The sequence below is a fragment of the Agromyces sp. Root1464 genome, assembly GCF_001427265.1.
In the GTDB taxonomy this organism is placed as follows: Bacteria; Actinomycetota; Actinomycetes; order Actinomycetales; family Microbacteriaceae; genus Agromyces; species Agromyces fucosus.
In genome coordinates, this window is the sequence record NZ_LMFU01000001.1 from 113332 (window position 1) to 225275 (window position 111944).

The following is a 111944-nucleotide window of genomic DNA, read 5'->3' on the forward strand; positions in this document are numbered from 1 at the left end:
GCGCAGGTGGCGACCCAGAACCCTGGCCCTCGCCCTCGCAGCTGCACTCGCGACATCCGTACTGGCGGCACTTCCAGCCGCAGTGAGCACCACCCCCGCCGAGGCCGCAGCGGCCGACTGGTGGGAAGCCCCGAACCGACCCGCCGAAGAGGTCGAACTGAACGTCACCGGTGCACCCTTCACCGGCACCACCGAGAACGGCGAGGTGCGGGGCTTCATCGACTCGCACACGCACCTGAACTCCAACGAGGGCTTCGGCGGACGCATGATCTGCGGCGCGCCGTTCTCCCCCGCGGGCGTCGCCGACGCCCTCAAGGACTGCCCCGACCACTACCCCGACGGGAGCGCCGCGCTCTTCGAGAACCTCGTCAGCGGCGATGCCGACGGCAAGCACGACCCCGTCGGCTGGCCCACCTTCACCGACTGGCCGAAGACGACCTCGATGAGCCACCAGGCCTCGTACTACGCGTGGGTCGAGCGCTCCTGGCGCGGCGGCCAGCGCATCCTCGTCAACGACCTCGTCACGAACGGCGTGATCTGCTCGCTGCCGATCATGCCGAAGGACCGCTCGTGCGACGAGATGACGGCGATCCGGCTCGAGGCCCAGAAGGCTCGGGAGATGGAGGCGTACATCGACGAGATCTACGGCGGCCCCGGCAAGGGGTTCTTCCGTATCGTCACGACGCCGGCCGACGCACGAGCGGTGATCGAACAGGGCAAGCTCGCCGTCGTGCTCGGCGTCGAGATGTCGGAGCCGTTCGGCTGCAAGATGATCCTCGACGTCGCGCAGTGCTCGACGTCCGACATCGACCGCGGCCTCGACGAGTTCGAGCAGCTCGGCATCTCGAGCATGTTCCTCTGCCACAAGTTCGACAACGCCCTCTGCGGCGTGCGCTTCGACACCGGCACGCAGGGCACGATCATCAACGTCGGCCAGTTCTACTCGACCGGCACATTCTGGCAGACCGAGACCTGCCCCACCGCGCGCCACGACAACCCGATCGGCGACGCGACGGTGCCCGAATTCGAGGAGCAGCTGCCGCCGGGCGTCGAGGTGCCCGAGTACTCGGCGGGCAAGAACTGCAACACGCGCGGACTCACCTCCCTCGGCGCCTACGCGCTCAAGGCGATGATGGCCCGTAACATGATGGTCGAGCTCGATCACATGAGCGTGAAGGCGGCCGAACGCACCCTCGACCTGCTCGAGGCCCAGGGCTACCCGGGGGTGCTCTCGAGCCACAGCTGGATGGACTCCGGCTGGACCGAGCGGCTCTACCGCCTCGGCGGATTCAAGACCGGTTACCCGCACGACGCCGCCGGCTTCATCGGCGAATGGCAGGAGGGCAGCGCGCTCCGCGCCCAGTACGACAAGGGCTACGGGTTCGGGCTCGACTTCAACGGCGTCGGCAGCCACCCTGCGGCCGACAGCGCGCCGGTCGACATCACGTACCCGTTCACGAGCGCCGACGGCGGCACGACCATCGACCGGCAGGTCAGCGGCGAGCGCACCTTCGACATCAACGTCGACGGGTTCGTGCACTCCGGCCTGGCGCCCGACTACCTCGAGCTGCTGCGTCAGTCGGGCGGCGGCGACGCGATCGTCTCCGACCTCATGCGCGGCGCCGAGTCGTACCTGCAGACGTGGGAGGCGACGCGCGACTACACGAGTGCGTCGAACCTCGCGACGGGCAAGCCTGCGTCGGCGAGTTCGAGCGAGTGGAACCCGTTCACGAGCTACGCCCCCGGGCGCGCCGTCGACGGCAAGGCCAACACCCGCTGGGCGAGCGGCAACTGGGGCGTCAACCCGCAGTGGTTGCGCGTCGACCTCGGCGCAGCCGAACCGGTCAGCCGGGTCGTCGTCGAGTGGGAGTCGGCGGCGGCGAAGGCCTACGAGGTCCAGGTGTCGACCGACGGCCAGACCTGGACCACGGTCTCGTCGGTCACGAACGGCAACGGCGGCCTCGACACGGCGTCGTTCGCGCCGACGAGCGCCCGGTACGTGCGCGTGCTCTGCACGGTGCGGACGACCGAGTACGGCTACTCGATCAAGGAGATGGGCGTCTACTCGAACTGAGCCCTGAATCGAGAGACGACACGAGCGGATGCCGCGGCGCGAGCCGCGGCATCCGCTCGACTCACATCGTGGCGCCAACGAGCGCCTCGCCCAGCGGGGTGCGCACATGCAGCACCCGGGCGCCCTGACGCTCGCTCGCGATGAGGCCGCTCTCGCGGAGCACGGTGAGGTGGTGGGATGCGGTCGAGAGGGCGAGGCCGCTGTCGGCTGCGACCTGGGTCGTGGTTCGCGGGTCGTGCGCCGCGAGCAGGATCTCGGCCCGGGCCGGGCTGATGAGCGCGCCGAGCGATCGCGAGGCGGCCGCCGGGTCCTTCGCCCACGTCGCCGTCACGCCCTGCGCCGGGTAGAAGATCGTCGGCTGCGCGGGCGGCTCGGTGAGCACGGCGCAGCCGAGGCCGCCCATCACCGACGGCACGAGCACGAGCCCGCTCCCCCGGCAGTCGACGAGCTCGCGGTGCCGGCTCATGCGCACCCGCACGACATCGCCCTGCCAGGCGACCGACTCGTGCAGGCCGGCGACCATCGTGGCGATGCCGTCGGTCGTCATCCGCCGCGCGCGCACGGCGATGTCGGCGCGCAGCAGTCGCTCGAGCTGCGGCCAGACGGGTGCGAGCACGGCCTGCCACACGTCGTTCCACGCGTCGGCGATCATGGCCCGCGCGTGCAGCGGCCGCTCGATCATGCGGGCGATGGCCTCATGGCGCGCGCCGGTCGATCGGGCGAGCATCTTCGTGAGATCGGCGCGCAGCAGCTCGGGCCGCACCGCCGCGAGTCGCTCGGCCTCGTCGGCCGGCGTCAGGTCCCAGCTCGGCGTGGCGGTGAGGAAATCGGGGAAGTACCCGGCCTCGCCGATGATCACCGCCAGGAGCTCGAACGCGTCGGGCGGCACGGCGGCGCGGACGCTCCGCAGCCAGCCCCACTGCAGCGGCTGGTCCTCGGGGCGCTGCAGCACCCGCATCGCATGACTCAGCTCGTGCCCCGGCGAGACCCCGAAGCGGATCGCCGAGATGTCGTCGGGTGCCAGTTGGAAGTCCACGAACATTCGATCCACATCGAAATGCTACCGAGGCGGATGCCGCGGGCGGAGCCTGTTCTCATCGGTTCCACCCAAGCCCATCCCGAGAGGACGAGACCATGACCACGACTTCGACCGCCACGAGTTCGATCAATGCGGCATCGACCACCACCCCGGCGATCCCGCCGATCGTGCCCGCCGACGCCGTGCGTCTCGGCTCGGGCCGCACCCTCCGCTTCGAGGGCCGCGACCATGGCGCCGCCGTGTCGTACTTCCTCGTCGACAACGAGCCGGGGCAGGGCCCCGACTTGCACCGCCACCCCTACCCGGAGACCTGGATCGTGCTCGAGGGAGAGGTGCGCATCACGATCGGCGAGCAGGAGTTCGTCGCGACCGCGGGCGACACGGCCACCGCACCAGCGGACACCTGGCACCGTTTCGTCGCGATCGGCACGAGCCGGCTGCGGATGGTCTGCATCCACGCCTCCGACGTCATCGTGCAGGAGTTCGCCGAGTGACACCGGTGCAGATGCCCATGCAGACGCCCGTGCCGACGCCGACGCCGGCGTCGCTGTCTCCGCGCCCCGGCCTCAGTGCGCGCGCCAGTACCCGCAGAACGTGACGTTGCCCTTCGGCACCCCGCGCTCGCCCACGAGATGCCGCCGTGCACCGGTCGCGAGCTTCGACTCCCCCGCGGCGAAGGCGTACACGGAGCCGCCGAAGTCGGGCAACTGCCGGAGGTGGCCGAGTGCCGCCGCGCCGGGAACCTCGCCCGGCCGCCGAACGATCCAGTGCACGTCGACGCCGTCGGGCGCCTCGACGTGCTGCCGGTCGTCGATGTCGGCGAGCTCGATGAGCGCATCGCCGCGGGCGTCGCGCGGCAGGTCGCGCAGGATGCCGAGGACCGCGGGCATCGCGCTCTCGTCGCCGACCAGCAGTGTGCGCTCGGCCTCGACCGGCTGGTAGCCGCAGCCCTGGTCGATGAGGGCGACGGATGACCCGACGGGCAGGCTCTCGGCCCAGGGTCCGGCGATGCCGCCGTCGCCGTGCACGACGAAGTCGATGTCGAGCTCGAGCGCATCGGATCGGAACTCGCGCACGGTGTAGTTCCGGATCACGGGCCGGGTCGACCGCGGCAGCGTGAGGTAGCGCAGGTAGCCCGCCATGTCGTACGTGCCCGAGAGGTTGTCGAACCTCGTGTCGTCGGCGACGGGAACCGCGAGGCGGAACCACTGGTCGAAGCCGAGGTGGCGCCACCCGGCGAGCTCGTCGCCGGCAACGGTCAGCCGCACGAAGTGCGGTGAGATGCGCGTGGCGCGCGCGACCTCCACTTCGACGACGCCGGTCGTCGCGTGCGTGATCTCGATGTTGCTGATCGCCACCAGGCCTCCAGAGTTAGGTAATGCTTACCTTAGCTGAGGGCGGTCGCGCGCACCACGACGAAGACCGGAACCGCGTGCGCCTGAGACAATCGCATATGGGCATTCGCATCGTCGTCATGGGCGTCTCCGCGGCTGGAAAGTCGACCGTGGGCCGGTTGCTCGCCGATCGACTCGGCTTGCCGTTCCGCGATGCCGATGACCTGCACCCGGCCTCGAATGTGGCGAAGATGGCCGCCGGCGCCCCGCTCGACGACGCCGACCGCGGACCCTGGCTCGACGCGGTCGGCGCCGAGCTCGAGGCGGCCCCGGGCATCGTGATGGCCTGCTCGGCGCTGAAGCGCTCCTACCGCGATCGGCTGCGCGCAGCAGCACCGTCCGTCGTGTTCGTGCTCCTGCACGGGTCGGTCGAACTGCTCAGCGCGAGAGCGGCCGCGCGGACGGAGCACTTCATGCCACCGAGCCTGCTCGCCTCGCAGCTCGCCGTGCTCGAGCCGCTCGCAGCCGAGGAGACCGGCATCACGGTCGACGTCGCCGGCACGCCGACCGAGATCGTCGATCGCGCCATCGCAGGACTCGCTCCGTTCCTCGGCGCGGTCACACCCCGATCGTGAGCGCCGCGGTGTACCCGCCCTCGACCGAGCCCGACATGCTCGCGATCTGGTGGATGCCGCCGTCGTCGCTGAACACGTTGTCGCTCGCGAGGCTCACCTGCGAGACGTTCCGCACGCTCTGCTCGTACCCGCTCGTCGCGTAGACGAGGCCGTTCACCTCTTCGGGCAGGGCGATCTGCGAGGTCTTCACGATCGGACCCGAGGCGACGGCGTTCGCCACGTCGGAGTACACCTCGAAGTGGATGTGCGGCCACCGACCGGAGTAACACGCGGGGTAGACCGAGGTGAAGCGCACGGTGCCCATCGCGTCGGTCTCCTGCACGCCGCGCAGGTAGTTCTCGTTCTCGACGCCGCGCGAGTACAGCGAGTAGTTGCCGTCGCGGTCGCAGTGCCAGAGGTAGACCCCGGCGCCGACGAGCGCGGTTCCGGTCGCGGCATCCCGCACCGTCAGCTCGATCGTGAGCGGCACGCCCTGCGCGACCGTCGTCGACGAACCGAACGACGAGCGGATGTCGCTGCGCACGATGCCCGAGTCGTCGAGCACGTTGACGCCGTTCGAGCCGTCGGCGGGATACGGTCCGCCGGTCTCGTCGGGCACTTCGTCGACCTGTCCAGAGGCCGCGGCCGACGCCGACGGACTCGGCGTGGCACTCGCCGTGCCGCTCGAGGTGGCGCCGGCACTCGGCGCGGGGGCGCTGCCGGCGCAGGCGGCGAGGAGCGAGGTGAGCCCGATGCCGCCGAAGATGCCGAGCATGCGGCGCCGGTCGACCAGGGTGCGGATGTCGTAGACGAGGCCGCGGTGGTCCTCGTCGATCTCGTCACCGTGCTCGTCGAGCCAGCGGGGGTCGGTGGTCATGGGGGCTCCTCTCGAGGCGAACGGCTCCAGCGTGACGAGCCGCGCAGTGGCCCGGCTGTGCGGTCCCGATGAGGGTCCTATGCCGTCGCCGTCACTCCGTCGTGCGCACGTGCACGCGCTCGCCCTGCACGCTCAGCAGGTTGAGGATCTCGGCGGGCTCGGTCGATGCGCTCACGTGGCCGTGCGGCACGCGGGTGTCGAACTCGGCCGCCTCGCCGGCTTCGAGGATGATCTCGTCATCGCCGAGCGCGAGCCGTACGCGACCGCTGAGCACGTAGATCCAGTCGTATCCGTCGTGTGCGCGCTGCTCCACGGGCTGGTCGGGCGGATGTCCCGGCAGCACCATCTTGAAGGCGTGCAGGTCGGGGTTCTGCCGCGTCAGCGGGATGATGGCCTTGCCGTTCCGATAGAACGGCTTCGGGTGCACCCGGGGGTCGGCGATCTGCGGCGCACCGACCAGGTCGTCGAGGTTCGCCCGGTACGTCGCCGCGATGCGGATGAGCAGTTCGAGCGTCGGCCGCCGCAGTCCCGACTCGAGACGTGAGAGGGTGCTCGTCGAGATGCCCGTCTCGGCGGCGAGCTCGGCGAGCGTGTACCCGCGGCGGAGGCGCAGTTCGCGGAGCCGCGGCGCGACCGCGCCGAGCATCGTGTCGAGGTCGTCGTTCATCGAGCCATCCTTTGCCGTTTCGGCAACAGCCGTTGCACCTCGCTCAGGCTATCGCGAGGCTGGAGGCATGCAACAGGAACCCTGGGATGTCATCATCGTCGGCGGCGGCAGCGCCGGACTCAGCGCGGCCCTCATGCTCGTGCGCGCCCGCCGACGCGTGCTCGTGCTCGACGGAGGCGCGCCCCGCAACGGCGTCGCCGCGCACATGCACGGCGTGCTCGGCCGCGACGGCTGGTCGCCGCTCGAGCTGCTCGAGCGCGGGCGCGAGGAGATCGCCCGCTACGGCGGAGTGGTGCGCACCAGCGAGGTCGCCGCTGCCGGAATCGTCGACGCAAAGAGCGGCGAGCCCGGCTTCACCGTGACGCTCGGCACGGGCGAGGAGCACTCCGCGCGCCGCCTGCTCGTCGCCACGGGGCTCCGAGACGAACTGCCCGCTCTTCCCGGCCTCCGCGAACAGTGGGGACGGGGTGCCGTCGTCTGCCCCTACTGCGACGGCTGGGAGGTGCGCGACCGTCGAATCGGCGTGCTCGCGACCGGCCCCCGAAGCGTGCACCAGGTGCAGCTGCTGCGCCAGTGGTCGCCGACCGTCACCTTCTTCCTGGGCGGCACGGATGTCGCAGCCGACGATCTCGCCGGCATCCTCGCCCGCGGCATCGAGGTCGAACGGCGCGCCGTCGATCGCGTGCTCGCCGATGCGGCCGGCACGCTGCGAGGCATCCGTCTCGTCGACGGGGCCGAGGTGGCCCTCGACTCGATCTTCCTCGGCCCGACGTTCGTGCCGAACGACGGCCTGCTCGTCGGGCTCGGCGCTGCGACCGGCGAGGGCTTCGGACCGGGCGGCGGCGAGTGGGTGGGTGTCGACCCGATGGGTCGCACGAGCGTCGCCGGTCTCTGGGCGGCCGGGAACGTCGTCAACCCCGGGGCGTCCGTTCCGGGCGCGGCGGGTGCCGGCAACCTCGCGGGCGCGGCCATCAATGCCGACCTGATCGAGGAGGAGATCCGCACGGCGCTCGCCTCATGACGACCGTGATCACGGTGCACGAGCGCACGCGGTGATCACCGTCCCCGCTCGCGACCGATTCGGGGGTTCCATCGACGCGGCCGATGCGGGAGATTGGAACCGATGCCGAACGAGCGGCATCCCATTCGATGTTCGAGTACGGGGCGGCATCCGTCGCCGTTCGCTGCGAAGGAGCACATCATGGGCATCATCGTCGTCGACCTCTTCATCACCCTCGACGGGGTGTATCAGGGGCCGGGAGGCCCCGAGGAGGACACCTCGGGCGGATTCGAGCTGGGTGGCTGGCAGGGCGCGTACTTCGACGACGAGAGCGGCGGGTCCATCGGCGCCGGCATCGACCGCCTGCAGGCGCTGCTGCTCGGCCGCAAGACCTACGACATCTTCGCCGGCTACTGGCCGAACGTGAGCGACGAGGAGCCCATCGCGGCGAAGTTCAACGCGGTACCGAAGTTCGTGGCCTCGCGCACCCTGACCGACCCGAGCTGGGCCGGCACGACCGTGGTGCAGGATGTCGCCACCGAGGTGGCGGCGATTCGCGATCGGTTCGACGAGATCCACGTGATCGGCAGCGGCGACCTCACGCGATCCCTGATCGCCGAGGGGCTCGTCGATCGGCTCAACCTGTGGGTCTATCCGATCGTCCTCGGCGCCGGAAAACGGCTCTGGGACGAGGGTTTCGTTCCGACCGCCTTCGCGCTCGCCGAGCCGCCGAAGGCGTTCCCGAAGGGCGCCGTGCAGCTCGTCTTCGAACCCGCGGGCGCACCCGCCACCGGCTTCGACATGGGCGCCGAGGCCCCGCTCGCATGAACGACGTGCCGAGGCTTGAGCGCGAAGCGGGTCGCCGTCGGCTCGACGAGATCGCACCCGAGCTACTGGCTCGACCCGACGTCGCGATCGGCCGGATGTTCGGCTCCGACGGCGTCTCGGTGCGCGGCAAGCTCTTCGCGTTCGTGGCGAACAGCGGCAGCCTCGTGGTGAAGCTGCCCGAGGCCCGCATCGACGAGCTCGGGCTCGACAACATGGTCATGCGCGGTCGCCCGATGCGCGAATGGGCCGTGGTGCCGTTCGGCGACGGCGTCGACCGCTGGCGCGAGATCGCGGGCGAGGCGCATGCCTTCGTCGACTCGATCACGCCGTGAACCGCCACGCCCGGCTCAGGCGCGGAGCAGCGCGCGGAGCGTCTGGATCGTGTCGGCCTCGGCCGCCGTCTTGTCGTCGCGATAGCGCTTCACCCGCGCGAACCGCAGGGCGATGCCGCCTGGGTACCGGCTCGATCGCTGGACGCCGTCGATCGCGATCTCGACGACGATGCTCGGTTCGACCCACACCGTGTGCTCGGTGCGCCGGGTCTCGATCTGGGGGAAGCGCTCGGTCTGCCAGCGCAGCAGCTCGTCGGTGAGCCCCTTGAACGTCTTGCCCACCATCACGAAGTCGCCGGGCTCGCCGAACTCGCCGGTCGGATCGAGCGCGCCGAGGTGCAGGTTGGAGAGCCACCCCGTGCGGCGGCCCGAGCCCCACTCGCAGGCGAGCACGACGAGGTCGTAGGTGAGCACGGGCTTGACCTTGATCCAGCTCGAGCCCCGGCGGCCCGCGGCGTAGGGCGAGCCGATCGCCTTCACCACGACGCCCTCCTGCCCCGCGGCGAGCGCGTCGCGGGAGACCCGCTCGGCCACCTCGGGGTCGGCGGTGACCTCGCCGGGGATGCGATGCGAGGGAGCGATGCGCTCGAGCTCGGCGAGCCTCGTCGAGAGCGGCTCGTCGAGCAGGTCGCGACCGTCGACGTGCAGCACGTCGAAGAACCACGGATGCAGCACCGTGTCGCGCGCACCCTCGGCACCGAAGCGCGACATCGTGTCTTGGAAGGGCCGGGGTGCGCCGTCTTCGTCGAGCGAGAGCGTCTCGCCGTCGAGGATGACGTCGTGCACGGGCAGCGCACGCACGACCTCGACGACCTCGGGCAGCCGCCGGGTCACGTCGGCGAGGTTGCGCGTGAACACATGCACCTCGTCGCCGTTGCGGTGCACCTGGATTCGCGCGCCGTCGAGCTTGTACTCGACGGATGCCTCGCCCGTCGTCTCGAGCGCTGCGGCCGCGCTCGACGCCGTGGCCGCGAGCATCGGCAGCACGGGTCGGCCCACGACGAGGCCGACCGCCTCGAGCTCGGCCTCGGTGCCCGTGAGCGCGAGCCGAGCGGTCTCGCCGAGATCTCCCGAGAGCATCGCCGCGCGGCGTACCACCGCGACCGGGCGCTCGGCCGCCCGGGCGATCGCGTCGGTGACGACGCCCTCGAGCGCACCCGTGCGCACCTCGCCGAGCAGCACCCGGCCGATGAAGCCCTGCTCGCGATCCGTGGCACGGCCGATCAGCTCTGCGAGTTCGCGGGCGCGCTCACCCGTCGACCCGCTGCCGGATGCCGCGGCGAGCCGGTCGAGCACTGTGTCGAGCTCGCCCACGGTGAGCGTCGGCTCGGCAGCCGGCTGCCCGGCCGCGGCGGCGACCCCGCGCCATCCGACGCCCACGCGGCCCTGCCGCGGCTTGCCGACGAGAAATCCGACGGCCGGCGCGATCTCATCGGGCTCGAGTCGGCGCAGCAGCTCGGCCAGCGCCTCGACCTTCGCGAGACGCGAACGGGTCGAGGTGACGGTGTCGGTGGTCAGCACGAGTTCGTCGAGCAGCACGGGGACAGTCTCCCACCGGCGGCCGACATGCGCACCGCGATGCGTGGGATCAAGATCCCCGCGGCCGGCATTCCCCGGCGGTGGGCAACCTCCCCTGCTTCCACGGGCCGATAGGCTGCCTCGTGGCCATGCCGGCTGACCGAGAGGAGCCACCCGCCATGAGTACGTCGGACGCGAAGGAACCGCGCGCGATCTCAGCTCACGCGTGCGCCGTGCTCAGCGTCGTGATCGGCGTCGGCGCCATCTGGGCGGTGCTCTCGGTGCTTCGCGACGGCGGTGACTGGGTGTTCTCGGTGCTCGCGTGCTTCGTCCCATTGCTGTTCGCCGCGCAGGGTCTGCGCATGAGCCGGGAGCCCGAGGCGAAGTACCCTCGCTTCAGCTTCGTCACGTCGATCGCGGGCGGCGTGATCGGCATCGCGAGCTTCGCCCTCTTCCTCTACGCGCTCTCGCGATAGCGACGACGGCGTCGAAACCGGCGGTCAGACGCCGTATGCCGCCAGGAACACCCGCGTGACGTGCGCGGCATGCTGCTGCAGCGCTTCGGCATCGGGAACCGCCCCGTCGCCGAGCAACATCGCCTCGTTCATGGGTGCGCCCATGACGAGCCAGTTGAAGGTCGTCGCCGCCTCGACCGGGTCGACGGCCCCCAGCAGGCCGCGTTCGGTGAGCGAGGCCATCGTGACGGCGAGCGATCGGATGGCGCGCGCCGGCCCGTTCTCGTAGAGCGCGCGGGCGAGGTCGGGGAACCGTTCGACCTCGCCGATGACGAGCCGGCGAAGCTTCAGCAGCCGCGGGGTCATCACGACGGAGAGCTCGTCGGCGGCGTAGCGAGTGAGGTATCCGGCGACGTCGCCGTCGAGGGCGGGGGGTTCGTCGCGGTCGTGCAGGCCGTCGCCCGCCCCGCCGGTCATCGACGAGACGAGTTCGACGAAGAGGGACTCCTTGCTGCCGAAATGCGCGTAGACGGTCTGCTTCGACACCGCCGACCGCTCGGCGAGCTCGTCCATGCTCGTGCCGAGGTAGCCGTTGCGCAGGAAGAGCCCCTCAGCGGCGGCGAGGATCGCGCGGCGCTTCCGCTCGGATCGCGTCGGCTCCTTCGTGGCGGTCATGGCGTCCTCCCTTGACGAACAGTACTGGACAGTCTAGTTTGAAGAAATCACACTGGTCAGTCCAGTTTCGTTGATCGCGTGAGAACGGAACGCTGCAGAACGAGAGGAACCACCATGTCCGAGTTCGTCACCACCGCGAGCGGCGATCGCATCGCCTACGACCGCCACGGCTCGGGGCCCGCCCTCGTCTTCGTCGCCGGCGCCGGCCCGTGGCGGGCGATCGATCCCGAGACCACCCGAACCGCAGAACTCCTCGCCGGCCTCGGCGTCTCGGCGATCGTGTACGACCGCGTCGGCCGCGGCGAGAGCGTCGCCGAGGGCGTCATCACCCTCGAACGCGAACTCGCGGCGATCGAGGCGCTGATCGAGGCCGCCGGTGGCAGCGCCGTGCTCTGCGGCCACTCCTCGGGCTGCTCGATCTCGCTGCGCGCCGCGGTCGACGGCCTCGCAGTCGACGGCCTCGCCCTCTGGGAGGCGCCGCTCGCCCCGCCCGACAGCGGCGCGCGCGAATGGGCCGACGAGGTGAACCGCCTGATCGACGCCGGCGACCACGGCGGCGCCCTCGACACCTACATGCGCGACATGCCGCCCGAGATCCTCGAGATCGTGCGCAGCATCCCCGCCATGATCGACCAGGCACCGAGCCTGCGACCCGACGGCGATTCCCTCGCGTGGGCGGAGTCCGCGCCGCATGCAGTGCTCTTCGGCGGCATCCGCGTGCCGGTGCTCGCGATGGTCGGCGAGCAGACGTACGACATCATGACCCCCGCCGCCGAGTCCATCGCCGCTGCGATTCCCGGAGCGTCGTGGAAGGCGATGCCGGGCAGCGAGCACGGCTGGGAGCCCGAGGCCATGGCCGCCGAGCTCGCCGCGTTCGTGCACGCCGCCGCCGCGGAGCGCGCCGTTCGGCACTAGGCTCCGGCGTTCACGACGGCACACGCGAACGCCCGACCGGTCGAACCGGTCGGGCGTTCGTCGTTCCGAGCGAGCGGATGCCGCGGCATCCGCTCGCTGCACTACCCCTGGGTCGTCGAAGCCGCGTGGCGGCGACGACGCACCGCGATCACCGAGACGATCGCACCGAGGGCGAGCAGCACACCCGCGGCCCACAGTGCAGCGGATGCCTCGGCGCCCGTGTGCGCCAGGTCGCCGCTCGCGCTGCCGGAGCCGGAGCCGGCACCACCGTTGCCGGCACCGCCGCTCGGTGCGGCACTCACCTGCACCGGCGCCCAGCCGATGAGTGCGCCGTCGGCCGCCTGCACGACGAGCCGGTGCTCGCCGGGCGCGGTCGAGGCGGGCACGACCGTTGTGAACTCGCCGCCGTCGTCGGCGGTGGCAGCACCGAGCTGCGTGGGCTCGGAGTACAGCCACGCCCAGACCTCGGTGCCCGCCTTCGCCTCGCCGAGGCCGACGGTGAAGGGAACACCGACGGTGACCTTCGCCGGAACCGTGACGGCGCCGCGGGTGTCGTCGGTGAGTTCGGCCGGGTCGACCGGCTCGGGGGCCGTACCGGGCTCGGGGTCGACGGGCGGCAGGACGCCGGCCTCGGTGACCCACTTGCGGCCGTCGTCCTTCTTCGTCACCGTGAACTCGTCGTACACGGCGCCCACCGGCAGGTCGGTCGTCGCGGCCGAGGTCTTCTCGGCGAGGTACGAGCGGTAGACGAGGGTGTCGCCCGAGACGTCGACGACCTGGTAGGTCGTGACGCCGGCGCCGCGCAGCACCTGGGTGGCGTTGTTGTTCGTCCAGACGTTCTTCTCGTCGGACTCGAGCTCGTAGTGCTTCGCCCCCGAGTTCGAGACGATGTAGACCGGACCGTCGGTGATGCCGGGCGTCTCGGTGACGTCGTCGTTGTTGTAGCCGCGCGCGTAGGTGTGATCGTGGCCCATCATGACGAGGTCGATGTCGTGCTTCTCGAAGATCGGCACCCAGTACTCGCGCAGCACGGGCTCGTCGCGGCCCTCCGACGCCGAGTAGACGGGCTGGTGGAACGTCACGACGTTCCACTTCGAGGGGCTGGACTCGAGCACGTAGTCGAGCCAGGCGGCCTGGAACTCGGTCCAGAGCTGCGAGACCTTCGTCGACGGGCACTCGGCGCCGGCGCAGCCGGGCAGCGCGTCGGGCGTCAGGAAGGTCGTGTCGCGGGTCGCGTTCAAGGTGATGAAGCGCATGTCCTGGTAGTCGGTGAAGTACACCGTCTCGGCGGCGAACTGCGTCCAGTGGGCGAAGTACGCGGCGTACTGCTTCGCGACATCCGTGTCACCGACGGCGAGCGCGGCGAGGTCGCCCGTGGTCGCCGTGGTGGGGTTGTTGTGCGGGTACTCGAAGTTCGCCTTCCACGACTTCAGCAGCTTGTCGCCCGAGTACTCGTGGTTGCCGGGCGCCGCCATGACGTTCGTCGTCGCCGCCGAGTTCTCCATGCCCGTGAACCAGTTGAGCCACTCGGTCTCGTTGCTGCCGGTGTTGATGAGGTCGCCGGCGTGCACCGAGCCGATCGAGTCGGGTGCGGTGGCCTCGGCCTGTCGCACGACCGACGGCCACGTGGTGTCGAGGCCGATCTGCGCGTCGCCGTAATAGACGAACTGGAAGTCGCGGTCGTCCGGGTCGGCGGTCGAGAACTCGTGCCAGTCGCTCCAGGCGCCCTCGAGTCCGACGCGGTAGGAGTACGCCGTCGCCGGGGCGAGGCCGTCGACGGTCGCCGAGAAGTGCTGCTTCGGGTTGCCGTTGACCGTGCCGGCCGAGTAGGCGTCGACTGTTCGGACGTCGCCGCCCGCCGTCTTCCGGATCTGCACCTGGCCGCTCGTGTGCGAGACGTCGCCCGCGAGCCACGAGAACGACTGCGAGGTCTCGGGCGTCTCGGTCGGCGTCATGATGACGCGGGTCGGCGGCACTGCGACGGGTACGCCGGGATCACCTGCCGGCAGCAGCCGGAGCGAGGTCAGGTCGAGGTAGATGTCGGAGCTCGTCGCGCGGTCCTGGTAGAGCGCGATCGCGACCGTGTTGGTGCCGTCGACGAGCACGTCGCCGTCGACCTCGAAGTGGCCGGGTGCGGGGTCGGAGGCGCCGGATCCGGCGTACTCCACGTTGCTCGTCTCGGTCACGCGGTCGGCGTCGAAGCCCGCGACCCGTTCGCCGTTGATCCACACCACTACGCCGTCGTCGTAGACGAGGTCGCCGACGATCGATCCGACCTCGTCGGCGACGCCTGCCGCGAGGTCGAAGGTCGTGCGGAAGAAGAAGGTGGGCACATCGGGAGCGGCCGTGCCGTCGAGGTACTGGTTCAGCAGCGTCTTCGGAGTCTGCGGGCCGACCGGGGCGAGCTTGCCGCCCTTGGCGCCGAAGCTGCCCTGCGCCGACTTCCACGTGCTGTCGTCGAAGCCGGTCGTGGTCCAGACGCGGAGCGGGGTCGCACCGCGCGCGGGGTCGGAGCCGTCGTCGAGGTACTTCCAGGTCGTCGTACCGGTCGAGATCACCGGATCGGAGGGCACCTCGGTGGCGGCGAGCGCCGGGGCCGGCGCTGCGAGCACGCCGGCGAGCATGGCGAGCAGGGCGGTCGACACCGCGCCTCGCCTCCCCCAGCGCGTCGCGTTCTTCGTCGTGGTCATGTGAGTCCTTCGTTGCAGGGGCGGGCGGCATGCTCGCGCGCGGCCCTCATCCGCCGTCCCGGGGGTCGAGGGTCGCGCATCGGTGCCGTCGTCATGCAATCGGGTGCGGATGTCCCGGAGCTGGCCTCGAGGCGACCGCGAGGTGAACCGGGGTCGCCTCCGGGCGTGTCGCCGGCGAGCCGTATCCTGAACCCGTGGAACTGACCTTCGCGGGCGAGATCTGGTTCTGGCGCGGCCCCGCGCCCTGGCACTTCGTGACCGTGCCCGACGACGAGAGCGACGCGATCGAGACGGTCGCGTCGCTCATCACCTATGGCTGGGGCATGGTCCCGGTCACGGTGCGCATCGGCGGCAGCGACTGGACCACGTCGCTGTGGCCGAAGGACGGCGGCTACATCGTGCCGATCAAGGCGTGGGTGCGCGCTGCCGAACAGCTCGACGTCGGCGACGCGGTCGAAGTGCGGCTGACGGTGGGCGCCTGAGCCTCAGCGCGCGACGACAGTCGCTTCGGATGCCTCGGTACCCTCACTGCCATCGGAACTCAGGAATCGTTCGATCGTCGCGGTGAACGACGAGTCGTCGTCGAGCCACGGGAAGTGGCCGGCCCCTGGTTGCACGGTGAGTTCAGCTCCCGGCATCAACGCCGCCAGCTCGGCCACCATCGCGGGCGGGGAATTGAGGTCGGTCTCCCCTGCCACGAGCAGCACGGGAGCCGTGAGCGCTGCGAGTGCGGCACGGGTCGCCTGGGGGTCGAACGCCCCCTCGGCGGCGAAGACGGCCGCCGCCTCGTCATTGCGATACCGCTCGTCGGCCGCCCGATGCGCTTGCGCCGCGGCATCCCATCGCCCGTAGATGAACGGGTCGATCGCCTGCCAGTCGTCGCCCTCGCCCGCCACGATCGACTGCAGCGCGGCGTAGGCCGGCGCGAACCAGGGCTCGCCCGACCTGAGCCTCGCGACGGAGAGGCGCATCTCGGCCGTCACGGTCAGGCCGAGCGCAGACGCGCTCGGCGTGACGAGCACGAGCCGATCGATGCGCTGCGGGTACCTGGCCGCGTACATGACCGCGAGGTTCGTGCCGGCGGAGTGCGCGAGCACATCGAGCCGGTCGAGCTCGAGGTGTTCGCGCAGCGCTTCGAGATCGTCGACGAGTCGGTCGCATCGATACGACGAGAGGTCGGAAGGAACGCCGGAGGCGCCCGTGCCCCGGGGATCGAACAGGATCAGCCCGCGGTGCGCCGAGAGACCGCCGAGGTCGCCCAGATACCGGGAGTCGTGCATCGGGCCGCCCGGCACGCAGACGAGCGGCCTCGCTGCCGACCCGCCCGGCTGCTGGTGGTAGGCGAGTTCGGTTCCGTCGAACGCTGCGAAGGTCGGCATCCGATCGATCCTTGCAGCTTCCGGCGCCGACCGGGGAAGTTCTCCACAGGCCGCCGCGGCGCTACCGGGCGGTGTCGGGGCCATCGAACCTGAGAGAAAGCCAAGAGTCCTTACTCTCGTCGTCATGATCGCGTCACTCGGCCATCTCTCAAGTGAGGCGGTGCCCGTCGTCTCGACGTTCGATTCCCACGGAGACCTGTGAATACCCGAGCTTCTGCGCGCGAGCGCACCCACTTCGTCATGCGTACCGCCATCGCCGCGGCATCCGCGACCGGTCTGGCCCTGATCGGCGCGGTCGCGCTCGGCGCCGGCCCCGCGACGGCTGCCCCGGCCGCAACCGCTGCCGCCCCGGCCGCGTTCTGCCCGCCGCCCGGAGGGATGCCGGGCATCGGCAACGTACCGGCCTACACCGACTCGAACGTCGCCGTCTTCGCCGGCGGCGACTACCTCGCGACCGACACCTCGGCCGAGTCCGAGGGACTGCTGCTCGTCGAGGGCGACGCCCGATTCGACAAGGCGAACGGCGGCGTGTTCAACGTCGGCACCGTCGGCGTCGGCTCGGGCATCGTGCCGCCCGGCGGCTCGACCATGCTCGCGGTCGGCGGCGACATCACCGTCGGGGCGACCACCAGCGTGCACGTCGGCGCGAACCTCGACGGCGGCGGCGCGGTCGCGGCCGGCGGCGCGGCCAACGGCAGCTTCGACACGAACGGCGCCACCCTCACGGTCGACCTCGGCCGGGCGGCCGCGATGGCACCGAACGAGGACTTCCGGTCGGTCGTCGACGACACCTCCGCCACGCTCGGGGCCAGCCCCGTCACCGGCACGACCGACATCGCGTTCGGGCGGGTGACTCTCACGGGCACCGCCGGCGACGCCATGCAGGTCTTCGAGGTCGACGGTGCATCGCTCGCCGCGACCTTCGAGGTGTTTCTCGAGAACATCCCCGAGAACGTGCCGATCCTGATCAACGTCACGGGCGAGGACGTGTCGTTCTCACCGAACTACTTCTCGCTGAACGGCGAGCGGGTCGACGCCTTCTCGAGCCCGGACTTCGGCAACGCGGCATCCCGCATCCTCTGGAACGTCACCGATGCCACGTCGCTGCTCATCGGCGGCTCGAGCCAGTTCATGGGCTCGGTGCTCGCTCCCATGGCGACGACCGAGGTGACGGCGAGCACGAACGGCCGGATGCACGTCGGTGGCGACCTGACCTACTCGGGCGTCGGCAACGAACACCACAACTACCCCTGGACGGGCGGCGGATCGCTCGGATGCGGCGGCGGCTTCAGCGCTGCCAAGCTCGTGACCGGCAGCGGCGCGGCCCTCGTGCCGGGCGACACGGTCTTCACCCTCGCCTACGACTACGAGCTCGACGGCCGCACCGTCACGGGGACGCTGCCGCTGCGTGCCGACGGCACCATCGCCAACGGCCCGCAGGGCCTGCCCGACGGCACCGTGGTGCACCTCGACGAGATCGACCTGCCGACGGTGCCGGGCGTGCAGTGGGGCCCCGCGACGATCAGCCCAGAGGTCGTCACGATCGCGGCCGGCGAGGTCGTGCACGTGACGGTCACGAACACGGCGAACGCCACGGCACCGAGCGCCGTCGGCGGATTCTCGGTCGCGAAGGTGCTCGGCGGCGAGGCATCCGCGCTCGTTCCCGATGACACCGCGTACACCGTGCAGTACCGCTACGAGCTCGACGGCGAGCCGGTCACCGGCACGCTCACCGTGCGGGCCGACGGCGTCGCCGTCGACGGCCCCCAGGGGCTGCCCGTCGGCACGGTCGTCGAGTTCACCGAGATCGACCTGCCCGAGATCGACGGCGTCGAGTGGGGCACGCCCGTGTTCAGTCCCGGCACGGTGACGATCGCCGACGGCGCGTCGACCCTCGTGACGGTCACCAACACGGCGACGGATGCCCCGGTCGTGCCGACCCCGATCGACCCGGCCACCCCCGAGACACCCAAGGACGGAGCGGACCTCGCGAGCACCGGCGTGCAGGCACTCGTGCCCGCGCTCGTCGCGGCACTTCTCGTGGCCGCCGGCATCACGGCCGTGGTCGTGCGCCGCCGGCGCACCGCCTGACGCAACCGACGCGAAGCGGATGCCTCGAAGCCGCACCGGCTCGAGGCATCCGCTCGCTCACCGCCACCGAGCGACCGGTGTCAGCCCGCGATCGCCCCGGCGACCTCGCCGACGCTGCGCATGAACCCCTCGAGGTCGGGCTCGTCGGAGGTCGGCTGCAGCACGACCGCGTCGACCCCGGCGGCGAAGTAGCGTTCGGCGACCGCCGCGACGGCCGAGGCGTCGCCCACCGCCGCGGTGCGCTGGTCGTCGGGCATGTTCCACTGCGTGAGCTCGTGCGCGACGCGGGCCTCGGCGTCGCCGCCGCCGAAGGCCGCCATGAGGTAGACGACCACTTCGCTGCGCCCGTCGCGCCCCGCAGCGGTGCGCCCGGCCGCGATCGCGGCGACGGCCTCGGCGGCGCGCTCGGCCGTCGTGCCGCCGGTGAGCACGGTGCCGTCGGCGACTTCGCCGGTGAGGTGCAGTGTCTTCGGGCCCTCGCCCGCCGCGTAGACGAGCGGCACCTCGGCGGGCGGCCAGTCGAGCTTCACGCGGTCGAGCTTCACGTAGCGCCCGTCGGTGGTGACCTCTTCGCCGGCGAGCAGCTGCCGCAGTGCCGGCACGTACTCGCGCATGAGCGTGAGCGGCGAGGCGACCCGGCTGCCGGTCTGCGCCATCCAGCGCTGCACGCCGTGACCGACGCCCGGCACCAGCCGGCCCGGGAACATGCGGGCGAGCGTCGCGATCTCCATCGCCGTGACGGCGACGTTGCGGAGCGGCATCGGCGCGACGCCGATGCCGACCCGCAGGCGCTCGGTCCACGCCAGCGCGGCGGCCGCCGTCGCGAACGCCGACTGCTGGAAGCAGTCCTCCCACAGCCAGAGCTCGGGCACTCCCCCGGCCTCGGCCGCTTCGACGGCCGACCGCAGGCGCTCGGGTGGGAAGGCGGGCTGGAAGATGGCTCCGATTCGTCGCATGACCTCACTCTCGCAGCATCCGCAGACACCACGAGCTCGGGACGCGCTCGGGCATGATGGGCGCATGAGCGATTCCGCACCGACCACCGCCCAGGGCTCGACGACGAACTTCCGGCTGCTCGGGGTCATCGCCTTCGTCATCGGCGCCGCCGCCGTCGTGATGACCCGGCTCCTCGGCCTCGTCTCGCCGTTGCTGATCAGCACCGGGCTGTCATCGGCGTACGAGCTCATCAGCGGATTGGGCCTGCTCGCCAACGGGCTCTCGCTCGTCTGCGGCATCGCGGCCCTGGCGCTCGGCGTCATCGTGCTCCTGCGTCGCGACGCACCGAAGGGGTTCGCGGCTGCGGGCGCGGCTCTCGGCGGCGCCGAGGTGCTGAGCGCGTTCATGGGATTCGGCCAGGCCGCGTTCTACTCGTTCATGTGATCGTCGGGCACGCCCCACCTTTCGACCCACGTCGAAACACTGGCGACGGATGCCTCGGCCCCCGAGTCTGTTCGAGGGGGATGCCGCGGTGGCATCCGCGAAGGGACCGCAGATGTCATTCCAGGCCTACCTCGACAACATCGAGAAGAAGACCGGGCTCACGCCACGCCAGTTCGTCGATCTCGCGACCGAGAAGGGCTTCGGCCCCGGTACGAAGTCGACGCCGATCGTGGCCTGGCTGAAAGAGGACTACGACCTCGGGCAGGGCCACGCGATGGCCCTCGTGCACGTCATCACCAAGGGCCCGACGATCAGCACCAAGCACGTCGGCACCGACGGCACGCACAGCGACGCCACCGACACGCTCTGGCTCGACGGAGCGGCGACGAACCCGAACGGGTAGCCGGTGACGGGGAGCCGCCGACACATACAATCGCGGTGACGTCGAAGCGCCGGGCCGGAATTCCGGACCGGCGGGAGGGAGGGGCCGGGATGTTCGGATCGAAGAAGAAGAGGATCGGCCTCGACGACCTGATGGAGCGGCTCCGGCCCGACCTGAGTCGGGAATCGCTCGGCGTCGGCCCCGACTTCCCGGGCGTGGCCCCGAACCCGCTCATGAGCAGTGCTGCGTTCAAGCGCAACGCCGAACTGCGCAACGGGGCGCTCGCGCTCGGCGTTCTCGTCGACTGGCGGGAGGTCAACAGCAATCCGCGCGTGGTCCTGATGCTCGACGTCGAGACCGCCGACGGCATCGCGTTCCGCGGTATCGCGGACACGAGCCTCACGATCACCGAGCTCACCCGACTCGCCCCCGGGCAGACGTTGCCCGTGCGCTACCGGCCGGCCGTCATGGACCACTACGTCGCACTCGCCCGGGACGCGGACCCCGCCCAGGTGCAGCGGCTCGCCGACGACATCGCGAGCCGCAAGCGGACCTGACCCGAAGCCGTCGGCAGGAGCACGCCCTTAGAGGTCGTCGGGCTCGACGATGCGCTCGTGGTTCCACGGCTCGGCCCAGCCGAGCTCGTCGAACATGCGCGAGAGCACGAGCGCGGTGAACCCCCAGACGACGCGGCCTCCCACCGTGAAGGCGGGCGAGCGATACGCGCGCCCGCCGTAGACGTGCTCGGTGTTCGCACGGTTCGCGGGGTCGAGCATCTCGCCGACCGGCACCCGGAACACCTCGACCGATTCGTCGTGATCGACGGCGGCGACCTCCGACGGGCGGGTCCACCACGCGGGCACGGGCGTCACCAGGTGGTTGCTCACGGGTACCGGCATGGGCGGCAGCGTGCCGAGCGGCTCGATGCCGTCGACGTCGACGTCGGTCTCCTCACGCGCCTCGCGCACCGCGGCGGCGACGGGCCCGGCATCGGATGCCTCGAGCCGCCCGCCGGGGAAGGCGATCTGCCCCGCGTGGCTGCCGAGGGTCGCCGCGCGACGCAGCAGCAGCACGTCGAGGTCGCGCGGCACGGCTCCGCCGGTGCTGCTCGGCACGGAGTCGAGCACCCCGAAGAGCACGAGCACCGCGGCCGGGCGGAGGCCCGAGACATCCGCTCGGCTCTTCGGCAGTTCGGGGTGCCAGTCGAGGCCGCGCTCGCAGAGGGCGATGAGCTCGGCACGTGCGTCGGCGACTACGGGCATGGCCCCACCCTATGGTCCCCTCGTCAGCGGCGCGGCTCGGCGGTCGACCAGATCGCCAACGCCACGAGCAACGGCTGGAAGAGCAGGCGGATGCCCCGTGCGCGATCGGAATCGAGGCCGAATGCGGCTCGCTTCTCGGTGAACTGCGCGATGTTGCCCGGGAACACGGCGACGAAGAACGCGGCCACGATCCAGCCGATGCGCCGGCGCTCGCGGGGCAATGCCACGAGTGCCGCGCCCAGCCCGATCTCGACCGCGCCCGATGCCACGACGACGCCGTCGGCATCCATCGGCACCCACGACGGCACCTGCGAGCGGAACTCCTTGCGCGCCCAGAAGAGATGACTCACCCCGGCGAAGACCAGGCCCGCGGCGAGCGCGACTCGCGCGATCGTGCGGGGCGTGGTGCTCGTGGGAACGTCCCTGCGTGCCATGTCGACCTCCGGCCCGATGTGTACGCCTCAGCTCCCGACGACGGCGGCCGCCGTGAGCACCGACACGGTGATGAACACCCAGTCGTTGATGATGTGCGCGCCCGCCGACACCCAGAGGTTCTTCGTGCGGATGAACGCGAGGGTGAGCGCGATGCGCGCCGAGCCGATGATGACGATGGCCTGCACCCAGTTCCAGTCGTAGGTCGGAAGATGCGCCGCGCCGAACCAGATCGCGGAGATGATCCAGGCGAGGATGATCGCCGTCTTGCGCGAGAGACCGGCCTTCGCGAACAGGAAGTACGTGAGCGCCAGGAACGGCAGCACGACGAAGATCTCTTCACCGATGAGCTGGATGCCGCTGCCGACGTACAGCGCGATCGTGTCGACCACTCCGCCCGCACCGGCTCCCGCGATCGTCGCGTTCGGCGCCACCGGGAAGATCAGCGACACGATGCCGCCGATCACGAAGGTGAGCACGATGTTGAGCGCCGCGAAGAAGAACATGTTGCCGACGTCGACGAGGCGCACCCGGCGGAAGATCGCCGTCCAGGCGCGACCGGCGACGAGGGCGAGCACCGCGAGCGGAATCACCACGAAGAGCGTTCGAGGCAGGAGCGCGCCGAGGTTGTTCGGCGTCGGGATGAAGATGAGCGCTGCGAAGCCCGCGGCGACCGCGAGCCACACGATGATCCACTTCACGGCGGAGAGCTCGACCGGCACTCCGTTGTAGTACGGGAAGTCCGCGCCGTCGCGGCGCTCGATCAGGCGGCCGAAGCGGTCGTGCTCGCTGAGCGGGCGGAGTGTGCCGGGGGTGGTGGCTTCGGCGGTCATTCGTGCTCCTCTTGGGCGGCGTGCTCGCCCCGAATGGAGCGCAGTGTCGATTCTCTCAGCCGCGAGCGCGATCGTCCCACATCGTCAGCCGCCATTTCGAGTCGAACGCTCAGCCGACGAGTGCCGAGTCCAACCGGTCCACGATCCAGTCGACCGTCTGCTCGGCTGTCTGCCCGGTCGAGTCCACCCAGAGGCCGACGGGCGGCACCTCGCCGACCCATCCGTCGAACGTGCGCACCGCGTCGGCGAGCGTGTCGTCGCCGATCCACCCGTCGTAGGCACCAGTGCCGCGTTCGGTCTCGCGGCGCACGATCGCCTCGACGCTCGGCCGCAGCACGACGAGTGCGCGACGGCGCGGCATGCGGTCGAGCTGCGCGGTGACCCCGTCGCCGAAGATGTTGTCGACGTGCACGGCGCTGATGCCCGCCTCGACGAACGAGCGGCTGAGCATCGCGCCGTGCCGGTAGCGCAGTTCGAGCTGCGCGAGCGCGGCCTCGCTGGGCGGGTCGGCCATGTCTTCGCGCCCCGCCACGACCATCTGCCAGAGCGCGTCGCCCTCGATGAACGCACCGGGGCGAAGGCGTTCGGCGAGCAGCCGACCGACGGTCGACTTGCCCGACGCCGGCGCGCCGACGACGAGGATCGCGGTCGGCGCGAGGTCGGTCGTTCGGGCGGCCGGTGCGGTCATCTCGTCAGGCTATCGAACGGATGCCGCGGCTCGCGCTACTCCCCCGCACCCGCCCATTCGAAGCCGTCGGGGTCGGTGAACGCACCGGCGTTGCCGTTGATGCGGATGCGATGCGACCCCGAGCCCTCGGCGGCGACGCCGACGGTCTTGGCCAGCGCACGCCGCTTGTAGAGGCCGAGGCCGATCGGGCTGCCAGGGGCGGCGAAGTCGACGTAGCTGCCGAAGCTCTTCGCGACGGCGAGCCCGCGGTCGACGTAGAAGCGCTTGCTCGCGCCGACGTCTTCGGCGCCGATGAGCAGTACGAGGTTGTCGATCGTGCGGGTCGCCGGGCCGGTGTCCTTCTTCGACGAGGTCGCGACCTGCCAGATCGCGCCGTCGGGTGCCTGCACGACGCCGCCGAAGCCCCACAGGGACTTCTCGGCCGGCTTCAGCACCGAGGCGCCGGCGGCGACCGCGGAGTCGAACAGCGAGGTGACATCGGCCGGCTGCGACACGATGACCGACATGGTGAATCCGCGGAACCCGCTCGACGGGGCATCCGCTGCCCGGAGGCGAACCTGCGGTCCGAGCCCGAAGGCGTCGGCGTAGAAGCGCGCGGCCGCGTCGGGGTCGGCCGCGTCGAGGGTGATCGAGTCGATGGTGGTGAGCTTGGTCGTTTCCGTGTTCATGTCTTCGACGATATGCACCGCTCGCAGCCCGTGCTTCTCCGATTCTGCTCGCTTCGCGAGGTCTCGAGACGCCGCGCTACTCGACCGGCGCTGCGGTCAGCCGAGCGCCGCGATCGCGTCGGCGACGAGCTGCCGTTCCGACGGCTCGTCGTCGGCCGCCGGGGTGAAGCCCATGCGCACCACGACGAGCTCCTCCGAGGGCACCATGACGACCTTCTGCCCGTCGTGTCCGCTCATGTAGTAGGTGTCGTCGGGCAGCTCGGGCCAGCGCAGGCTGCCGTCGGGCAGCACGTTCGTGCGGAAGCCCATCGCGTAGCCGGGGTCGTCGGTCGCCTCGTGGTCGACGTTCGTGAGGGTGTCGTCCATCCACCCCTCGGGGAGCAGCTGCTCGCCGTTCCATTCGCCATCCTGCAGCGCGAACTGGCCGAGTGCAGCCCAGTCGCGGGGTGCCGCCCAGAGGTACGACGAGCACACGGGCGTGCCCGCGCCATCCGGTTCGAAGACGGCCGTCGACAGCCCGAGCGCGCCGAGGATGGTCTGGCGGGGCAGGTCGGCGCCGAGGCCCGTGCGCTCGGTCAGCACCGAGCAGAGCAGGGTCGTGCTGCCGCTCGAGTACTCCTGCACCGTGCCGGGCTCGTGCTCGAGGGGCAGGCTCGCGACGTAGGCGCCCATGTCGGGCTCGAGGTAGAGCATGCGGGTGATCGGCGTGCCGAGGTCGTAGGTCTCGTCCCACTCGAGGCCGCTCTGCATGCGCAGCAGGTCTTCGACGGTGATGTCGGCGCGCTCGTCGGTCCACTCGGGTCGCAGGTGGTCGTCGTCGAGTGAGACGACACCCTGCTCGACCAGCATTCCGGTCATCAGTTCGGCGACGCTCTTCGACATCGACCAGCCGAGCTGCGGGGTCTCGGCGTCGAAGCCGTCGGCGTAGCGTTCGGCGACGAGCTCACCGTCCTTCACGACGACGACCGCGCGGGTGCCGAGCGCCTCCTGGTCGGATGCCGCGAGCTCGTCGCCGAACGCCCGGCCCATCGCCTGCTCGAGCGCAGCGTCGGCCTCTGGGGTCGGGGCGGCGGGCGCTGCGGCGTCGGTGAAGGGGTTGCCCTGCGCGTCGATCGAGGTGGCCTCGCCGAGCTCGGGTCGCTGGTCGGCGAGCGTGCAGCCGAAGCCGTCGGTGTACCAGGCCGTCTGGTGCGCGATCGCGCCGAGGATCGAGCCCGTGGTGCGGTCGGCGTCGTCGTCGACGTCGACCTGCAGGTAGGGCACGAGCGGGTTCGGCGGCAGGTCGGTGGCCGGGTCGTCGCGACCGGCGACCTCGGTGACGGCGCACGCGTTGTGGGCGGCGTAGCCGGTGCCGGTCAGCAGGATCGGCTGCTGCCAGAGGTAGACCCCGGTGAACGCGGCGATGAGAACGAGGGCGGTGACGGCGACGATGACGATCACCCGACGGAGGATGTGCACGAGCGGATGCTAGCAAGCCCGAGTCGTGCGGCCGAATCCTGTTCGGTTTTCCACAAAACAGCCCTTCAGGCGGTGAACGACCCGAAGGCGCCGCCCGCGAGTCGGGCCGGCACCGCGGGGTTCGGCTCCGAGCCCTGGGTCGTCGTCGAGGGGGCCGGCTTCGGTGGCTCGGCCGGGCGCGACGACGGCACGTCGACGACCGACGCGGCGTTCAGGTGCGTCAGCAGGCCGACCATGAAACGGGCGATGTCCTCGAGCTCCTCGGTGGTCGGCACCCAGAGCACCGCGCGCGCGACCGACCGGATCAGGGCGTCGAACTCCTGCGCGAAATGTCCCGCGAGCGCGCGGATCGAGAAGTCGGCGCCGTCGATGAGGTAGCGCACCGCCCGCAGCCGTTCGGTCTCGGTCAGGCAGCCCTCGTCGGTCGCCATGCCCGTCTTGAGGATCTCGGAGGCGTCGACGAGCATCGCGAACTCCTCGGCGCCGAGGCCGAGGGCGTCGCCGAGGCCGAGCAGGCCGGACGCGTCGGCGATGCCGGCCGGATCGAAGATGCCGCGCTGCTCGAGCCGGTCGCGCACCGCCGCGAACCGGGCGATCTGCCACGGGGAGCTGATGGGGGCGAGCACGAGCTCGCGCATGCGCGGTTCGCGGCCGAGCAGCATCAGTTCGGGGTCGCGCGCGGCCTCCCGCTGGTAGAAGTCGACCTGCCTGGCATAGCGGATGCCTCGGATCGCCTCGGCGACGAGGGCGTCGTGCTCCTCGGGCGCGGCCACCGCGAGGGCGCGGCGGGCGGTGAAGCAGGCGCACGAGTAGCGGATCTCGACCTCGAGCGAGCCGTTCGCATCCTCCATCCAGCGGCGAGCGGCGGCCGCGACCCGGGCCTCCGTCGCCTGCTTCGCCGGCAGCCGTGCCGCACCGCGGGCGGCGGAGCCGGCGGCATCCGCTGCGGCCCATTCGTCGGCGATGCCGGGGGTGAAGATCACGTAGCTGAGGGCGGCTCGGGCGCGCATGCGCGAGAGCACCCGGTTCGGGTCGCGGCGCGGCCCGCCGGTCTGGTGCTCGAGGAGCGCGATGTAGCGCACGACGGCATCGTGGATGCGTTCGCGTCGCACGGCGACGCCGTCGCCGTCGCCCGTGCCGTCGCCGTCGGTCTCGCCGGCGAGGTCGACGAAGGCCGACCAGTTGCGGGCCGCCGTGAGGTAGGCCATCAGGCTGCGCAGCAGCATCGCATGCGGCTCGGGTGCGGGCGGTCGGGCCCGCCGACGTTCGTCGAGGCGGATGCGGATCGGCCGCAGGGCGGCGCGCACATCTGAGGGGTCGAGGCGCCGTCCGCCGACCGCGGCGGCGGTGCGCACGTAGGCGTGCCAGACCTTCGGCGGCACGTCGTCGAACACCGGCGGCTCGCCGCAGAGCCAGGCCGCCTGGTTCACGATCGGCTCGATGCGGTCGAGGAAGGCCTCGTGCGCCGTCTGGTCGTCGAGCCCGTCGACCCGGTCGAAGACGCGATCGTATTCCGCGAGGATGCTCGTCGGGTCCTCCTCGATCGCCCGGTTCAGGTAGTGGCGGTGCTCGGCGCCGCTCGTCATGCGCGCGAGGCCGAGGAACCCGACCGACTTCCAGCCCGTCGCGCGATAGAACCCGCGCACGTCGGGATACCGTTCGGCCATCGTCATCGCGGTGAAGCCCGCGGCGAGCGCGAGCAGCTTGCGGTGCTGGTCGGACTGGGCCGACTCCCACTCGAGTGCGAGTTCGACCTCGTCGACCGGGTGGCCGTTGCGGCGCAGCGTCGCGATGCCCGAGCGTTCGTCGAGGATCGTGACCTGCAGCATCCACGGGGCCGAGTTGAACAGCACCTGGAACAGCCAGGCGATCGCGGAGGCGATGCCGCTGCCGCTGCGGTCGGCGATCGCGATGAACTCGCCGAGGTCGGGCGTGCTCGGCCGCTCGACGCGCTCGGCGGGGTCATCGAGGTTCGCGTTGCGCACCTGGTTCAGGGCGTCGATCGACCACGCGGTGTTCACCGAGCCGTCGGAGTCCATCACCTTGGCGTCGAGGCGCGAGCGGCTCGCGAGCCCCGGGCCGAGCACCGCGATCGCGACGAGCGCGAGCGGCAGGGCGACCACGAGCCAGGCGGCGAACCCGTCGCTCACGGAGGCGGTGGCGATCACGATGACGACCGGGGTGATCCCGACGAGGGCCCAGCCGACGACCCGCAGGACGGCTCCGGTGCGACGGCGGATCGTCAGGTTCCGCACGCCCGGCATGAGCGCGACGAGCCGTCCACCGACCGCGAGCACGAGCCACGCGACGAGCATCGCGAGCAGTGCGTCGCCGACCGGCACGAGCACGACCTCGACGAACGACTGCCATCGCGTGCTGATCCCGGCCGTCCACGAGCTGAGCGAGCTGCCGTCGCCGACGTTCGCGCTGCAGCCTGCGAGCGCGAGGACGGCACCGGCCGCGAGCACCGCTCCCGATGCCCGTGGCGGTCGACGTCCCATCCCCTGCTCGCGCATGATCCGCAGCCTGCCTGGCGCGAGTCTAGTGACGCGGCATCGCACCGCGACAGGGGTGACACTGAGGGATGCTCACCCGCTTTCGGGGGGCGAGCACGGGCGCGCCGCGCCGCCGAAGGAGCGCCGCAGGCTCAGAATCGCGTCGGGAAGGTGAGCAGCACGATGAGTCCGCCCACGGCGATGAGACCCGCGAGCCCGAGCATCATCCACGCCGCGATGTGGTGGATGTCGCGCTGGGCCATCGCGGTCAGGAACAGCACGAGGGCGAACAGCACGGTCAGCAGCGAGTAGCTGTCGCCCCGCTCGGTGTCCTCGACCGCGTCGGCGAACCTCGCTTCGGCGTACGCCGAGCGTTCCGCGCTCTCGGCTGTTCCCGGCGGCACGTACTCGGGCATCGCGAACGGGCCCTGGGCCGCCTCGTCGCCGTCTCGCCACGCGTCGAAGGCGAGTGCGAAGTGCGGGGTGAACCGGGCCTCGATGGCGTCGGCGAGGGCCGTCTCGCCCTGAGCGCCCGCCGTGACCCAATCGGAGTAGATGATCAGGTCGACGACCCGGGCCTCACGCGCCTGGTTGTCGGCATCGCTCGCCTCGACCCGGGCAGCGGATGCCTCGGCGAAGGCGATCGACCGCTCGCCGCTCCACTTCGACGCCTGGAAGCCGCACCACGCCGTGAGGATGGCGGTCACCGAGAGCATCGCGACGGCGACGATCTCGATGAAGGGCCGGTGCCGCCAGCGGGACACGGGTGCCCTGGGACTCGCGACTGCCGGGGCGACGATCGCCGATTCCTCGCTCATGACTGGCCTTCCGTCGCACGCTCGACACGGGTCGCTGCTCACACTGGCACAGCAGCCGCCTCCAGGCCAGCAGGGCGCACGAGGTGATTGTGCACGGCAGGAGACCGGAGGATCCTGAGACCATGAGCGATCGCGAGGATTTCCTGATCTGGCTCCAGAGCGAGTTCGTGCGGGCCGAACGCGCCATGTTCGACGGCGATGACGGCCCCCGTCGCGCGATCTGGTCGGCGGACGAACCGGTCAGCGTGCTCGGCGCCTGGCGCAACGCCTCGAACCGCGCTGAACTCGTCGACGCGTTCGAGGAGCTGTCGACGAGCTTCTCGAACTGCACCGACTACGCGTTCGACCTCATCGCCTTCGACGTGCTCGGCGAAGCCGCGTACACGGTGGGCTACGAGCGCGCCTCGGCATCGGTCGACGGCGAGCCGCGCACCTTCACGCTGCGGGCCACGCAGGTGTACCGGCGGGAGCCGGGCGGATGGCGCGTCGTGCACCGGCACGCCGACAAGCTCGGGTGACCCGAACACCCGGGGCCGAACCGGCGGGCGCGCAGGACGCGCCCGCCGGTCGTGGCCGTCACTCGAAGTCGTGATCGTCACTCGAGCTCGTGGCCGTCACTCGAGCTCGTGGCCGTCACTCGAGCTCGTGGCCGTCACTCGAACAGCGACAGGGTGAGCTTCGACGTGTAGTTGCCGGGTGCCACGTCGCTCGCGGTGCGGAGGAAGAGGTCCGCGTTCGCGGTCCATGCGCCGTCGGCCGCGACATCCTCGGAGTCCCAGGCCGAGGCGAACAGCTCCTGGTCGACGAGGCCGACGTTGTTCTCGCCCTGCGTGGGCGCGTCGATCACGGTCACGACCTCATCGCCGACGGCGACGAGTCCCGACGCTCCGCCGTCGACGAGGTTCGGGCGCCACCCGAGGTGCCCGGCTCCGATCGGCGCCTGGCCGGCGTCGCCCACGAAGTCGCTCGTCGTGCCGAGCACGTACCAGGCGGCGGCGTCGGGGATCTCCTCCGCCGTGCGGGTGTCGGTGATCGTGACCGTCGGCAGCTGCCCCGTGAACTCGCGAACGGCAGGCGCGTCCGACGTTCCTTCGGTCAGCGCGACCTCGGTGCCGGCCACGGTCATCGCGAGCACGCCAGGCTCGGTCAGCGGAGCCACCTCGACGGTGACGTCGACGGTGCTGTCGCCGCCCACGAGCTCATCGGCGTTCGCGGCGGCGGCCGCGGCCGCGGCCGTCAGCAGCATGGCGCCGACGGCGACGGCCGTGACACGCGCCGCGGTGGTCTTGGTGATGCTCTTCATCTCGGGTATCTCTTCTCTCTCGTGGTGCATCGGTCTTGGGGTGGTTCGGTTCGGCTCACTCGCAGGTCGCGGCGTCGTATGGAGCAGTCGTCGCGACGGTCACGGGAACACCGCCGATCACGCGGGTCGCCTGCACGGTGACCTCTCCCGCGGGCGCGCTCGCCGCGCGCACCGGGAACGAGTGCACCGAGCCCTTGCCCGCGATCACGTTCGCGAACGACTTCTCGCCGTACACGGTGCTGATCGCGAGCGCGACCGCGTCGGCCTCGTCGTTCGCCGCCTTGACCGTCACGTACGCCTTCGACCCGAGGCATCGCGCCTCGGCTTCGACCGGAACGCCGTCGAAGCCGGCGACGAAGTCGACCGACGTCGTCGCGGAGCGATTGCCCCAGCCGTCGACCGCGGTCACGGTGGCGGTGTACGCGCGGCCGTTCGTGAGCGAGACGACCGGTGAGGCGGGCTGGAGGCCCTGCTTGATGGCGAGCGGGATCTCGAGCACGGAGGGCATCGGCGCGAAGAAGAAGTCGCTGGACACCTTCGCCCCGGCACGGAACGGCAGCGCCGCGGCGCCGGTCGCGACATCCGTCACCGTGATGTCGTAGCCGGAGACCTGCTCGTCGTCGCTGGCCCGCGGCACGCGCAGCACCGAGCCCGTCGCGGTCGAACGCACGCTCGGCTCGTCACCGAGCACGGGAGCGGTGCGGTCGGCGCGGACGGCGTCGGTGTAGTCGAAGTTCGCCTTCACCTCGGCTGCGGTCGCCCCGTCGAGCCGAACCGTCCAGGTCGGGCCGGCCAGTGCGCCCGCGCTCGGGGTCGGCACCGTCGGCGGGTACGGCGCCCAGCCGCCGTTCGCGTCGTAGGTGCGACGCGGCTCGGCGCTGAAGGCGATGCGGTCGATCTCGGTGCGGTCGGCGTAGACCTCGATGAAGATCGCCTGCGGCACCGGCAGCGTGAAGTTGTCGATCAGGTGCGGGCCGTAGTTCTGGTACGCGTCGCGCGGGATCTGCGAGTACGACATCGAGCCGTCGTTCACGGCCGTGAAGTCCTTCTGGTGGATCGACTTCTCGCTGTTCACGTTCAGGTGCGAGTGCCCCGAGATGAAGACCGACTGCGGGTAGGCCGCCAGATCGGCGGCGATCGCCGGGTTCGTTGCCTGGGCGCCGTCGTTCACCGTGCCCGGCGTCGGGCGGTGGCCGACCACGAACACGGGCCGGTTGAGTGCGCCGGGCTCGGCCGCGATCGCGGCGAGCCTGCCCTGCAGCCAGGCGCGTTGCGTCGCGTCGTAGGCCTCGGTGTTCAAGATCAGGAAGTGGTGCCCCTCGACGACCTGCTCGTAGTAGCCGCCGCCAGTGTGCGGGAACCACTCGGTCGGGTAGTACTGGGACATCACGTTCAGCCGGTCGTCGTGGTTGCCGAAGGTGACGAGCATCTTCGTGTCGTCGAGGCCGTGGCTCGTGAGGCCGTCGCTCAGCAGGGAACGGATCACCTGGTGGTGCGGGCCGGTGTTGTAGTTGTTGTCGGCGATCTGGTCGCCGTTGGAGAGGATCAGGTCGGGCGCGGCCTGGATCGACGTGATCGTGTCGAAGTAGTGGTCCCAGCGCGCCCGGCTGGCCTCGTCGTAGCTCGTGGTCTCGATGTCGCTCATGACGACGAACGAGAGCAGCGGCTCCTCGGACTTGATGAGGTAGCCCTCGATCTCGGCGGCGGACACCTCGCCGCCGAGCACGGAGACGGCCGAGAGGTTCGCGGACTCCTCGATCGTGATCGGCCCCTCGTAGCGCGGGCTCGTGAGCGTGGGCATCGAGCCGTCGAGCGTGTAGCGGATGTCGGCGCCCGCCGGCGCCGAGAGCTCGACGGTGGTCGGGCCGACGTGGCGGCCGCCGTCGACGCTGAACGTCGGCGCGGCGAGGTCGTCGGTGGCGTGGGCGACCGGTGCGGCCGCCCCAGCTGCGGCGATGACGGCCGCCACCGCGACCGCGACCGCACCGGGAAGGGCGACGGCCGGCTTTCGCGAGAAAGGCATGCGGATGGATCCTCCGGAATCGAGTGCGGATTCGCACCGAGCGGTGCGCAACCATCGCGACGCTACGGACGGGCGGGCTCGACCCGGCTGCCGGTTCGTCGCCGAGCGGCGAACGGCGCGTGAACTCCGGCGGGAGTCGTTCGGACAACAGGCGGTCGATCCGCCTGATCAGGGGGCTCGATCGTTCGAGTGATCGAGGCCATCGGAAATCGGTATCGACGGCCTCTTGACGGGGCTGTCACGGCACTGATCTGATGTGAGCGTTTGATCGCGATTTGAATCACAAACAATCAGCCTTGATGAAAGTGAGCAACGATGATCCTCCGTCCAACGCGCCGCCCCCGGCAGGGCTCCAGGGCCCCCGCGATCCTCGCCGCGGCCTCGATCGCCCTGCTGGCCACGGCGGGCATCTCGCCTGCGGTCGCCGCAGAGACGGCCACGCCGATCGCGGCCGAGAACTTCGACTCGCTGACGGCATCGCTGCAGCCGCGGGTCGGCGAGACGCACATCCCCGTCGGCACGCTCGGCTGGACCCCGAACGCACCCGCGGGATGGACCGTCACGAGCGACGCGTCGATGACCGGCAAGGGCAAGCCCGAGTGGCGCGGATGGACGTTCGCGACGCCGCAGTTCTGGTCGGCCGCGCAGACCGGCCAGGGCCGGGAGGCGTTCACGCGCGCGACCGGCGTCATCGCGGTCGCCGATAACGACGAATGGGACGACGGCAACTCCCCCGCCGAGCAGCTCTTCGCGAGCACGCTCACCTCGCCCGACATCGCGGTCGCGGGCAAGTCGACGGTGCACGTCAACTTCGCCTCGAACTACCGCCAGACCGGCCCGCAGGTGGCCGCCCTCCAGGTGTCGTTCGACGGCGCCGCCCCCGAGCGGCTCTTCGAGTACAGCACGGCCGTGCTCGGCGATCAGGTCTACCTGCAGAACAAGCTGCTCACCCAGCCCATCGAGGTTCCCGCCGGAGCCACGTCGATGCGACTCGGCTGGGTCATCGAGCAGGCCACGAACGACTGGTACTGGGCCATCGACGACGTCACGGTGACGGATGCCCCGGTCGCCGGCGCCGAGCACCCGCTGCCCGATCCGCCGAAGGGCCCGGCGGACGTGCCCGACGGCATCAGCGGCAAGAAGGTGCTCTTCATCGACTTCGACGGCATGCGCATCGACAAGCTGCGCGACTACGCGACGCCGAACCTCGACGCCCTCGCCGCCCGCGGCCAGTTCGGCGTCGGGTACATGCCCGACAGCGCGCTCGCGGGCACCTGGTCCGGACACGGGCACGCGAACCTGCTCACGGGCGTCTGGGTCGACAAGCACCGTTCGCCCGACAACAGCTTCACGAACCCGAACTTCACGCAGTACCCCGACATCCTCACCCGGGTCGAACAGGTGAACCCGGACTTCTCGACGTTCTCGACGCTCGACTGGGCGCCGCTGAACCAGTACGTCATCGCGACGCCCGACGTGAAGATGCAGCAGGTCGGCGCGAACCAGAAGATCACCGATGCCCTGAGCGTCGCCGATGCCGTCGAGGTGCTCGACACCCGCAACCCCGATCTCATGTACGTCTACCTGCACGACGCCGATGCGATGGGACACGCCTACACGGCCGAGTCGCCCGAGTACAAGGCGGCGGTCGAGAAGCTCGACCAGCAGGTCGGCGAGCTCATCGCCGCGATGGAGGCACGTGAGAGCTACGCGGCCGAGGACTGGCTCGTCGTCGCCTCGACCGACCACGGCGTCACGGGCTACGGCCACGGCGGCGACCAGCACACGAGCCGCGCCATCTGGACCCTCGCGGCCGGCGGCGAGGTACCGGTGACCGGCCAGGCGACGCGCGAGTGGCGTCAGGTCGACATCGTCCCGACGATCCTCCGACACCTCGACGTTGCGATCGACCCGACCTGGGGCCTCGAGGGCGTGCCGATCGGCACCGAGTCGCAGGATCCGTTCGACACGGTGGCCGGCTCATTCCAGGGCGTGCTCGACGAGGCGCCCAAGCCCGCCGACACGAAGGGCTGGACGAAGCAGACCCCGGCTGGCTGGGCGATCGACGAGAAGACGCCTGCGGTCGGCGTGCGCGAATACCGCGGCTGGTCCTTCATGTCCGACGAGTTCTGGGCCACCAGCGAGGAGGGCCAGGGCCGCGGATCGTTCGTGCGCGGCCGTGACGTGATCGCCGTGGCTGACGCCGACGAGTGGAACGACCTCGGCGACCCCGCAGCCACGGGCGCTCGCTTCGACTCGACCCTGTACTCGCCGTGGCAGGCGGTGAAGCCGGGCGGCGCGGTCGACCTCTCGTTCTTCCACCACTACCGCCAGATCACGGCGGGCATCCCGCAGCACGCCGAAGTCATCGCCGAGTTCGGTGACGGCTCGAGCCAGGTGCTCTGGAGCCGCGACAGCGCTCAGGGCACGGTGTTCGAGATCAACCAGCCGGTGTCGCTCAGTGCCACCGCGCCGGCGACGGCGAGTAAGGTGCGCATCGGCTGGCGCCTCTCCAACGCCGGGAACAGCGGCTACTGGGCGGTCGACGCGCCGCAGATCTCGGCGGAGACGCCCGAGGTCGCCGTCGATGCGGTCGCCGAGACCCGCTGCATCGGTTCCAAGGTGTACGTGAGCGTCAAGGCGACGAACCACGAGAGCACGCCTGCGGCGATCGAGATCTCGACCGCCTTCGGCGACAAGTCGTTCGCCACGGTCGCACCCGGTGCGAACGCGGTGCACACCTTCGCGGCGCGCGCCTCGAGCGTCGCCGCGGGTGAGGCGTCGGCCACCGCCACGGTCGGCGACGCATCGGTGTCGGCGACGGTCGCCGCGCCGTATGCGGCGCGCACGTGCGGCTGATGCCGCGCGACGCTCGCGACTGAGCGAGCGTGAGCGGATGCCCCGGACCCGGGACGGTTCGGGGCATCCGTCGTCTTCGGTCTCCGTGCGACATCCGTGCAGCGTCGCGGGTCGGTGCGACCGTAGAATCTCAGGGTGCAGATCGGTCGCGGCGCCCAGGTGAGACGGGCGTTCGCCGTCGTCGGCACCGCGATCGTCTCCGCCTCGCTCGCGCACACCGTCGGCGGAGGTGCGCCGCCCGGCGTCGTGACGATCGCCCTGGCGCTGGCCATCTCGGCGCCGTTCGCGATGGTGGTCGTGGGCGGCCGGTGCAGTACTCCGCGCGCGGTATTCGCCGCCGTCGGCGCCCAGCTCGCGCTGCACGCGCTCTACTCGCTGACCCCGAGGGCCGGCACGGGCACCGTGGCACCGGCTCCTGCCGCCGGATCGCACCACCACGGCTCGGGCAGCGCGATGATGTTCTCGGCCGGCGCCCCCGTGCACGACGAGCACTTCGGCCCTGCGATGCTCGTGGCGCACTCGGTCGCCGCCATCCTCACGATCTTCGCGGTGGCCCTCGCCGATCGCATGCACGAGGCCGTGCGGTTCGCGGCGCGCGGCGTCGACATCGCGCGCATCGTGCTCACGGCTCCGCTCGTGCCGCCGCTGACGGCGCACGTCGTGCCCGCCGCCCCACGAGTGGTCGGCGCGGATGCCTCCTCACTGCTCTGCACCGCCTTGCGGTACCGCGGACCACCGCGTCAGCCCTTCGCCGCCCTCGCGGCGACTCGCTGACACATCCGCATTCGCGAACGCTCCGAAGCACACCTCGATCGTGTGCGTCCGTTCGCAGACCCTGAAAGCAGAGACATGAAGACCTCCATCCGCACGACCCTCGCCGCCGCCATCGCCCTCGGCGCGGGCACCGCACTCGCCCTCGCCGCACCGCTCGCGGCGAGCGCCCACGTCGTCGTCGACCCCAGCGCGACGGCCGCCGGCGCCTACACCGTGCTGAGCTTCGGCACCCCGCACGGCTGCGGCGAGAGCCCCACGACCAAGCTCACCTTCACGATGCCCGAGGGCATCGACCGAGTCACGCCGACCGTCAACCCGGGCTGGACCATCGAGAAGGTCGTCGAGCAGTTCGACGCAGCCCGCAAGGACTCGCACGGGGCCAACATCACCGAGCGCGTGAGCTCGGTCGTCTACACGGCGGTGACCCCGCTGCCGAGCGACCTGCGTGACGTCATCGAGCTGTCGCTGCAGTTGCCGGCGGACGCCGCGGGCGAGACCCTGGCCTTCCCGGTGCTGCAGGAGTGCGCCGAGGGCCAGACCGACTGGAGCGCCATCGCCGAGGAGGGCGAGGAGGAGCCCGAGCACCCCGCCCCCACGATCACGGTCACCGAGGCGAGCGCCGACGGCCACGGCCACGCGGTCGAAGCGGATGCCTCGGCGGAGCACGAGTCCGAGACAGCGAGTTCCTCTGGCTCGGCCGACGACGCCGGCTCCGACGACGTGGTCGCGCGCGCACTCGGCGTCGCCGGCCTGCTGGTCGGAGCCGTCGGCATCGTGCTCGCGGTCACCGCGCGGCGCGGCCGCAAGCAGGCCTAGCTCCCGGGCGGCGCACCGAACGCCCGGGCCTCTTCGCGAGGGCCGGGCGTTCGCCGTCGAGGCGGCCGGTACTTCGGTACTTCGGTACTTCGGTACCGCCGCGCGGACACGCAGACCACGCCGGTCGCGTAGGCGCGCCAGCGCCGTATCGAGACCCGCTCTCACGAGATGCGGCGTCGCGACGAGTCGTAGGATCGGGCCATGGGCGCCCGGGAGTACCGATACGACACCGACGTCGTGCGACTGATGTACGACTACGCCTCGTCGGTGGTCTGGTTTCCCGACCCGGTCCGATACGAGCAGAGCGGGCTCAGCCCCGAGCTGATCACCGACCTGCAGGCGTGGGGGCGGCTCTACGACGAGGGCCTCGACTCCGACTTCGAGTGGCGCTCACCCGAGCTGCCCGGCCGGGTCGACCGGGAGCGCCAGGAGCTCGCGCATCGCCTCGGCGACGAGCTGGGATCGGCCTTCGAGATCGAGTTCGACGTGCCGCAGGGCGTCTGGTTCGGACCGCGACACACGAGCTACCGCTCGCCCGGGCAGCCCACGAATCCGGAGGCCGCCGCGATCTTCACGGCATGGGCCGACGCAGCCAGAGCCGAGCGCGCCGAGCTGGCACGGCGGGCCACCGAGCGGCGGGCCGCCGGCGAGAGCGGCGGCGCCTGGTTCGCCGTGCTTCAGAACGGGCAGGAGTTCGTGCCGCTCGAGCGACCCGAACGAGAGTGAGGAACCGGGGGTTCTCCGGATTCCCCCGCGGCATCCGCTCTTTCTAGATTCGAGACATGCCCATCGCCGCCTTCCTCCGAATCTGGCTCGCCTCCGTCGTCGCGTGCTTTCCCCTCCTCGCATTGCTGCTGATCCCCGAGCTCATGCGTAGCCGGGCGGGCAGTGAGCAACTGCTCATGATCGGCATGTTCGCTCTGCTCGCGCTGCTCGTCGCGGCCTTCATCGCCGCCCCGTGGATGAGCGCCATCGCGGCGCCTGTCGCGGAACGATGGACGCCTCGCGTCGCGCTCGCGAAGACGCGGGCGGTGTGGCGGTCACGCACCGGCAGTGCCTGGCTGGTACTCGCGGCCGCCGTGCTCATCTACGCGGCGGCGCAGGCCGTCGGCTACTGGGTCGGCACCGTCGTGCCATCCGTGAGCGACAACCCCGCCTTCGGCACCGGCGCCTCGGAACCCCGCTGGCTCATCGACTACCCGGCCTACGTGCTGCAGGCCCTCACGATCTACTCGATCATGACCCTCGCGATCGCCTGGTACGGATGGCGCATGCGCACCCTCTCGCTCGCTTCCGCCGGTGCGCGCACGAGGGCTTCAGAGACACGGTCGCACGAGACGCTCACAGGCCGGTCGTGCACGAGGTGAACCCGCTCGTCGCCGTCGAGAGCACGGTGCCACCGACACCGACGCTGCCCGACGCGCTCGTGTTGAGCCCGTTGATGTAGTTCTCGACGGCGGGCGACGCCGTCTGGCCCTGCGGGAGCCCCTCGATGCCGAAGTCGTTGATCGTCGGGTCGGTCGAGAGTTTCGAGAGTTGGATGCCCGTCGCCTGGAACACCCCGGTGCCACCGGCGGTCGTGTTGCCCGTGATCGCCACGCAGACGGGCGAATCCGGGCCGGCGATCGAGCCCGCTGCGACGATGATGCCCGCGTACCCCGCATACCCATCGCCGGTCGGCGCGAGCACGTTGTTGCCCGTCACCCTCGCCGTGGTCATGCCCGCGCCTGACGCTCCGACGAAGATGCCGGGGCCGCCGGTCGCGCTGACCTTGTTGTTCGTCACGCGTGCCGCGAGGGTCGCACCGACCGTGTTGAGCGAGATCGCGTTCGCGTTGATTCCGGCGCATCCCGGCCGGCTGCCCGCGGCGATGACGTTGGCATCGAACTTGGCCGTGACGTTCGCCGCGCCGCCCGTGAGCACCGAGATCGCCTGGCAGTCGAGGTGGCGGATCGGCTCGGCATCCGTGCCGTTCGTCGACACGTCGACGTTGGCGTCGGCAGCGCCGAGCACCTGCATGTCGACGAACGCTTCGGGCTGCTGCTCGATGCCGCCGCTGCCGCCGTCCATGCGGTTGCCGGTCACCGCGACGACGTTCGTGACGCTACCGGGATTCCCGAGCGTCGACTTCGCGGCTCCCGCCTGGTTGCCGCCGATGAGCCTGATTCCGTGCCCGGCGCGGAAGTCGGTGATCACGTTCGACGAGATCGTCGCCTTCGTGATCGTCGCGGCGCCGCCGGTGGTTCCTGTGGCCTGCAGCAGCAGCGCCGCCCCCGGCGTGAGCAGGTCGCCGGCATCCGAGATGCGGTTGCCGCTGATGGTCGCCGACGAGATGGTGCCGCCCGCGTTCGTGATCGAGATGCCGGATGCCTCGTTCGAGGTGAGCACGCTGTTCGAGATGTCGACCGCACCCGAGAGGTTGGCGTTCGACCCGTCGAAGGCGATGCCGTCTTCGCCGTCGGCGTCACCCGCCCCCGTGACCGTGCCGCTGAGGAACGAGAACCCGATGACGCCGACGCCCCCGATGCCGTTGCCGGCGCTGTTCTCGACGCGCATGTTACGGAGCGAGACATCCGCCGTGCTCAGCAGCGAGATGCCGTCACCGGTGGTGGCGGCGATCATGCCGCCCGAGGCATCCCCGCCCTGAATCGTGCTGCCGTCGCCCGTGACGTGCAGGCCGCCCGCCGTGCCCGTGCCGAGCAGCACGATGCCCGAGGGCGCTCCGTTCGAGGAGATTCGCCGGAATGTGACGTCGTCGGCCCCGATGCCGGTCAGCACGATCGACAGCCCGGTGCCGGTCGTGCTCGAGAGCGTGTTGCCCTCGCCGGTGACGACGATGGTGCCCGAGAGGGAGGCGGCGAGCGGCACCCCGCTCGTCGTCGTGACATCGAGGCCGCCACCGGTGATCGAGAGGGCGTGCCCGTTGGACGACCCGAACGAGACGCCCGGATTCGCGCCGGTCTCGAGGTGCTTCGACGGTCCCGAGAGCACGGTGGCGCCGCCGGTGTTGTTCGCGACGACGACGCCGCCGCCCGTGTCGCTGCCGTCGGTGATCGACCCCGAGAGCGTGACGGTGCCGCCGGTGCGGCTCTGGATGTCGACACTCGTGGTTGCGGGTCCGTCGGTGATCGAGCCGCCGTACGAGATGTCGCCGCTGCCGCCGCGCACCCTGAAGGGGGTGGATCCGAAGGGCCCCGCGGAGAGCTCGCCGGCTGCCGCCGAGAACGTGCCCGCGCCGATCTCGTCGAGGTTGATGCCGTACACGCTGCTCTTCGTCGAGGTCACCTCGTCGAACGAGAGCGACGAGCCCGACGACGCGGCGACGTCGACCGCCGGGCCGTTGGTCGCGACGATCTTCGCGGTCGCGTTCGCGGGCACGGTCACCGGGCCGGTCAGAACCAGCGAGAACGCCGCCTGGGTCGAGTTCAGCGTGCGGATATCGAGGTCGCCGAAGGTGATGGCGCCGGTCGTCTGCTGCAGCCTGACGCCGCTGTCGAATGAATCGTCGACGACGATCCGATCGATCTGGCTTCCCTCGAGGTTGCTGCGCTGCGCGAGGAACGCCCACCCGCTTCCGGAGGTGCGGATGCTCACGGTGGCCGCCGGATCGAACACGATCTTCGCGGTGTCGTTGACGACGACGCCGAGGCCGATGACGTCGACCTCGAGGTCGCCGATCGTGTTCGTACCCGTCGCGTTCTGCAACGCGAGCCCGATGCCGCCGGCGCCCGTGTCGACGATACGCACGTCGTCGATGGTCGCGTCGCCGCCAGGGCCGGAGACGCGGATGCCGCCGCCCGTGGTGACCGGGTGAACCTCGAGCCCGGCGACACGGTTGCCGACGCCGAGGCTGACGACATTCGCTCCTGGCGACGCGGTGATCGTCGGCCGCTTGGCCGGGTCACCCTGGTGCAAGAGGCGGCCGCCGACGACGAGATCGGATGCCTCGCCGATGAGCTGCTGGTCGTCGTCGAGCACGATCGCGGTCGAATACCCGGTCGAGGAGCCGTCGCCGTCGAACACGAAGATGTCGTCGCCCGCGCTGCTCGCCGCCGCGGCCTGCGCGATCGTGTCGAACGGCTTGCTCCCGTTGCCGTCGTTGCCGTCGGCGGCGTTGTCGACGTACCAGACGCAGTCGCTGATGGCGATGGTCACATGCCCGGTGTCGGTCAGCGCCTGCACGACGCCCTGGTCGGTGACGGCGTAGTCGAACCCGTCGGCAGTGGCGTTGCAGCCGACTGGTGGCAGATAGGCGAAGTCCCCGTCGGCCTCGAGGTAGACGAAGCCGCCCTGCTCGGTCACGGTGACACCGGACTCGATCGCGAGCTCGGTGCCCGGGTCGGCGTCGGTGTCGCCCTCGAGCAGGTTGCCCGCGACGAGGAGGTGCGGGCGGGAGAGGTCGATCGCGCCGTCGCTCGGGTCGTCGACGATGAGGAAGGTGTTGCCGACCGCCCCGTCGGGACCGTCGAACGTCTCGTCGTCGGCGACGGGCGCATCGGCGATGCAGATCACCTTCACCGAGACCTGCGCGTTCGCGTCGCCGGGGCTCAGCGTGTAGCTGAACACGTCGTTCGCGTCACCGGGTGGCGCGTTGCAGTACTCGGCGTCGGGCTGGTACGTCAGGCCGGTGCCACCGCCCGTGATGACGACCGTGCCGTACTCGGGCTGCACGACGCTCGTGATGGAGCGCGCGCCGCCGTCGCTGTCGGTGTCGTTCGCGAGCACGTCGATCGCCGTGGCGGCGGCATCCTCGTCGACGGTGGCTTCGTCGTCGGCGGCGACCGGCAGGTCGTCGACGCACGTGACCTTCACGCCGACCGTCGTCGTCGAGCCGCCGGGCGCGAGGGTGTAGGTGAACTCGTCGGTGGTCGTGCCGGGCGGGGCGTTGCAGTATCCGGCGTCGGGTTCGTAGGTGACGGATGCCTCGTCGCCGGCGATCACGACGGTGCCGTGATCGGGCTGGCCGACGCCACTGATCGTGATCGGCCCGCCGTCGACGTCTTCGTCGTTGACGAGCACGTCGACGGTCGTCGGTGCGGCGTCTTCGTCGACGGTCGTCGTATCGGCGACGGCGGTCGGCGGCACGTCTTCGACGACGTCGAGCACGCTGATCGTGAACATCTGCTCGAGACTGCCGCCGTACCCGTCGGTGCCGCGCACGCGGATCGAGTAGCTCGCCTTCGTCTCGAAGTCGAAGCTCGCCGCGGTCTTGAGCGTCGATCCGGTGATCGTGAACGCCGCGTTGTCGGTGCTGCCGGCGCCGCTGACCAGCGCGAACGCGGGCGTCGCGGCGGGGTCTTCGTCGACGAGGCCGAGGGTGCCGACGATCGTCGCGGCGGGTTCGTTCTCGAGCAGCGAGTCGTTCGAGAGCGTGAGGGCGCTCGGCGCGTGGTTGCCGATGACGTAGCGCTGCTCGGTGCTGAGGCACACCGTCGAGGCGCTCACCCGGCGCAGCACCCCCGAGCTCGGAGCGCAGAAGTACACGGGCTGGCCGTTGGTGGTCGGCACGACGAGGAGCGTACCGGCGGGCTTCGCGCCCATGCACGACTTCGCCGACGCGAAGCGGCGCACCGAGCCGTCAGGCTGGGTGCAGAGCGCGGTCGGGCCCGGCCAGATCGTGACCGGCGTCTCCTGCTTCGTGCGGCAGTCGCCTGCGCTCGAGGCCACTCGCAGCAACCCGTTCGACTTCTGCGCGCACGCGTAGCGCAGCTGCGTCGCTGTGACGGCCGCGAACGCGACCGACGGGGTCGCGAGCACGACGATCATCGCCAGGACCGTGAACAGCACGAGTGCGAGGCGAGTCGAACGCCGCGAATCGGGAACGGGTGCAGCGACGGATTGCAGACGAAGCGCGTTGGACACGGGGTCTCCTCGAGGCGGCACCAAGCCGTCGATCCGCGTTCGTCGGGTTCGATGCGGAGCTGTGCCAACAATCGACCCGTCGCGCCGGTTCCACCAGACCCGAGAACGGGGGTGGCGCGCGGCTTCGCTTGACAATTTTCCTGAGCCGACTCATAATTGAGTCAACTCACCAACAAGGAGAATTCTCATGAGCACCACCCCCGAGACCGCGAGCGGCCCCGTCATGTCGTACGCCACGGCGCCCACCCGCACGATCACCGCGGGCGACGTCACCTACGCCTACCGCGAGCTGGGCCCGAAGGGCGGCGTGCCGGTCGTCTTCTTCGTGCACCTCGCCGCGACGCTCGACAACTGGGACCCGCGCATCATCGACCCCATCGCCGAAGGCCGCCACGTCATCACCTTCGACAACCGCGGCGTCGGCGCTTCCACCGGCGAGGTGCCCGACTCGGTCGAGGCGATGGCCGCTGACGCCTACACCTTCATCCGTGCGCTCGGCTTCGACCAGATCGACGTCTTCTCGTTCTCGCTCGGCGGCATGGTCGCCCAGGCCCTCGTCGTCGAGCACCCCGAGCTCGTGCGCAAGCTCGTGCTCACCGGCACCGGTCCCGCCGGCGGGAAGGACATCGACAAGGTCGCGGGCGTCACCTACCTCGACATGCTGCGTGCCGCCCTGACCCGGTCGGACCCGAAGGAGTTCCTGTTCTTCAACCGGAACACGGCCGGCAAGCGCGCCGGCAAGGCGTTCGTCGCGCGACTCGCAGAGCGCACCGCCGACCGCGACGAGCCGATCAGCGTGAAGGCATTCCAGACGCAGCTGAAGGCGATCAAGAAGTGGGGCCGCTCGGCACCCGCCGACCTCTCGAAGCTCACGCAACCCACACTCATCGCCAACGGCGACCACGACCGCATGGTGCCCTCGGTGCTCTCCGATGACCTGCACCGCCGCATCGCAGGGTCGGAGCTGATCATCTACCCCGACTCCGGCCACGGCGGCATCTTCCAGTTCCACGACCGCTTCGCGCCCGTCGCCGCCCGGTTCCTCGCCCGCTGAGCGGCATCCGATCCGACCAGGAGAACACGCCATGACGAACACGATCGCGTATACGAAGAAGCCGTTCGCGTCATCGATCCTGCTGTGGATGCGCACCGATCAGCCCCGCCAGCAGGGCATGGAGCACTGGAAGGGCCCGCACTCGAAGATCATCTCGGCGACGCCGGGAATGGACGAGTACCGGCAGGTCCACCTCGCCGCCACCAACCCGGGCCTGTGGCCGGCCACGCCGGGAATCGAGACCACCATCCCCGCCGACCGCAGGATCGACGGGGTCGCCGACGTCACGTTCCAGTCGGTCTTCTCGCCGCTGCTCGGCCGCACGCAGACCCGGCTCGCCTACGCCGACGAGATCAACGTGTTCCGGCGCACCCTGCTCTACGCGGGCCCGCCGAACTCGACCCGCTGGTACGACGTCGCCCCGCCCGGCGAGCAGACGGGAGCGCGAGCCCTCGTCTTCCTCCGGAGGCGCGAGGGCGTCGGCACCCGCCGGTTCCGGAAGTACTTCGCCGACGAGTTCGTGCCCGCGCTCGCGACGGCGGCAGCACTGACCGAGTTGCGCACCGAAGTGTTCATGCCCTGGAACGAGAAGCTCTGGGACTCCCCCGACGTGGCTCACGACAACCCGGCCGACCAGCGATTCCATGCTTCGGTGATGCTCGGGTTCGCCGATGCATCCGCTCGCTCGTCGTTCTTCGACAGCGCCGCGATCGCGAAGCTCTCGGATGAGGTGTCGGCGTTCGCATCGGCCGTGCATGCGTACGAGGTGTCCGAGGCGCTGACCTACGTCACGGATGGCGCCGTGCTGCCGCATTATGCTCGAAGCTGAGCACAGTCGGATCCGATTCTTGGAGGACGCGATGGCCTCGGTCACGGCACCCGTCGGGCGGCGCGAGCGCAACAAGCAGGTCAAGCTCGAACGCATCACGGCCGCCGCGCGCGAACTCTTCGCCGAGCACGGCGTCGACGACGTCACCACGCAGCAGATCGCCGAGAAGGCCGATATCGGCGCCGGCACCCTGTTCCTCTACGCCAAGACCAAGGGCGAGCTGCTCCTGCTCGTGCAGAATTCCGCCTATGCCGACGCCCTCGAGGAGGGACGGGCGGCCGCAGCGAGCCTGCCCGATGCGCTTGACGCGGTGACGGCGATCGTGCGCCCGGTCGTGCACTGCAACCGCATCCAGATCGACAACGGGCGCACGTACCTGCGCGAACTCGTCTTCGGCGACCCCGAGGAGCCGCACCACCGCGACGCCCTCACGCTGACCCTGCAGACGGAAGCGGCCGTCGCCGACGTGCTGCGCGGCGACGACCGCCTCGGCGAACGTGAGGCCGCCACCCTTGCGCGCGTCATCTCGGCGATCATGTTCGTCACGATGGCGGCCACGGCGAACATCTCCCGCACCGTCGACGAGCTCGTGCAGGAGATCCGCGAGCAGGTCGGCGTGCTGCTGCCGCGCTGATCGCACCACTCGTCCGACGCACAACGCCCGGCCCTCGTGTTGAGGACCGGGCGTTCTCTGCGCGGTCGGCCGGTACTTCGGTACTTCGGTACTTCGGTACCGGGGTCTCGATACGCTTCGCTCCTCGACCGGCGTCGGGCGCTTCGCCACTCGACCGACGTCAGGCGCTTCGCTCCTCGACCGGCGTCAGGCGCTGCGGCGTCGCCGCACGAGCACCAGCAGCCCCGCGCCGAGTGCGACTGCGAGGGCGGCGAACATCCCGAGGGTGATGAGGGCCGAATCGACACCGGTCGACGCGAGCGCCCCGGTCGCTCCCGAGCCCGACCCTGCCTGACCGTCGCCGGTTCCGCCGCCGGGCGCTCCCGGCTGGCCGCCGGGCTCACCGCCGGGCTCACCGCCGGGCACCGTGCCGCCGGGCACCGTGCCGGCCCGCAGGGCGGCGGGCTGCTCGCCGTCGGCGAACCACCAGGCGGGGCGCGCCGTCGCCGCGGCATCCGCGACCGCGCTCGCCTGAACGAACGGGCTCACCCGAGCGAGCGGAGCCACATCCGAAGCAGCACCAGCAGCAGCACCAGCAGCAGCAGCGACCGTCGACAGCGACTCGGGCGCCGTCGCGAAGCCCTCGTTGTTGAGGTTCGGCATGCCGGCGGGGCGAGCGAAGAGCTCGATCGTCGGTGCCGCGCCCGTGAAGGTGATGCCGGCGCCGCGGCCCTCGCAGCCGTTGTCGCAGAGCGCCCACAGGCGGTGGAGCACGGTGTCGTAGTCGAGCGCCATCACACCGCCGAGACCGGGGTCGATCGCCGCGATCTGCGTGCTCCTGCCGTCGGTGTTGAGGGCGTAGGCGTAGACGACGCCGTTGTCTTCGACGGCGACGAAGAACAGGCCGTCACCGTGACCGGGGTGGTCTGCTGCCTCGTACGGGGCGCCGGTGGTGGCGTCGACGAGCAGGCCTTCGAGCGCGGCATCCGGCACCCATTCGACGGCTTCGAGACCAGTGTTCGCCGCGACCTGCGGCAGTGACGCGGTGAGGTCCCACTCCTGCTCGGCGACGACGTCGGGGCCCTCAGCGTCGGGGTCGACCGCGAGGATCACGTTCTGGTTGACGCCCTTGTTCGAGTTGTCGCGCTCGGAGGCGACGTAGATCCGTCCGGCACCGTCGACGGTGATGCCCTCGGCGTCGGGCCCGGCCGCGCCGGGGTTCTCGGCGTCGCGCTGGAAGCGTACGCGCTTGCCCGCGTTCCAGCCGTCGGCGAAGGCGACCGAGCCGTCGGCGCTCGCGTCGAGCTTCCAGAACAGGCCCGTGCCGTTGTCGACCGCCCAGAGCACGACACCGTCGGCCGTCTGCTGCGCGTCGAGGCCCGAGGAATCGCTCTCGAACATCTGGGTCTCGTCGATCACGGTGACGTCGGCGGCACCCGGCCAGACCGCGACATCCGGGTCGACGGGATCGACCGGGCCAGCGCCGCACGCGTTCGGCTGACCCTTGGTGGCGACGGATGCATCGCCGAAGGCACCCGTGCCATCGGGGCAGCGCGCCCTCGTGACGGCGGCGTGTTCGGCCCAGGCGTATTCGACGACGGTGAGGCCGGCGGCACTGCGGATCGTCGCGACATCCGCTCCCCCGAGGCCGAAGCCGAAGTGCATGCCGCCGTCGAAGACGAAGAACGCGCCGGGGGCGAGCGTGGTGCCGGCCGCGACGGGCGTGACGTCGGCGGCGTGCCCGATCGGGTCGCTGTCCATCAGCGTCCAGCCCGTGAGGTCGATGGGCTGCGAGCCGGTGTTGACGACCTCGACCCAGTCGGTGGCGTCGCCGTTGGACTCGACCTCGTTCACGGCCACCGACGGCAGCACGCAGCTGTTGGCCTCACCCTTCGTCACCTGGGCGAGCCCGAAGCCGCCGGTCGCATCGGGGCAGCGCGCCCAGCTCGCGGCCGCCTCGTTGCCGTCGATCGCGGGGTGCCCCGCCCACGAATACGTGTCGAGCAGGGTTGCCGCGTTGTCGTACAGCCGGATGGAGTCCGAACCGCCGATGCCGATCGCCGCCGTGAACGTCTGCGGCGCACCGTTCGCGTCGACGCCCGCCGTGGATTCCTCGACGACGAGTCGTGCGCCGGCCGCGATGGTCGTGCCGGCCGCGAAGAACCAGCGGTGGTCGTCGGAGTTGTCGCGGATCTCGTAGCCCGACAGGTCGAGGTCACCGGCTCCGGGGTTGATGAGCTCGATGAAGTCGGCCGGGCCCGAGTCGATCTCGGTGAGCAGCACGCTGCCGGGCTCGGGCTCGGGTGCGGCGCAGACGTTCGCCGCACCGAGGGTCACCGCGGTGGCATGGGCCCACTCGCCGCCGTCGGCACAGCGCGACCAATCGGCGAGCGGAGCCGTCGCCTCGTAGACGTGATCGTCGACGATGGTGCCGGCGGCGTCGAACAGCGTCACGGCATCGCCTTTGCCGAGCCCGAACGGGAAGCCGAGCGGCGTCGCGTCCTTCGCGAGCACGAGGTACCCGCCGGGTGCGATCGTCGTGCCGGTCGGGATCTCGCCGGTCTTCAGCGGGTCCTTGGCGTCGTCCTGCACCTTCCAGCCCGAGACGTCGACGGATGCCGCGGACGAGTTGTAGAGCTCGATCGCGTCAGCGGGCGATCCGTCGTACCAGATCTCGTTGATCACGACGCCGGGCTCGGCGCCGAGGGCGATCGAGGGCGTCGCGGCGATCGCGATTCCTGAGGCTGAGACCGCGAGCGCGGCGAGCATCGCGGCGCTTCTGCGGAGGGGACGGGGCAACGACATTCGGGCGCTCCTGTCGGGCTGAACGGGGGTCGTTCGTACTCGACCGTTCGCCGGTGACGGGAATGCGTCCGCGTGGTGAACGCACGGTGTAGTTCACGCGGCAGGATGCCGCATCGCTCAGCGGACGAATGCCCGTCCCTCAGAATGCGGGCCGGTGCTGTCTGCGATCGGCCGGTACTTCGGTACTTCGGTACTTCGGTACTTCGGCACCGAGTCTCGACATGCGAGTCGTTCTCCTCGCCTGCGACTCGGCGGCAGGTGAGATCGTGGCAGTTCTGCTCGGCACGCAACCCCGTTGTGGACGACCGCAGACCGGTGCATCCTGAAACCATCAGGGACCGCGAAAAGACTTCCTGATCCGGCTGCCGAGCGAGTTCGAGCGGGCCTGGCGCACCAAGGGGAGGAAGCTGAATATGGCTGACGGAGATGTGGAGACCCGCTCGAACCGCGGGCAATGGGAGAACGCCGTCGAGGGGTCGCCCGAGTTGTCGCAGAGCTTCGCGAGCCGCGATGAGGCGATCGACGCCGGCCGCGAGCTCGCCGTGACCCTCGGCTCCCACCACACGGTGCGCGAGAGCGCACCGACCGGTGTCATCACCGACGAGGACTCCGCGGCGGGCGAGGGCGGCTGAGCGATGCAGGAGTGACGCCCGCCCACGAGGGCCGGGCATTCGTGGTCATCCGCCGATGCAGTTCGGATCACCCTCGCCCATGCAGGTCGGGCCGCGAGGAGCGTCGGCCGGAGGCGCCTGCTCGGAGAAGAAACGGTCGGCCGGAACCGCAGCGGCGACCGTGATGAGCAGGCCGAGGCATCCGACGATGCACGAGGTGATGATGAGGCCACGCCGACGGCTGACCGCCGCGAACACGATGGCGCCGACGTAGGCGACGAGGGTGAGCGTAGCCGTGACGAGGTACCGATCCTCTTGCGCCTGCGTGACCACCACCGGCGAACCCCACAGCGAGAAGTACGTTTCGAAGGTCTGCCAGGCGAGCACGAGTGTGAGCAGTCCGCCCATGGCGAGCAGCCCGCCTGCGATCCTCGCGGTCCGGCGCCGTTCCCGGCTGAGGTACGCCGCGGTGAACGCGACGCCGAGCGCGACGACGACGGTGAGGATTCCGGCGTCGAGCCAGGCGATGCCGTTGCCGAGTACCGCGCCGAAGCCGAAGCTCGAGAGACCGGGCAGGCTGCGCACGGTGGCGGCTACCAAGACCGCGACCGGCGCGGCGAGCACGATCATCGCCCATCGCCCCGGCCGGCGCATCGACCGCAGTCCGAACTGCACAGCGACGGTGAGCGCTCCCCACACCAGCAAGTTCAGGTCGAAGACCATGGCGACGAGTGGAAGAACCAGCGCGCCGGTCGCACCCGGCCCGTCTGATGAGACCACCAGCAGCAGCACGCCCAGCACGCGAAGCACGATAACGGATGCCACGAGCACGACCGTCTCGACGATGCGCGCCCTCAGCTCGAACGTCGGTCGGTCGGGCGCGACCGCGTCGCTGACGCCGGTGTCGTCGTCGGCTTCGGGCAGGGCACCGCTCATTCGTCAAGCATGCATCGGCCGGCGCGGTTGCGCATCAGGGTCGCCCCCGAACTGCCGCGGCAGCCGAAGACGACGGCCCTCTCGATAAGGGCCGGGCGTTCGTCGGTCGAGCAGGCGCGACAGCGCCGAATCGCGTAGTAGAGGCGGAGGTGATGTGGCCGACGTTCATCGGCACCCTCGTCGCCGATGTCAGCGGCGGACGAGATCATGACCGCAACACCAGCGTGAGGGGCAACATGGACAGTGACTGGATCGGCGCGGCGATCGCCGTCGTCCTGCTCATCTTCATCGCCTTGGTCGCCGCAGTGGGAGCTTCCTCCCAACGTTCGCCGAATTGGGACGATGCGTTCCGGGATCTCGCGGAACGGGAACTTGCGGCCTGGGACTTCCGCCGCGGCGAACTGACGACCGACGTGGAAGCGACCATCGCTGCGCTGCTTCCGACGCGAAAACCACCAGATGCCGGGTTTGATGCACTTGGGAATCTTCGAGCGGCGCTTCATCTGACGGGCATGCCCGTCACAGCGGCATCGATTGCCGGGCTCGAGTCATCTTCGGAGGCGGTTCTCGCAGAGGCGCTCGATCGTCAGCGAAAAGCCGTTGAGGGAGCAACGTCGGTCGGGTCGCTGCGTCGACGGTGGCAGTTCGGCCGAACCGTCAATGCACTCGTCCTCTGGCGGCATGGGGTGGTCTGGTTCGTTCCGAAATGGCTTCGACGTGTCGGCGCCGTTGCCGCTCCGACATTGGGTGCTGCTGCGGTAGTCGGACCGGTACTCGGCTTCGCCGCATGGTTCATCGGCAGATACGCCATCGTCCGCAACGAGACGTTCCCGTCCTGGACAACGACGGTGGGCGAGCTCTCCACAGCAGTGCTGGGGTTCGCGATCTTCGGGCTCTGCAGTTGGCAGATCTGGTCGATGACGAAACAACTCCGCAGCATCTCTCACCAACCGGGTGTCAAAGATGCAGTCAGGATGTTGATCGCACTCGCAGTGCTGACGGGCGTCGCCGTCCTAAGCGGCGACACGACAGCAACCCGCGAAGTGAAAGCGTGGAACGACGGTGCGATCCTCTGGATGGAGTCGACGGGCGTTGCCGAGGTCCTCGGCGCACTCGTGATGGCTGGCCTACTTGTGGTGCTAATCCGCAACGTGCTGAGTCGGATCTCTGATGCCCGACGGCCTTGGAGCGAGCGACTGCTGGCAATCGGTCTCGCCCTCTTTCTGTTTGTGCTCTTAGTGGCCGTTGCATTCTTTCTCGCCTCCCGCACAGGACTCGACGTCGCGGTCCCGATCGGGGTGGTGGCAGGCGGTGTCATCCTCACCGCCCTGATTGGAGTCGTCGCAATGTTGCTATCGCTCGTCGAACACTTCACCCGCGAACGTGCGATCTGGCGGGCCGGGCTCCGCACCGGAGGGGGTACTTTGACGATCGTCGCAGTGTCTGCTTTCGCTGGGGTGATGGTCACTCTTGCGGTTGCCACCGCGGTGTTCGGTCTCCTGCCCGAGTTCTCGACCAGCCCGCTGGCGCCCATCTTCGGTCTTCAGTTCTTCTGGGCTGCCCTGCTCTTTACTCCGTCTACTGTGCTCATCGTGGTGGTGATTTGGCTCCGAACCCGGTCCGTCGATCGGATATATCGAATCTGGAGGCGTCAGGGCTCGCCCTCGGCGACCACCTTGCCGTCTTCCGCGGGATGACGAACGCCCGACCCCGCAAAGGGACCGGGCGTTCGTTGTCGACTGGTTACGGTCGCTGCTTCACGCGGTTACGTGCGACGCCGCGAGGCGGTTACGCCGCCTGCGGCACCGTCACGGTCGCGCGGGGCACGGATGCCACGACGAACTCGCCGCCCGAGGCATCCACCGTCACGCCCTCGCCGTCGCCGAGCGCACCGCTCACGAACAGGTCGCTGATGCGGTCGTCGATCTCGCGCTGGATGACGCGGCGCAGGGGCCGGGCACCGTACTCGGGCTCGTAGCCGCGTTCGGCCAGCAGCGACACCGCGGCATCCGTCACCTCGAAGGCGACCTCGCGCGCGGCGAGCCGCGACGCGGTGGCGCCGAGCATGAGGCGCACGATCTGCGCGAGCTGCGGTTCGTCGAGCTTCTGGAACAGCACGATCTCGTCGATGCGGTTCAGGAACTCGGGGCGCATGGCCTCGCGCACCTTGCCCATGACGCGCTGGCGCACGTCGTCCTGCGACGCGAAGCCAGAGCCATCAGCGGATGCCACGAAGCCGAGCGCTCCCGAACGCGACGCGAGGAACTCCGAACCGAGGTTCGAGGTCATCACGATCACCGTGTTGCGGAAGTCGACCGTGCGACCCTGGCCGTCGGTCAGGCGTCCGTCGTCGAGCACCTGCAGCAGCAGGTTGAACACGTCGGGGTGCGCCTTCTCGATCTCGTCGAACAGCACGATCGAGTACGGGTTGCGCCGCACGCGCTCGGTGAGCTGCCCGGCCTCGTCGTAGCCGACGTATCCGGGAGGGGCGCCGACGAGTCGCGACACCGTGTGCCGCTCGCCGAACTCGCTCATGTCGAAGCGCACGATCGCATGCTCGTCGTCGAAGAGGGACGACGCCAGCGCACGCGCCAGCTCGGTCTTGCCGACACCCGTCGGCCCGAGGAACAGGAACGAACCGACCGGGCGCTTGGCGTCGCCCATGCCGGTGCGGCTGCGCCGCACGGCCTTGGCGACCGCGGTGACCGCGTCGTCCTGGCCGATGACGCGCGCGTGCAGCTCGCCCTCGAGGTCGCCGAGGCGCTCGCGCTCGCTCTCGGTGAGGCGGTTCACCGGAATACCGGTGGCCCGCGAGATCACCGCGGCGATCTCAGCTTCGTCGATCACGGTCGAGCGCTCGGCCGCGTCAGAGCGGAGCCCAGCGGATGCCGCGGCGCGCCCCTTCTCGGTGGCCGCATCGAGCCGATCCTGCACCTTCGAGATCTCGTCGCGGATGCGCGAGGCCTCCTCGTAGTGCTCGGCGCCCACAGCGGCGTTCTTGTCTGCCTCGAGGTCGGCGAGCCGCGCGATGAGCGCGGAGACATCCGTCTTCATGCCGAGCTTCAGCCGCAGACGCGCGCCTGCCTGGTCGATGAGGTCGATGGCCTTGTCGGGCAGCACGCGGTCGGTGAGGTAGCGGGCGCTCAGCTCCACGGAGGCGCGCAGCGCGGCATCCGTGTACTGCACGCCGTGGTGCTCCTCGTAGGCGGGCTTCAGCCCGTGCAGGATCAGCACGGCGTCTTCGATCGAGGGCTCCCCCACGCGCACCGGCTGGAACCGGCGCTCGAGGGCAGGGTCCTTCTCGATGGCGCGGTACTCCTTGAGCGTGGTCGCACCCACGAGGTGCAGCTCACCGCGCGCGAGGCGCGGCTTCAGGATGTTGCCCGCGTCGGTGCCGCCGTCGCCCGAGCCCCCCGCACCGACCACGGTGTGGATCTCATCGATGAAGATGATGAGTTCGCCCTTGTGCGCGGCGATCTCCTCCATGGTCTTGGTGAGGCGCTCCTCGAAGTCGCCGCGGTAGCGGGTGCCCGCGAGCATGCCGGGCAGGTCGAGCGAGATGACGCGCTTGTCGAGCAGTGCCTCGGGCACCGACTCCTCGACGATCGCGCGGGCGAGGCCCTCGACGATCGCCGTCTTGCCGACGCCGGCCTCGCCGATCAGCACCGGGTTGTTCTTGGTGCGGCGGCTGAGGATCTCGATGGTCTGCTCGATCTCGTCGGCACGGCCGATCACGGGGTCGAGCTCGCCGTTCGCGGCCAGCTCGGTGAGGTCGGTGCCGAACTTGTCGAGCATGGGGGTGTCGGATGCCCCGGCGCCCGGCATGCCCGAGGCATCCGCGTCATCGGCGCCCGGCATGCTGGCTTCGACCGTCTCGCGCATGCCCTGCGTGAGGGCCTCGGCGGTCACGCCGGCGCGCGCGAGCACCTGACCGGCCGGGGCGTCCTGCCCCAGCACGAGCGCGAAGAAGAGGTGCTCGGGGTCGATGTAGGTCGAGCCGGCCGAGCGCGCCACCTGGTAGCTGTGGAACAGTGCGCGGGAGGCGCTCGGAGTGATCGTGGCCGCGTTGATGTCGGCGGTGTCGCCGGCAGCGGGCAGGCGCGCCTCGGTCGCGGTGATGAGCCGCTCGGGGGCGACGCCGATGCGGGCGATCGCCTGCTTGACGCTCTCGTCCTCGACGATCACGCGCAGGATGTGCAGGGCGTCGAGCTCGGTCTGGCCGCGCTCGAGCGCGAAGCGTCCTGCTTGACGCAGGATGCCTTGAGTACGGGCGGTCAGGAACCGGCTGAGGTCGATCGACCGAGCCTGACGCGCCTGCTCACCCGCGAGATAGCGGGCGAGAAACTCGTCGAACGAGCTCGCGCCGGCTTCGGGGTTGAAGTCTTCGGGCACCAATCCTCCTGGAAGTTGAGCGGGGTACGCTCAAGTTCAACGCGGAGGGGGCGTGGGTATTCCCATGCAAACCCGCAAGCGTTAGATCCCGCCCTGTCCTAGGCTCTGCATTGAAGTTGCGGCGTGGATGGAGGCCGGGTGTATCTGACAAGTGATGTCGACATACCTACCGAGTTGATTGAGGCACACCAGTCGGGCCGTCTTGTGTTGTTTGTTGGAGCCGGGGTGTCCAAGAAGGCGCCGTCCTCCTTGCCGTTGTTCGGCGAGCTCGCGGCACAGATCGCATCACACTTCAATCAGCCCTTCACATCTGAGGCAGAGTCACGCCCAGATGTATTCCTTGGTCGCCTCGACCTCGACGGATTGGATGTTCGATCTCGAACACGCGAGATCGTTGGTGCTCCGGGCTCAACACCAAACGAGAATCACCAGGCGCTTCTTCGCCTCGGCGCAAGCAGCAAAGCCATCCGCATTGTGACCACAAACTACGACAACCATTTGCTGACCGCTGCCGCGGAACAGGGAATCCTTGTCGACAGCACCTACTTTGCGCCGGCATTGCCGCTGGGTCGAAGCTTTGAAGGCATCGTGCACCTTCACGGTTCCATATTGCGAGGTGCAAATGAGTTCGTTCTAACGGATCGCGACTTTGGGCGGGCCTACCTAACGGACGGTTGGGCATCGCGTTTCCTTGAGCAGATGTTCCGCGAATACACCGTGCTGTTCGTTGGGTATAGCCACAACGACCTGATTGTGAACTATCTCGCTAGAGGCCTGGGTGACGGCGGAAACCGATACATTCTGACGGAGAATGGGTCGAATCCCGAGTGGGCTGCACTGGGCGTTAGACCCATCAGCTTTTCCACGGCGAACGATTTCCAAGCTCTAACGGACGTGTTGGAAGCGTGGGCAGAGCGCGCTCAGATGGGTGCGCTCGACCACCGGTCGCGGATGCAAGACTTACTCTCAGGCAAGCCGCCGCAGACACCGGTGGAACGCGACTATCTGGAAGACACTGTCGCGACCCCCCTCGGTGGCGAGTTGTTCGACTCTCTGGCCAAGGGCGTTGACTGGTTGGACTGGTGCGAATCACAGCCAATCTTTCTCGAGAACTTCCGCCCAGGCGCGCATGGAGTTGCGACCGAGTCGCTTGGCCGCTGGTTTGCGCGCACGTTTGTGGCCGACCCATCCGCCCAAGCGGCCGCGCTTGGCGTGTTTCAACGAAACGCGACGGAAGTAAGTTCGACATTCCTGGCCACGATCGCACGCGAGTCGGTGTCTCTAGCCAAGCTAGATAGAGCCGCCTTCCGTCGGTGGGTTCCCGTACTGCTGTCTCATGCACCACAATTGCGCGGCATGCCCCGCGTCATCGAGCAGCTCATTGGAGCATTCCAGATGCCAGATGACGCAGATCTCCTCATCATGTTGCTCCGGATTGGGCTCGACTCCCGCCTTGCCCTTCATCGGCGCTACCAGTTCGCGGGTGATTCTGAGGGTATCGATGACCGGGTACCTGACGCCGAACTCGAATGGACTCTCGACTACCACGCGGCATCCGCTGCGTGGTTCAAGCTGAGAGAACAGAAGGATATCGACGAGGAATCGACACTATTGATGTTCGAAAGCGCGCTGGTCTCCGCGTACCAATTGCTCAAGTCGTACAACCAAGGCCTATCCTTTGACCCCCTGAGCTTCGGTCGATCCGCGATCGAAGATCACGAGCAGGATTCACATAGATCCTCGACGACCAACCTCGTGATCGATGCGCTTCGGTCGCTAAGCGAGAGCTCGCCTGACGACCATCTGTCTGAACGTTGGATCGCTTCCGAATTTGCGTTGTTTCGACGGCTAGCACTTCACAGGATGGCTAAATCGCCAGTCGACCCTGACGCGAAACTCGAGTGGGTCATGCGCCACGACCTAATCTTCGACGTATCAGTTCACCATGAGGTCTACCGACTCCTGGGCGAAGCGGTGCCGGAAGCAAGCAGCGAACCGCTCGCCGCCCTGCTTCAGCGCGTTTTGGCCCACAACCAACAGGACGACCTGCAAGTTCACCGCGTGCTCAACCTCATCGCATTCATGGCGGGCAAGGCGCCGAATTGGCAGGAAGTTCACGTCGCGCTGGAGCAGATCGGCCAGCAGCATCCCACCGTTCCTGTGACCGATCATGAGGACTTTACTCACTACTCATGGTCAGGTGTGGCCGCCGAATCTTCACTCTATGACCAGGGGGAACTCGCCTCGCGCTTAACGGCAGACCTGAGTCGTACTTTGCGGGAGCTGATGACTGCTGACTATGCCCAGGTGTTTCTTGATGGGCCGACTTGGGACGGCACCCTGCAAGCCTTGGCCGCGTTGTGCTCAAACGAGCCTGATCTCGGGTTGCGCATCTGGGACGAGGTGTCGGGCAAGGAGTTTTCTCCAATTGTGAATACCGTCCGTGGAGCCGTTCTAGCCGGTTGGTCAAGCAGCGCGCCTGGGGAATTGTGGCCACAGATGCTGGAGCGCGCTGCGACAGCGACCGAATCCTCAACGCTGCCCGAACATATCGCTCGACTCTTGCGGGCTGGCGCGAAAAGCGGAGCACCTAGCGAGATGCCATTTGAGTTACTCGATCGAGCGGCGCAGATCGTGGACTCGCTTTGGGCCGCCCAGTCAACGCAGTTCTCTCACGATCGGGACGCGGAATGGGTGAGCTTGGCACTAAATTCCTGGCCTGGCCATGCGGCTGACTTCTGGATCTACATGATCAGTCGCGTATGGGCGGTCGCAGGGGATCAATGGCAAGGCATTCCCGTGGACATGCGCAATTCAATCGAGACGATGCTGAGCGCGGCTAGTCCAGCTCGCGACGCCGTCGTCCCGGCGTTCGGTAGCGAGTTGTACTTTCTGTTTGGCGCAGACGACGAGTTCGCCCGCACCGTTCTGTTCCCCCTGTTTGATTGGTCGGTCGACGAGCGGGCGGCCAAACAAGCCTGGGATGGATATCTGTACGGGGCCCGCTTCAATCTCGCGATGCTCGCGGCGGGATTCTTTGAAGCTGTGGTCGGCGCCTTGCCGCGAGTAGTAGGCGCGCTCAGCGACGGGCAGAGCCGGCAGTACTTCGAGTTGCTCGTCTACATCGCGGCATGGGATTCCGAGCGGCGACCTTTGGTGCTGGCGACATTCCTGGGCACGGCAAGCACAAATCAGCGAGAGAGGTTCGCAGCGGCGCTCTCCCGAGTCTTGGATTACTCGACGACTGAGGACGTTGACAAATCCTGGGGCGAGTGGATCGGACGATACGTCAACGATCGCCTTGTTGGCGTTGGCGGGGCACCAAGCCAGCAGGAGGCAAATGAGTTGGGATCGGTCGTCGCGAAGCTAGAAGCGGAGTTCCCAACCGCAGTTGAAATGATCCTCAAACATCCGGTGGGATTTGTCCGTGCATTTGATCTGCAGGAGTTGGGAAAGAATGACGGCCTCCTCAAGACTCAATCGACAGCTGTTCTACGGTTCATCGCGCACCTTCTTGCCCACACACCGGTGACTGATCTAGCAGCGATCGGGTACCGACTGGCAGAGATTGTTCCCCAGCTCCACGCTCGAGTTCCGCCTTCCGAGTTGAGCGCTCTTGTGGACCTCGCCACATCCAAAGGGATTTCTGGGCCCACCGAGTGGCTCAACGCGCCTCAGGCTTAGGAGCGTTACCGGGTCGTACACGCAATCGACCAAGCGGAAAGCGATCATGCTGCTACCCGCAGACGGCAGTACATATCCACGCTCAACCCCGCCTCACCCGTAGCAAACTATGCCGCCTTCCTGCTCTTCGTACGTGCCCCAAGTGGGGGTGCCGCTTGAGCGTGCGCTATCACTAAGCTCAGCGAATGGCGAAGGGGACCACGGCGCGTGACAAGGGCTAAATCGGCAAGAGGCACGACGACGCGAACGCGACTCCTTAGTGCGGAGCTAGACACTTTGCGTGGCTCCGCATGGGAGCGCTCAAGGTCCATCGATACGAAGGCATCGTTCGTGGTAGTTTCCGCAGGAGTGGTGGCTGCGGCGACATCTTCAGGCTTGATTCGGGCAGAGACTTGGTTTCTTGGCACGATACCTCTTGGACTCACCCTTGCGACCATCATCGTCGCCGCGTCAGCGCTCTGGCCTGTAGCGATAAAGCAGCCCACAGGTCAGGCGCTCGTCGACCGATGGCTTGATACGTGTGAATCCCCTGAGGCACTCGAGACCTACCTGCTGAGGATGAAGGCCTCTGAGATTCGTCTACGCAACGAGGCAAATCAGCGCAGAGGCAAGTACACCAAATGGGCGTTCAGGCTACTTATCGCCGCGGTCGCAACCACGTTAGTTGTCGCCATTCTTAACGCAGCGTTCACGGAGGGAGCAGTAAACGATGACACCGAAGGAACCGTCCCAACCCAACCCCCCATCGGAGGTTGAGGAGGTGTTCGAAGCACTAATTGGCTCGGGTCAGCTGCAGTCGAAGGGTCGTGAAGAGAAAACGTCTAAGGACCGCGAGGAGACGACGAAGAAATGATGAATCTCAGAGCGAGATCGAACCCCGAAGAGGACTTCGAGGAACTCATCGAGTCCGAGCGGCCAAAGCCGAGACCCAGCGACCGCCGGTAGACCGGCCACTAGGTGATCGTTGTTCAAGAGACGACTTCCTCCTGCATCATCTGCATCACCTGCAAAGGTTCGGTCGGTGACCCGATGAGAAGTCGATCTACGAAGCGACGCATACGCGAGCGGCATCGTCTCGGGGGCCGGGGTGCACCCTCCCCCCGAGACCTCGGATACTTGCACCACGAGTCGAAGGTGGTGGCCGAAGAGCAGATACACGATTCGACCACACGATGTCAAAGGCAGCATGATGGACGGTCGTGACAACCACCTCGTCACCTTTGAGCACCCGTCGATACGAACCCGCCATCGATGGAACTAGATCGTCATCACGCAAGGTAATTGATGAGGATTTGCCCAGCCGACCCGAGAGCCGCGAGCATCGCGACAACCCCGAGACATCCAGACTTTGACGAGCTCGCCTTTGAAGCTACGACGGGTCGTGCCGACTGCGACTCTCGAAGTGCATTCGGCTGCGGGACGTATGCCGCAGGAACTTCGTAGGCGGCAGCAGCGGGGATCAGCGCAGGAAGCGTCACAAGTGCGCCATTCAGCCACTCGTCAGCAAGCTCAGTAGCCTTCGCGCCTTGGATAGTGACCTCGGCACTGAGCTGGGAGCCCTTGATTCGCGCATATGCGGCAACGTCCGCACCCCTCCCATTGGTGTGGTCGATCGTCGCAAGGAAGTGGCGGGAGGTTGTTGGGGTCAGCTCTCCGATCCGCTGCCCGTCTAGCCGTACATCCACGATGTCTCGTGCTTCACCGCTCTTCAACAACTTCTGGGTTCGATGGAGCGTGACCAGGATGAGATCAACGTCTTCGCCGGTGACATACGGCTTGATTCGATCGAAATGCGCCTCTTCGCCCGTCACCTGGAGTCCGGCACCCCACGGGAGCAACGTATATGCCGTTGCCGGAGGATTGTTGCGAGGAAGATTGAGGCCACCCTCCCAGGGGAGCGTGATGGTAATGCGGGAGTAGAATCGCGTCCCGTCTTCGCGATGGTCGCGGCGAACCATCCAGATCCGCGCATTGGTGGCGGGTGCGTGGCCTGAAGCCGTTACACGTTGAACATCTTTTAGGTACTTCTTGGTATCAGCTCGCTCGATGTAACCGACGACCTGGCCGCCCACTCGAACAGAGATTGCGTTTCGGTCGTGAGGATTGTCTGGTTCGGGTACCAGGACCGCAGGAACGCTGACCTCAATCTCCTCGTCGAGTCTTGGATTTCGACCGACGGCCGTCGTGATTTCTCGTTCCCTCCAGGCCTCGCCGGCAACCTCGACATTGGGGTAGGCGTCGGGTTTGGCGAGGAGGTAGTCCATGTCTAGTGTTCCTTTCGCGGTAGGGCGCGGTTACGAAGAACCTAGCGGCCGGCGCTCTCGGCACACGTCCCCCAAACCGGGGGACGATGGGCCGACCGCGTTGTACGGTCTCAGTCATGACCCAACACCCCCGTACAGCGATCACCGGCGGCACCGGACTCGTCGGACGCCACCTGGCCGAACGGCTCGGGCCCGAGGCATCCGTCGTCATCTCTCGCCGCACCGGCGTCGACACCAGTGACTTCGACGCGCTGGCCCGAGCGTTCGAGAGGTGCGAGGTCGTCGCGCACTGCGCGGGCATCAACCGCGAGATCGGCGACCAGACCTACCAGCGGGTGCACATCGAGGGCACCGCGAGTGTGATCGAGGCGGCCAAGCGCGCCGGGGTGCGCAAGGTCATCATGCTGAGCTTCCTGCGGGCGCGGCCCGACTGCGGGTCGCCGTACCACGAGTCGAAATGGGCGGCCGAAGAGCTGATCCGCGACTCGGGCCTCGACTACACGGTCCTCAAGGCCGGCATGATCTACGGACGCGGCGACAGGTCATAGAGTTGATGCCAGCAGCGGTGATATACCCGTAGTCTGCTTCGAGCCCCCAGCAGGCCGGGCTAAATAGCGGCCCGATCCCGATAGATCGATCGATGGCGGTTCGACCATCTACGATTACGGGCGCCTGGTGTCCGTCGCCCAGTTGACTGATTGAGTTGTCGGTGCCACGCCCCGCTCTTTTAGCGACCGGCCCTTATGAAGTCCTACTGCCCTAGATCGCCCAGGAGATCATTCCGCAGGTCACTTATCCCGAACGCATTCATCTTGGCAGCGGTGTAGAGAGTGGACAATTCGCCGTTCAACTCGCCACTCTGCTTCGTCATGACCTCGGCGACCTTCACTGATTCCGGATTGCTCTCCGAATCTTCCGAGATTTTCCGCCAGATCTCGAAGACGTATGGCGGATTATCGTCGTCATCACGGCTCTTGATGTAGAACGTGAACTTCGCAGTCGACGTCAAGTATTCCTCGGAACCCTGCCAGCGCTTCCATGAGGCCTGACTCGACTGAGTTCGCCGAAGGAGAGTGGTGATCGCCACCCGCACGTCTTCTTCACTCAGCCCTATCATCAGTCGCTCACCCTCTTCTCAAGTCGTGCGATCAAAGAACTTGCCTCCAGCGAGACCTTCGAGATCTTTCCAATGGCCACTCTCGTTACCTCAACCATTGTTCGAGAGGTCCCCTCTGCGATTTCGGCTTTCGCCTTCGTTGCGGAACTCATCGCTTGGTTTAGCAAGGGCACGATCGGTTCTGAGGCCGAAGATTCATCCGCCTTTAGTATCCCGGAGATCCGTGCTGCGGCTCGCGAGTACCCGACCAGCTTTCTCTGAATTTCATTCGGCTCTCCGCTCTTGACGGCCTCGTCGAGATCATCCTCTAACGTGTGAAGCTCGGGGAGTCCCAATAGCAAGTCATTCCCGAGCAGTCGCAATCTCACCTTCTCGAGAAGTGCCTTAGAGGCGACATTCGCGTTGGCGGATCGAACAAGTTGCCAGATCGCAATCGAAAACCCAGCGATCGTGAACACCAATTGCGCCGCAGAGAGCACGTTACTCAGCGACAGGTCCCACCACGGTTGCGAGGCTGCGGTCAGGATCTTCACGTGAGAATGCTATCCGCAGCAGGTGGCCATGCGGTTCTCAGAGGTCTGCGTGATCAACGGTTGCGACGACCATCTCAGCCACGCCGTACAGACCCGGTCGGCACGCGCGACCGTCGGCTTCCACGAGAAGCCCATCCGGCCCATCCCGATCGACGACCTCACCGACATCCTCGTCGCCGCGATCGACGGGCGGATGCCGCGTGAGACCGTCGCGGTCGTCGGCGCCGAGCAGCTCCTGCTGTCGAAGGCCGTGCGGCGCGTGGCATCCGTTCTCGGACGCCGCGTGGTCGTTGTGCCGTGGCCGGTGTGGGCGCAGTTCGCGCTCGCGCAGGTGACCGAGTGGACCATGAAGGTGCCGCTCGTCGCGAAGGCCCAGGTGCGCATGCTCGCCGAGGGCGTGACGGATGTCGCGCCGCCCGCGGCATCCGTGCCCGACGACCTGCGGCCGCGGCGCATGTTCACGGCGGAGCGGATTCGGGAGAGTCTGCCCGAGGCCGGCGGGTTCGGGTGGAAGGATCTGCGGGTCAGTCGCTGAGTCCGCTAACAACTTGAGGCGGCCCGACGGCCGACGAGGCGACCGTCATCTTTCGGATGTCGTTGACCCACCCGCCGGCGTAGACCTCGTGTCGAGGGTGTTCACCGAGCGCGGGAGTCAGTAGTACCTGCGACCATTGGCGAATGAGTGCGCATGTGCCGTGGGATGCCGATGATGACGAGATCGCTGAACTGACAGTGGTGCGCGGCGACATTCCACCTGAGCTTCGCCCCGTGATTCGTTCGTGGCTGCAGCGACAGGTAACCGGCCCTTATGATCGGGTACCCGTACCTACCGTTCATGCGGTCCAGTCCGCGTTGAGGGTTGGCACACTTACGAACGACGACGACATCTCGCCGAAGCGGTTCGTGGCCGAGTTCGAGCGACAGGGCGACAAGATGTTCTTGCGACTCCTTGACCTGTTCTTGGCGAACACCGCACACGAATGGCAGAACGGCTACCTAGTAGCCCCCGACGTTGAAGCACTGAGAACGCACCTTGCGCTCACGGGTAGCGCGCTCGAAATTGTCCAGCGGGACAGTGAGTTTCGACTGAGCCGGCGGGTTCCGGAGGGTATTGAGCAATTGGCCCAGGTCGCGATCGATTCCGCGCATGGGCACGCCGGCCAGCACCTTGCGAAGGCGTGGCGGGCTGCTTTCAATTTCGAGCCTGATCCAAGTGCGGCGATGACGGATGCCGTCCGCGCGGTTGAGGCGGCTGCGGGAGCAGTGGTGACGCCGAAGGACGGGATGGCAAGGCTTGGCAAGATCGTGCAGGTGCTGCGTGATCAGTCGGGTTGGGGGTTGGATTTCCAAACTCGCGACGACGGGCATCCTGACCATAAGGGTGTACTCATCGGGATGCTCGAATCGCTGGCGTTCGCGCAGCGTGACCGCCACTCGGGTGAACCGCCGACGGCAGCTCAGGCACAGGCGCACGTGCAGCTCGCGTCTACCTTGGTGTTCTGGTTCTCAAATGCGGCGGTAGCGCGCTCAACCGAATAGGTGGAAGCTCACCTTTCGAGCGAAACCTCTACCGGTTCGAACCGGAAGGGCCCGGTGCACTGGCCGAATGTCCCGGTGCGTTCAACGGCAACGGGGATCTCGAACTCGTCGTCGACCAGGGCGCGAGTGCCATCGACCACGACGAGTCGCAACGTCTGCACGGAACCGTCGCCGAAGACGCCCGGCCCAAGGTACGGCGCCTCCTGCGGCACGACCCACTCGCCGCGGAGCTGGTCGACTCCGGCGGGCTCGCAGTCAGCACCGAAGCATGCCGTCACCACCGCCGACTCCGGCGGTGCGGGGTCGAATTGAACCACGGCCGGACCGTTGTACAGATAGCCGATCGCCGGGCAGGCGTCGAGCACCAAACCGGGCATGCACCCCGTCAGGGAAAGACCAGCACACACCACGAGAGTCGCGCTCATTATCGCCCGGGAGCGGGCTGTTCGAACACCCATGATCGGATACTGGCAGTGTCCGATACTCCGGTCACCGTCTACCGCAAGTCGTTATCCAGGAGTTGCCGGAATGTGACCGAAACGCGACCCGACGTCCCCGACGATTCGTCAGCCCTTCCGAGTCCTCGGTACGTGGCAGGATCGGTGTCGTGTCTACCCTCGCCGAGTTGACGATCGCTATCGTCATGTTCTCGGGATTTCTTGCGCTGGGAGTGTTCGGAATCGTCGCGCCGCGACGGCTGGGGCGATTCTTCCAAATCGTTGCCGGGCCGCTGTACGGGCCGCGACTTGCCGCGAAGGAGTTCTCCGCGCGCCGGATGCGTTTCACCGGCGTGCTGTTCGTCGTGGGTATGCCCTTCATCGCGTGGAGCGCGATCTCAAAAATCCTCGCCTGACTCCGCATTGTTCTTCCATGCCCGGCCGTCGGGCGGATGTCGCGTGAAGCCGTCGCCGTCGTTGGCGCCGAGCAGCTTCTCCAGTCGAAGGCAGTGCGGCGCGTGGCATCCGTTCTCGGACGCCGCGTGGTCGTGGTGCCGTGGCTGGTGTGGGCGCAGCTCGCGCTCCCGCAGGTGACCAAGCGGACTATGAGGGGCGCAGGTCGACGCGAAACCCGCCGTCCAGGAGCGGACTCCTGAACGGCGGGCGAGTGGGTTGATCTCAGTCGGGTCTTGCTCAGTAGGTGTAGAACCCGCTGTAGTAGCCGCCGACTTCATCTCGGTAGCCGGCGTCATCCCAGCTGGTTCCCTCGTTGAGTTCGGGCGAGTTCTTGATCTGGTCCTTCGTCAGGTCCACGTACACCCGCTCCTCGGTGTCATCGACTCGGTCGATGGTGCCCGCAGGCAGCAGGACCTTGCGGCCGAAGATCCACGGGCCGGTGTCGACGACGATCTGGCTCCGGCCGACGTCGTCGCTCGCCTCATCGACCTTGCCGATGTGACCATCCGTGGCGTGAACTTCGTAGCCGACGATGTCTGCGCTCTGCGCGGTGCGCCCGGCTGATTGGCGGTACGTCCACGCGTCCCAATTGGTGCTCATCATTCCTCCTTCACAGGTGCCAGTGAAGGCGCCTGACCGTGATGGTGATACCCCGACGGTAGGTCGGAAGCAGCGCCGCAGACAGAGGGTTGACAGGGCGCCGGCGGGCGGGGCCGATCCGTCGGTTCTTCGGTTTGGTCACCCCTCACGCAACGCTGACGCGATCGCCTCTCCCAGCACACGCGCGCCCTCCACCGACGGGTGCAGCCCGTCGAGACTCATCCCATCGGCGAACCGTCCGTCGGCAGTGCGCAGGCCAGCGGATGCATCGACCCACCGCCATCCCTGATCTGTCGCCAACTCGTGGAGGCGCTCGTTGTACGCCTCCGCTCCCGCAGGCAACGCGTCCATCGGCGGGATCGAGACGACCAGAACATCCTCGATGCCGACGACCTCGACGATGCGCTCGAGGTTCGCCGCAGAGTCTTCGAACGGGATGCTGAATGCGACGTCATTGGTGCCGGCGAGCACCACCAGCACGTCCACATCGACCGGGCCGACCGCGTCGGCCATCATCGCCGTCGTCGCACCCCACTCCGCCCAGCCCCCGACGAATGCGAAGCCGTCGTCCACGACGTACCTCGTCCAGGACGCGTCGCCGAGGTCGCCCCCGGCGAGATCGGGGCTGTCGGCGTCGGTGATCGAGTCGCCGACCGCGGCGAACGTGCCGAGATCGGGCAGAGCGGATGCCTCGTGCGACCCGGTGCCATGAGCAGGCCCTGGGGCGGAGCATCCGGCAATCAGGCTCGCGCACGCGAAGGCGACGACGGCCGCGCCGACCCACCGCGCAGCCGTGCCGACTGCCGATGCCGTTGTCGCCGCCCCGACCATGGGGCCAGTCTAGGAAGTCCGCCCGCGGGCGTTGCGCCGCACGACGGACACGACGCGAGGCTCACGCGGGCGACGTCCGCACTGCCTCGGGGCGGTCGCTACACCTCGACCGGCACGCCTGCCGTCAACCACACGGCGCGGTCGTGATTCGAGTGGGGGGACCTGCGGATCAGTCGGTGAGCCCAGTCTCTCCAATCGGGCGAACGGCTAGTGCTTGGCTGAGAAGGACTGCTGCCGAGGCGAGCTGGTTTCGGCGATGATGACACTATGAGCTTCGATGTCTATCTTCAGGACTTCTCGGACGCCGCCGCGGATCGCAGCGAGTCGGTCGGGCAGCAGGTCCTGGCACCCTTGCTCGACGCGGGCGGCGAGAACGTGATGACTGCTGACGGATCAGCGGCGGTGTACGGGGCCCGAGATGTGCCGTTGGACGGGCTGATGTTCAATCACATCGAGGGTGATCTCGCATGGGACGTCATCTTTGACGCCGCTGTCGCTGGTAGCTGGGTGATCATGCCGGTCGGTGGGCCGTTGTGCATCGTCAGGGAAGAACAAACTGACTCGGTGCCCGAAGAACTCAAGGACGATGGGCTCGTGCTTGTGCGCTCGGGGAAGGAACTGCGAGACGCCATCACGGTCGACGACTAACGGAGCCAGCCGCCCTCGCCGTCGAGGCTCCCCTGCTGGCGTTGAGGGGTAAGGCGACCGTGCACGTCCAGTGACTAGAACGACGACGCTCGGACACTCAGGCGCCAATTCCTGACAGGTCACACCTCGATCGGCACGCCTGCCGTCAACCACACGGCGCGGTCGTGAACGGATGCCCCGGCCGCATCGAGCGCGTCGCGCAGGCCGTCTTCTCCGTCGACGAAATGCGACCAGCCGTCGTAGTGGGCGAACGCGGCGACCCGAGGCTCGGCGATGCCGACGAGTTCGACGCCCTCGCGCCCGGTCATGGTGAACCTGATCGGCCCGGTCGCGGGGAAACGCACGCCGCCGACGTTGGCAAGCATCACGTCGATGTCGAGCCCGTCGACCGCGCGCCGGAGCGCGCCGAAGATCACGGTGTCGCCCGTGATCCAGATCGCGACGCGCTGCTCGTCTTCACGGCGAACGGCGAACCCGATGACGTCGCCGACGAGCCCAGTCGTGAGCGCCGGCCCGTGCCTTCCCGGCATCGCGGTGATCACGAGCGCGGGCATCCCGGGCCGGGCGCCCGGCAGCGTCACGGATTCGCCGGCCCTGAGCCCGTGCAGCCGAGCGGGGTCGAGGCCAGGCGCTAGCCGCTTGCCGCCACTGGCCGTCGTGATCACGGCGCCGACGGACGGCAGCATCGCACGACCGGCATCGTCGAGATTGTCGGCATGCTGGTCATGGCTGACGAGGGCGACGTCGACCTGCCCCAGCTCCTCGAGCGAGATCGCCGGGTCGAGGGTCTTCGTCGATGCGGTGCCCCACCCGAAGGCGTACTTGCGCCCGGCCGGATCGAACGTCGGGTCGACGAGCAGGCGCCATCCGTCGAGTTCGACGAGCACGGTCGGACCGCCGATGCGAGTGAGTCTCATGTCCGGAGCATAGTGGCCCGCGCCGCCCGGGCCTCGAAGCAGACCGCACCGGCGAGCTCACCGTCGAGTTGGCATTCGTTGACGGCCGTGGGGGCCACTGCCATAGTGAGGTTAACTCAACAATGGTGCGAAGGAGCCCCTCATGTCCGCCATGATCCGCAAGAGCCTGAACCAACCCGAAGAGACGCGCCCGTTCGAGGATGGCTCGGGGAAGCTCGAGCTCGTCGACGTCGAGGCCGGTGCCGTCGGCAGGGCCACCTTCGAACCCGGCTGGCAGTGGTCGAAGCACGTCAAGCCGATCGCGAACACCGAGAGCTGCCAGTTCGCCCACATGGGCTACGTACTCTCCGGGCGCATGAAGGTCGTCATGGACGACGGCGATGAGAACGAGTTCGGTGCCGGCGACATCATGGTCATCCCGCCGGGCCACGACGCATGGACCGTGGGAGACGAGGCGTGCGTCGTCATCGACTGGCAGGGCATGAACGACTACGCCAAGCGGTAGAGAGAGCGCAGAGCATCCAGCCCGACGTGACGGCCGCCGGCTGCGGCGCAACCGCGCCAGTCGCTCGGCCTCGTCGAGCCGCCGGAGCCCGTGAGGGACACTGCCCTCGACTCGCACTGCGCCCAGGCGCATCATTGCCTCCATGACGAAGCTCAGCTTCTCCGACCACCTCAAGCTCGATCTCCGGCATCGGCTGCGACCGATGTCGGGCCGCAACCCGGATGACCCGCATCGCACCGTCACGCCGCTCGAGTTGCTCTACGACCTCACGTATGTCATCGCGTTCGCGGCCGCGGCCGACGAGCTCGCCCACGCGCTCTTCATCGGCGAGACCTGGTCGGGAATGGGCGCGTACCTCTTCGCGATCTTCGGGGTGTCATGGGCGTGGCTCAACTTCACATGGTTCTCGTCGGCCTACGACAACGACGATGCGCTGGTGCGTGTGGCCGTCGTCGTGCAGATGGTCGGGGTCGTCATCTTCATCTTCGGCCTGCCGATCAGCTTCGAGGATGCCGCGCACGGAGCGAGTCCGAACAACATGCTGCTCGTGGCGGGCTACATCGTCATGCGGGTGCCGCTGATCGCACTGTGGTTGCGCGCGGCGCGCACGGATCCCGCGCGTCGCCGGACGTCAATCGCCTATGCGGCGGTGATCGCGATCGCGCAGGTCGGCTGGCTGCTCACGATCATCCCGGGGATCCCGACGGGTGCGATCATCATTGCGCTCGTCGTGCTGGCCACCGCCGAACTCATCGCCCCGCTCGTCATCGAGCGCCGATACGGGCGCGCACCATGGAACGCCGGTCACATCGCCGAGCGGTTCGGCCTGCTCACGCTGATCACCCTCGGCGAGGTCATCGCAGGTACGGTCGCGGCGGTCGGTGCACTGGTCGGAGAACAGGGCTGGTCGGTGGCGGCGGTGGCAATCGTCGCGGCCGGACTCGTGATCGCCGCCGGACTGTGGTGGGCGTACTATCTCGTCCCGTCGAGGACCATCCTCCTGCGATGGCCGGAACGCACCTGGGGTTGGCGCTATGTGCACCTTCCCCTGTTCGGCGCCATCGCCGCCGTCGGCGCCGGCCTGCACGTCGCCGCCGAGGGCGTCGAGCACGAGGAGCTCAGCCTGCTGCAGATCACCCTCGCCCTCGCAGTGCCCGTGGCCTGCGTGGTCGTGCTCGTGTTCCTGATCTGGAGCGTGCTGATGCGGTCGATGGATCTCACGCACGTGCCGCTGTTCCTCTGTAATCTCATTCCGCTCGTCGCCGCGGTCGTCATCGCTGCCGTCGTGGACGCAGGGGCCCCCATCGACTTGGAACCCGGCGGCGACCTCACCGCCCTCGTCACCGTGATCGGATTGGTGTCGCTCTCCTGCGTCATCGAGGTCGTCGGCCACGAGCTGGTCGGGTACTCGCACACGCTCCGCGCTGCGAAACGGCACCTGCTCGAGCCCGAGATCGAGGCGAGGCGGCGCACCGGAGCTCGTTCGACCCCTGAAGCCTGATCACGCGAGGCGGTCGCGAGCAGCCAGGATCTCTCGGCGAAGCGCGCTGCGCCATAGCAGCGCACCTTCAGCACCGACTCGGGTGTCGTGATCGCGACGATCTTCGTGAAGAGTCCCCGGAGCACCGTCACGTCGGTGATGTGTCGACATATGCCAGTTCCGCCTCATCGATGAGGGGGAACTGGCATACGGCGATCGCGATACCGACCGGTCGTCGATCGCGAACCCGATCGTCCCGAGACGAATGAGCCAGACGGGCGTCAGGCAGCGCACGTCAGCGGCGCACGTCAGCGGCGCGCGTCAGCGGCGCGCGTCAGGCGGCGCGCGTCAGGCCGCACGGATGACAGCAACCGCCCTCAACGCACCAACTCCGCCGCCGCGTCCAGCCGCCCGAGCTTGTTCGGGTTCGCGATCGAGAAGATCCGCGTGATGCGGCCGCCCTCGACCTCGAAGCAGATCGCACCGGCGAGCTCGCCGTCGACCTCGCCGCGGATCGCGGGATGTCCGTTGACCCACGTCGGCACCGCCTCGAAGGGCAGCCCGAGCTTCGCGAGACCGCCGAGCAGGTAGCGCGCGATCTTGTCGGCGCCGTGGATCGGCCGGAGCGCGGCACCCTTCACGAGTCCGCCGCCGTCGGCGACGGAGACGACATCGGGGGCGAGCACGTCCATCAGGCCCTGCAGGTCGCCCGAGTTGACCGCCGTGAGGAATCTCGCGACGACCGCCTCCTGCTCGGCGCGATCGACCGTGACGCGGGGGCGCCGGGCGGCGACGTGATCCTTCGCCCGATGGGCGATCTGCCGCACGGCCGCCGGCGACTTGTCGACGGCCGCCGCGATCTCGTCGTACGGCACGTCGAACACCTCGCGCAGCACGAACACCGCGCGCTCGGTCGGGCCGAGCGTCTCGAGCACGGTCAGCATCGCGATCGACACGCTCTCGGCCAGCTCGACGTCGTCCGCGACATCCGGACTCGTGAGCAGCGGCTCGGGCAGCCACTCCCCCACGTACGACTCGCGCCGTCGCGACATCGTGCGCAGGTGATTGAGGGCCTGCCTGGTCACGATGCGCACGAGGTACGCGCGCTCATCGCGCACCTCGCTGCGGTCGACCTGGTCCCACCGCAGCCAGGACTCCTGCAGCACGTCCTCCGCATCGGCCGCGGAGCCGAGCATCTCGTACGCGACCGTGAAGAGCAGGCCACGGTGGGTGACGAACGGATCGTCGGTCATGCTTTCGAACCTACAACGGATGCCGCGACATCCGCCCGGGTGGCGAGCGGCGGCATCTCACAGGCATCCGCATAGCCCTCGGAGTGGATGCCGAGCGAGATGTTCAAGCGCGAGCTCATGTTCATGAACGCGACCTTGGCACTGAGCTCGATGAGCGCGGCTGGGCCGAGCGCGTCGAGCAGCGAGGCCGACAGCTCGTCGGTGACGCTCGGCGGCGTCTGGCTCATCGCCTCCGCGTACTCCATGACCTGACGCTCGAGCGGCGTGAACACGGATGCCTCGCGCCAGACCGGCACCTGCCGCGCCTTCTCCTCGTCGAGGCCCTCGTTGTGCGTCTTGTAGTAGTTGAAGTCGAGGCACCAGCTGCAGCCGATGTAGGCCGCCGTCGCCATCACCGCGTAGCTCGCGAGGTTCTCGTCGAGCTCGTCGAGCGCCTCGATCTTGCGGCCGATGCCCATCGACGCCCGCATCAGAGCGGGGTGGTGCGCGAGCACGCCCATCGAGTCGGGCACCCGGCCGATCATGCGCTTGGCGGCGATCTTCACGACGGTGCCGAAGACGCCGGTCAGCTCGGTCGGCGGGATGCGGGTCTGGGTGGTGGTCATCATGTCCTCCTGCGTGTCGACGGCCCGGGGTTCGGTTCCCGGATGATCCGTCGACATGAAGACACCGGATGTCGCGTGGTTGTGACATCCGGATGGGAAGAAGGCCTCAGGAGCAGGGCTGGACCGATGGAGGTTCGGGCAGAGTCAGGCGTATTATGAGATAGATCGAATATCTGGAGGTGAACCGATGAGCGCAGGAAGCCTGATCCGAACGGCTCGCAAGAGCCGGCGTTTGACGCAAGGTGCGCTCGGGCACCGTGCCGAGCTGTCGCAGTCGCACCTCTCGCTGATCGAGCGGGGCCACCAGAACCCGTCGTACGACGCGGTCGAGCGCGCGCTCCGGGCGACCGGGCACCGCCTCATCGCCGTGCCGAGCGTTCGCGACGACGCCGCGGCCGTCGCCGCCGACATCCGTTTCGCAGTGCTCGACGGTCGTGACGACCGTGCTTTGCGGCGATTCATCCAGCTCAGCGACAATCTGCTCGCGGAGCACGGAGCTGTGCGATTCGCGCTCACGATCTCGGAGCCCGAATCCACGGGAAGCAAGCAATGGGATGCCGCGATCGCCGCACTCGTCGCGCACCACCTGGTTGCCGAGGGCCTTCCGGTTCCCGACTGGGCGAACAGCCCGGCACGTTCGCTGGGCCGACGTTGGGCGGTCGGTGAAGGCCCGTACACGCTCGCACCCGAGCTGCACCGGGTTCCGCCCGAGTTCCTGCGACGCGGCGTGCTCATCGATGCGGACGCGCTGGTGAGCGTGTGACCACCCGATTCGACCGCGACGGCCTGATCGACGGCATCCGGCAACTGATCGCGAAGCTCCGCGAGTCCGACGGTCCGACCGGCGTGCGCATCATCGGCGGCGCCGCACTCGCGCTGCGCTACTTCGATCGCGAGTCGACCGTCGACATCGACGCCAGGCCGATCGGCGACGCCGAACGGGTGCTCGCCGCGGGCAAGGCGATCGCCGCCGTGAACGGTTAGCCCGAAGACTGGCTCAACGCGCAGGCGTCAGGCTTCATCCCCGACTACGGAAGATCCGCGACCGAATGGCACACGCTGCACGACGATGGCACGGTCGTCATCCAAGTGGCGTCCGCCGAGGCGATGCTCGTGATGAAACTCCGAGCGAACCGCCCCGGGCGTGACGAGCGCGACATCGCGAACCTCCTCGCAATCTGCGACGTCACAACGCTCGATGACGCCGAGACGCTCTACGAGTCCTACTACCCGGCCGATCTCCTGCCTGATCGCGCGGTGCGAATGGTCGAGCGGATTCTGAAGGTCGGCATTCCCGAGACTCCGACGGCTCCGCCGCCACCGGATTTCGGAGGCTGACGAGACGCCGCCGACTCGCGGAAACACCTCGATGAGAAAGGCGGGCGCACCGCGGCGACCGCGTCACCCCTCGACGATCGGGTGCCCCACCACCTCGGCGAGCGCGTTGCCGATGAACACGGCCGGGTCGGAGCACACGCCCGTGGTGCGGCCTCCTTCAACGGTGCCGACGCTCTCGGGGCACTCCCCCGACTTGATGTCGCTGTTGGCCATGACGATGAGCGTGGTGCCCGACTCGAGGTGGTGCTGCAGCACGGTGTTGAAGCCGGGCATCGTGCCGTCGTGGCCGTACCATCCGAGCGCGAGGCCCATGCCGAGGCCGTAGGCGCGAGCCGGGGACTGCGGCGCATCGGTCTCCGCGTCGACGTACACGGGCAGCGAGAAGTCGAACGAATCGATGCGCTGCTGCTGCCAATCGGGCGGGAGGATCCCGTCGCCGGTGGCCAGGGACTCGCTCCAGGTGAGCAGGTCGTCGAGGTCGGAGATGACGGAGCCCGCCGTCCACCCCCATGACGGGTTCCAGTCGGTGGTCTCGACAGGCACGCCGTCGTCGACGCCCTGCAGCGTGTACCCCTGCGCGTGCGGCTCGGGGAACGAGGCATCCGTCGGGAAGATCGTGCCGTCGAGGCCGAGCGGTTCGAAGATCTGCTCCTGCAGCACGTCTTGGATCGGCTCGCCCGTGACCTGCTCGATGACCATGCCGAGCAGCACGGTGTTGGTGTTCGAGTAGAAGGTCTTCGTGCCCGGCGCGAACATCGGCTCTTCGCCGCGCACGATGTCGACGAGGGCCTCGGGCGTCCAGACGTAATCCGGGTCGCTGAACAGCTTCTGCTCGAACTCGGTGTCGAACGTGTACGAGGGGATGCCGCTGCGCATGGCGCCGAGTTCGTAGAGCGTCGCGTCGCCGTTCGGCATGCCCGGCACGTACTTCTCGATCGGGTCGTCGAGCGAGAGCTCGCCCTGCTCGGCGAGCTGCATGAGCGCCGTGACGGTGAACGTCTTGGTGACGCTGCCGACGCGGTGGTTGACGTCGGCCGCCATCGGCACGGTCTCGTCCCAGTCCTCGAAGCCGATCGTCGCGGCCCACGTGCCCTCGGGCGTGCGCACCCCGATCACGGCACCGGGCGCACTGATGCCGGCGAAGGCCTCGGTCGCAGCGGCCGCGAGCTGCTCGCCGAGCTCGTCGCCGAGTCCGTCTTCGACGACGACGAGACGGCCATCGGATGCCTCGGCGGTCGGTGTCTCCGACGACGACGCGTCACTCGACGGACTCGCGCAGCCGGCTGAGCCGGCAACGAGCGCACCGACGGCGACGGTCAAGAAGGCAGTGCGGATGCTCGGCATGTCGTCCCCATTCGATCAGGCGCGGGCTGAGGCTCACTCTATGGGAGCGGACCGCTCTCTGCGAGGGAACCTCGGATCGCGTCGAGCACCGTCTGCAGGGCGGGCGAGTCGGCCTGGCTGCGACGGTGCACGGCTGAGACGCCACGGGTCGACGCGGGGCGCACGGTCGGGATGCCGACGAGATCGGGATGCAGCGGCGGCCGCCCCATGCGCGGCACGAGTGCCACGCCGAGACCCGCGCACACGAGCTCGAGGTGGTTCTCGAACTCCATCGACTCGTGCACGACCCGCGGCGCGTTCGAGACGCCGTCGAACAGTCGGCGCAGCCACTGCCGGCAGATCGTCGAGTCGAAGGTCGCGATCCACTCCTCGTCGGCGAGGTCGGTCGGCGTCAACTCGGTGCGGCCGGCGAGCGGGTGGTCGCGACGCAGGATCACGTCCGCGACATCCGTGAACAGGGGCGTCTCGACGAGGGGTTCGGGCATCGCGAGGGCGACTCCGCCCCAACGGTGCACGATGCCGAGGTCGCGCTGGCCCGATGCCACGAGCGCGATGGTCTCCCACGGCTCGCTCTCGCGGAGCGGCACCCGCAACTCGGGATGCTCGTCGCGCAGGCGCGGCAGCACGTCGACGAGGATCCCGCGCACCGCGGTCGAGAACGCGCCGATGCGCACCTCCCCGGTGACCCGGCGCTCGGCGCCGCCGGAGCCGCTGCCGCCGCCGGCGAGGTGCAGGTCGGCCTCGATGCGCTCGAGGTCGGCGAGCACCGTCGCCGACGAGGTCACGAGGTGACGCCCGGCATCCGTCAGCACGACGCCGCGACCCACCCGCTCGAGCAGCGCGATGCGGGTGCCGCGTTCGAGGCGCTTGATCTGCTGCGACACGGCCGACGGCGTGAAGCCGAGTGAGTCCGCCGCCGCTGCGACGCTTCCGTTCGTGGCCACCGCCCGCAGCGCGACCACCGCTTCGAGATCGATCATGCAGCGATGCTACCGAATCAGGCACAGAAATGATCGCTGGTGTTTCCGGATGCCGCGGGCGATCGTTGATCCATGACGAGACGCGACATGCTGCTGGCCGCTGCCGTGGCAACCCTGTGGGGCTTCAACTTCGTCGTGATCGACTGGGGCATGGCCGGCATCCCGCCGCTGTTCTTCGTCGCCGTGCGCTTCGGCGTCGTCGCGCTCGCGGCGCTCATCGTGCCGCGCCCCCTCGCGAGCTGGAAGACCGTCGTCGGGGTCGGGCTCTTCATGTGCCTCGGCCAGTTCGGCCTCTTGTACACCTCGATGGCCCTCGGGCTGCAGCCCGGCATCGCGGCCTTGCTGCTGCAGGCGCAGGTCGTGCTGACGATCGTGGTCGCGGCACTCGCGCTGCGCGAGCGCCCCACCCGCCTGCAGACGATCGGCGTGCTCGTCGGCACGGTCGGGCTCGGCGTCGTGGCCTTCGGCCGCGGCGGTGACGCGCCTGCCCTCGCCGTCGTCTTGTGCCTGCTCGCCGCGTTCTCGTGGGCGATCGGCAACGTCATCTCGCGCAAGGCGGGTGTCGTCGCGCCCCCGAGACGACTCGGCGCTCTGTCGCTGACGGTGTGGTCGTCGCTCGTCGTGCCGCTGCCGGCACTCGGCCTGTCGATGATGATCGAAGGGCCCGACGCAATCGCCGCGGGCATCGCGGCCTTCGGCTGGCGCCCCGTCGTCTCGACGCTGTACACGGCTGGCCTCTGCACCCTCGTCGGCTACGCGATCTTCAACGCGCTGCTCGCGCGCAACCGCTCGGCGTCGGTGGTGCCGTGGGTGCTCCTCGCGCCCGTCGTCGCGATGGTGTCGGCCGCCCTGTTGCTCGGGCAGGTCCCGAACCTGTGGGAGACCATCGGCGGACTCGTGCTCGTCGCCGGCGTCTTCATCGCGAACGCCCCGGCGCCGCGACGCAGAGGTTCGCCACCCCTGAAATGGGGCACCTCCGTGCCGCATCGGCGCGTTCCCGCGGCGTAGGGTCGCGGGTGGGGGCATCCGCTCTCGAACCGAGTCTTGCGCGACGCCGAGGGGCTGGTCATGCGGAACTCCATGTGGGCGGTCGCCGCAGTCGCGGCCGTCACCGCCGTCATGTTGAGCGGATGCGTCGCCACGGCGTCGGACGCCGACATCGCCGACACTCCATCAACGGCATCCACCCCGTCCCTCGACCCGGCGCTGCGCGAGCAGCTCGAGACGGCGCTCGACGAGGGCTTCGAGGCATCCGGAATGCCGGGGGTGATCGTCGGGGTGTGGATCCCCGGTGAAGAGGAATGGGTGTCGGCGCGGGGCGTGGCCGATGTCGCGACCGACGAGCCGATGGCGCGCGGCAACCAGCAGAAGATCGGCAGCATCACCAAGACGATCGTCAGCACGGTCATGCTGCAGGTGATCGGCGAGGCCGAGTTCGACGTCAGCCTCGACGACACCCTCGACCGGTGGTATCCCGACTTCCCCGAGGCATCGAGCATCACGGTGCGGATGCTGCTGAACCACTCGAGCGGCACCGGCGAGGCCGGACGGGCGCAGGTCGACCGCATCTGCAGCGCGCCCCACGCCGTGCCGACGCCCGACGAACTCATCGCGGTGGGCGCGGCGACGCCCCGCGCCGACTTCGCTCCGGGCGCGGGCTTCGAATACGCGAACACGAACTACTTCCTGCTCGGCGGAATCCTCGAGCAGGTCACGGGCGAGGAGCTCGCGACCCTCATCCACGACCGCATCACCGAGCCGTTCGGCATGGAACGCAGCCGATTCGCGCCCGACGGAGAAGTCACCGCCCCACTGACCCACGGCTACTCCGACTTCTGCCCGGAACTCGGACAGCCGGCCGACACCGTCGGCTGGTCGAACGGCGAGAGCTGGGCGGGCGGCGGCATGGTGTCGACCCTCGATGACCTCCACGCCTGGGGCGAAGCCCTCGGCGAGGGCGCAGGCGTCACCCCCGAACTGCAGGTCGCGAGGTATGCGGAGGTCGCGCCGATCCCCGGGCAGGCCGGAGCCGCGTACGGCCTCGGCACGGGTCTCGTCAGCGACGTCGAGACCGGGTGCGTGCTCAGCGTCTCCCACGCCGGAGCCGAGCCCGGGTACGGCTCGAATCTCGCGTACTACCCGGCGACCGGGGCGGTCTTCGCGATACTCGGCAACGGCGACGGCGGCACCGGCGACGCGACGGCGGAGGTGCTGAACGCGCTGGCGCCGGTGCTGCGCTCGGCGTTCCTCGGGTCGTCGACCGAGCCGTGCGCGGCACCATGGGGATGACAGGGGTCGAGATGCGGAATTCGAGGAAATGGGTGGTCGCCGCGGTCGCTGCAGCCACGGTCGCCATACTGAGCGGATGCCTCGGCGCGACGGCGGACGACGCCTCGGTACCGCCGACCGCGGCCGCCCCGCCCCTCGACCCTGAGCTGCGGGAGCAACTCGAGGCGGCCCTCGACGAGGGCTTCGAGGCATCCGGAATGCCCGGCGTGGTCGTCGGGCTCTGGGTTCCCGGCCAGGAGGAGTGGGTCGCCACCCGCGGCGTCTCGGATCTCGACGGGGACGTGCCGATGGACCGCGCGAACCAGTCGAAGATCGGGAGCATCACGAAGACCGTCGTCGGCACGGTCGCGCTGCAGATCATCGGCGACGGCGAGGCCGGGCTCACCCTCGACGACACGATCGACGAGTGGTACCCCGACTTCCCGCTCGCGAACGAGATCACCGTACGCATGCTCATGAACATGTCGAGCGGCATCGGCCCACCTGGCGAGGCCCAGATGGACCGGATCTGCGCCGACCCGCACTCGCCGATCACGCCCGACGAGGTGATCGCGATCGGCGCAGCGACCCCGCGCGAGGCCTATGCGCCCGGCGAGGGCTTCGCCTACTCGGGGTACAACACCTTCCTGCTCGGGCGCATCCTCGAGCACACGACCGGCACCGACCTCGGCACGCTGATCGACGAGCGTCTGATGGTGCCACTCGAGATGACGCGCAGCCGCTTCGCTCCCGATGCCGTGCTGGCCGATCCGTTCAACCGCGGCTACTCGGAGTTCTGCCCGCTGCTGCCCCAGCCCACCGACACCACCGATTGGACCAACCACGAGGGTTGGGCGGCCGGCGCCATGCTCTCGACGATCGACGACCTCCACACGTGGGGGCTCGCCCTCGGCGAGGGATTCGGGCTCACCCCCGAGATGCTGGCCGCGCGCATCGACGATCGCGCCCCGGGCACGAGCGACGCGGGATACGGCTACGGGCTCGGCGTGAGCGTGCACGTCGACCCGGCGACCGGATGCCTCCTCGATCTCAACCACAGCGGCGCCGAGCCGGGCTACGGTGCGCACGTGCAGTACTTCGAGGGCTCCGGCGCCGTGTTCGCCCTCATCGGCAACGGCGACGGCGGCACCGGCGTGGAGTTCTTCAAGGTCGTCAAGGCGCTGCTCACCGTGCTGCCGCCGTCGGTGGCCGCGACGTCGAGCGAGGCCTGCGACTCGTAGGCCTGCGAGTCGTGGGTCTGCGACTCGTAGGCTGGAGGGGTGCCCCGACTTCACGCCGAGCCCGACCTCTCCAAGTGGGTGCCCATCACGGACTCCCTCGGATTCCGCGGCCGCCGCCACCGCAAGGCGGCGATCCGGATGCTGCTGACGCAGGCCAAGGGACCGGGTGCCGCGCCGGGCGGCGCCGGCAGCGGCTTCAGCGCGTGGGCGATGAGCCAGGCCGTCCCCTTCCTGATGCGCAAGGCCGCGGGCCGGGTGCTCGTGTGGGTCTGGAAGGCGGAGCCGGAACTGCTCGTCGTCATGGCGCAGGTGCAGGAGGCGACGCCCCAACTGCGGATGGCGCGGGCCTCGATGCCGATCGAGTACGACGACACCGAGGAGTTCCGCGGCGACTACCTCGGCGTCGGCGAGAAGCTCGCGATGCCCCTGCCCGAGGGCGGCCGCCCGCCCTTCGCCACGTACACCTGGGACCTCGGCACGCACTTCGTGAGCGTGACGGCCGTGTGCAGCGATCGCGAGCGGTTCGGCACCGTCGTCGGTGCCGTCGACGAGCTCGCGCGGGGCATCCGCGTCGTCGACGACCTCACCGTCGGCGAATCGGCGCCCGTGCTGCGGATCGACCCCGCCTGATGATTCGCGTCGTCCTCTTCGACCTCGACGGCGTCATCCGGCACTTCGACCCCGACCACCTCGCCGGCATCGAGCGCCGGCACGGGCTCGCCGACGGCACGATCGCGAGCGTCGCCTTCGCGAACCCGTTGATCGAGGAGGTCACGACCGGGCGGATCACTCGAGCCGAATGGGTGCGCCGGGTCGGCGAGTCGGCCGGGAATGCGCCGGCGGCCGAGGAGTGGGGCGGGCAACCGTCGGTGGTGGACGACGCGCTCCTCGACCTCTCCGACGAGATCCGCGGCATGGGGCTCACGACGGCCGTGCTCACCAATGGCACCGACACCATCCCGGCGGAGCTCACCGCGCAGGGCATCGCCGGTCGGTTCGATGCGATCTTCAACTCGGCCGAGATCGGCTTCGTGAAGCCCGACGTGCGCGCGTTCGAACACGTGCTCGATGCCCTCGGGGTGACCGGCCCGGAGGTGTTCTTCACCGACGACACCGCCTCGAAGCTCGTCGGCGCCCACCGTCTCTCGATGCGCACGCACGCGTTCGACGGCGTCGACGGCCTTCGCGACCAGCTCCGAGCGGCGGGAGTCGGGGTTCGATAGTCGGCGCGACTCCGTGCCTCACACGGATGCCGCGGCTCACCCCCGCCGCGGCGTCAACCGGATCACCGGGATCTCCCGGTCGGTGATGCGCTCGTACCGTGCGAACCCGGGCGCCTGGGCCGTGATCTTCTGCCAGGCAGCCTCGCGATCGGCGCCGTGCAACTGCTCGGCCGTGACCTCGATGCGCTGCCCGGCGTACTCGATGCGAACCCGGTCGGGGTGGGCCGCGACGTTGTAGTACCAGGCAGGGTTCCGAGGCGCGCCGCTCGCCGACGCCACGATGAGTCGGGTCCCGCCCTCGCCGGAGAACCAGCGCACCGGAGTCATCCGCTCTTCGCCGGTCTTCTTGCCCACCGTCACGAGCACCAGCTTGTTCCCGCTCCGGTCGCCCTTTCGACGCAATCGCTGGGCCATTCGCAGGTTCGCCCACCGCTCGAAACGATTGCGTCCCGGCTGGCGGGCTCCACGGGTTCCGTTCGTCGTGTCGAATGCCATGACGTTCGCCTCCCTGAGGTGCGATGCGTACATCAATCATCCCGCGAACACACTCCCGCGTCCCCGAATTCAGACGGAACGGAGCGGGTCTCGCTCATGCGGATACTCGGTGCCCGGCATCGTTGACGCGCCGCGCGCGCGGGCGTAGACCTGAGGCATCCGACAAGGAGGTGCCGACATGGCGAAGGATCTCTTGGTCACCCTCGAGGACCAGCCCGGCGAGGGGGCGCGGCTCGGCGAAGCGCTCGGGAGTGCGGGCGTCAACATCGAGGGCCTCTGCGCGATCATGGAGGGCGGCCGGGGTGCCGTGCACATCCTGGTCGAGGATGTCGCGGGCGCCCGTACGGCGCTCGAGGAGGCCGGCATCGCGGTCGAGGCCGAGACCGACGTCATCGTCAGCCCGGCACTGCCCGAGCCCGACCTCGACACCCCCGGCGTGTTCGGCGGCATGGCCCGCGCGCTGGCCGAAGCGGGCATCAACATCTCGCTCGTCTACGTCGCCGCGAGGAACCGCGTCGTGCTCGCGACCGACGACAACCAGCGGGCCACGAAGCTGCTGCAGTCGATGATGTAGCGACGCGCACTACTGGCGCGCGTCGATGATCTGCTCGAGCACCCGCTCGTAGGCGCCCGGCCCGATCGAGATCGCCCCCGCGAACGGGTGGTCGGTGTCGGCCGTGACGAAGATCACGAGCCCGATGAACACCGCGAGCAGCCCCGCCATGAGCAGGTGCAGGCGGCGGTTTGACACGTGGATGAACGCGATCAGCACCGCGTTGACGGCAGCACCCACCCAGATGACGACCCAGAAGAGCGGCGGCAATGCGAGAGCGGTGGCGTCGATGCGCGCTCGGCGGGACTCGATGAAGTCGTCGAAGGTGGCGAGCGCCTGCTCGAACTCGGCCTGGTCGCCGCGCGTCTCGGCCTCGACGGTGTGCAGGAGCCGCTCGAACTGGTCGACCTGCACGTCACTGGCGCTCGGGAGCTCCCCCTCCGACTGATCGGGGAAGTCGACCTCGATGACCGCGTGCATGTAGGCGTCGAGCACCTGCCGCATCTGGTCGCCCTGGTCGTCGGGCAGGCCCGTGGTCGCCCGGTAGAGCGCGCCGACCTGGCCGGCCTCCTCGATCGCGGCCTGACGCGTGGACGCGAAGTTCTCGTAGACCGACACGGCGACGAGCGCGAGCAGGATGCCGAAGAAGACGCCGAACGTGCCGATGACGTGCGCGAGAGCGCGGTCCCACTCCTTCGGGTCGGTCACGAGCCGGTTCACGACCGGACGCAGCGCGACCACGGTCAGGCACGAGATCAGCACGAATCCGCCCACGAACAGCGGCAGCGTGATCAGGATGCTCGTCTCGTAGAACCAGTCCACCATGCTCGCTCCCCCACCCCGGTGGAGAACGGACGACGCGCGCCCGTCGATGCGGCACAGCCTACGGAAGGGGTGCGGTCGCCCGCCATCCCCAATCCGCGGCGGAGTCCTGTGCCGTCACTGTGCCGTCACCCCGCCGAACGCGACCCGGTTTCGAGCAGGCGCCACCGCTCGTACCGGTCGACCGGCTCGTGCACCTCGACGTATTCGCCTCCCGGCAGGCGCACGATGCGCCCGGTTTCGAACCCGTGGAGCACGACGTCGCGGTCCTTGCGCTGCAGGCCGAGGCACACCCGCCGGGTGATGGTGAAGCCGATGGCGGGCCCGACGATCAGCGCGACCTGCAGGGTGAGCACGACGCCCTCGATCGTGAGGCTGAACGCGTCGGCGATGAGATCCGCACTGCCCGCGGCCCAGAGCGTGGCGTAGAACACGACGCCCGCGACACCGATGCCGGTTCTCGTCGGCATGTTCCTCGGGCGGTCGAGCATGTGGTGCTCGCCGCGGTCGCCCGTGATCCGCTCCTCGAGGAACGGGTACACGGCCACGACGAGGAGGAATGCCCCGATCACCGCGAGGGGCACGAGCACGGCGAGCGTCCAGGTGCGATCGAGCGCGACGAACTCCCAGCCCGGCGGCACGAGCCGCAGCGCACCGTCGAGGAAGCCCGTGTACCAGTCGGGCTGGCTGCCGGCGCCGGCGTCGCCGGGAGAGGCCGGGCCGTACAGCCAGATCGGGTTGATCGTGACGGTCGCCGCGATCAGCATCAGCATGCCCGCGACGATGAGGAAGAGCCCGCCCGCGCGGGCCGCGGCATTGGGGAAGAGCGGAAGGCCGACGACGTTGGCCTCCGTTCGCCCGGGGCCGGCGAACTGCGGCGGCCGGTGCCGGGCCAGCAGCGCGACGCGCACCACGAGGAGCGCGATCATCGCCGGCACGACCACGAGGTGCAGCGGGTACAGGCGCTCGATGATGTCGCCCGGGAACGCGCCGCCGAACAGCAGGTCCTTCAGCCAGGTGCCGACCACGGGGATGCCGAGCGTGATGCCCTCGACGATGCGCAGCCCGGTACCCGAGAGCATGTCGTCGGGCAGCGCGTAGCCGCTCCATCCGCCCGCGAGCGCCGCGATGAGCAGGAGGAACAGCAGCACCCAGCCCGCACGTCGTGGCCGGCGGAACGCCCCCGTGAAGAAGGTCACCAGGAGCTGCGCGAGCAGGGCCGCCGGCAGCAGGAGCGCGGCCCAGTGATGCGCCTGCCGGAGGGCGAGCCCGCCGGGCACCTCGAACGAGACGTGCATGGTCGACGCGAACGCCTCGGAGACCTGTGCGCCGTGCAACGTCGGATACGCCCCGTCGTAGGCGACGGTCGCACTCGACGGTGTGTAGTGGAACATGAGCACCACGCCCGTCACGGTGACGACCGCGAGGCAGGCCAGCGCGACGACTCCGAACAGGTTCGACCAGTGCAGCGGCACGACGCGGTGACGGAGCTCCTGCATCGCGGCGCCCCCGCGCCTGCCGATCCGCGTCTTCGACAGGCGCTCGGCCAGCCGTCCCGTGACGTCCGTGCGCGTTCCCGATGCTCCCGACACGTTGGTCGCCTCTCAGGCCCTTCACCACATACGACACGGGCGGACCCGGTTTTGTGACAGGTCGAGAAACTTCTGCCGGAGGTGTCCGATCGGGGCCACGCTGTTCGTAGCAAGGGTGAGAGGTCGCCGATCGGAGGCGGCCCGAGAAGGGACCAGGGTCATGAAGCTGATCACCAACACCCAGATCACCGTCGACGGCGTGATGCAGGCCAACGGCGGCAACAACCCGGAGTTCGATCCCGGGTTCGAGCGAGGCGGGTGGGCGCTGCCGCTCGGCGACGTGGAGTCGACGGCCTACATCGGCGACTTCTACCGGCGTGCCGACGCGTTCCTCTTCGGCCGGCGCACCTACGACCTCTTCGCCGGCTACTGGGGCGTGCAAGACGACTTCGACAGCCCGTTCGTCAGCTCCCTGAACACGCGCCCGAAGTTCGTGGCATCGAACACGATCACCGACCCGCAGTGGGCCGACACGACCGTGCTCTCCGGAGACGTCGAGGCCGCGGTTCGCGAGCTGAAGGCGCGGCCGGGCGGTGAGCTGCAGGTGCACGGCAGCGGGCAGCTCATCCGCTGGCTGCTCGAACGCGAACTCGTCGACGAGATGACGCTGATCGTCTTCCCCGTGATCGTCGGCGCCGGCACGCGACTCTTCCCCGACGAGGGCACGGACTTCGCCCTCGAGTTGCTCGAGTCGCGCACGTTCGCGACCGGCATCATGGCGCAGACCTTCCGGCCCGCAGGCCGGCCGCAGTACGCGTAGCCCCGCGCGGCGGCGCAGACCAGAATGTCCCTGAACGGCACGTGGAGGTATGAGATGCAGTACTTGGTTTCCGTCATCGACGACAAGACCGGCTCCGGCACGGAGGAGGAGATGGTGGCCATCCGGGCGTTCAACGAGCGACTCCGGGCGGGTGGCCACTGGGTGTTCGCCGCGGGCCTCGCCGCGCCCGAGACGTCGACGGTCATCGACGCGCGCGGCGAGGAACCCGTGCTCACCGACGGCCCCTTCATCGAGTCGAAGGAGCACATGGCCGGGCTCTGGATCATCGAGGCGCCCGACCTCGACGTCGCGCTCGAGCTCATGACCGCCGGGTCGAAGGCGTGCAACCGGCGCCTCGAGGTGCGCCCGCTCCTGTTCGTGTGAGCGCCGCGTGAACCCCGTCGACGCACGTGAGGCGATCACCCGGGCCCACCACGCCGAGTGGGCCCGCGTGGTCGCGTCGCTCGCGAGGCGCTTCGGCGACCTCGACATCGCCGAGGAGGCGGCGGCCGAGGCTTTCGCCACGGCCGTCGAGCGGTGGCCGGCCGACGGCGTGCCGCCCAACCCGGGCGCCTGGCTCACCACGACCGCCAACCGCAAGGCGATCGACCGCATCCGGCGCGAGCAGAAGCGCGCCGACAAGCACCGGGAGGCCATGATGCTGACCGACGACACCCCGCTCGAACCCCTCGGCGCCATCGACGACGACCGGCTGCGACTGATCTTCACGTGCTGTCACCCGGCGCTCGCGATGGAGGCGCGCATCGCACTCACCTTGCGTCTCGTCGGGGGCCTCACCGTGCCCGAGATCGCCCGAGGGTTCCTCGTGCAGGAGTCCGCCATGGCCCGGCGCATCACGCGCGCGAAGGACAAGATCGCGGCAGCCGGCATCCCGTACCGCGTGCCCTCGGCGCAGGACCTGCCGGCGCGCATCTCCGGCGTGCTGGCGGTGCTCTACCTCGTCTTCAACGAGGGCTATCTCGCGACCGGTCCGGGCACCGACCCCGTTCGGGCCGAGCTCACCGCAGAGGCGATCCGGCTCACCCGCCTGATCCGGACGCTGCTTCCGGGCGACGGCGAGGTCGCGGGCCTCCTGGCACTGATGCTGCTCACCGAGGCACGTCGCCCCGCTCGCGTCTCGACGACCGGCGAGCTCGTGCCCCTCGGCGAACAGGACCGCGGCATGTGGTCGGAAGCGCTGATCGACGAGGGCCATCGGCTGGTGCGCGAGCGCCTGGCATCCGGAATCGCGCCCGGCCGCTACCAGTTGCTCGCGGCGGTCAACGCCGTGCACACCGACGCGCGAGACGCCCGCGACACCGACTGGAGGCAGGTCGTCGCCCTGTACGACCAGTTGGTGCGCCTCGATCCCTCGCCGATCGTCGCCCTCAACCGCGCCATCGCCGTCGCCGAGCTCGACGGTCCGGATGCCGCGTTGCCGGCCATCGACCGTCTGAGCGACGCCTTGGGCGGCTACCACGCCTTCCACGCCACTCGGGCCGAGCTGCTGCGCCGGCTCGGGCGGCGCGACGAGTCGCACGACGCCTACGGCCGGGCCATCGCCCTCGCCGGCAACACCGCGGAGACCGCCTACCTGGTGCGTCGCCGCGAGGAGCTCGACTGAGACCGACCGCCGCCTACGCCCAGCCCAGCTCCCCGAGCTTCGCATCGTCGAGGCCGAAGTAGTGGCCGATCTCGTGCACGAGCGTGATGCGCACCCTCGTGCGCAGCGAATCGAGGTCGGCGCTGTGCTCCTGCATGTTGTTCTGGAAGAGCGTGATGCGGTCGGGCAGCTCGCCGAAGCCGTAGACCCCCCGCGTCTTCAGCGGCCGCCCGCTGTACAGGCCGAACAGGCGCGGCCGCTCGCCGACCGGCTGGTTCTCGATCAGGATCGCGACGTTCTCGACCCCGCGCACCATGTCGTCGGGAAGCGAGTCGAAGACCTCGCCGACCATGCGTTCGAAGTCCGCGTCCGAGATCTCGACCATGCTCCCATTGTGCTCGCTCCCCCTGCGGGCCGGCCCCGCCGGGCGGGACTGCCGGTGCGCCGTCGGCGAACGGGTGCGGGTGGCGCTCGCACGTGTCATGCTGCGACGAACGAGGAGGTTCACGATGTCCGAGTCCGGCAGCCCTGATGCGGGCTCGCGATGAGCATCGAGGCATCCGGGCAGATCACCGTCGCAGACCGCGACCCGTCGCGTGCCCACTGGATGGAGTTGTTCTTCGACCTCATCTTCGTGGCCCTCGTCGGCCAGCTCGCCCACCCGCTGCACGACCACCCGTCGATCGCCGGGCTGCTGCTGTTCACGGCACTGTTCGCCTCGGTCTGGTGGTCGTGGGTCAACCTGACCTTCACCGTGAACGTCATGCCGTGGCTCAGCCGCCGGCAGCTCGCCCTCGTCATGCTCGCCGCGATGTTCGCAGTCGGGGCGATCGCCGTCGCCGCCCCCGAAGCGACCGGCGAGCGGGCATGGCTGTTCGCGGCGGGCAACGCCGCGCTCAGGCTCGTGCTGCTCGGCCTGTGGATCACGCAGTCATGGGGCAGCGGCGCGGCGTCGCGAACCCGGCTGCTCGTCTACAACGGCGTGACGGCCGTGCTCTGGTTCGTCTCGATCTGGCTGCCGAGCCCGTGGATGTTCGCGCTCTGGGGTCTCAGCATCGTCGTCGAGGTGACGCTGCTCGTCACGAGCAGCAGCAACTGGGCGGCGCGCGTGCTGCCGCGCATGAACACCGAGCATCTCTCCGAGCGGTTCGGCCTGCTCGTGGTCATCGTGCTCGGCGAGTCGGTGCTCTCCACGGTCGGCGCGCTCAACGAGAGCTGGAACCTCCCCTCCGGCATCGTGGGGATGCTCGGCCTCGCGACGATCTCGCTCCTCGCGTGGTCGTTCTTCATGTACGGCACCGATGCGATGCGAGTCGGGCTCGACGAATTGCGCGAGGCCGGCGACTTCCGGGCGATCCGCGACACCGTCGGGTTCCTGCCCTTCCTCATCGTCGTCGGCGTCACTGCGGTGTCGGGCGCCCTCGACAGCGCGATCCAGCATCCCGACGAACCGCTCCCCCAGGCCTCGGCCATCGCCCTGTGCGGCGGCATCGCGATCTTCTACGGCACGAACGCCATCATCTCGCTGCGCTTCGGGCGTCCCCTGAGCGCCGTGCTCGGCTGGGCGATCCCGGCCCTGGTGCTGACGATCGCGCTCGGCGTCGCCGCGTGGGTCGTCGACGCCGCGTACGCGATGGCCGGGGCCGTCGCCGTGCTCGTCGTCATCGTGGCGACCTCCGAGATCGCCAACCGGCGAAAGCGGCTCAGCGCGCCTGCGTGAGCGGCAGGGCGTCGCCGAGCACCGGCGCGAGCGCGAACTTCGCCGGACCGAGGTACCGGCTGAGCTCGGGGCGGCCGTAGCGGATCGCCACCTGCGTCGTCCCCTTGGCCGGATACATCTCGTACTCGTCGCGGAGCGTGCCGAGGAAGTGCGGGCCGAGCGCCGGCGCCGCTCCGGCGATGACGATCTCTTCGGGGTCGATCAGCGCCGAGCTGATGCGCAGGGCGCGCGCGAGCGCTCGGGCACCGAAGCCCATGCGCTCCCGTGCCTCGGCCGTCGACGCGAGCAGGGTCGTGTCGTGCTCGTCGAGCTCGTCGGTGTACGTGTCGCCGAGCATCGCGCTCATCGAGGTGGCCGATTCGAGGCATCCGGACACGCCGCACCGGCACCTGGAGCGCGCGCCCTCGTAGATCACGCGAACGTGCCCGATCTCGCCCGCCCGGCCGGTGGCGCCCGTCATCAGGGAGCCGCCCGTCGTGATGGCGGCGCCGACGCCCTCGCCGAGGTGCACGACAAGACGGATGGCCCGATCGTCGGCGTCGACCGCCTCGGTCAGCGCCTCGGCGTCGACGTCGTTCACGACCGAGGTCGGGGCGCCGATCTCGGATTCGAGGATGCGGGCGAGCGGCACGTCGCGCCAGCCGAGCTGCACGCTGTCGACGACGACGCCCGCGGCCGTGACGCCGGGCACCTGCACGCACGCGGCCAGCACCCGCGATTCGAGCCCGTCGGTCAGCCCGCGAATCGCATCGACGACGGTCGAGACCTCCATACCCCCGGTGACGTCGAGGCGGCGGCTCTCGACCGTGCGCCCCGCGAGGTCGACGAGCGCGGTGTCGATCGCGCGAGTGCGGACCACCGCCACCACGATGAGATACGCGTCGCTCTCGAGCTCGAGCCGGGTCGCCCGCTTGCCGCCGGTGCTCTCGGCACGACCCGTCTCGACGACGAGGCCCAGCGCGATCAGTTCGGCGACGAGCGACGACGCGGTCGCGGAGGTGAGGCCGGTGCGCCGGGCGATGACCGCTCGCGTGACCGGCGCGGGCTCACGTGCGATCAGGCCGAGCGCCCGGAGGAGGTGCTCGCGCCGGATGCCCGTCTGCGACTCGGACTGGCCCGAGCGCGCGAAGCGGCGCAGGAGGTCGGACTTGCGCTGCGGATCGGCGGTGCTCACGGTGATGGTCTCCTCGGGTCGTGCCGGCGGTCTCGGGCCGATGCCTGCACGATGACATCTTGCCCCTTGACGCTCGGACTTGGGATCACATAGCGTCGAGAACGCTTAGTTTACCTAGTCAACAAAGTGGTGCTGACCGGATCTCGGCACTTCGTTGACTCGAATTCGTCGAGACAGTTGGAGGCAACGATGCAGTCCATTCGCAAGACGGTCGCCACGGTGGGCATCTCCGCCGTGGCCATGGCGGGGATGCTCACGCCGCTCTCCGCCTCAGCGGCACCGCCATCGGGCCCGCTACCGGCGGTGAGCCCGACACCGCAGTCCATCACCCGCGCCGGCTCCGACCTCAACGTGCCGGGCCGGGTCGAGATCGTCGTCGATGACGACACGGATGCCGCGGCGCTGGCCGAGCTGCGCGAGACCCTGAGCGAGCACGGCGTCGACCGCATCGACGAGCGCGCGACGGCGACGGGTCGGGCGCCGCTCACGATCAAGTTGGGCGCAGCCACGAGGGCCGACATCGACAGTGCGCTCGGTTCGACGGAGGCGCCGACGCACGCCGAGGGGTACGCGCTCCTGGCCGATGCATCCGCCGGGCCGCTCGGCACGGTCGCGCTGGGGGGCGCCGACGCGGCCGGCCAGTACTACGCCGTCAAGACCCTCGACCAGCTGTTCGTACCGAAGGACGACGACGGCGGCTACCGCATCGCGGGTGCCGCGATCACCGACTTCCCCTCGATGCCGCTCCGCGGCACGATCGAGGGCTTCTACGGCGAGCCCTGGTCGCACGACGAGCGACTCGACCAGCTCGAGTTCTACGGCGACGTCAAGGCCAACACGTACATCTACGCGCCGAAGGACGACCCGTACCACCGCGATCGCTGGCGCGATCCCTACCCCGCCGACAAGCTCGCGGAGCTCGGCGAGCTCGTGACGACCGCGACCGACAACCACGTGCGCTTCACCTTCGCCCTCTCCCCCGGCAATACCGTCTGCTACTCGAGCGACGGCGACTACCAGGCGGTCGCGGCGAAGCTGCAGCAGATGTACGACCTCGGCGTCCGGGCCTTCAACATCCCGCTCGACGACATCGACTACGGTCGCTGGCACTGCGACGGCGACCGCACGACGTTCGGTGCACCGAGCGCCCGCACGGCGGGCGTCGCCCAGGCCGCCTTCCTCGACCGCGTGCAGCGGGAGTTCGTCGAGACGCACGAGGGCGTGAATCCGCTGCAGATGGTGCCGACCGAATACTCGAACACCGCAGACTCGGGCTACAAGACGGCCCTGCGCACCATGGACGAGGACATCGTCGTCATGTGGACCGGCGAGGGCGTCGTGCCCCAGTCGGTGACGGTCGCCCAGGCGCAGCAGGCCGCCACGGTCTTCGGCGGCCCCACCTTCCTCTGGGACAACTACCCGGTCAACGACTACGGCAACACCGCAGGGCGACTGCTCATGGCGCCGTACGACAAGCGCGAGGCCGGCCTCGGCGAGCACCTCGCCGGCATTGTCTCGAACCCCATGAACCAGGCGGCCGCCAGCAAGATCGCGATCTTCGGCGTCGCGGACTTCACGTGGAACGACGCGGCGTACGACGCCGGGCACAACTGGTCGCGTGCCCTCGATCACCTCGCGAACGGGGATGCCGCGACGACCGCTGCGCTCCGCGTCTTCGCCGACCTGAACCACCTCGCGCCGAGCTTCGGGGCACCCTGGCAGCCGCAGGCTCCCGAGCTCGCCGCACACATCGCGACGTTCTGGGAGACCTGGAGCGCGGGCGACCGGGCCGGCGCCGTCGCCGGGCTGCGCGGCTACGCCCAGTCCATCGCCGACGCCCCCGAGGCGATCCGCTCGGGCACCACCGACCCTGCCTTCGTGTCGGACTCGGACCCTTGGCTCGATGCCGCGGCCCTCTGGGGCGAGTCGACGGTCGAGCTGCTCGACGCCGTGCAGGCGAGGATCGACGGCGACACCGCGGCATCCGATGCCCTCGCCGCCTCGGCGAAGGCCACGGCTGCGCAAGCGGCCGCGGTCGTCGTCGACCCGCCCGACAACTCGTGGGGCAAGGCCAAGGTGCGCATCGCCGACGGCGTGCTCGACGCCTTCCACGGTCGCATCGGGTTCACGCTCGCGATGTGGGACGCGGGCGATGTCGTCAACGTCGCGCCGAGCGGCACGGCGACCGCCTCGAGCACCGAGGTGCCGCAGTTCGGCGCGAAGAACGTCAACGACGACAACCCGTCGACCCGATGGGCGTCGGGCTACAGCGACGACTCGTGGGTGCAGGTGAAGCTCGCGGAGCCGACCGTCGTGCGCGGCATCACCGTCAACTGGGAGGCCGCATGCGCGGCCGCCTACGAGCTGCAGACGTCGACCGACGGTACGACGTGGACGACGATCCGCACGGTCGACGACTCGACCTGCGCGCTCGACGTCTACACCTTCGACGAGAGCGAGCCGGTGCAGTACGTGCGCATGCAGGGCATCGACCGCAAGTCGACCTGGGGCTACTCGATCTGGGAGCTCGGCATCTACGCGGCGAGCTGAGTCGCTCCGGTCCGGTCTGATCGCCGGCTGAATGGCACGGGTGCCCTCCCGCTCGCACCGAGCGGGAGGGCACCCGCCTTCGCCCCAGTCGACAATGTCGGACCGGGCGAGTAACTTCGCGATCGGAATCGCCAGATCGCTCTCGAACGGGGACACGATGTCAGAGATACTGCTCTTCCACCACGCGCTCGGCCCCACCACGGGCCTGCACGCCTTCGCCGACGAACTGCGTGCCGCCGGACACACGGTGCACACGCCCGACCTCTTCGAGGGTCGCACGTTCGCGACGATCGACGAGGGCGTCGGCTACGCCCGTGAGGTCGGCTGGGACGAGATCATGGCGCGTGGCGAGCGTGCTGCTGCGAGCCTGCCGAACGAGCTCGTCTACGGAGGGTTCTCGCTCGGCGTCGTGCCCGCGCAGAAGCTCGCCCAGACCCGCGCCGGCGCGCGAGGCGCACTGTTCTTCTACTCGTGCCTGCCCGTCGACGAGTTCGGCTCCTGGCCGGCCGGCGTGCCGGTGCAGATCCACGGCGCCGATGCCGACCCGATCTTCATGGACGAGGGCGACGTCGAGGCCGCGCGCGAACTGGTGGAGGTCGCCGACGACGCCGAGCTGTTCCTCTACCCGGGCGACCAGCACTACTTCGCCGACTCCAGCCTGCCGAGCTACGACGCCGGAGCCGCGGAGCTGCTCACGGAGCGCGTGCTCGCATTCCTCACGCGGGTCGGCTGACGGGGCGGTCGGCTGACCAGGCGGGTCAGGCGAGCGCGTCGACGACGTCGGACTCGTCGAGCTGCGCGACCTCGGCGGTGAACAACGGCGACAACACCTCGTAGGCGGCCCCTTTCGCCACCTCGGCCTCGGCACCCACGACGACATCGAGGTGCGGAGCCGCGGTGTTGCCGTGCACGAACTCGGCTTCGAAGGCGGCCTCCACTCCGCGGGCGAGACGCGGGATGTCGAGCTCGGGCGCGAAGGCGACGACGACCCCTTCGGGGCCGAACATCTTGCTCGCGTTCGCCATCGCGATGCCGAGCTCTCGAGCAGCGTCATCGAGCACCGGCTCGACCGACGCCGGGTCCGCGTCGAGCCCGGAGACCCCTCGACGAGCGAGCTCCCGTTCGATGCCCCACCCGCTCCCCCAGGTCTCGAGGCATCCGTGCGCCCCGCAGTGACACGCGCGGTCGGCGCCGCCCACCGCGCGCCAGTGCGCGAAGCCTCCGGCCGAGGCGTCGAATCCGCGGTGGATGCGCCCTTGCACGACGAGCGAGGCCCCGAGGCTCTGGCCGACGCTGAAGACGATGAGGTCTCGGCCCTCGAGACGCCCGTCGTAGAGCAGCCCGGCCGACGCGAACGCGTTGACGTGGCTGTCGAGCACGACAGGGGCGTCGAGTGCGCGGGCGAGTTCCGCGCGGAGTGCCACGTTCTCCCAGCCGAGCGTGCCGCTGTGCCGCACCCGGCCGCCGGCTTGGTCGACCACACCCGACACGGCGATGCCGATGCCGACCACCTCGCCGCTCTGCTGTCGATGCGTGACCGTCTCGACCGAGCGCACGACGGCGTCGACGGCATCGGCCAGGGCCGTGGAGGCGAGTGGCTCCCTGTGGTCGGCGACGATCTCGCCGGCGAGGTCGATCAACGCGACGTACGCCTCGTGCGCGGTCAGTCGGACGCCGATCGCGAAGACCGCGTCGCGCCCGAGTTCGAGCAGTCGCGCCGGTCGCCCCCCGGTACCGCGCACGACATCGGTCTCGACGAGCACGCCCGAGTGCAGGAGCCTGCCCGTGATGCCGGTGACGGTCGCCGGACTGAGCCCGGTCTGCACGGCGATGAAGGCGCGCGCGACCGGGCCGCGGGCGCGGACGACGTCGAGCACGAGCGCCTCGTTGATCTCGCGGATCAGCGCCTTGCTTCCCGCCCGCAGCTTCATCGCCGTCGTCCTGTCGTGTGCCGGGTCATCGTCGAACCCCATTCTGTCGAGTCGGCCGCCGAGATCGAGGGAACCCATCGCAGCGTATCGCCATTCTATTACTTCGGTCATTGACAAAACACAATTGTCCGATCTACGCTGCTCGCATGACCGACGACAACGGAGTCAGCGCGACCGCGCAACCCGAACCCCCAGAGCAGGTGCGCATCCTGCTCAGCGTGCCCGCCCGTGAACTGGCCGCGATGTTCCCCGCCGAGACCCGCTCTGCGCTCGACGAGCTCGGCGAGGTCGTCGTCGTCGAGCCCGGTCGGCTGGCCGACGCCGCCGCGTTCCACGCAGCACTCTCGGGCGTGCAGGTCGCGATCACCGCGTGGGGGTTCCCGACGCTCGACGCCGCACGGCTTGCCGACGCGCCCGATCTGCGGTTCGTCATGCACGCGGCATCCTCGCTCCGAGCACTCGCGAGCGACGACTTCTGGGCGACCGGCATCCCGATCTCCCAGGCGGGCGCCGCGATGGCGCCGGCCGTGGCCGAGCTCTCGCTCGCCTTCACGATGTCCCTGCTCCGACGCACGCAGCGCACCGACCACGCGCTTCGCAGCGGCGGCGACTGGTGGGAGGCCCGCGAGGTGCCGCGGGCACGCGAGATCCGCGGCAGCCGCATCGGCGTGATCGGCGCGAGTCGCACCGGGCGCCAGTACATCGACCTCGTCACGGCGCTCCGCGCCGACGTCACGGTCTACGACCCCTACCTGCCCGCGGGCGACCCGTTGCACGCGATGCAGCGCAGCCTCGGCGACCTGCTCCGCGAGTGCGAGGTGCTGGCGCTGCACGCCCCGGCGACGCCCGAGACGCGCGGCATGCTCGGCACCGCCGAACTCGGCCTGCTCCGCGACGGAGCGCTCGTGGTCAACACCGCCCGCGCCGAACTCCTCGACGCCGACGCCCTCTACGCCGAGGTCGCCTCGGGTCGCCTCGACGCGGCACTCGACGTCTTCGAGATCGAGCCGCTCGACGACCGCTGGCGTGCACTGCCGAACGCGCTCGTCACCCCGCACCTCGGCGGAGCCACGGTGGAATCCCGCCGTCGTGCGGGCCTGATCGTCGTCGACGAGATCCGCCGATTCCTCGCCGGCCGCCCCCTGCAGTACGCCCTCACTCGCACCGACGTCGAACGGATGGGATGACATGCCCCACAACGTCCTCATCATCCACTGCCACGACCTCGGCCGCTTCCTCGGCACCTACGGTGTCGACACCGTGTCGACCCCGCACCTCGACGCGCTCGCCGCCGAGTCGACGGTGTTCGAGCGTGCCTTCTCGACCGCGCCGCACTGCAGCCCGGCACGCGCCTCCCTCTTCACCGGCAGCTACCCGCAGCAGCACGGCGTGCTGGGGCTCACCCACGAGCCGTTCGGTTGGGACCTGCACGACCCGTCGACGCATATCGCGCACCGGTTGCACACCGCCGGATACCGAACCGAGCTCGTCGGCGTGCACCACGAGTCGAAGGTGCTGGCCGACGACGAGATCGCCGTGCGGCTCGGGTTCGACCGCGTTCGCACCGGCGGCGATCGCGACCTCGTCGCCGAGCGCGCGATCGAGGCGCTCGACGCGGCGAGCGCCGACGGCGCCCCTTTCTACCTGCAGGTCGGGTTCAACGAGCCGCATCGATCCCCCTCGGATCGCGACCCCGTCGGCGTCATGGGCTTCCTCGGTGAGAACGTCGACCCCGACCTGAGCCTCGGCGTGACCGTGCCGGCGCACCTGCACGACGACGCGGGCGCTCGCACCGAGATGGCCGAGCTCCAGGGTGCGGTCCGCGCGATGGACGAAGGCGTCGGCCGGGTGCTCGCCAAGCTGCACGCCCTCGGCCTCGACGAACGCACGATCGTCGTGTTCACGACCGACCACGGCCTCGCGCTCCCCCGCGCGAAGTGCACCCTCTACGACGCGGGCACCGGCGTGGCCCTGCTCATCCGCGCCCCCGGGCGCGGCGACTGGGCGGGCCGTCGCATCGACGAACTCGTGAGTCACGTCGACGTGCTGCCGACCCTCTTCGAACTGCTCGGCCTGGCGACGCCCGAGACGGTGACGGGCGACAGCCTCGTCCCCGTGATCGAGCGCGGTGCAGAGGGCCGCGAGCACGCCTTCGCGCAGCTGAGCTACCACACCTACTACGACCCGAAGCGGTCGGTGCGCTCGACGAGCCACAAGCTCATCGTGAACTTCTCGAACGCCCCGCGGGCGATGGACCCGACCCAGTCGTGGATCCACCGCAGCCTACCGGCCGACCTCGCCGGGCCGACGATCGGAACGAGCCCAACGGTCGAGTTGTACGACCTGCGCTCCGACCCGCACGAGACATCCAACATCGCCGGCGATGTCGCGCACCGCGCGGCGTACTCCGCCCTCGCCGGCGCCCTCCTGGGCTGGATGCGCGAGACCGGCGATCCCCTGCTCACGCCGCAGCCCCAACTGCGACGCCACCGACTCGCGCTGGCCGCCCTCGAGGCAGCCGCGCGCGACGTGGAACCCGCCTTGCCCTGACTCCCACCCCCATCCCGGAACCGACGAGGCTTCCGGAACACCCTGAGAAAGCGAGAACAGCATGACCAGACGACACCTCCGGCTCGCGGCCGTCGCCGCCGCCGGCGCGCTCGCCCTGACGGCCTGCGCCTCGAACACCCCGTCGACCGCCCCCGCCGCCGATGGCGAGGTCACCGGCGAGGTGACGATGTGGATGTACCCCGTGATCAAGGACGAAGCGGCCAGCAAGCAGTACTGGGCCGACACCGAGACGGCGTTCGAAGAGGAGTACCCGGGCGTCGACCTGACGATCGAGCTGCAGACCTTCGACAAGCGCGATGCCCAGATCTCAGCCGCGCTCGCGGCCAACACCGGACCCGACCTCGTGCTCATCACGCCCGATCAGGCCGCCACCTACCTCACCGTCGGCGGCCTCCTGCCGGTCGACGAGGCGATCGCCGAGGATCGCGACGCGTTCTACGAGGGAACCTTGTCGGCGGCGACCTTCGACGACGAGTTGTACGGCATTCCGCTGTTCCAGAACGTCTTCACGACCGCCTACAACACGGAGATCTTCGAGGCGGCGGGGCTCGACCTGCCGAAGACGTGGGACGACGTGCTCGACGCGGCGCCCGTGCTGGCGAAGCAGGGCATCGCGGTGATGGACTACGCCGGCAGCACCGAGCAGACCCTCAACCTCTCGTTCTACCCGTTCCTCTGGCAGGCGGGCGGCCGGGTCTTCACCGAGGACGGCTCCGACATCGCGTTCGACTCGAAGGAAGGCGTCGAGGCGCTCCAGTTCCTCGTCGACCTCCAGGAGGCCGGCGGGCTGCCGGCGGATGCCGCAACCGCGGGCCCCGCCGTCGAGGGCGCGCCGATCGCTTCCGGCAAGGCCGCGATGCGCGCGACCACCTTCCTGCCCGAGGTGAACCAGATGCGTGCCGCACTCGGTGAGGACGCCTTCGCCCTCGGCGAGCCGCTCGAGGGCGAGGTGCAGGCCACCTACGGCAACCCGGGCCTGCTGTCGCTCACCTCCATCAACAAGAGGGAGAACCGGGAGGCCGCGTACGCGGTGCTGTCGTTCCTCACCTCGGCCGAGCAGCAGTCCGCGCTGAACGCCGCCGCCGTGAACTTCCCCACCCGCACCGATGTCGGCGCGCCCGGCGAGGGCCCGGACTTCGAGGCGCTCGGCAGCGCCCTCGAGTCCGCGAACCCCGGTGAGCCGTCGCCGGTCGCCCGTCAGGTGATGGGCGTGCTCGCCCCGTACATCCAGGCCGCCCTCGCGGGTGATCTGTCGCCCAAGGAAGCCCTCGAGAAGGCCGCGGACGAAGCCCGCGCCGAGCTCGACCGCGCCTGACCCGTCTGGGCCGGGGGTCGCACGTCGACCCTCGGCCCGCCCCGAAGCATCCGCCCAGCTCGTCGATCGGACCCACTCATGACCGCCACCACAGCACGGCGCACAGGCGCACCGCGCCGGCCGGCAGGCGCACGTCGCGCCAATCGACGGGAAGCCGTCGCCGGCCTGCTCTTCATCCTCCCGACGCTCGTGATCTTCGCGGTGTTCAAGTTCCTTCCCATCGGCGGCGCCGGTGCCATGAGCCTCACCGAGTACCGACTGAACGGCGACGTCACCTTCCTCGGTGCCGAGAACTACACCCGGCTCTTCAGCGACCCGCACTTCTGGCAGTCGCTCGGCGTGACCCTCGGGTACGTCTGCATCTTCGTGCCGCTCATCATCGCCGTCTCGCTGGTCGGCGCCCTGCTGCTGAACAAGCTCGTGCGCTACAACGGCGTGTTCCGGGCCTTGCTCTTCGTGCCGTACCTCAGCTCGTTCGTGCTGGCGGGCATCATCTGGACGTGGATCTTCGCGATCGACGGTCCGTTGAACGCCGCGCTCGAAACGGTCGGCCTCGGCCCCGTGCTCTTCCTCTCCGGCGAGCAGTGGCTCGTGCTCGCCTCACTCGCCATGGTCTCGGTCTGGAAGGGCTTCGGTTATTCGATGCTCATCTTCCTCGCCGGCCTCAAGGCGCAGCCCGCCGAAGTGCACGAGGCGGCCCGCATCGACGGCGCGAACGCGTGGAAGGGGTTCTGGCACGTGACCTTCCCGCTGCTGAAGCCGGTGCTGTTCTTCGTGCTGGTCATCGAGACGATCATCGGATTCCAGGTCTTCGACACCATCTACGTCATGACCGCCGGCGGCCCGGCCCGCGCCAGCTACAGCCTCATCTACTTCCTGTTCGACGAGGGCTTCAAGTACTTCGACTTCGGCTACGCCGCCGCCATCGGCATCGTGCTGTTCGCGATCGTGCTCGTGCTCTCCCTCGTGCAGCGACGCTTCTTCGAAGGAAAGGAGGAGCTGTGAGCACCACCGCCCTTCCCCAGACCCGCCGTGCCGGCGAACCCACGAGCGGGAACCCCCGACCCGGGCAGGTCCCCGGCCGCAACGGCGCCCGTCGCCGACCGGCGAAGCGGAGGCAGACCGGCCTGCTGATCCTGCTGATCGTCGTCTCGCTCTTCACCGTGGCGCCGCTCATCGCGGTCGTCGTGCTGGCCCTCTCCCCCGAGAACGCCCCGACGCTCCCGTACGCGATCCCAACCGAGCTGACCCTCGACAACCTGATCCGCATCCTGAACGTCGGCGAGTTCACGACGTGGCTCACGAATTCGTTCCTCTACTCGGTGATCTCCGTCGTCGTCATCCTGTTCACGGCGTCGATGGCGGCGTATGCACTGGCCCGCAAGCGATTCCCCGGGCGCAACATCATCCTGTGGTCGATCGTCGCGACGCTCATGGTGCCGATGCAGGCGACCCTCATCCCGATGTTCATCATGGTCGCCGGCTGGGGCGGCGTGAACACGCTCTGGGGCCTCATCCTGCCGACGCTCGCGAACGCGCAAGCGGTGTTCCTCATCCGCCAGTTCGTGCGCGACCTGCCCGACGAGCTGTTCGATGCGGCCCGCATCGACGGGGCCGGGGAGTGGCGGACCTTCGTGTCGATCGTGCTCCCGCTGATCAAGCCCGTGCTCGCGACGCTCGCCATCTTCGTCTTCCTGTGGCACTGGAACGACCTGCTCTGGCCGCTCGTCGTCGGCCAGTCCGACGAGGCGCGCACGCTCACCGTCGGCCTCGCGACCCTGAACACCGAGACCGTGTCGACGGCGAACATCATGTCGGCGGCGCTCATCAGCTTCATCCCCTGCCTCGTGATCTTCCTGTTCCTGCAGCGGCACATCGTGGCGAGCATCACCTCGAGCGGCGTCAAGGGATGACTCCGACCGGCGCCCAGCCGCTCCGCTTCGGCCTCATCGGTGTGGACTCCGCGCACTCGGTGCAGTTCACTCGACTGCTCGGCGACGGCCGCACCGGCGTCGTACCCGGCGGCACCATCGTCGCCGCCTGGCAGGGCCCCACCGTCGCGGACTTCCCGCCGAGCCGCGACCGCAACGAGCAACTCGCCGCCGAGGTCGCCCAACTCGGGGTGCCGTTGCTCGATTCGCCAGAGGCGGTGGCCGAGGCATCCGATGCCCTGCTGGTGGTCGCGAGCGACTCGCGAACGCATCCGAGATACCTGCGCCGCCTCAGTCCTTTGGGCAAGCCGATCTACATCGACACGCGGTTCGCGCCAACCCGCCAGGAGGCCATCGAGATGCTCGAGCAGGCCTCAGCAGAGGGATGCCTCGTGCTGGCGGGCTCTCCGAAGCGGTTCACGCCGGAGTTCCGCCGCGCGTTGGCGGCCGCGGGCGACGCCGAGCGCATCGACCTCGACGGTCCGTTGCCCGAGCAACCGAACCACCCCTTCCTCGCCTGGTACGGCGTGCACCTCGTGGACCTCGCGGTCGCCGCGCTCGGTCCCGACTGCGCGACGGTCGATGCCACCGGCGATCGCGTCGTAGCGACGTGGGCCGACGGCCGCGTCGCGGTGCTCGGCGGCGACGCCGATTGGCACCCCGTCACCCGCGGGGTGATCGACTCCCCGAACGGGTCGCAGGCGTTCGCGATCGAGGCGAGCGAAGGCATGCTCGTCGGGCTGCTCACGAGCATCGTGGCATCGTGTCGAAGCGGCCTCCCCACCGTGCCGCCGGCGGAGATCGTCGCAACCGTCGCGATCGTGGAGGCCGCCGCCCGGAGTCGCGCAGACGGTGTCCCGGTCGATCTTCAGCGCTGACGCCGACCCACGCTGACGCACTCCACTGACGATCCACTGACGCTCAACCGAGCCCGGCGCGCTCCTCCGCGGCATCCGACTCGCCCTCGACCGGGCGGTTCGACAGGCCGACCGAGCCGGCACCCTCGCCCCTCGAGAGCGCGGCCGACACCGCGACCGACTCGTCGACGTCGGGGTACTGCGGGCGCAGCTGCACGGCCTCCTGGCGACGCTGCTCGCGCTTGGCCTTCCGCGACGAGGCGACGAGGTTCAGCGCCTCCACGAGGATCGCGAACGCCATCGGGGCGTAGATGAGGGCCTTGTCGATGTGCACGCCGAAGCCCTCGGCGATGAGGAACACACCGATGAGCAGCAGGAACGACAGCGCGAGCATCTTCACCGTCGGGTGCTGGTTGACGAACGAGAAGATGAAGCGCGACGCGAAGAGCATGATGCCGAACGAGAGCACGACGACGGTGACGATGACGACGAGGTTCTCGGTCATGCCGACGGCCGTGATGACCGAGTCGAGCGAGAACACGATGTCGAGCGCGAGGATCTGCAGGAGCACCGAGCTGAAGGTGATGCGCTTCGGCGCGGCACCGCCGTGCTCCTCTTCGGCACCCTCGAGCTTGTGGTGGATCTCGGTGACGGCCTTGTAGACGAGGAACAGGCCGCCGGCGATGAGGATGAAGTCCTTCACCGAGAAGCCCATGCCGAACCAGACGACGACGTCCTCTTTCAGCGTGATGATCCATCCCGCGAAGAACACGAGGATCACGCGGATCACCATGGCGAGCGTGAGGCCGAGGTTGCGAGCCCGTGCCTGCTGCTCCTTCGGGAGCTTCGACGCGAGGATCGAGATGAAGATGACGTTGTCGACGCCGAGCACGACCTCGAGCACGAACAGCGTCACGAAGACGGCGATGAGATCGGGCGTGAATGCGAAGGAGAAGTCCACCCGCTCATGTTAGAGGGGCGGATGCCGCGGCATCCGCGAATTCGCGACGCCCGGGACCCGGTGCCGAGACCCCCGCTACCGCTGCGCCGGCGCGTACCTCGCGAAGATGGTGCCCGATTCGGAGCCCTCCACGTCGAGCAGCCGGAATCCCACCGGGTGCGGCGAGCGCAGCCGGCCCTCGGCGTTGCCGACGATGAACGGATGGATGCCCGCGTGCACCTCGTCGACGAGCCCGGCGTCCACGAGGGTGGCCGCCAACTGCCCGTAGCCGTGCGAGATGATCGAGCCGTACCGTTCGCGGAGGCCACGCACCGCCTCGACGACGTCGCCCTCGATGAGCGTGCAGTTCCAGTCGAGCGGGCCCGTGAGCGTCGTCGATGCGACGAACTTCGGCAGGGCGTTGTAGTGCGCGGCGAAGCCGCGCTCGTCAGTCTGCTTCGGCCAGTACTCGCGGAAGAACTCGTAGCTCTCACGGCCGAGCAGCACCGCGTCGGCGCCGAAGACGAGTTCGTCGGAGTGGCGCACCAGATCGGGATCGTTGTCGTCGAACCACTGCTCCATCTGGTCGAACGCGCCGTCGAGGGTCATTTCGAAGGAGATCGTCACTGTTCCCATGCATTCCAGACTGCGCCTTCGAGCGCCGGATGTCACGGGGTCGATCGAGTCTGCATCGCGCGGGCGAGTCAGCTGCCGTCGAGTCGCACCTTCGCCTCGAGCCCGAGGAATTCGCCGTACCGGTCCGCGGCATCCTGAATCGCCCGGATTTCGCGCGGCGACAGCGGGCGATGCGGGTGCACCGCGAACGCGACCGCCTTCGCCGTCACCGTGCGCTTCATGCCGGCGACGAGCTGCCCGTCGACGAGCGCCATGCCGATCGCCGTCTCCCGCGCCCGCGGCACCACGCCGTCGGCGTCGACGACCCAGCGCGAGTCCTGGTAGCCGCGGTACATCTCGTCGAGCACCTGCAGCAGGTGACCGGCGGGCGCAGCGGATGCCGGGGCTTCGCCTGGCGCATGCCAGAAGGTGCGGCCATCGTGCTCGAACGAGGCAAGACGGTCGCCGGCCGCGGCGATGCCCCGCCGCACGTCGGTCACGGTGAGGGTCGCCCAGTAGGCGAGGTCTCGATCGGTGGCCGGGCCGTGCGAGGTGAAGTACCGCAAGGCGAGCTCGGCGAGAGCCTCGTCGCGGTCGAGGCGACGCGGTGCCGGCACGCGATCGGCGAAGCGCGCGTAGGTGTGCTCGCCGTCTCGCGGCGCGCCGCTGCAGATGCGGCCCTGCACCTCGAGGCGACCGAGCAGCAGCATGAGCTGCTGGCCCGTGACCTGCTCGCCTCGCTCGGCCAGCGCGTCGGCGATGTCGCCCCTGGTGCGGTCGGGCGAGTCCGCGAGCATCGTCTCGACGGCGTCGCCGAGCATGCCGAGCCGGTTGGCGATCGGCCGCAGTTGCTGTTCGAAGATCGGCATGACGCGCGGCGCGGTGAGCTCCTGCAGCCAGAGCGCGTCATCGGCGTGCACGTAGTGCCAGGTCGACCGCAGTACGTGGATGCGAAGGATGCGGCCCTCGGTGAGCGCGTCGGCCAGATCGCCCTGCCGCGGGGACGAGGTGCGCGTTGCGACCGCCCACGCCGACTGCGAGGCGTTCTCGGCCTGCACGGCGGCGAGGGTGCGCACGACGTCCTCCGCCGTCGCGGCGGGTGCGGCGAGCCGTTGCGAGTGCAGCCGCCACCGGGCGAGGTCTCGGTCGCTGATCACCCCTGCAGCGTATGAGCGTGGCGCACCAGGCGCCAGAGCAGTGACCGTATCTCCGAACTTCGGTACGTCGGTACGTCGGTACGTCGGTACGTCGGTACGTCGGTACTTCGGTACTTCGGTACTTCGGTACCGCTTCCGATCCCCACGCCCCGGGAACGACCGAGCCGCTGACGCCCGGTCGGGCATCAGCGGCTCGCGTCGTGCGGCGGAGGCGGCTCAGAAGCTGCGTGCCTCGATGTCGCCGTACGCGGTGGTCGCCGTGATGGCGAGTTCGGCGTCGGCGCCCTTGGTGTTGTTGAGCGAGTTCTGCACGCGGCCGAAGCTGGTGCCTGCGTCGAGCGTGGCGGATGCCCCGGGCACGACGCCGACCGACAGGTTGCCGGCCTGTGCGCTCAGCACGACCGAGCCGCGCACGGCCTCGGCGATGCGGATGTCGCCCTTCTGGGTGCTGATCTCGGCCGGGCCGTTGAGGCGACCTACCACGACGTCGCCGGCGAGCGCCGACAGACGCACGCTCGCGGCCTCGTCGATCTTGACCGTGCCGTTGGCGCCCGCGAACTCGACGTCGCCGAGGCGTCCGACGCCGCGGAACTCGGCCGCGGCCGCCTTCGCCTCGACACGGGAGCCGGCCGGCACCTGCACCGTGATCTCGACCGATCCCGACGGGCCGAGGATCTGGTTGCCGGCGGGCGTCGCGACGCGCAGCACGCCGTCGCGGTAGTCGATCGTCGTCTCTTCGGCCATCTTCACGTCGCGGCTCTTCGACGCGTTGGCGGGGCGAACCTCGATCGTGGTGTCGGCCCGGTCGGCGGCGATGACCTGCACGCGGCCCGCCGAGATGTCGAGCACGGCGGCGATGGGGGCGGGGGTGTCGAACTTCTGCAGCATGATGATTCCTTCGAGTCGGTGTTGCGTTCCAGTGGTGTTTCTGATGTTGGTAACGCTACGTTGCGTTCACAACTTGCGCAACAATGGAATTGCATTCGGCATTCTAAAATGCTGATCAGGTACATATAATCGTTGCAACAGCTTCGATTTCAACGCAATGACGAGCACAATGCTCGTTGCAATGGTTGTGGAACGAACGTCATACTGGAGGCATTCCGTCGACGAAGGAGGCCACCATGCCGGGAGGCAGGCTCACCCAGCACGAACGCCAGCAGATCTCGCTGGGCCTCGCCGACGACCTCGCCTACGCGGAGATCGCCAGGCGTCTCGACCGCCCGACCTCGACGATCACCCGCGAAGTGATGCGCAACGGCGGACCCGGGGCCTATCGTGCCGATCTCGCCCAGCGGGCCACTGAGCGCCGCACCCATCAGCGCAAGCCGGCGGCACCGCGCGGCACGGGCGCACCCGCGCCGGCCCACGGCCGGGACCCCGACGCCGTGCACGAGTACGAGGAGGCGTTCATCACGATCCTCATGCAGTCGGGGCTCCCCCGCATGGCGGCCTCGGTGCTCACCTGCCTCTACACCTCCGATGCCGGCAGCCTGACGGCAGCGGAACTCGTGCAGCGCCTCCAGGTCAGCCCGGCGTCGGTCTCCAAGGCGGTCGCCCTGCTCGAGAACGTGGGGCTCGTGCGCCGCGAGGTCGAGGCCGGCCGCCGCGAACGCTACTCGGCCGACAACGACGCCTGGTACCAGTCGATGATCGCCGCGGCCCGCTCCAACGCCGAGCTCGCCGAGGCCGCCCGGCGCGGCGTCAACGTGTTCGGTCGCGACACGCCTGCGGGCAACCGCCTCCAGAACATGGCGCGCTTCGTCGACTTCGTCGCCGAGAGCATCGCCCGAGCGGCCGAACAGGCCAGGGACATCCTCTCGACGATGCCCACCACGAACGCGGCCGCCACGAGCAGCCCCACCTCGAACGACGACGAACGCTGACGGATGTCGCGGCTCGTGCAGTGCGAACCGGCGGGACCTGCGACGATCGAGGAATGACCAGCCCGGACCCGATCGACCTCGAACAGCTCATGGCCGATGCGAGCTGGGTGAGCGCGTGACATCCGCTGAGCCGGCTCCGGCCACGCGACGCATCGAACTGACCCTGCGCAAGCCGTGGTTCGCACTCTACAGCCGGGTCAGGCCGACCCTCGTGATCGGGGGCCTCGGCCAGCCCGCGCAGTGGGGCATCGGTACCTGGCAGCTCCCCGCCGACGAGACCGCGGTGATCGGCGTCTACCTGTTCAACCGCATGTGGCGCTTCGGCCGCGCCGAGTTCGCACTCGAGCCGCACCATGCGCCGGCGCTCGAGTACCGGGCGCCGGCGCTGCCGTTCCTGCCCGGGCGCATCCGCACTCGGGCGTAGGCCACGACGGCACGGCGTGACGACGTCGGCGCGACAACCCCGGCGCGACGACGCCCGCTCGACTAGGGTCGCCGGTATGACCGACCGACCGCCGCCCGAGCTCATCGCCGCCGTCGTGCTCGGCTACGTCACCGGCGTGATCGAGGTACTCGCGGGCATCGCGCTCATGTTCGCCCGCTACCTCCCCGACGTGGAGGGCGCCGAGCGAGTGGTCGTCACGATCGCCGGGGCATGCACGGTGCTGCTCGGGCTCTTCGTGATCGCGATCGCGGCGGGCCTCACCCGAGCCCGGCTCGACGCCCGCGTGCTCGTCACCGTGCTGCTCGGCATCACCATCGCGCTCGACGTGGTGGTCCTGATCGCCTCGCCCGGGCTCTGGTTCGTGCTCGTCGGCCTCGTACTCGCGACAACGGCGATCACGGTGTTGTGGACGGGTCGAACTGCGCGGTTCTTCGCACGTACCGCCGGTGCGCGAACCGAATGACTTCGATCGCGCCGATGCTCACGACCGCCACGGCGAGCACGAGCGCCGCCGTCACAGGTGATGGGTCGACGAACACCAGGAACTCCGTGACGAGCGGCACCGAGTACACGAGGATGAGGCCGACCATCATCGCCCCGATGATGAGGATCTTCCATCCGTCGATCGGCCGCGAGAGCACGATCAGCACCCACAGCCCGTTGATGGTGAGCAGCAGGGTCGAGCCCGTGCGCAGTTCGTCCTCGCCGATGCCGGCCTGCGTCGCCGCCCAGCTGTAGACGAACAGTGCGACCGCGACGACGACACCGGCCGGAATCGCGAAGCTCAGCGACCGCCGCAGGAACCCGGGTACGTAGCGCCGCGTGTTCGGCATGAGCGCGAGGAAGAAGGCCGGGATGCCGATCGTGAGACCGTCGATCACCGAGAGCTGGCGCGGCAGGAACGGGAAGGCGAGCACGAACACGCCGAAGAGCAGCGCGAGCCCGGTCGCGTAGACCGTCTTGGTGAGGAACAACATCGAGACGCGCTCGATGTTCGCGATCACCTGACGGCCCTCGGCGACGACGCGAGGCAGGTGCGAGAACTTGCCGTCGAGCAGCACGATGCGGGCGACGGCCTTCGTCGCCGGAGACCCCGACTCCATCGCGATGCCGATGTCGGCCTCCTTGATCGCGAGTGCGTCGTTGACGCCGTCGCCCGTCATCGCCACCGTGTGACCCGCTTGCTTCAGCGCGATCACCACGGCCTTCTTCTGGTCGGGCGTAACGCGCCCGAACACCAGGTGCTGCGACAGCACCGCTGCGAGCTCGGCCGGGTCGTCGGGCAACTGCCGGGCGTCGAAGCCGTCGGCGGCATCGAGCCCCACGCTGCGCGCGATCGCAGCCACGGTCGCAGGGTTGTCGCCGGAGATGATGCGCACAGCCACGCCCTGCTCGGCGAAGTACGCGAGGGTCTCCGCGGCATCCGGCCGGACCCGCTCGCGGAACGTCACGAGCGCGACCGGTTCGAGCCCGTCGGGCAGCGCCTCCGCCTCCTCGTCGAGCGGCTCGGCACTGCGAGCGAGCACGAGCGTGCGCAGGCCGGATGCCGCGAGCTCCCGTGAGTCGCCCGCCAACCGATTGTCGGGGAAGACCATCTCCGGGCCGCCGAGCACCCAGCTGCCCGCGACATCCGTGCCGGCGGCGAACGCGACCGCGCTCCACTTGCGCGCCGACGAGAACGGGATTCGCGCCGTGGGCGCCGCAGCGGGCACGTCGCCGTAGGCGTCGGCGAGGCAGCGGGCGGTGGCGTTCGCGTCGGGTTCGATGCCGTTCCAGGCGAGCACCCTGCGCCACGCCGCAGCACCACCCGCGACACCCTCGCCGGCCTCGAGCGGGTGCTCGGCGTCGAACGCGATGCTTCCCTCGGTGAGCGTGCCGGTCTTGTCGAGGCAGATCAGGTCGACTCGTGCGAGGCCCTCGACCGCCGCGAGCTCCTGCACGAGCACCTGCTGCCTGGCCAGCTTCACCGCCCCGACCGCGAAGGCGATGCTCGTCATGAGCACGAGCCCGAGCGGGATCATCGCGACGAGTGCGGCGATCGTGTTGACGGCCGCCTGACGCCAGTCGCCGGACTCGATCGCCTGCTCCCACCCGCCGAACACGAACATCTGCGCGTTGAAGACGAGCAGCGCGATCGGCCCGACGATCCACGACACGACGCGCAGCACCTTGTCGATCGACGTTCGCAGCTCGCTCGCCACGAGCGAGAACTTCTTCGCCTGCGACGCGAGCTTGTTCGCGAACGAATCCGCGCCCGCCCGCACCACGATCGCCTCGCCTTCGCCCGCGATCACCACGGAACCCGAGAGCACCTCGTCGCCGGGCCCCTTGTCGACGGCGTCGGACTCCCCTGTGAGCATCGACTCGTCGAGCTGCAGACGAGCGGATGCCGCGACGCGCGCGTCGGCCGGAACCTGGTCCCCCGCGCGCAGCACGAGCAGGTCGTCGAGCACGACCTCGCCGACGGCGACCTCGATCACGGCGGCGTCACGGCGCACCCGCGCCCGGGGCGCGTGCAGCAGTGCGAGCCGATCGAGCGCCGCCTTCGCGCGGAACTCCTGCACCGAGCCGATGACGGTGTTCGCGACGGCGCTGATGCCGAACAGGGCGTCCTGCCACCGCCCGAGCAGGAGCAGCACGAGGAAGCAGGCCGCGATGATGCCGTTGAACAGGGTGAGCACGTTCGCCCGGATGATGCTCGAGACGCTGCGGCTCGACTGCTGCGTGAACGCATTCGACCGGCCGTCGGCGACACGCTCGGCGGCCTGGGCGCTCGTGAGTCCGACCGGGGTCTCGACATCCGTCGTGCTCATGTGTGGAGACTACCGGCGAGGCGGTCTCAGCGTCGGGCGCCGGGCAGCGGAGCGCTCAGGCGCGAGCGTCCTCGAGGTGCGGTGCGCCGTGGCTGAGCACCTTCACCACGAGGTTGTGCCGGGCGAGGGTGCGGATCGTGCGGGTGACCTCGTCGCGATCGCGGCCGAGCGCACGCTCGTTCGCCACGACGAGCACGTCGCCGGCGCGCAGGGTGCCGAACAGGCGGCCGAGCCGCTGCTCCCAGGTCTCGGGTGCTTCGGCTGCGGGGTGCTTGAAGTCGAGGATCGCGACGCCGAAGTCGGCGAGGTCGTTCCGCTGCTCGACGACCGAGGGCATGTCGTCGCGGGCGACGACGAGACCGACGAGACGTGCGCCCTCGGGGCGCGCCTTCCACCAGTCCTGGTTGCGCTGCAGCTCCTCGAAGCACTCGGGGCAACCGAGGGCGTGGTGCCCCGGACCGTGCGGTGCGGGTGCGGCTTCGGGAGCCGACGCCCCCGCCGATGCATCCGTCGTCGACCCTGTGTTCAGCTCTGCCATGCCGTGCCCCTTCGATCCAACCCCCATTGTCGCGCCGATCGCCGACGAGTGCGACCCGACTCAGCGCACGCACGGATGCCGCGGGGGCAGGTCGGGCGTAGGGTGCGGGCTCATGAGCGATCGCACGTACCTGTTCGTGCTCACCGACGCCGGCGGCACGGTTCCTCCCGAGATGGGGGTCGTGCGGCGACTCGTCGACCGCGGTCATCGCGTCACGGTGCTCGCGGACGATCCGTTGGAGGCACCGGCGCTCACGGCCGGCGCGAGGTTCCGTCCGACGACGGGGCGCGTGACGAAGCCGTTCGACGACTGGGCGATCCGCACGCCGCCCGGCATCGCGCGCGGAATGGCCGATCAGATGATCGTCGGGCCCGCGCCCGTGCAGGCGGCTGACGCGGTCGCGGCGATCGACGAGCTCCGGCCCGACCTCGTCGTGGTCTCCTCGTTCGCCGTCGGCGCCATGATCGCAGCCGAGTCGCGCGGGGTGCCGTTCGACCTCCTGATGCCGAACACCTACGCGCTGCCCGCGAAGGGCATGCCGCCGTTCGGCGTCGGACTCGCGCCGGCACACGGGCCGATGGGTGCGCTCCGCGACCGGGCGTTCGGAGCGGCCGGCCGGCGCCTCTTCGATCGGTTCGCGCTCGAACCCCTCAACGCCGTGCGCACCGACCACGGCCTCGAGCCGGTCGCGACGATGTGGAACCAGATGCAGCACGCGCGCCGGCAGCTCGTGCTCACCTCCGCAGCGTTCGACTTCCCCGCCGAGCTGCCGGCCAACGCCCGCTACGTCGGGCCGGTGCTCGACGACCCGAGCTGGGCTGCCGACGTGCCGTGGACGCCGCCGACCGGCGACGACCCGCTCGTGCTGGTCGCGATGTCTTCGACGTTCCAGAACCACGTGGAGTGCCTGCAGCGCATCGCCGACGCGCTCGGCGACCTGCCGGTTCGCGGAGTCGTGACCACGGGGCCGGCCGTCGAGCCGGGTACGATCACCGCTCCCGCGAACGTGACCGTCGTGGCGTCCGCCCCGCACCACCTCGTGATGCGGGAGGCGAGCCTCGTCGTTACGCACGGCGGCCACGGCACGGTCATCAAGGCGCTCGCCGCCGGGCTTCCGCTCGTCGTGCTGCACCACGGCCGCGACCAGGCCGACAACGCCGTACGTGTCACGGAGCGAGGTGCAGGGGTCGCCATCTCGCGCCGCTCCTCGTCGCAGAAGATCAGCAGGGCGATCGCCCGCGTGCTCGGCGACGACCGCTACCGGCAGGCGGCCGCGCGACTCGGCGAGCAGGTGGCACGGGATGCCTTGGGCACGGCACTGCTCGACGAGCTCGAGAGCGCTCCGCTCGCGCGCGACCCGCTCGGGTAGCGCCGGGGCGAGCGCCCAGAGCTCGGGCTCAGATGCCACCGCGCTGCGCCCGGATCCACCGTCGGCGCTCGGCGAGCACGTCGTCGATGCGGGGCAGCCGCTCGAGCTCGATGCCGCCACCCTGCCGCAGGACGGGTGAGCCCACAAGGGTGGTCGACGAGGGCTCAGCGCTCACCCGACCGAACTTCGCCCGCGTCGTCCTTCAGGAACGCGAGCACCGCGGCGACCCGCCGGTGCACACCCGTCTCGGGCAGCCGCAGCTTCGTGAAGATCGCATTCACGTGCTTCTCGACCGTCGACGTCGACAGGAACAGCGCCTGCTCGATGCCCCCGTTCGTCTTGCCGGCGGCCATCTCGCGCAGCACCTCGAGCTCACGCGGCGAGAGCGTCGCGAGCGGGCTCGACGCCCCGGCCGCGCTGCGACGGCGCACGAGGGCGTCGACGATCTGCGGATCGATCACCGAGCCGCCCGCGTGCACCTCGTGCAGTGCGTGCACGAGGTCCTCGAGGTCGCCGATGCGGTCTTTCAGCAGGTAGCCGAGCCCGGCCGACCCGTTGGCGAACAGGGCGAACGCGTAGCTCTCGTCGGCGTGCTGCGAGAGCACGACCACCCCCGTCGACGGCGACGAGGCGCGAATGGCGTGCGCGGCCTCGATGCCCTCCATGTGATGGCCGGGCGGCATGCGGATGTCGGTGAGCACCGCGTGCGGCGCGAGCCGGCGCACGGCGTCGAGCAGTTCGGTGCCGTTGCCGACCGAGGCGACCACGTCGACCTCGCCCGAGTCCTCGAGCAGGCGCCGCACGCCCTCGCGCACGAGGTAGTTGTCCTCGGCGATCACGACGCGCAGCACGCCCGGGTCATCCAACCGGCGCCTCCTCACGAGCGGATGCCGCGGGGCCGACGTCGAGCGGCAGGTCGACGAGCACGACCGTGCCCGAGGGCTCGTTCCGCGAGACGCGCACCGTTCCTCGCAATGCGGCGACCCGGTCGCGGATGTTCGCGAGCCCGCCGTGCGACACCGCCGCCCGGCCCGGCCGGTCCGTCACGGAGGCCGCACCGACGCTGCCGGCCGAGCCTGCCAGGCCTGCCGAGCCGACCGGGTCTGCCTGGCCGATGCCGCAACCGTCGTCGCTGATCGCGATGCGCAGGTGCCCGTCGCTGCGGGCGAGCCCGACCGACGCATGGGTCGCGTTCGCGTGCTTCGCGGTGTTGGCGAGGGCCTCGCGCACGACGTAGTAGGCGGTCGTCTCGACCTCGTCGGGGAATCGCTCGGCGCGTACCCGCTCGTTCGCCTCGACCGTGAGCGGAATGGGGAACCGCGCCACGCTCGACTCCACGGCGGCGACGAGCCCGTTGTCGCTCAGCACGGGCGGGTGGATACCCCGGGCGAACTCGCGCAGGTCGGTGAGCGTCGCGCGCGCCTGGTCCTGCAGCTCCTCGAGCTCCGCCGCCGTGAGCTCGCCGCGCTGCAGCCGGTTGCGGGCCAGGCGCAATCCGGCGATCTGGGCCACGACGTCCTGCTGGATGCCGTCGTGCAGGTCGCGCTCGAGGCGCCGGCGCTCGTCGTCCTGCACGGCCACGAGCCGCTCGCGCGAAGCGGTCAGTTCATCGAGCTGCTCCGCGAGCTGAGCGGTCAGCAGCACGTTGGCGACGGAGGCAGCCGCCTGCCCGGCGACCGTACGCAGCAGCGTGCGCTCATCATCGGAGTACTCGCCCCGATGCCGGGGCCCCAGCTCGATGCGGCCGAGCGTCTCGTCGCCGTGCAGCAGGTCGCAGGACTCTGCGGCGGCGGGCTCGGCTTCACCGGCGACAGCCGGGTCGCCGGCGACGACCATGGGCATCGCGACGAGCGCGCCATTCGTCGACGCGACGCGAATGCGCACCCACGAGGCATCGAGGCCCGCGCGCACCGCCTCGGCGAGCCGGCTGAGCAGTTCTCGCGGCTCACCGGCGTGCTCGAGCTGCGCGCCGAGCTCGCCGAGCATCGTCAGCTGTCGCTCACGATCTCCGAAGAGCGCTCGGTGGATCCACCGCTGCATCCAGGTGCGCACCGGGAGCAGCAGCACGGCCACGATCGTCGTGACGAGCACGGCGGGAACGACCCTGAGCCGACCGGAGAGCAGGATCGCCGGCATCGCGACCCCCGCCGCGTACATCACCGTGATAAGCAGGTTCGACGAACGCGCCACCATGCGGCCCCGGTCTCCGGGGGCGATGTCGAATGCCCCCGAGCGGAAGATGCCGTGCACCGCCGCGACCGGCAGGGCGATGAGCGACGCGTAGACGAGCACCTCGACGACCCAACTCCCGGGGAGGAAAGTCCACAGCACGAAGGCCACCATGGCCGCGGCGACCGTCAGGCCCATCCCCCGCGTACGAGCGCGCACCTCGGGCGTGCCGAAGATCGCACGGGAGCCGAGCACCGCAAGACCGAGCGCGGCGGCCGGCCACGCCTGCACGACCAGGACCTCCACCGCGGGCGCCGCCCACTCCAGCCACGGCACGGCGTAGGGGTTGGCGATCGCATCGCCACTGATGCCGATGTACTGCGACATCACGACGTGCGGCGTCGTCAGGAGCGTCAGCGGCCCGACGAGCAACGGGGTCCAGAGGAACGCGACGGCGACGCGCTGCCATCGGTGCTCGACGTCACCGGTCGGGAAGGTCGCGAAGACGATCAGGAGCGCCGAGGTCGCGGCAGCATCGGCGGAGAGGCCCAGCACGTTGAAGAACGGGAACCACGGCTCGGTCATGATCTCGATGTTGCGCTGCAGGAACGTCTCGTACGCCGAGCCGACGAGCATCGCGGTCGACCCGAGAGCGATGAGCAGCGCGATCCGCGACGCCGACACCGTGAGCAGCCACATGCCGAACACGAACAGCGGCAGCGCCCCGAGGAGCGGCCAGGCGAGCCCGTGGTCGGCATCGCCTTCGATGAAGCCCCGCACGACGACGACGTAGACCAGCGCGGCGACCCCGATCGGGCCGAGCGTCGCGAGGCACACCCACCTGCGGACCACGATTCCATCGTCCTCCTCTCGGGCGGCCCGCGGGAGAGGGTCTGCCCCGAGAGCCCTTAGCAGCTGACCCCCACCCGTCGTGCGGCGCGCTGCCATGCGGCATCCGGTTCTCTGCATTCCGGAGCTCGGCGAGGGCGACGAAGGTGTGAGGCGAGCGGATGCCGCGGACCGGCGCCGCACAAGGGAGAAGGCATCATGCGCAAGCTCTACACCGGACTCGCCTGGACGGTCGCCGGCGCCGT

At 69.3% G+C, this 111944-nt stretch carries 108 protein-coding genes (2 of these 108 only partly in view); 59 read left to right on the top strand and 49 right to left on the bottom strand.

From position 1 onward, the window contains the following. Positions 1 to 2074: the 3' portion of a galactose-binding domain-containing protein gene (locus ASD23_RS00540; protein ID WP_082571069.1), read on the top strand. The gene continues 62 nt to the left of window position 1, outside the view; the window shows 2074 of its 2136 coding nt (coding positions 63-2136); its start codon lies beyond the left edge, outside the window; the stop codon is at positions 2072 to 2074. Positions 2075 to 2135: 61 nt separating this feature from the next. Here ASD23_RS00540 and ASD23_RS00545 read toward each other — a convergent pair whose 3' ends face one another. After that, positions 2136 to 3116, bottom strand: a complete 981-nt coding sequence (locus ASD23_RS00545) for an ArsR/SmtB family transcription factor (protein ID WP_200941684.1) — start codon at positions 3114 to 3116, stop codon at positions 2136 to 2138. Between the two features lie 92 nt (positions 3117 to 3208). On the opposite strand from ASD23_RS00545, the gene ASD23_RS00550 reads away from it, so the two are divergent. After that, positions 3209 to 3607: a cupin domain-containing protein gene (locus tag ASD23_RS00550; RefSeq protein WP_082571070.1), complete on the top strand. Its 399-nt coding sequence runs from the start codon at positions 3209 to 3211 to the stop codon at positions 3605 to 3607. Between the two features lie 72 nt (positions 3608 to 3679). On the opposite strand, the gene ASD23_RS00555 is transcribed toward ASD23_RS00550, so the two are convergent. Further along, on the bottom strand, positions 3680 to 4471 hold the full coding sequence (locus tag ASD23_RS00555) for a siderophore-interacting protein (protein ID WP_235507586.1): 792 nt from the start codon (positions 4469 to 4471) through the stop codon (positions 3680 to 3682). Positions 4472 to 4566: 95 nt separating this feature from the next. Here ASD23_RS00555 and ASD23_RS00560 point away from each other — a divergent pair, with 95 nt between their 5' ends. Beyond that, positions 4567 to 5082 (top strand): gluconokinase, encoded by a 516-nt coding sequence (locus ASD23_RS00560; RefSeq protein ID WP_056004934.1) that lies wholly within the window; start codon positions 4567 to 4569, stop codon positions 5080 to 5082. Here the strand turns inward: ASD23_RS00560 and ASD23_RS00565 are convergent. Beyond that, positions 5066 to 5938: an intradiol ring-cleavage dioxygenase gene (locus ASD23_RS00565; protein ID WP_056004936.1), complete on the bottom strand. Its 873-nt coding sequence runs from the start codon at positions 5936 to 5938 to the stop codon at positions 5066 to 5068. The genes ASD23_RS00560 and ASD23_RS00565 overlap by 17 nt on opposite strands. A 91-nt stretch (positions 5939 to 6029) precedes the next feature. Then, positions 6030 to 6605 carry a helix-turn-helix domain-containing protein gene (locus ASD23_RS00570; RefSeq protein ID WP_056004938.1) on the bottom strand — a complete coding sequence of 192 codons (576 nt, stop codon included), beginning with the start codon at positions 6603 to 6605 and terminating at the stop codon, positions 6030 to 6032. 67 nt (positions 6606 to 6672) lie between these two features. On the opposite strand from ASD23_RS00570, the gene ASD23_RS00575 reads away from it, so the two are divergent. From ASD23_RS00575 to ASD23_RS00585, 3 genes are all read left to right on the top strand, one after another. Then, positions 6673 to 7626, top strand: coding sequence for an NAD(P)/FAD-dependent oxidoreductase (locus ASD23_RS00575; RefSeq protein ID WP_056004940.1), 954 nt, complete (start codon positions 6673 to 6675; stop codon positions 7624 to 7626). A 180-nt stretch (positions 7627 to 7806) separates the two neighbouring features. After that, positions 7807 to 8433, top strand: coding sequence for a dihydrofolate reductase family protein (locus ASD23_RS00580; RefSeq protein ID WP_056004942.1), 627 nt, complete (start codon positions 7807 to 7809; stop codon positions 8431 to 8433). A 5-nt stretch (positions 8434 to 8438) separates the two neighbouring features. Next, the gene (locus tag ASD23_RS00585; RefSeq protein WP_157376959.1) at positions 8439 to 8765 is read left to right on the top strand and encodes a hypothetical protein; all 327 of its coding nucleotides are present in this window, start codon (positions 8439 to 8441) and stop codon (positions 8763 to 8765) included. A gap of 15 nt (positions 8766 to 8780) precedes the next feature. On the opposite strand, the gene ASD23_RS00590 is transcribed toward ASD23_RS00585, so the two are convergent. After that, positions 8781 to 10304, bottom strand: coding sequence for an ATP-dependent DNA ligase (locus tag ASD23_RS00590; protein ID WP_056004947.1), 1524 nt, complete (start codon positions 10302 to 10304; stop codon positions 8781 to 8783). 158 nt (positions 10305 to 10462) lie between these two features. Between ASD23_RS00590 and ASD23_RS00595 the strand changes: the two genes are divergently transcribed. Then, a complete protein-coding gene (locus tag ASD23_RS00595) occupies positions 10463 to 10759 on the top strand; it encodes a hypothetical protein (RefSeq protein WP_056004948.1) in 297 nt (98 codons plus the stop codon). A gap of 24 nt (positions 10760 to 10783) precedes the next feature. Here the strand turns inward: ASD23_RS00595 and ASD23_RS00600 are convergent, their stop codons facing one another. After that, entirely contained in the window at positions 10784 to 11413 is a 630-nt protein-coding gene (locus ASD23_RS00600) for a TetR/AcrR family transcriptional regulator (RefSeq protein WP_056004950.1), read from the bottom strand. Between the two features lie 114 nt (positions 11414 to 11527). Here ASD23_RS00600 and ASD23_RS00605 point away from each other — a divergent pair, with 114 nt between their 5' ends. Next, complete coding sequence (locus tag ASD23_RS00605; protein WP_056004952.1) at positions 11528 to 12328, top strand: alpha/beta fold hydrolase; 801 nt, start codon at positions 11528 to 11530, stop codon at positions 12326 to 12328. Positions 12329 to 12429: 101 nt separating this feature from the next. On the opposite strand, the gene ASD23_RS00610 is transcribed toward ASD23_RS00605, so the two are convergent. Beyond that, positions 12430 to 15018 carry a purple acid phosphatase family protein gene (locus ASD23_RS00610; protein WP_056004954.1) on the bottom strand — a complete coding sequence of 863 codons (2589 nt, stop codon included), beginning with the start codon at positions 15016 to 15018 and terminating at the stop codon, positions 12430 to 12432. Positions 15019 to 15212: 194 nt separating this feature from the next. Between ASD23_RS00610 and ASD23_RS00615 the strand changes: the two genes are divergently transcribed. Beyond that, positions 15213 to 15500: a DUF1905 domain-containing protein gene (locus ASD23_RS00615; RefSeq protein WP_056004957.1), complete on the top strand. Its 288-nt coding sequence runs from the start codon at positions 15213 to 15215 to the stop codon at positions 15498 to 15500. 3 nt (positions 15501 to 15503) lie between these two features. Here ASD23_RS00615 and ASD23_RS00620 read toward each other — a convergent pair whose 3' ends face one another. Beyond that, positions 15504 to 16397, bottom strand: a complete 894-nt coding sequence (locus tag ASD23_RS00620) for an alpha/beta fold hydrolase (RefSeq protein WP_056004959.1) — start codon at positions 16395 to 16397, stop codon at positions 15504 to 15506. 240 nt (positions 16398 to 16637) lie between these two features. Between ASD23_RS00620 and ASD23_RS00625 the strand changes: the two genes are divergently transcribed. Further along, positions 16638 to 18488, top strand: coding sequence for a choice-of-anchor A family protein (locus ASD23_RS00625; RefSeq protein ID WP_056004961.1), 1851 nt, complete (start codon positions 16638 to 16640; stop codon positions 18486 to 18488). An 80-nt stretch (positions 18489 to 18568) separates the two neighbouring features. Here ASD23_RS00625 and ASD23_RS00630 read toward each other — a convergent pair whose 3' ends face one another. Then, entirely contained in the window at positions 18569 to 19444 is an 876-nt protein-coding gene (locus tag ASD23_RS00630) for an LLM class flavin-dependent oxidoreductase (protein WP_056004963.1), read from the bottom strand. Positions 19445 to 19508: 64 nt separating this feature from the next. Between ASD23_RS00630 and ASD23_RS00635 the strand changes: the two genes are divergently transcribed. The 3 genes from ASD23_RS00635 to ASD23_RS00645 all read left to right on the top strand — a co-directional run bounded on the left by ASD23_RS00635 (position 19509) and on the right by ASD23_RS00645 (position 20807). Further along, complete coding sequence (locus ASD23_RS00635; protein WP_056004965.1) at positions 19509 to 19868, top strand: hypothetical protein; 360 nt, start codon at positions 19509 to 19511, stop codon at positions 19866 to 19868. Between the two features lie 112 nt (positions 19869 to 19980). Further along, entirely contained in the window at positions 19981 to 20271 is a 291-nt protein-coding gene (locus tag ASD23_RS00640) for a DUF4287 domain-containing protein (protein WP_056007492.1), read from the top strand. A gap of 89 nt (positions 20272 to 20360) precedes the next feature. Continuing rightward, positions 20361 to 20807: a hypothetical protein gene (locus ASD23_RS00645; RefSeq protein ID WP_056004967.1), complete on the top strand. Its 447-nt coding sequence runs from the start codon at positions 20361 to 20363 to the stop codon at positions 20805 to 20807. A 27-nt stretch (positions 20808 to 20834) separates the two neighbouring features. On the opposite strand, the gene ASD23_RS00650 is transcribed toward ASD23_RS00645, so the two are convergent. From ASD23_RS00650 to ASD23_RS00685, 8 genes are all read right to left on the bottom strand, one after another. Continuing rightward, complete coding sequence (locus tag ASD23_RS00650) at positions 20835 to 21512, bottom strand: NUDIX hydrolase (RefSeq protein WP_056004969.1); 678 nt, start codon at positions 21510 to 21512, stop codon at positions 20835 to 20837. A 23-nt stretch (positions 21513 to 21535) separates the two neighbouring features. Continuing rightward, positions 21536 to 21946: a DoxX family protein gene (locus ASD23_RS00655; RefSeq protein ID WP_056004971.1), complete on the bottom strand. Its 411-nt coding sequence runs from the start codon at positions 21944 to 21946 to the stop codon at positions 21536 to 21538. Positions 21947 to 21973: 27 nt separating this feature from the next. Beyond that, complete coding sequence (locus ASD23_RS00660) at positions 21974 to 22777, bottom strand: CPBP family intramembrane glutamic endopeptidase (RefSeq protein ID WP_056004973.1); 804 nt, start codon at positions 22775 to 22777, stop codon at positions 21974 to 21976. Between the two features lie 109 nt (positions 22778 to 22886). Beyond that, positions 22887 to 23465: a hypothetical protein gene (locus ASD23_RS00665; RefSeq protein WP_056004975.1), complete on the bottom strand. Its 579-nt coding sequence runs from the start codon at positions 23463 to 23465 to the stop codon at positions 22887 to 22889. 35 nt (positions 23466 to 23500) lie between these two features. After that, on the bottom strand, positions 23501 to 24133 hold the full coding sequence (locus ASD23_RS00670; RefSeq protein WP_056004977.1) for a VOC family protein: 633 nt from the start codon (positions 24131 to 24133) through the stop codon (positions 23501 to 23503). Between the two features lie 96 nt (positions 24134 to 24229). Beyond that, a complete protein-coding gene (locus ASD23_RS00675; RefSeq protein WP_056004979.1) occupies positions 24230 to 25591 on the bottom strand; it encodes a serine hydrolase domain-containing protein in 1362 nt (453 codons plus the stop codon). 65 nt (positions 25592 to 25656) lie between these two features. After that, positions 25657 to 28107 (bottom strand): hypothetical protein, encoded by a 2451-nt coding sequence (locus ASD23_RS00680; protein ID WP_157376960.1) that lies wholly within the window; start codon positions 28105 to 28107, stop codon positions 25657 to 25659. A 131-nt stretch (positions 28108 to 28238) separates the two neighbouring features. After that, complete coding sequence (locus tag ASD23_RS00685; protein WP_082571071.1) at positions 28239 to 28904, bottom strand: hypothetical protein; 666 nt, start codon at positions 28902 to 28904, stop codon at positions 28239 to 28241. A gap of 122 nt (positions 28905 to 29026) precedes the next feature. Between ASD23_RS00685 and ASD23_RS00690 the strand changes: the two genes are divergently transcribed. Then, positions 29027 to 29422: a nuclear transport factor 2 family protein gene (locus ASD23_RS00690; RefSeq protein WP_056004983.1), complete on the top strand. Its 396-nt coding sequence runs from the start codon at positions 29027 to 29029 to the stop codon at positions 29420 to 29422. A gap of 134 nt (positions 29423 to 29556) precedes the next feature. Here ASD23_RS00690 and ASD23_RS00695 read toward each other — a convergent pair whose 3' ends face one another. Both ASD23_RS00695 and ASD23_RS00700 read right to left on the bottom strand, forming a co-directional pair. Beyond that, positions 29557 to 30207: a hypothetical protein gene (locus tag ASD23_RS00695; protein ID WP_056004985.1), complete on the bottom strand. Its 651-nt coding sequence runs from the start codon at positions 30205 to 30207 to the stop codon at positions 29557 to 29559. A gap of 55 nt (positions 30208 to 30262) precedes the next feature. Further along, complete coding sequence (locus ASD23_RS00700) at positions 30263 to 32230, bottom strand: chitobiase/beta-hexosaminidase C-terminal domain-containing protein (protein WP_056004987.1); 1968 nt, start codon at positions 32228 to 32230, stop codon at positions 30263 to 30265. Between the two features lie 315 nt (positions 32231 to 32545). Between ASD23_RS00700 and ASD23_RS00705 the strand changes: the two genes are divergently transcribed. From ASD23_RS00705 to ASD23_RS00725, 5 genes are all read left to right on the top strand, one after another. Then, the gene (locus ASD23_RS00705) at positions 32546 to 35089 is read left to right on the top strand and encodes an alkaline phosphatase family protein (protein WP_056004989.1); all 2544 of its coding nucleotides are present in this window, start codon (positions 32546 to 32548) and stop codon (positions 35087 to 35089) included. A 135-nt stretch (positions 35090 to 35224) separates the two neighbouring features. Then, entirely contained in the window at positions 35225 to 35863 is a 639-nt protein-coding gene (locus tag ASD23_RS00710) for a hypothetical protein (protein WP_056004990.1), read from the top strand. A 75-nt stretch (positions 35864 to 35938) separates the two neighbouring features. Next, entirely contained in the window at positions 35939 to 36679 is a 741-nt protein-coding gene (locus tag ASD23_RS00715; RefSeq protein WP_056004991.1) for a YcnI family protein, read from the top strand. A 201-nt stretch (positions 36680 to 36880) separates the two neighbouring features. Beyond that, complete coding sequence (locus ASD23_RS00720) at positions 36881 to 37405, top strand: hypothetical protein (protein ID WP_056004994.1); 525 nt, start codon at positions 36881 to 36883, stop codon at positions 37403 to 37405. A 56-nt stretch (positions 37406 to 37461) separates the two neighbouring features. Beyond that, complete coding sequence (locus tag ASD23_RS00725; RefSeq protein ID WP_056004996.1) at positions 37462 to 38046, top strand: hypothetical protein; 585 nt, start codon at positions 37462 to 37464, stop codon at positions 38044 to 38046. On the opposite strand, the gene ASD23_RS00730 is transcribed toward ASD23_RS00725, so the two are convergent. Continuing rightward, a complete protein-coding gene (locus ASD23_RS00730) occupies positions 38021 to 42541 on the bottom strand; it encodes a beta strand repeat-containing protein (RefSeq protein ID WP_056004998.1) in 4521 nt (1506 codons plus the stop codon). The genes ASD23_RS00725 and ASD23_RS00730 overlap by 26 nt on opposite strands. 187 nt (positions 42542 to 42728) lie before the next feature. On the opposite strand from ASD23_RS00730, the gene ASD23_RS00735 reads away from it, so the two are divergent. From ASD23_RS00735 to ASD23_RS00745, 3 genes are read left to right on the top strand one after another with little or no spacing between them, the layout of a single operon-like run. Beyond that, positions 42729 to 43595 (top strand): alpha/beta fold hydrolase, encoded by an 867-nt coding sequence (locus tag ASD23_RS00735; RefSeq protein ID WP_056005000.1) that lies wholly within the window; start codon positions 42729 to 42731, stop codon positions 43593 to 43595. A gap of 31 nt (positions 43596 to 43626) precedes the next feature. After that, complete coding sequence (locus ASD23_RS00740) at positions 43627 to 44424, top strand: hypothetical protein (RefSeq protein WP_056005002.1); 798 nt, start codon at positions 43627 to 43629, stop codon at positions 44422 to 44424. Between the two features lie 31 nt (positions 44425 to 44455). After that, positions 44456 to 45058: a TetR/AcrR family transcriptional regulator gene (locus ASD23_RS00745; RefSeq protein ID WP_056005004.1), complete on the top strand. Its 603-nt coding sequence runs from the start codon at positions 44456 to 44458 to the stop codon at positions 45056 to 45058. Positions 45059 to 45244: 186 nt separating this feature from the next. Here ASD23_RS00745 and ASD23_RS00750 read toward each other — a convergent pair whose 3' ends face one another. Beyond that, a complete protein-coding gene (locus ASD23_RS00750; RefSeq protein WP_235507587.1) occupies positions 45245 to 47806 on the bottom strand; it encodes a lamin tail domain-containing protein in 2562 nt (853 codons plus the stop codon). A gap of 449 nt (positions 47807 to 48255) precedes the next feature. On the opposite strand from ASD23_RS00750, the gene ASD23_RS00755 reads away from it, so the two are divergent. After that, positions 48256 to 48474: a DUF2188 domain-containing protein gene (locus ASD23_RS00755; RefSeq protein WP_056005008.1), complete on the top strand. Its 219-nt coding sequence runs from the start codon at positions 48256 to 48258 to the stop codon at positions 48472 to 48474. A gap of 45 nt (positions 48475 to 48519) precedes the next feature. Here the strand turns inward: ASD23_RS00755 and ASD23_RS00760 are convergent, their stop codons facing one another. Continuing rightward, entirely contained in the window at positions 48520 to 49389 is an 870-nt protein-coding gene (locus tag ASD23_RS00760; RefSeq protein WP_056005010.1) for a hypothetical protein, read from the bottom strand. Between the two features lie 152 nt (positions 49390 to 49541). Between ASD23_RS00760 and ASD23_RS18715 the strand changes: the two genes are divergently transcribed. Continuing rightward, the gene (locus tag ASD23_RS18715) at positions 49542 to 51086 is read left to right on the top strand and encodes a hypothetical protein (protein WP_157376961.1); all 1545 of its coding nucleotides are present in this window, start codon (positions 49542 to 49544) and stop codon (positions 51084 to 51086) included. A 91-nt stretch (positions 51087 to 51177) separates the two neighbouring features. On the opposite strand, the gene ASD23_RS00775 is transcribed toward ASD23_RS18715, so the two are convergent. Further along, on the bottom strand, positions 51178 to 53781 hold the full coding sequence (locus ASD23_RS00775) for an ATP-dependent Clp protease ATP-binding subunit (RefSeq protein WP_056005015.1): 2604 nt from the start codon (positions 53779 to 53781) through the stop codon (positions 51178 to 51180). A 225-nt stretch (positions 53782 to 54006) separates the two neighbouring features. Here ASD23_RS00775 and ASD23_RS00780 point away from each other — a divergent pair, with 225 nt between their 5' ends. Both ASD23_RS00780 and ASD23_RS18720 read left to right on the top strand, forming a co-directional pair. Next, the gene (locus ASD23_RS00780) at positions 54007 to 57465 is read left to right on the top strand and encodes an SIR2 family protein (protein WP_162248711.1); all 3459 of its coding nucleotides are present in this window, start codon (positions 54007 to 54009) and stop codon (positions 57463 to 57465) included. A 330-nt stretch (positions 57466 to 57795) separates the two neighbouring features. After that, the gene (locus ASD23_RS18720; RefSeq protein WP_157376962.1) at positions 57796 to 58221 is read left to right on the top strand and encodes a hypothetical protein; all 426 of its coding nucleotides are present in this window, start codon (positions 57796 to 57798) and stop codon (positions 58219 to 58221) included. Positions 58222 to 58733: 512 nt separating this feature from the next. Here the strand turns inward: ASD23_RS18720 and ASD23_RS18725 are convergent. Continuing rightward, positions 58734 to 59729, bottom strand: a complete 996-nt coding sequence (locus ASD23_RS18725) for an HIRAN domain-containing protein (RefSeq protein WP_157376963.1) — start codon at positions 59727 to 59729, stop codon at positions 58734 to 58736. A gap of 116 nt (positions 59730 to 59845) precedes the next feature. On the opposite strand from ASD23_RS18725, the gene ASD23_RS00785 reads away from it, so the two are divergent. Continuing rightward, complete coding sequence (locus tag ASD23_RS00785) at positions 59846 to 60277, top strand: SDR family oxidoreductase (RefSeq protein WP_082571073.1); 432 nt, start codon at positions 59846 to 59848, stop codon at positions 60275 to 60277. Between the two features lie 203 nt (positions 60278 to 60480). Here ASD23_RS00785 and ASD23_RS00790 read toward each other — a convergent pair whose 3' ends face one another. Beyond that, positions 60481 to 60816, bottom strand: a complete 336-nt coding sequence (locus ASD23_RS00790) for a hypothetical protein (RefSeq protein WP_157376964.1) — start codon at positions 60814 to 60816, stop codon at positions 60481 to 60483. Between the two features lie 29 nt (positions 60817 to 60845). Next, the gene (locus tag ASD23_RS18730) at positions 60846 to 61379 is read right to left on the bottom strand and encodes a hypothetical protein (protein WP_157376965.1); all 534 of its coding nucleotides are present in this window, start codon (positions 61377 to 61379) and stop codon (positions 60846 to 60848) included. A 28-nt stretch (positions 61380 to 61407) separates the two neighbouring features. On the opposite strand from ASD23_RS18730, the gene ASD23_RS00795 reads away from it, so the two are divergent. After that, positions 61408 to 61914: a hypothetical protein gene (locus tag ASD23_RS00795; RefSeq protein WP_056005020.1), complete on the top strand. Its 507-nt coding sequence runs from the start codon at positions 61408 to 61410 to the stop codon at positions 61912 to 61914. A gap of 143 nt (positions 61915 to 62057) precedes the next feature. After that, positions 62058 to 62918, top strand: coding sequence for a hypothetical protein (locus tag ASD23_RS00800; RefSeq protein ID WP_157376966.1), 861 nt, complete (start codon positions 62058 to 62060; stop codon positions 62916 to 62918). Between the two features lie 8 nt (positions 62919 to 62926). Here ASD23_RS00800 and ASD23_RS00805 read toward each other — a convergent pair whose 3' ends face one another. Continuing rightward, entirely contained in the window at positions 62927 to 63295 is a 369-nt protein-coding gene (locus tag ASD23_RS00805; RefSeq protein WP_235507588.1) for a hypothetical protein, read from the bottom strand. Between the two features lie 230 nt (positions 63296 to 63525). On the opposite strand from ASD23_RS00805, the gene ASD23_RS00810 reads away from it, so the two are divergent. Next, positions 63526 to 63771 carry a hypothetical protein gene (locus tag ASD23_RS00810; RefSeq protein ID WP_056005025.1) on the top strand — a complete coding sequence of 82 codons (246 nt, stop codon included), beginning with the start codon at positions 63526 to 63528 and terminating at the stop codon, positions 63769 to 63771. 277 nt (positions 63772 to 64048) lie between these two features. Here the strand turns inward: ASD23_RS00810 and ASD23_RS00815 are convergent, their stop codons facing one another. Further along, entirely contained in the window at positions 64049 to 64411 is a 363-nt protein-coding gene (locus tag ASD23_RS00815) for a PRC-barrel domain-containing protein (RefSeq protein ID WP_056007500.1), read from the bottom strand. A gap of 138 nt (positions 64412 to 64549) precedes the next feature. Continuing rightward, a complete protein-coding gene (locus ASD23_RS00820; protein WP_056005027.1) occupies positions 64550 to 65242 on the bottom strand; it encodes an SGNH/GDSL hydrolase family protein in 693 nt (230 codons plus the stop codon). Positions 65243 to 65509: 267 nt separating this feature from the next. On the opposite strand from ASD23_RS00820, the gene ASD23_RS00825 reads away from it, so the two are divergent. Continuing rightward, positions 65510 to 65890 carry a hypothetical protein gene (locus ASD23_RS00825; protein WP_056005029.1) on the top strand — a complete coding sequence of 127 codons (381 nt, stop codon included), beginning with the start codon at positions 65510 to 65512 and terminating at the stop codon, positions 65888 to 65890. A 119-nt stretch (positions 65891 to 66009) separates the two neighbouring features. Here the strand turns inward: ASD23_RS00825 and ASD23_RS00830 are convergent, their stop codons facing one another. Continuing rightward, positions 66010 to 66807, bottom strand: coding sequence for an MBL fold metallo-hydrolase (locus ASD23_RS00830; RefSeq protein ID WP_056005031.1), 798 nt, complete (start codon positions 66805 to 66807; stop codon positions 66010 to 66012). 142 nt (positions 66808 to 66949) lie between these two features. Between ASD23_RS00830 and ASD23_RS00835 the strand changes: the two genes are divergently transcribed. Both ASD23_RS00835 and ASD23_RS00840 read left to right on the top strand, forming a co-directional pair. Then, positions 66950 to 67312 (top strand): cupin domain-containing protein, encoded by a 363-nt coding sequence (locus ASD23_RS00835; RefSeq protein ID WP_056005033.1) that lies wholly within the window; start codon positions 66950 to 66952, stop codon positions 67310 to 67312. Positions 67313 to 67454: 142 nt separating this feature from the next. Further along, positions 67455 to 68813, top strand: coding sequence for a low temperature requirement protein A (locus ASD23_RS00840; protein WP_056005035.1), 1359 nt, complete (start codon positions 67455 to 67457; stop codon positions 68811 to 68813). 356 nt (positions 68814 to 69169) lie between these two features. Here the strand turns inward: ASD23_RS00840 and ASD23_RS00845 are convergent, their stop codons facing one another. Further along, positions 69170 to 70045: an RNA polymerase sigma-70 factor gene (locus tag ASD23_RS00845; protein ID WP_056005037.1), complete on the bottom strand. Its 876-nt coding sequence runs from the start codon at positions 70043 to 70045 to the stop codon at positions 69170 to 69172. Then, the gene (locus ASD23_RS00850; RefSeq protein ID WP_056007503.1) at positions 70042 to 70650 is read right to left on the bottom strand and encodes a carboxymuconolactone decarboxylase family protein; all 609 of its coding nucleotides are present in this window, start codon (positions 70648 to 70650) and stop codon (positions 70042 to 70044) included. The genes ASD23_RS00845 and ASD23_RS00850 overlap by 4 nt, the downstream gene beginning before the upstream one ends. A gap of 187 nt (positions 70651 to 70837) precedes the next feature. Between ASD23_RS00850 and ASD23_RS00855 the strand changes: the two genes are divergently transcribed. From ASD23_RS00855 to ASD23_RS00865, 3 genes are all read left to right on the top strand, one after another. Next, a complete protein-coding gene (locus ASD23_RS00855) occupies positions 70838 to 71413 on the top strand; it encodes a helix-turn-helix domain-containing protein (protein WP_082571074.1) in 576 nt (191 codons plus the stop codon). Beyond that, positions 71410 to 71634, top strand: a complete 225-nt coding sequence (locus ASD23_RS00860; protein WP_056005041.1) for a hypothetical protein — start codon at positions 71410 to 71412, stop codon at positions 71632 to 71634. Before ASD23_RS00855 ends, ASD23_RS00860 begins: the two co-directional genes overlap by 4 nt. A gap of 129 nt (positions 71635 to 71763) precedes the next feature. Further along, a complete protein-coding gene (locus ASD23_RS00865; protein ID WP_442854314.1) occupies positions 71764 to 71988 on the top strand; it encodes a hypothetical protein in 225 nt (74 codons plus the stop codon). Between the two features lie 63 nt (positions 71989 to 72051). Here the strand turns inward: ASD23_RS00865 and ASD23_RS00870 are convergent, their stop codons facing one another. Then, on the bottom strand, positions 72052 to 73332 hold the full coding sequence (locus ASD23_RS00870; protein ID WP_056005045.1) for a serine hydrolase domain-containing protein: 1281 nt from the start codon (positions 73330 to 73332) through the stop codon (positions 72052 to 72054). A 38-nt stretch (positions 73333 to 73370) separates the two neighbouring features. Further along, positions 73371 to 74312 (bottom strand): LysR family transcriptional regulator, encoded by a 942-nt coding sequence (locus tag ASD23_RS00875; protein WP_056005047.1) that lies wholly within the window; start codon positions 74310 to 74312, stop codon positions 73371 to 73373. Between the two features lie 72 nt (positions 74313 to 74384). Here ASD23_RS00875 and ASD23_RS00880 point away from each other — a divergent pair, with 72 nt between their 5' ends. Genes ASD23_RS00880 through ASD23_RS00900 form a run of 5 tightly spaced genes read left to right on the top strand, consistent with a single transcriptional unit; the run spans position 74385 to position 79044 of the window. Further along, on the top strand, positions 74385 to 75320 hold the full coding sequence (locus ASD23_RS00880; RefSeq protein WP_056005048.1) for an EamA family transporter: 936 nt from the start codon (positions 74385 to 74387) through the stop codon (positions 75318 to 75320). Positions 75321 to 75380: 60 nt separating this feature from the next. Beyond that, a complete protein-coding gene (locus ASD23_RS00885; protein ID WP_157376967.1) occupies positions 75381 to 76601 on the top strand; it encodes a serine hydrolase domain-containing protein in 1221 nt (406 codons plus the stop codon). 11 nt (positions 76602 to 76612) lie between these two features. After that, positions 76613 to 77821, top strand: coding sequence for a serine hydrolase domain-containing protein (locus ASD23_RS00890; protein WP_235507589.1), 1209 nt, complete (start codon positions 76613 to 76615; stop codon positions 77819 to 77821). 39 nt (positions 77822 to 77860) lie between these two features. Continuing rightward, positions 77861 to 78451, top strand: a complete 591-nt coding sequence (locus tag ASD23_RS00895) for a hypothetical protein (protein WP_056005054.1) — start codon at positions 77861 to 77863, stop codon at positions 78449 to 78451. Further along, the gene (locus ASD23_RS00900) at positions 78451 to 79044 is read left to right on the top strand and encodes an HAD family hydrolase (RefSeq protein WP_056005056.1); all 594 of its coding nucleotides are present in this window, start codon (positions 78451 to 78453) and stop codon (positions 79042 to 79044) included. Before ASD23_RS00895 ends, ASD23_RS00900 begins: the two co-directional genes overlap by 1 nt. Before the next feature lie 36 nt (positions 79045 to 79080). On the opposite strand, the gene ASD23_RS00905 is transcribed toward ASD23_RS00900, so the two are convergent. Continuing rightward, positions 79081 to 79539, bottom strand: a complete 459-nt coding sequence (locus ASD23_RS00905; protein ID WP_056007506.1) for a nitroreductase/quinone reductase family protein — start codon at positions 79537 to 79539, stop codon at positions 79081 to 79083. A gap of 178 nt (positions 79540 to 79717) precedes the next feature. Here ASD23_RS00905 and ASD23_RS00910 point away from each other — a divergent pair, with 178 nt between their 5' ends. Continuing rightward, positions 79718 to 80113, top strand: a complete 396-nt coding sequence (locus ASD23_RS00910; protein WP_056005058.1) for a hypothetical protein — start codon at positions 79718 to 79720, stop codon at positions 80111 to 80113. Between the two features lie 9 nt (positions 80114 to 80122). On the opposite strand, the gene ASD23_RS00915 is transcribed toward ASD23_RS00910, so the two are convergent. After that, the gene (locus ASD23_RS00915; RefSeq protein WP_056005060.1) at positions 80123 to 80917 is read right to left on the bottom strand and encodes a bestrophin-like domain; all 795 of its coding nucleotides are present in this window, start codon (positions 80915 to 80917) and stop codon (positions 80123 to 80125) included. Between the two features lie 125 nt (positions 80918 to 81042). After that, positions 81043 to 82506 carry a cytochrome bc1 complex cytochrome b subunit gene (qcrB, locus tag ASD23_RS00920; protein ID WP_056005062.1) on the bottom strand — a complete coding sequence of 488 codons (1464 nt, stop codon included), beginning with the start codon at positions 82504 to 82506 and terminating at the stop codon, positions 81043 to 81045. Positions 82507 to 82666: 160 nt separating this feature from the next. On the opposite strand from qcrB, the gene ASD23_RS00925 reads away from it, so the two are divergent. Genes ASD23_RS00925 through ASD23_RS00935 form a run of 3 tightly spaced genes read left to right on the top strand, consistent with a single transcriptional unit; the run spans position 82667 to position 84890 of the window. Beyond that, the gene (locus tag ASD23_RS00925; protein WP_056005064.1) at positions 82667 to 83266 is read left to right on the top strand and encodes a dihydrofolate reductase family protein; all 600 of its coding nucleotides are present in this window, start codon (positions 82667 to 82669) and stop codon (positions 83264 to 83266) included. A 54-nt stretch (positions 83267 to 83320) separates the two neighbouring features. Then, complete coding sequence (locus tag ASD23_RS00930; protein ID WP_056005067.1) at positions 83321 to 83650, top strand: YciI family protein; 330 nt, start codon at positions 83321 to 83323, stop codon at positions 83648 to 83650. A 7-nt stretch (positions 83651 to 83657) separates the two neighbouring features. Further along, entirely contained in the window at positions 83658 to 84890 is a 1233-nt protein-coding gene (locus tag ASD23_RS00935; RefSeq protein ID WP_056005069.1) for an RNA polymerase sigma factor, read from the top strand. Positions 84891 to 84903: 13 nt separating this feature from the next. Here the strand turns inward: ASD23_RS00935 and ASD23_RS00940 are convergent, their stop codons facing one another. After that, positions 84904 to 85254, bottom strand: a complete 351-nt coding sequence (locus tag ASD23_RS00940; protein WP_056005070.1) for a metallopeptidase family protein — start codon at positions 85252 to 85254, stop codon at positions 84904 to 84906. A gap of 159 nt (positions 85255 to 85413) precedes the next feature. Between ASD23_RS00940 and ASD23_RS00945 the strand changes: the two genes are divergently transcribed. After that, positions 85414 to 86589, top strand: a complete 1176-nt coding sequence (locus ASD23_RS00945; protein WP_056005072.1) for a low temperature requirement protein A — start codon at positions 85414 to 85416, stop codon at positions 86587 to 86589. Here ASD23_RS00945 and ASD23_RS00950 read toward each other — a convergent pair. Beyond that, the gene (locus ASD23_RS00950; protein WP_056005075.1) at positions 86573 to 87763 is read right to left on the bottom strand and encodes an ROK family transcriptional regulator; all 1191 of its coding nucleotides are present in this window, start codon (positions 87761 to 87763) and stop codon (positions 86573 to 86575) included. The genes ASD23_RS00945 and ASD23_RS00950 overlap by 17 nt on opposite strands. 189 nt (positions 87764 to 87952) lie before the next feature. On the opposite strand from ASD23_RS00950, the gene ASD23_RS00955 reads away from it, so the two are divergent. Next, positions 87953 to 90313: a beta-N-acetylglucosaminidase domain-containing protein gene (locus tag ASD23_RS00955; protein WP_056005077.1), complete on the top strand. Its 2361-nt coding sequence runs from the start codon at positions 87953 to 87955 to the stop codon at positions 90311 to 90313. A 157-nt stretch (positions 90314 to 90470) separates the two neighbouring features. Beyond that, positions 90471 to 91046, top strand: a complete 576-nt coding sequence (locus tag ASD23_RS00960; RefSeq protein ID WP_056007509.1) for a dienelactone hydrolase family protein — start codon at positions 90471 to 90473, stop codon at positions 91044 to 91046. A gap of 25 nt (positions 91047 to 91071) precedes the next feature. Here ASD23_RS00960 and ASD23_RS00965 read toward each other — a convergent pair whose 3' ends face one another. Next, positions 91072 to 92244, bottom strand: a complete 1173-nt coding sequence (locus tag ASD23_RS00965) for an ROK family protein (protein WP_056007512.1) — start codon at positions 92242 to 92244, stop codon at positions 91072 to 91074. A 146-nt stretch (positions 92245 to 92390) separates the two neighbouring features. Here ASD23_RS00965 and ASD23_RS00970 point away from each other — a divergent pair, with 146 nt between their 5' ends. The 6 genes from ASD23_RS00970 to ASD23_RS00995 all read left to right on the top strand — a co-directional run bounded on the left by ASD23_RS00970 (position 92391) and on the right by ASD23_RS00995 (position 98939). Further along, positions 92391 to 93431 carry a hydroxyacid dehydrogenase gene (locus tag ASD23_RS00970; RefSeq protein ID WP_056005078.1) on the top strand — a complete coding sequence of 347 codons (1041 nt, stop codon included), beginning with the start codon at positions 92391 to 92393 and terminating at the stop codon, positions 93429 to 93431. 1 nt (position 93432) lies between these two features. Next, positions 93433 to 94794: a sulfatase family protein gene (locus ASD23_RS00975; protein ID WP_056005079.1), complete on the top strand. Its 1362-nt coding sequence runs from the start codon at positions 93433 to 93435 to the stop codon at positions 94792 to 94794. Positions 94795 to 94855: 61 nt separating this feature from the next. After that, positions 94856 to 96130 carry an ABC transporter substrate-binding protein gene (locus tag ASD23_RS00980; protein WP_056005081.1) on the top strand — a complete coding sequence of 425 codons (1275 nt, stop codon included), beginning with the start codon at positions 94856 to 94858 and terminating at the stop codon, positions 96128 to 96130. A 78-nt stretch (positions 96131 to 96208) separates the two neighbouring features. Next, positions 96209 to 97135, top strand: coding sequence for a carbohydrate ABC transporter permease (locus ASD23_RS00985; RefSeq protein ID WP_056005083.1), 927 nt, complete (start codon positions 96209 to 96211; stop codon positions 97133 to 97135). Continuing rightward, complete coding sequence (locus ASD23_RS00990; RefSeq protein WP_235507590.1) at positions 97132 to 98043, top strand: carbohydrate ABC transporter permease; 912 nt, start codon at positions 97132 to 97134, stop codon at positions 98041 to 98043. The genes ASD23_RS00985 and ASD23_RS00990 overlap by 4 nt, the downstream gene beginning before the upstream one ends. After that, complete coding sequence (locus ASD23_RS00995) at positions 98040 to 98939, top strand: Gfo/Idh/MocA family protein (protein WP_056005085.1); 900 nt, start codon at positions 98040 to 98042, stop codon at positions 98937 to 98939. Before ASD23_RS00990 ends, ASD23_RS00995 begins: the two co-directional genes overlap by 4 nt. Before the next feature lie 43 nt (positions 98940 to 98982). Here the strand turns inward: ASD23_RS00995 and ASD23_RS01000 are convergent, their stop codons facing one another. The 4 genes from ASD23_RS01000 to ASD23_RS01015 form a co-directional block, all read right to left on the bottom strand. Further along, on the bottom strand, positions 98983 to 99879 hold the full coding sequence (locus ASD23_RS01000) for a TerC family protein (protein ID WP_056005087.1): 897 nt from the start codon (positions 99877 to 99879) through the stop codon (positions 98983 to 98985). A gap of 75 nt (positions 99880 to 99954) precedes the next feature. After that, positions 99955 to 100494, bottom strand: a complete 540-nt coding sequence (locus ASD23_RS01005; protein WP_082571076.1) for a dihydrofolate reductase family protein — start codon at positions 100492 to 100494, stop codon at positions 99955 to 99957. A 68-nt stretch (positions 100495 to 100562) separates the two neighbouring features. After that, positions 100563 to 101630, bottom strand: a complete 1068-nt coding sequence (locus ASD23_RS01010; RefSeq protein WP_056005091.1) for a winged helix DNA-binding domain-containing protein — start codon at positions 101628 to 101630, stop codon at positions 100563 to 100565. A 216-nt stretch (positions 101631 to 101846) separates the two neighbouring features. Next, the gene (locus ASD23_RS01015) at positions 101847 to 102518 is read right to left on the bottom strand and encodes a DUF4097 family beta strand repeat-containing protein (protein ID WP_235507591.1); all 672 of its coding nucleotides are present in this window, start codon (positions 102516 to 102518) and stop codon (positions 101847 to 101849) included. Positions 102519 to 102754: 236 nt separating this feature from the next. Here ASD23_RS01015 and ASD23_RS01020 point away from each other — a divergent pair, with 236 nt between their 5' ends. The 3 genes from ASD23_RS01020 to ASD23_RS01030 all read left to right on the top strand — a co-directional run bounded on the left by ASD23_RS01020 (position 102755) and on the right by ASD23_RS01030 (position 104424). Continuing rightward, on the top strand, positions 102755 to 103516 hold the full coding sequence (locus tag ASD23_RS01020; protein WP_056005093.1) for a GbsR/MarR family transcriptional regulator: 762 nt from the start codon (positions 102755 to 102757) through the stop codon (positions 103514 to 103516). A gap of 115 nt (positions 103517 to 103631) precedes the next feature. After that, on the top strand, positions 103632 to 103940 hold the full coding sequence (locus ASD23_RS01025) for a hypothetical protein (protein ID WP_056005095.1): 309 nt from the start codon (positions 103632 to 103634) through the stop codon (positions 103938 to 103940). Positions 103941 to 104016: 76 nt separating this feature from the next. Further along, positions 104017 to 104424, top strand: coding sequence for a hypothetical protein (locus ASD23_RS01030; protein WP_056005097.1), 408 nt, complete (start codon positions 104017 to 104019; stop codon positions 104422 to 104424). Here ASD23_RS01030 and ASD23_RS01035 read toward each other — a convergent pair. Beyond that, positions 104357 to 106774: an HAD-IC family P-type ATPase gene (locus ASD23_RS01035; protein WP_056005099.1), complete on the bottom strand. Its 2418-nt coding sequence runs from the start codon at positions 106772 to 106774 to the stop codon at positions 104357 to 104359. The genes ASD23_RS01030 and ASD23_RS01035 overlap by 68 nt on opposite strands. A 55-nt stretch (positions 106775 to 106829) precedes the next feature. Further along, positions 106830 to 107312, bottom strand: a complete 483-nt coding sequence (locus ASD23_RS01040; RefSeq protein WP_056005101.1) for a dehydrogenase — start codon at positions 107310 to 107312, stop codon at positions 106830 to 106832. A gap of 112 nt (positions 107313 to 107424) precedes the next feature. On the opposite strand from ASD23_RS01040, the gene ASD23_RS01045 reads away from it, so the two are divergent. Next, a complete protein-coding gene (locus ASD23_RS01045) occupies positions 107425 to 108681 on the top strand; it encodes a glycosyltransferase (protein WP_056005102.1) in 1257 nt (418 codons plus the stop codon). A 28-nt stretch (positions 108682 to 108709) separates the two neighbouring features. Here the strand turns inward: ASD23_RS01045 and ASD23_RS19165 are convergent, their stop codons facing one another. Genes ASD23_RS19165 through ASD23_RS01055 form a run of 3 tightly spaced genes read right to left on the bottom strand, consistent with a single transcriptional unit; the run spans position 108710 to position 111702 of the window. Next, positions 108710 to 108856: a hypothetical protein gene (locus ASD23_RS19165; RefSeq protein WP_165877398.1), complete on the bottom strand. Its 147-nt coding sequence runs from the start codon at positions 108854 to 108856 to the stop codon at positions 108710 to 108712. Next, a complete protein-coding gene (locus tag ASD23_RS01050; protein WP_235507592.1) occupies positions 108846 to 109547 on the bottom strand; it encodes a response regulator transcription factor in 702 nt (233 codons plus the stop codon). The genes ASD23_RS19165 and ASD23_RS01050 overlap by 11 nt, the downstream gene beginning before the upstream one ends. Continuing rightward, positions 109540 to 111702: a sensor histidine kinase gene (locus ASD23_RS01055; protein WP_157376969.1), complete on the bottom strand. Its 2163-nt coding sequence runs from the start codon at positions 111700 to 111702 to the stop codon at positions 109540 to 109542. Before ASD23_RS01055 ends, ASD23_RS01050 begins: the two co-directional genes overlap by 8 nt. 195 nt (positions 111703 to 111897) lie before the next feature. On the opposite strand from ASD23_RS01055, the gene ASD23_RS01060 reads away from it, so the two are divergent. Beyond that, a protein-coding gene (locus ASD23_RS01060; RefSeq protein WP_056005108.1) for a hypothetical protein crosses the window boundary here: on the top strand, positions 111898 to 111944 show its beginning. 466 nt of this gene lie beyond the right edge of the window; 47 of the gene's 513 nt are visible here — the first part of the coding sequence; it begins with the start codon at positions 111898 to 111900; its stop codon lies beyond the right edge, outside the window.

What these genes read in the sequence shown, in the direction of transcription:
- ASD23_RS00560 (WP_056004934.1), top strand. Translation starts at nt 4,567, where the DNA reads ATGGGCATTCGCATCGTCGTCATGGGCGTCTCCGCGGCTGGAAAGTCG.
- ASD23_RS00700 (WP_056004987.1), bottom strand. Translation starts at nt 32,230, where the DNA reads ATGCCTTTCTCGCGAAAGCCGGCCGTCGCCCTTCCCGGTGCGGTCGCG.
- ASD23_RS00580 (WP_056004942.1), top strand. Translation starts at nt 7,807, where the DNA reads ATGGGCATCATCGTCGTCGACCTCTTCATCACCCTCGACGGGGTGTAT.
- ASD23_RS00940 (WP_056005070.1), bottom strand. Translation starts at nt 85,254, where the DNA reads ATGGTCGAGATCTCGGACGCGGACTTCGAACGCATGGTCGGCGAGGTC.
- ASD23_RS00785 (WP_082571073.1), top strand. Translation starts at nt 59,846, where the DNA reads ATGACCCAACACCCCCGTACAGCGATCACCGGCGGCACCGGACTCGTC.
- ASD23_RS00840 (WP_056005035.1), top strand. Translation starts at nt 67,455, where the DNA reads ATGACGAAGCTCAGCTTCTCCGACCACCTCAAGCTCGATCTCCGGCAT.
- ASD23_RS00690 (WP_056004983.1), top strand. Translation starts at nt 29,027, where the DNA reads ATGAGCGATCGCGAGGATTTCCTGATCTGGCTCCAGAGCGAGTTCGTG.
- ASD23_RS00575 (WP_056004940.1), top strand. Translation starts at nt 6,673, where the DNA reads ATGCAACAGGAACCCTGGGATGTCATCATCGTCGGCGGCGGCAGCGCC.
- ASD23_RS00915 (WP_056005060.1), bottom strand. Translation starts at nt 80,917, where the DNA reads ATGGTGGACTGGTTCTACGAGACGAGCATCCTGATCACGCTGCCGCTG.
- ASD23_RS00635 (WP_056004965.1), top strand. Translation starts at nt 19,509, where the DNA reads ATGAGCGATTCCGCACCGACCACCGCCCAGGGCTCGACGACGAACTTC.
- ASD23_RS00655 (WP_056004971.1), bottom strand. Translation starts at nt 21,946, where the DNA reads ATGGCACGCAGGGACGTTCCCACGAGCACCACGCCCCGCACGATCGCG.
- ASD23_RS00900 (WP_056005056.1), top strand. Translation starts at nt 78,451, where the DNA reads ATGATTCGCGTCGTCCTCTTCGACCTCGACGGCGTCATCCGGCACTTC.
- ASD23_RS00570 (WP_056004938.1), bottom strand. Translation starts at nt 6,605, where the DNA reads ATGAACGACGACCTCGACACGATGCTCGGCGCGGTCGCGCCGCGGCTC.
- ASD23_RS00610 (WP_056004954.1), bottom strand. Translation starts at nt 15,018, where the DNA reads ATGACCACGACGAAGAACGCGACGCGCTGGGGGAGGCGAGGCGCGGTG.
- ASD23_RS00885 (WP_157376967.1), top strand. Translation starts at nt 75,381, where the DNA reads ATGCGGAACTCCATGTGGGCGGTCGCCGCAGTCGCGGCCGTCACCGCC.
- ASD23_RS00745 (WP_056005004.1), top strand. Translation starts at nt 44,456, where the DNA reads ATGGCCTCGGTCACGGCACCCGTCGGGCGGCGCGAGCGCAACAAGCAG.
- ASD23_RS00600 (WP_056004950.1), bottom strand. Translation starts at nt 11,413, where the DNA reads ATGACCGCCACGAAGGAGCCGACGCGATCCGAGCGGAAGCGCCGCGCG.
- ASD23_RS00815 (WP_056007500.1), bottom strand. Translation starts at nt 64,411, where the DNA reads ATGAGCACCAATTGGGACGCGTGGACGTACCGCCAATCAGCCGGGCGC.
- ASD23_RS00750 (WP_235507587.1), bottom strand. Translation starts at nt 47,806, where the DNA reads ATGCTCGCCGCGCTCGCGGTCTCAGCCTCAGGAATCGCGATCGCCGCG.
- ASD23_RS00640 (WP_056007492.1), top strand. Translation starts at nt 19,981, where the DNA reads ATGTCATTCCAGGCCTACCTCGACAACATCGAGAAGAAGACCGGGCTC.
- ASD23_RS00545 (WP_200941684.1), bottom strand. Translation starts at nt 3,116, where the DNA reads ATGTTCGTGGACTTCCAACTGGCACCCGACGACATCTCGGCGATCCGC.
- ASD23_RS00850 (WP_056007503.1), bottom strand. Translation starts at nt 70,650, where the DNA reads ATGACCACCACCCAGACCCGCATCCCGCCGACCGAGCTGACCGGCGTC.
- ASD23_RS00890 (WP_235507589.1), top strand. Translation starts at nt 76,613, where the DNA reads ATGCGGAATTCGAGGAAATGGGTGGTCGCCGCGGTCGCTGCAGCCACG.
- ASD23_RS00830 (WP_056005031.1), bottom strand. Translation starts at nt 66,807, where the DNA reads ATGAGACTCACTCGCATCGGCGGTCCGACCGTGCTCGTCGAACTCGAC.
- ASD23_RS00800 (WP_157376966.1), top strand. Translation starts at nt 62,058, where the DNA reads ATGAGTGCGCATGTGCCGTGGGATGCCGATGATGACGAGATCGCTGAA.
- ASD23_RS00550 (WP_082571070.1), top strand. Translation starts at nt 3,209, where the DNA reads ATGACCACGACTTCGACCGCCACGAGTTCGATCAATGCGGCATCGACC.
- ASD23_RS00665 (WP_056004975.1), bottom strand. Translation starts at nt 23,465, where the DNA reads ATGACCGCACCGGCCGCCCGAACGACCGACCTCGCGCCGACCGCGATC.
- ASD23_RS18715 (WP_157376961.1), top strand. Translation starts at nt 49,542, where the DNA reads ATGTGGCCGACGTTCATCGGCACCCTCGTCGCCGATGTCAGCGGCGGA.
- ASD23_RS01035 (WP_056005099.1), bottom strand. Translation starts at nt 106,774, where the DNA reads ATGAGCACGACGGATGTCGAGACCCCGGTCGGACTCACGAGCGCCCAG.
- ASD23_RS01015 (WP_235507591.1), bottom strand. Translation starts at nt 102,518, where the DNA reads ATGCTGCAGAAGTTCGACACCCCCGCCCCCATCGCCGCCGTGCTCGAC.
- ASD23_RS00685 (WP_082571071.1), bottom strand. Translation starts at nt 28,904, where the DNA reads ATGAGCGAGGAATCGGCGATCGTCGCCCCGGCAGTCGCGAGTCCCAGG.
- ASD23_RS00875 (WP_056005047.1), bottom strand. Translation starts at nt 74,312, where the DNA reads ATGATCGATCTCGAAGCGGTGGTCGCGCTGCGGGCGGTGGCCACGAAC.
- ASD23_RS01005 (WP_082571076.1), bottom strand. Translation starts at nt 100,494, where the DNA reads ATGGGAACAGTGACGATCTCCTTCGAAATGACCCTCGACGGCGCGTTC.
- ASD23_RS00760 (WP_056005010.1), bottom strand. Translation starts at nt 49,389, where the DNA reads ATGAGCGGTGCCCTGCCCGAAGCCGACGACGACACCGGCGTCAGCGAC.
- ASD23_RS00985 (WP_056005083.1), top strand. Translation starts at nt 96,209, where the DNA reads ATGACCGCCACCACAGCACGGCGCACAGGCGCACCGCGCCGGCCGGCA.
- ASD23_RS00795 (WP_056005020.1), top strand. Translation starts at nt 61,408, where the DNA reads ATGCGGTTCTCAGAGGTCTGCGTGATCAACGGTTGCGACGACCATCTC.
- ASD23_RS00705 (WP_056004989.1), top strand. Translation starts at nt 32,546, where the DNA reads ATGATCCTCCGTCCAACGCGCCGCCCCCGGCAGGGCTCCAGGGCCCCC.
- ASD23_RS00680 (WP_157376960.1), bottom strand. Translation starts at nt 28,107, where the DNA reads ATGCGCGAGCAGGGGATGGGACGTCGACCGCCACGGGCATCGGGAGCG.
- ASD23_RS00905 (WP_056007506.1), bottom strand. Translation starts at nt 79,539, where the DNA reads ATGGCATTCGACACGACGAACGGAACCCGTGGAGCCCGCCAGCCGGGA.
- ASD23_RS00845 (WP_056005037.1), bottom strand. Translation starts at nt 70,045, where the DNA reads ATGACCGACGATCCGTTCGTCACCCACCGTGGCCTGCTCTTCACGGTC.
- ASD23_RS00740 (WP_056005002.1), top strand. Translation starts at nt 43,627, where the DNA reads ATGACGAACACGATCGCGTATACGAAGAAGCCGTTCGCGTCATCGATC.
- ASD23_RS00725 (WP_056004996.1), top strand. Translation starts at nt 37,462, where the DNA reads ATGCCCATCGCCGCCTTCCTCCGAATCTGGCTCGCCTCCGTCGTCGCG.
- ASD23_RS00805 (WP_235507588.1), bottom strand. Translation starts at nt 63,295, where the DNA reads ATGCCCGGTTTGGTGCTCGACGCCTGCCCGGCGATCGGCTATCTGTAC.
- ASD23_RS00995 (WP_056005085.1), top strand. Translation starts at nt 98,040, where the DNA reads ATGACTCCGACCGGCGCCCAGCCGCTCCGCTTCGGCCTCATCGGTGTG.
- ASD23_RS00930 (WP_056005067.1), top strand. Translation starts at nt 83,321, where the DNA reads ATGCAGTACTTGGTTTCCGTCATCGACGACAAGACCGGCTCCGGCACG.
- ASD23_RS00910 (WP_056005058.1), top strand. Translation starts at nt 79,718, where the DNA reads ATGGCGAAGGATCTCTTGGTCACCCTCGAGGACCAGCCCGGCGAGGGG.
- ASD23_RS01020 (WP_056005093.1), top strand. Translation starts at nt 102,755, where the DNA reads ATGCCGGGAGGCAGGCTCACCCAGCACGAACGCCAGCAGATCTCGCTG.
- ASD23_RS01045 (WP_056005102.1), top strand. Translation starts at nt 107,425, where the DNA reads ATGAGCGATCGCACGTACCTGTTCGTGCTCACCGACGCCGGCGGCACG.
- ASD23_RS00645 (WP_056004967.1), top strand. Translation starts at nt 20,361, where the DNA reads ATGTTCGGATCGAAGAAGAAGAGGATCGGCCTCGACGACCTGATGGAG.
- ASD23_RS00870 (WP_056005045.1), bottom strand. Translation starts at nt 73,332, where the DNA reads ATGCCGAGCATCCGCACTGCCTTCTTGACCGTCGCCGTCGGTGCGCTC.
- ASD23_RS00970 (WP_056005078.1), top strand. Translation starts at nt 92,391, where the DNA reads ATGACCGACGACAACGGAGTCAGCGCGACCGCGCAACCCGAACCCCCA.
- ASD23_RS00825 (WP_056005029.1), top strand. Translation starts at nt 65,510, where the DNA reads ATGAGCTTCGATGTCTATCTTCAGGACTTCTCGGACGCCGCCGCGGAT.
- ASD23_RS00625 (WP_056004961.1), top strand. Translation starts at nt 16,638, where the DNA reads ATGCGTACCGCCATCGCCGCGGCATCCGCGACCGGTCTGGCCCTGATC.
- ASD23_RS00630 (WP_056004963.1), bottom strand. Translation starts at nt 19,444, where the DNA reads ATGCGACGAATCGGAGCCATCTTCCAGCCCGCCTTCCCACCCGAGCGC.
- ASD23_RS00955 (WP_056005077.1), top strand. Translation starts at nt 87,953, where the DNA reads ATGCAGTCCATTCGCAAGACGGTCGCCACGGTGGGCATCTCCGCCGTG.
- ASD23_RS00965 (WP_056007512.1), bottom strand. Translation starts at nt 92,244, where the DNA reads ATGAAGCTGCGGGCGGGAAGCAAGGCGCTGATCCGCGAGATCAACGAG.
- ASD23_RS00925 (WP_056005064.1), top strand. Translation starts at nt 82,667, where the DNA reads ATGAAGCTGATCACCAACACCCAGATCACCGTCGACGGCGTGATGCAG.
- ASD23_RS00720 (WP_056004994.1), top strand. Translation starts at nt 36,881, where the DNA reads ATGGGCGCCCGGGAGTACCGATACGACACCGACGTCGTGCGACTGATG.
- ASD23_RS00855 (WP_082571074.1), top strand. Translation starts at nt 70,838, where the DNA reads ATGAGCGCAGGAAGCCTGATCCGAACGGCTCGCAAGAGCCGGCGTTTG.
- ASD23_RS18725 (WP_157376963.1), bottom strand. Translation starts at nt 59,729, where the DNA reads ATGGACTACCTCCTCGCCAAACCCGACGCCTACCCCAATGTCGAGGTT.
- ASD23_RS00980 (WP_056005081.1), top strand. Translation starts at nt 94,856, where the DNA reads ATGACCAGACGACACCTCCGGCTCGCGGCCGTCGCCGCCGCCGGCGCG.
- ASD23_RS00960 (WP_056007509.1), top strand. Translation starts at nt 90,471, where the DNA reads ATGTCAGAGATACTGCTCTTCCACCACGCGCTCGGCCCCACCACGGGC.
- ASD23_RS00735 (WP_056005000.1), top strand. Translation starts at nt 42,729, where the DNA reads ATGAGCACCACCCCCGAGACCGCGAGCGGCCCCGTCATGTCGTACGCC.
- ASD23_RS00820 (WP_056005027.1), bottom strand. Translation starts at nt 65,242, where the DNA reads ATGGTCGGGGCGGCGACAACGGCATCGGCAGTCGGCACGGCTGCGCGG.
- ASD23_RS00715 (WP_056004991.1), top strand. Translation starts at nt 35,939, where the DNA reads ATGAAGACCTCCATCCGCACGACCCTCGCCGCCGCCATCGCCCTCGGC.
- ASD23_RS00650 (WP_056004969.1), bottom strand. Translation starts at nt 21,512, where the DNA reads ATGCCCGTAGTCGCCGACGCACGTGCCGAGCTCATCGCCCTCTGCGAG.
- ASD23_RS00835 (WP_056005033.1), top strand. Translation starts at nt 66,950, where the DNA reads ATGTCCGCCATGATCCGCAAGAGCCTGAACCAACCCGAAGAGACGCGC.
- ASD23_RS00695 (WP_056004985.1), bottom strand. Translation starts at nt 30,207, where the DNA reads ATGAAGAGCATCACCAAGACCACCGCGGCGCGTGTCACGGCCGTCGCC.
- ASD23_RS00880 (WP_056005048.1), top strand. Translation starts at nt 74,385, where the DNA reads ATGACGAGACGCGACATGCTGCTGGCCGCTGCCGTGGCAACCCTGTGG.
- ASD23_RS00975 (WP_056005079.1), top strand. Translation starts at nt 93,433, where the DNA reads ATGCCCCACAACGTCCTCATCATCCACTGCCACGACCTCGGCCGCTTC.
- ASD23_RS00605 (WP_056004952.1), top strand. Translation starts at nt 11,528, where the DNA reads ATGTCCGAGTTCGTCACCACCGCGAGCGGCGATCGCATCGCCTACGAC.
- ASD23_RS00670 (WP_056004977.1), bottom strand. Translation starts at nt 24,133, where the DNA reads ATGAACACGGAAACGACCAAGCTCACCACCATCGACTCGATCACCCTC.
- ASD23_RS00755 (WP_056005008.1), top strand. Translation starts at nt 48,256, where the DNA reads ATGGCTGACGGAGATGTGGAGACCCGCTCGAACCGCGGGCAATGGGAG.
- ASD23_RS00620 (WP_056004959.1), bottom strand. Translation starts at nt 16,397, where the DNA reads ATGCCGACCTTCGCAGCGTTCGACGGAACCGAACTCGCCTACCACCAG.
- ASD23_RS01030 (WP_056005097.1), top strand. Translation starts at nt 104,017, where the DNA reads ATGACCGACCGACCGCCGCCCGAGCTCATCGCCGCCGTCGTGCTCGGC.
- ASD23_RS00660 (WP_056004973.1), bottom strand. Translation starts at nt 22,777, where the DNA reads ATGACCGCCGAAGCCACCACCCCCGGCACACTCCGCCCGCTCAGCGAG.
- ASD23_RS00595 (WP_056004948.1), top strand. Translation starts at nt 10,463, where the DNA reads ATGAGTACGTCGGACGCGAAGGAACCGCGCGCGATCTCAGCTCACGCG.
- ASD23_RS00945 (WP_056005072.1), top strand. Translation starts at nt 85,414, where the DNA reads ATGAGCATCGAGGCATCCGGGCAGATCACCGTCGCAGACCGCGACCCG.
- ASD23_RS01040 (WP_056005101.1), bottom strand. Translation starts at nt 107,312, where the DNA reads ATGGCAGAGCTGAACACAGGGTCGACGACGGATGCATCGGCGGGGGCG.
- ASD23_RS00565 (WP_056004936.1), bottom strand. Translation starts at nt 5,938, where the DNA reads ATGACCACCGACCCCCGCTGGCTCGACGAGCACGGTGACGAGATCGAC.